Below are 115,343 nucleotides of genomic sequence, written 5' to 3' on the forward strand. Positions count from 1 at the left end.
CTTGCTGTGCGTTGATTGCCCCTCCACTCCATAGCTCAAAACTTAGTGCAGCTTGATTGATAAGCATATTTTTACCATCTTGGACTGCTAACCCCAAATCTTGCGCTGTGCGCAAAAATGGTGTCCTTACCCCATAAATCAAATCAAAAGCAAAACGCGCACGAGCAAAAAGCGAGGTCAAAAGCGCGGAATCTAACGGGAGATTCTCATCGTTTAGCCCTGCTGGCGTGGTGTTTATGATTATATCAAAGGAGTTTTGACAATTTTTGAGTTGTGTGAATTCTACACACGCAAAGCCATTTTGCAAAAATTCCTCCAAACGCGCAGAAGAACGATTATAAATCGTTGGTGTAATGCCATTTTGCCTTAATGCAAATGCTACCGCCTTTGCAGAGCCACCAGCCCCTAAAATAAGTGCATTTGAAATTTTAGCCGACCAATCCTGCAAACACATAAAAAAGCCTTGCGCATCGGTGTTATACCCTATCACTGCATTGTTTTCAAGCACCCAAGTATTGATTGCGCCAATCTCTTGCCCAATGCCACGCACCTCATCAGCTTGCAAAAATGCACTTTGCTTAAATGGCACCGTGATATTTGCCCCACTTAAACCAAGCTCTAAAAAACTCGCATACAAACAATCTTTGCTCTTAGATTCTAAAACCTTATCACTTGCAAACGCCAATGGCAACAAAACGCGTCCATAAAAAGCATCTATACCATAAAATCTAAATGTCGCATTATGTAAAAGAGGGGATTTTGAATGTGCTATTGGATTACCAAAGACGCAAAACTGCCGCATAAGTTTCTTAAATTTTTCTGATAGCTCGAGATACGATATAAGCCTTTCTCCCGCTATCAAGTATAATAGTAGCCCAACCATCACTAAGAGCACTCACTCTCACCGTCTGTCCTAACGAAAGAGACGCTATGATAGGTGCATCTGTGTTTGGAGCGGAGCGGACATTCACCCTATTAGCCAGCACTTCATAAACATTAGAATCACTAGAGATTTCTGTCCCTTGTGTAGGTTGTGCTGGAGTTGCTTGTGCTTGCTGTGCTCCACTCTCAGCCACCCTCACTAAACGCTTAGCAATGTAGCCACCAATAGGCTCTTTTATCTTAAACCACTCATCATCAAAGGAGGCTACCTCTATCCTCTTGCCCGAACTTAAAGCCGTGATAGGTGGGCTTTGTGTGCTTGGAGCAGAGCGCACCATAGCCGTTGGCACTTGCACAGACGCATATACATATTCCGTAGATTCTTGTTGTTTTTGTTCATCATTTTGCTTAGTTTGGTTGCTAGATTCGCTAACACCAAAAGGCTGCTCAACTGCTTGAGTGGGCTCAATGGGCTTAGGAGTTTCTGCTTGAGCAAGCTCTCTAGCAATCTCTTGTGGCTCTTGGGGATTAGGAGTGCTAGTAGGAGTAGAGGCAATGGGAGATTCTTGATTTGGAGGTGATTGCGTGCTAGAACCACGCTTAATCCCTAAAAAAGCAAGCAAGGAATCCATAGGGTCTTGCGTCTGTTGTAAATTATCGTGGTGCAACCGCTGTGTCTTTGGCAATATATCATTTTTGATACCAAGAAATACAAAGAAATACACACCCATCGCCACAATAATAATTAAAATTGGGATAAAGTAGATTCTTAGTAATTTAAATCTCAATGGTTTCTCTCCATATCGTTTTTTTTTTTTTGTTATTTTAGCTAAATTTTACCTGAATTTTACCACTTTTTTGTATAACTTCACCAATTTCATAACCACCGCTTTTGGTAATTACCTCATCTGCGTGTTTTTTATCGACAATAAGCACCATTCCAACACCCATATTAAACACGCGCAGTGCCTCTTGCTCCTCAACCTGAGATTGTAGCAATGCAAAAATCGGTAATTTTTGTGTTAATTTTAACAACGCTGTTTTGTTAATTTTTGCACAAAGCTCTGAATCTAGCACACGCGGAAGATTCTCTATAATGCCACCGCCCGTTATATGTGCTAGGGCTTTGATTTTAGTGCGCAGGGAGTGAAAAATTGGGACATAAATCTTTGTAGGCTCAAGGAGAATCTCTCCAATCGTGCGACCTTCAAATGGTGTGTCAAAGTGCATTTGAAGATTCTCAAAAATCACTTTTCGCGCTAAAGAATATCCATTTGAGTGCAATCCACTTGAAGCAAGCGCGATTATCACATCGCCACTTGCCACTTTTGGATTATGTTGTAACTCCCCTTTTTCTGCTACCCCCACAGCAAAGCCAGCCAAGTCAAAGTCCTTGCCCTGATACATTGATGGCATTTCGGCACTCTCTCCACCAATAAGTGCGCACTGCGCCATTTTACACCCCGTTGCAATCCCGCTAATGACTTCTAACGCGCTTTTTTTATTAAGTTTGCCTGTGGCATAATAATCAAGGAAAAAAAGTGGCGTGGCAAAATTACAAATCAAATCATTCACACACATCGCGACCAAGTCAATTCCAATGCTATCAAGTTTCCCACTATCAATAGCAAGGCGAAGTTTTGTCCCCACACCATCAGTTGCGCCAAATAAAATTGGCTCTTTATATCCGCTAGGCAAAGCATACGCGCCAGCAAATGAGCCTATCCCGCCGATAACATTGCTATTAGAAGTGCTTTTAGCAATAGGTTTAATGCCATCTACAAGGGCATTCCCCTCATCAATATTAACCCCACTTTCTTTGTAGGTAGCTTTTTTCATTCTATATCCTTCACGCTAAAGTGTGTATTGTAGCACTAATTTGTAACATTAAGCACCCTAAAGGCAAACTCAATATCCTCTCGCTCTCTCTTTAATTGCTTGTTTTGCTCTTCTAAAATATCCCGACTCACTTGCAAGTTAGCAATCTCCTTGCTGATATAATAAATGTTATTGGCTAAATACACTTTGGGGCAAAAAAGCACAAGGGCAATAAAAAATATTCGCAGAGCACTTAAAAGATATGCAAAGGGGAGTTTGTGGCGTGCGTGCAAATTATGTTGTGTATTGATAGAATCTTGTTTATTATGAGATTGTGTGGCATCGCTTGGCATTTATTTTCCTTTCTTTTGAATATCAAATATACGCATTTTAGCACTTCTTGCACGCGGATTATACTGAATTTCTTTCTCATTTGGCAAGAGAGGTTTTTTGGTTATGATGTTACCAAGTGCATTATTCCCGCCACACTCACATTTCATTGCATTTGCAGGGCAAATACAATGCAAAGAAAAATCTCTAAAAGCATTTTTAATAATCCTATCTTCGAGTGAATGAAAACTTATAACACACACACGCACATCTGCTAAATCACTAGAACGCGCAAGTTGTTTAAGAGAATCTAAAAGGCTTTGTAATTGCGCCAACTCGCCATTAACTTCGATTCTAATTGCTTGAAACACCCTTGTGGCTGGGTGCAATGAATTTGTGCGAGGCAAAACTTTCCCCACAATCTCACACAGCTCTACTCCGCTTGTAATCGGCCTTGCCTGCATAAGAGCGTTTGTAAGTTTTCTAGATTCTCTAATTTCACCATAATCCCTAAATACGCGCTCTAATTCATACGCACTATATGTATTTATCACGCTATTGGCATTTTTAGCCTGCCTTGTATCCATTCGCATATCTAAGTTGCTTGATTCAAAACTAAACCCACGCACTTTATCATCAAGCTGCATTGAACTCACACCAATATCAGCGATGATAGCGCGCACTTGGTGTAATTGCTCTTTTGATAACCCACTAAGCGCACTGCCAAAATCACTATGAAAAAATTCCATTCTATCGCTTAGTCCAGCTTGCTCAAATCGCGTTTTGGCAAGATTGAGCGCGATCTCATCTCTATCAATGCCAACAATCTTGCATTGCTTATATGTCTCTAAAAGTGCCAAACTATGCCCGCCAAAGCCCAAAGTGCAATCAACAATAATGCCGTTGCTATGAGATTTTAGCGAATCTACAAGCGTATCTTTTAAGATAGGAATATGGGCTAGCTTCATAAACTAATCTTGCTCATATCACCTACACGCAAGAATTCCGCATAAATACACAAAATGAGATTCTCACGATTTTGCTTGATTGTAGCGTCTTTGTCATTGACAAGCACATTGTCAAAAAATTGCGATAAAGACTGCTCTAATCCAAAGAGGGCTTGGATAAACTCCACAATCACAGAATCTTGCACAAAATCTGTGGCATTATGCAAATCTGCAAAGCGTTGCTTAATCTTGCAAATTTCATCGTATAGGACTTGCTCGTGTGTGGAAGTAAAAAGCGATGGCGTGATATGGATATTTTTTACATCACTTATGCCCGATTGCTTGCAAATGTTTGCCACACGCTTAAATGTGCTAAGAAGCGTTGCTTTATTGCTACCTTGCTCAAGCACTTGGATAAGACAAAGCGCGTTTTGTCGTATGCGCACAATGTCTCGCTGTGATTTAGATTCACTATTTAGTCCAGCAATAACGGCACTAAAAATAGACGGATTGACTTTGAGTGTGCTCTCTAATCGCTCTAAGAAAAAGGATTGTATTGCCTGCATATCGCCCTTAGCATAGCCCACCTGCTCATAAATCTGTGTCAAATCTGTGTGTATATCAAAATGCAAACCAAATTTTTGCACAATTTTAATGATACCATTTGCCGCTCTGCGTAGGGCATAAGGGTCTTTTGAGCCACTTGGAATCTTCTTAATGCTAAAGAGGGCTAAAATACTATCAATCTTATTTGATAGACTCACAATCGCGCTTAAAAGATTCGATGGGAGCTCATCATCTTCACCATTTGGCAAATACTGCTCTTGTATTGCACGCACGATACGCTCATCTTTGCCCAATGCACGCGCATAATATCCCCCCATAATTCCTTGCAATTCAGGGAACTCGCCCACCATTTCACTTAGCAAATCCGCTTTTGCTAAATCGATACTCTCTAAAAGCAGGGATTGTATATCTTTGTTATTTTTCCCTACAAACTCATCATTCCTAAAATGTTTGGCATATTTTTGGCATAAAAATTTAGCGATAATTTCCTCACGCGCAATTTTATCAGCAAGTGTCCCGAGCCCTTGCACAAACAAAATATCGCGCAAATGTGTGGAATCCAACCCCTTTTTTAAGTCATTTTCATAAAAAAATGCCGCATCGCACAATCGCGCACGAAGCACTTTTTCATTCCCAGCCACAATAAGTGAGGTATCATCGCTCGTAGAATTACAAACCACAATAAAGCCGTTATAAAGTGTGTTTTCTTTATAGATAGCAAAATACCGCTGATTCTCTTTCATAGAAGTGATGATGACCTCGCTTGGCAAGGACAAAAACTGCTCATCAAACTTTCCTAAAATGCAAGTAGGATACTCCGTGATTGCTACAACCTCACTAAGCAACTCGCAATCTAGTTCGACCACAACATTATGCGCAGATTGTATATTTTTGATTTGCGAGAGGATAATTGCCTTTCTCTCCTCTTGGTTAAGGATAACTTTGTGTCTTTTAAGCGTCTCAAAATATGCAGGTATGTCTTTTACTTTGGTTGGTTTCATATCCATATCGCGATGTCCAAAGGTTTGTGGGATAGATTTAACACCAAAAACCTCTAAATCTAGTATCCTATCGCCCAAAAAAGCACAGATATTTTGCACAGGGCGGATAAATTCATCGCTTAGATTCCCCCAGCGCATACTTTTACCAAAATGCAAAGACTTCACAAATGCGCTAAAAACTTCTTGTAGCAAATCCGCACAATCTACTCCCGCGATATTTTGCTTGTAATACAACACCTCTTTTCCATCTTTACTCGCTCTTTGTAATTCTTTAGAATCTGCCTCTATGCCATTTTTTGCGCAAAAGGCAATACCAGCCTTGCTTAACACACCATTTTGATATGCGATACTCACAGGAGGACCAAAAGATTCTATAACGCGCTCTTTGCTTTTTAGTGGGAATTTTGGTGAAAAAATCACAATTCGGCGAGGGGTATAAAAAATGCTTACTTCCTCATCATCGTGGATATGATAGTGTTTTAGCGATTCACGCCATTTGGATTTGATATTGGGAAATTCCTTAAGAAACGGAATAGCAGGAAGTTCTTGGGTTAGAATCTCAATTAAAAGTGTGGTGGTGCTCAAAACTATCTCCCAAAATTAAAATGTATAAGGCGTAATTCTAGCACGCAAAGATGAAAAATGCAAAGCTAAATCGCTAAATACAACGCCAATTTCATAAGGATAAAAATGCAAAGACTGAAATGGATAGCACTCATCACGCTTATTGTGTGTTTTGCAAACGCGTTGCCACTTGACAAAATTAGGGGTAAGTGTGTCTCACCCGATGAATTTAATCAAAAACAAAAAGCAATCATTATTAAAGCCTTTAATTACGGGGTAAAAAGTGGCTATGGCTACACAATGGCAGCTATCGCGTGGAAAGAATCTTGCGCAGGGGAATATCGCATAAATTTAAGCGACCCATCAGCTGGCATTTATCACGCCTACATACCGGGCGTAATCAAAAAACACAACGAAGAAGATAGCTCTTTTATGCGTAATATGGTCGCTGAATTACTTATGCGCGATGATGATTATGCCTCAAAACTTGCTCTTGAGGAGCTCTTGTATTGGCATAAAGTGCGCGAGGGTGATTGGCAAAAAATCATAAAATCTTACAACAAAGGTTTTAGCTGGGAAAAAGACACCCAACGCAACAAAATGGCAAATGAGTATTACCAAGATGTAAAAAAACGCGTCCAACTCCTCCAAAACTATATCCCAAAAATCTCTTCAAGCCTTGCAAAAAAAGCAAAAAATGATATTGCCATTGCCTCACTTGGTGGAGATTCTACACCATTGACACATAAAGTCGCTACACCAGCAACACAAACACAACCAACAAACAAAAAACAACCCATAATGACACATCAATCCAACACACTCTCAAAACCCGTTACACAAAGACAAACAATAACAAAAAGCACACAAACCACAAGCAAAGCACACAATACAAACGCCTATACAAGCAAATTCTACCTCCTTAATGAATAAACCACAAAAATAACTGCTATTCTTTCAAATCTATTTACTATAAGTAAGTAATTTCGCCGATATTTACACTAATGTATCTTAGGCTGTGGAGTTTTTGGGCATTGCCTCACAATTACACAACTCCATAGCTCAACCAAATTTTGGCATTCTTACTTAAAGTAATGCAAGGAATGAGAATGAAAAATATGCGATGTAGTGTAGTGGTTGTTTGGCTGATGTCTCTTATAGTTTTCTTGCACGGACAAGAAGAGATACCAAAATGCTATGAAAGCCAAAAATGGTATGTCAAGCTCCCTGTCCTCTGCCAGCAAGATTCACAATCTATGGAGTGCTTGTATCTCTTTGACAAAGCTGAGCAAAAAGCCATCTACGCACGCATACAAAATCAAACGGCACAAAATGACACACAAGCCATAATTTTCACAGATACAACAAACCCACTTATAACATATAGCATTACGCCAGATTCTAATATCCTCACACAAAACAAAAAAATCAAAAACTCCAAAAAAACACAAGAAGGGCATTACTTAGTGGAGCAAACATCGTGCGCGTATATTGATGGAGCACGATTTAGCAAAGATTGGGAAAATATCAACACTGCCACAGCTACACAAAAAGACACAAAATTTCGCATTGAGAAGCGAGATACAACGACTTTGCGATTTGTGATAGAAATAGGACAAGCCCCCAATCAACAAACTTCTAGTGCAGAGTTTTATCTAAAACCCCTTAGTAGCACGCAAGCTCACATTATCTATGCGCAAAATACACTTTGTAAGATTCTCATCACCAAAAGAGAGGGGGTTTTACTCATCGGGCAATTTGAATCTAAAGGCGTGTGCGAAGCCCTCTATGGGAATGAGCTCTCTCCTCTTGCTACACAATACGAACTCATAGACCAAACGCAAAAATAAAGAAAGAGTCAATAAAAATATCTTCATTGACTCTTTAAGGCTCAACTTGCCACAGATTTAAACACCTCCATAATCACTTCGCTTACAATCTTTGCATCTTGCATACTCATACTTTGCGCACAAGGGATTGAAAGCTCTGCATTGTAGAATCTATCCGCACATTCACGCACCTCCTTACTCACTAAGAAATCTTTTTGGCAAAGTTGCTTATATAAACTAAACTGGCAAATTGGGCGATAATGCACTTGCACGAGCATTCCATTTTTATGCAATGAAGCAAAAATCTCTTTTTTTCTCTGTGCTAAATCGGGGCGCAAAAAAATAGGATAGAGATGATGAGAGCTCATTATATGAGAATCTCGCGCCATTGTGTCAAAAAACTCATTGTTAGCAAAGACTTCATCATAAAATTTTGCAATTTCTCCACGCCTAGAGAGGAAAGATTGTATCTTTGTGAGTTGTGATAATCCTAGAGCCGCGCCAATCTCACTTAGACGAAAGTTAAATCCACTATGAGTGCAGTCATACTCCCACGCCTCACCTTTTATAACGCCGTGATTAAGAATCTTGCTTGCGAACGCATAAATTTCCTCATCATTTGTCATAATCGCTCCACCCTCAGCAGTGGTAATAGGCTTAATCGCGTGGAAGCTAAAAATACTCACATCGGCAATCCCGCCAATCTTGCGCCCCTTATAACTCCCGCCAAAAGAGTGCGAACTATCAGAGACCCAAATAAGATTATGTTCTTTGGCAATGCAGGCTATCTCATCGCAATCCACACTTTGCCCGCCATAATCCACACTTACAATCATCTTAATCATATCTTTTTTGGGGTGGGATTGTAAAATTTCTTTAATGCTTTGTGAGTCGATATTGCCATTTTCTTTAATATTAGCAAATATCGGTGTAATACCATTTTGAAGCATCATATTACTTGTCGCTACAAAGGTTATGGGCGTAGTAATAGCATAAATATGAGAATCTCGCGCCCAATATTTGGCTTTCAGCGCGAAAAAAGTCGCATAAAGTGCGGAGGTGGCGGAGTTTAGCACAAGCGCATATCTTGCGCCCACAAATTGTGCGAGGGCATCTTCAAATCTTTTTGTAATCTCTCCCTGCGTTAAATGCGAGCTTTTTAGCGCACGACAAACGCTTTCTCTATCATCAGATTCTATAAGTTGTGTGCTATAAGGATACACTTTCATCTAAGGAATCTTGTAAGTTTTTAAGAAAGGAGCTTTGAAACGCGCTCGCTATCAAGTCTATTAGGATTATGTGAGCTTCGCAAGTAATTACTCATATTTCTAAAAAACTTAGCGATTTTGCCTTCTTCTTTAGGTTCTTTGTCGAGGTTTTTAAGCAGACCTTGACTTTTGACATCTTTGGTTGCATTTTCTTCTTGGGCATTAAGGTTGTTGTTTATATCAATAGAAAGTCTATCTATGGCTGGTTTGATTTGCTTTTTAATTTCTTTAACCTCATAATTAAACACTTCTATTTCGCGTTTATCTCCCTCTAATAGCGAAGTATCAAGTTTAATTGCCTTTAAAACCACACTTCCTTTAGAATCTTTAATATCCACGCCAAAAACCTTGCTTCCCTCAAATTTTGATTCATCAATGATATTATCTACCTTAGCGCGGATTTCGCCTAGTTTTTTTTGGTTGTCATACACCTTTTGAGCTTTTTGTGCGTGAGAGTCAATAGAATCAAGGGATTTTTTGAGTGTTTGAAGTTTTCCAATACTTGCATTTGCGGACTTTATAGGCTCTGAGGCAAATGGAGAGTGAGAATCTTTTATATCATCTGTGGCAGAAGTGGTGGGCTTTTGTATGAGCGATTTAAGTGTGGGTGGCTGTGTGGCTTGAGTCCCTGACTCATTGCCAAGTTTTACTTTTGGATTGTTTGGCGCGGCATTACTTCCTGTTGCTGGAGTATTTGTGGTTGGCGTGATAGTCATAAGATTCTCCTTAAATTCCTTAAGTCTTTTATGGTTGCAATAAGCAAAATTTAAGCCAAATTCGTAACAAAGTGAAACTTTGTAAAATTCGACAATAAAATGCAGATAAAATGCAATTTTTTACCAACATATTGAAAAAAACTCGCTAAAGTAGTGCGTATTTTTTACGCCTTTAGATTCTTTAAACGAGATTCTCACAAATAGCCCAAAATGCGGGCAAGCAGGGAATCTTTAAACTTACTTAAGGAGATTTATATGGGTTTGACTTTAGGCATTGACATTGGTAGCACGACCGCAAAAATCGCGCTAATGGAAGATGATAATATCATTTACAGGCAATATGAACGACACTATTCCAAAGTGCGTGAAAAAAGCATTGAGATTGTGGAGGGCTTGCGCCCGCTTATTGGAGATAGGAGCTTTAAGGTGTCTATCTCTGGTTCTGCTGGCTTTGGAATCTGTAAGGCTGTGGGCATTGACTTCGCTCAAGAAGTCTTTGCGACCGCAGAGGCAATCAAATTCTTAGAACCTGATACTGATGTGGTTATCGAGCTAGGTGGCGAAGATGCCAAAATTTTATTTCTAAGCGGTGGGACAGAGGAGCGAATGAATGGCTCTTGTGCTGGCGGCACAGGTGCATTCATCGACCAAATGGTAACCCTGCTTGCCATTGATGCAAAAACTTTTGATGAAATCTCCTTACAACACAACAAAATTTATCCTGTGGCAAGTCGTTGCGGTGTGTTTGCTAAAACTGATGTCCAGCCACTGCTCAATCAAGGCGTGAATAAAGAAGACATTACGGCAAGCATTTTCCAAGCCGTAGTCGATCAAACCGTGAGCGGACTAGCACAAGGGCGTAAAATCAAGGGAAAAGTGATGTTTTTGGGCGGACCGCTATTCTTTTATAAGGGATTACAAAAGCGATTCCAAGAAACGCTCAAACTTGATGATGAGCACGCCATTTTCCCAGAATATGCGCAATACTCTGTTGCTATCGGCGTAGCACTTTGCGCGAGGGCAAACTCAAAAGAATTTACTTGCGATGGGCTTTTAGAAAAACTCAAAGAATCCAAAAATGTCGCCTCAAGCAACAAATACCTTGAGCCACTTTTTGCCAATAAAAAAGAATATGAGGAGTTTATCACAAGGCACGAAAGCGCGAGTGTCGATGAAATTGACATCGATGAGGCATTCAAACGCAATGATTGCAAAAAACTTAACGCCTACATTGGGATAGATTGTGGCTCTACGACCACCAAACTTGTCATTATTGATGAATTTTATAGAATCCTCTATCAATTCTATAATTCCAATCAAGGCAATCCTGCAAGCGTTATCCACCACCAACTCCAATACATTTATGAGCACTTTGGCGATAAAATCACTATCAAAGGCAGTGCCGTTACAGGATATGGTGAGGAGCTTATCAAGGCTGGGTTTAACCTAGATTCTGGACTTGTAGAGACCATAGCACACTTAAAAGCCGCTCAACACTTTAATCCAAAGGTTGATTTTATTATTGATATTGGCGGGCAGGATATGAAATGCTTTTATATCAAAAATTCTACGATTGATTCTATAATGCTTAACGAAGCGTGCTCGAGTGGTTGTGGGAGCTTCATCGAAACTTTCGCACGGTCAATGGGCTATGATGTGCAAACTTTTTCACAATTTGGGTTAGAATCTAAGCACCCTGTGGAGCTTGGAAGTCGTTGCACGGTCTTTATGAATAGCTCGGTTAAAGAAGCACAAAAAGAAGGCGCAGGCATTGAAGATATTAGCGCGGGACTTTCAATGAGTGTGGTAAAAAATGCTATTTATAAGGTTATCCGTGCGCGCGATGCTGATGATTTAGGCAAACAAATTGTCGTGCAGGGTGGGACATTCCTCAACAACGCTGTGCTACGAAGTTTTGAAAAAGAAATTGGGCGCAATGTCATTCGCCCTAAAATTAGTGGGCTTATGGGTGCATTTGGTGCAGCACTTTATGCTAAGGGACTAAACCTTGATAGCTCATCAATCATTACCAAAGAGGCACTTGAGAACTTCAATCATCACGCAAAAGCCACTGTGTGTAGCCTCTGTGGGAATCACTGCAATCTTACCATTAACCGCTTTAGTGATACTTATGGAGCAAAAAAATTCATCTCTGGGAATCGCTGTGATAAACCACTAGGCTTTAAGAAAATTGTGCATTTACCAAATATGTATGAATACAAACTTGAGAAATTGCGTGATTTATTTGCCTATAAAGGATTCAATAAAGAACAAAGTGTAGTGAAATTTGGCTCAAAAGGCAAGATTGGAATCCCACTAGGGCTTAATATGTATGAGAATCTGCCATTTTGGCACACCCTACTAAGTGAGCTTGGATATGAGGTAGTCGTCTCTAGTATGACTACCCGCAAGACTTATGCGCGCGGACAATACTCAATCCCAAGCGATACCGTGTGCTATCCTGCAAAACTTCAGCACGGACATATTGAAGATTTGATGGACAAAGGTTTGGAGGTGATTTTTTACCCCTGTATGAGTTACAACTTTGAATCTGATGAAAAGCATAAAGACACAAGCACAAATAACTATAACTGCCCTGTGGTAGCTTACTATCCAGAGTTATTAAACTCAAATGTCGATAGATTGCGCGAAGTGAGATTCCTCTATCCGTATGTGGGCTTACATAAAAAAGATGAGTTTTATAAAAAATCTCTTGATTTTTTTGTTAAAGAACTCAAAGTGTCTAAAAAAGAATACGCCAAAGCTCTTGAGAGAGCATACGCATATAGAGAAGCGTGGCTTGATGACATTCAACAAGAAGGTGAGCGCGTGCTCGCTCACATAAGAGAACATAACCTTAAAGCTATCGTGCTAAGCGGGCGACCTTATCACATCGACCCTGAAATCAACCACGGCATTGACAAGCTCATAAATTCGCTTGGATTGGTGGTTTTGAGTGAAGATTCCATATCACACTTAGGCGATGCACAAAATCTCCAAATCCTCAATCAATGGAGCTACCATTCACGACTTTATAATGCTGCTGAGTTTGTCTGCCATAACGAAAATATTGAGCTCGTGCAGCTGGTGAGCTTTGGTTGTGGGATAGATTCTATCACTACTGATGAAGTGCGCGACATCTTAGAAGCACGCGGTAGATTCTACACACAAATCAAAATTGATGAGATTAGCAACCTTGGCGCAGTCAAAATCAGAATCCGCTCGCTACTTGGTGCTATGGAAGAAAAGATTTCAGGCAAGAAAAGTCCGCACACAAGCATTCTTTTCTACAATAATATACAACAAGAAATGCGCAAAATGACCGCATTAACAAACTAAACTCAACACAAAGGATACACAATGACACAAAAAATGACAATGACACAAGGGTTTATGGGGTTTCAAGGCTTAGATTCTGCAAATAATCTTCCAAATGTGCAAAAATGGAATGTGGGTGTGGCAAGCAATAACGCCACACTAAAAGGCGAACGCGAAATTATCAAAGTCCCTTTCACAAAAGAGATGAAAGAAACGCACAGCATTTTAGTGCCAATGATGCTCCCCATTCACTTCCGCTTCTTAGTGAATATCTTGCGTTTGCACGGATATAAGGCGGAGTTGCTTCATAACGATGGCAAAGGCGTGGTTGATGAGGGACTTAAAAATGTGCATAATGACACTTGCTATCCTGCTTTGCTTGTGATTGGACAGATGATAGACGCGCTTAAAAGTGGTAAATGGGATTTAAGCAAAGTCGCCCTGCTCATCACACAAACAGGTGGTGGTTGCCGTGCGAGTAATTATATCCACCTTTTGCGTAAGGCGTTGAATAAAGCTGGATTTGGGCAAATCCCTGTGATTTCGCTCAACTTTAGCGGGTTAGAAAGCGGTCAAGGCTTTAGCGTTACGCGTCCAATGCTACAAAACCTCCTATCTGCGATTGTGTATGGGGATTTGCTAATGAATATCGCTAATCAATGCAAATCTTATGAGCTTAATAAAGGCGATACTGACGCGATGGTGGATAAATGGGTAACTAGACTTAGCACTGTGGGCACAAACGCGGGACTTACAAACTATAAAGCACAAAAACGCGATATGATGGAGATTCTCAATGACTTCGCCTCTATCCCTAGAAGCAAAGAACGCAAGGTGCAAGTGGGAATCGTGGGGGAGATTTATATCAAATTCTCGCCACTTGGGAATAACAACCTAGAGGATTTCTTGTTGCAAGAAAATTGCGAGGTTGTGATACCGGGATTCTTGGATTTTTGTCTTTACTGCATAAACGATAGCATTGTGGAAAACAAAATGTATGGTGGTAAGCTCTCCACAAGGATTATTTATAAAATCGTGTTTGAGTATTTTTGTCGCAAACAACAAGACCTTATCAACATCATTAAAAAACACGGGGTTTTTCGCGCACCAGCAACTTTCAAACACACCAAATCACTTGCTGATGGCTATGTAAGTGAAGCGATGAATATGGGCGAGGGTTGGTTGCTTACTGCTGAAATGCTTGAACTTATCGAGCAAGGTGTAAATAATGTCATTTGCACGCAACCTTTTGGTTGCTTGCCAAACCACATCGTGGGACGCGGAATGATGAAAGTCATTAAGGAGAAAAACCCGCAAAGCAACATTGTTTCAATCGATTATGACCCAAGTGCTACGCGTGTCAATCAAGAAAACCGCATTAAACTAATGCTTTCAAACGCAAAAAAAGAAATGCAAGAAAAAGCATTACAAGAAGCATAAAATATGAGCCACAACCCCTTTGAGATTCTACAATCTCAAGGGTTGCAAACGCTCAATTTTCACAAACCTCACAACAAATCACTAAAATCACCTAAACTAAGATTATCTTTTTGAAGCACTAAGTGCATACACGAGGTTGCGTAGCTCAAAAATATCATCATTTGGTGCTTGAATACCCTGTGGCAAATTACTTGGCATAAAAACTTCGCCATTACAACCATACCCATCAAACTTACTAACTTTTAGCGTGCCAAGAACGATGCTCTCTCTTGCTCCTTCCCAAACTGATGCAGTGTCTTTAATCCTATCAGTTTTATTTGGCACAATAAGCGTCAAATCAAACTCCACAGGAGCTTTTGATAGTGCTTTTTTGAACGCAGATTCTAAAAATTCATCATTTAGTCCATCTAATTCTTCTTTGTTTAAACCCTTTATACCCGCCTTTGGGATAAAGCTAAAGCGCGCCAAAAGCAAATCTCCATTTGATTGCAAAAACCCAAATGTATGCACGCTATGATACGCGCTATTTGCGAAGCTAGGTGTAATTGGCAGAGATTGAACTTCTTTGGCAAAGTTTGCAAACGAGCGCACTTTTGCTCGTTGTTTATCTGCCTTATCTTGCGTGATTCTACCCTCTTTTTGTTGCACTTGCAATCGCATAAACTGCTTAAACTCACTCGCATTAGTGGCAAAATTTATCCTCGCATTTGTCATTGCCATTTCCCAGCTGTCATTTTTACCCTGTATTTTTAGTGCTAAGGAGCGATTTTTTGACTTATCGCTTTGTTTTAGATTCCCACCTGCTAGAGAAAATCGCACTTTCACTTTACTTTTATTATGTAAAAGCGGGATAGCAAAGTCCTTTGCCACTTCTTTATTAGGGATAAACTCCCCAATAGCGCAAAAACCCTTAGCGTGATTGATTTTTTTATGTGGATTTGCCTCCTCTGCATTAAGTGTGTAAAAATACTCTACAATCTCTTGTGCATCATCTTGCACATCTGCTCTTAGCACACCAAAAAATCCCAAAAATACTACAACAAGCACTTTTAGTCCATTCCAAACAAAAGTTTGTGAAATTCTTTTTTGCATTCTTACTTCCTTACAATAATTTACAATCCAAACATTGTAGCATAAAACTTTCTTTAGAGAATCTTCGCGCTTTTAGATTGTGAGATTCCTATGAGTTGCACCTCATCACCACTTACTAAGGATTGCAATGTCCTTATTTCCCCATCTTTTTCAATCTGCACAAACGCGCTTAAACGGTGTGGGTCTCGCGCGCTTATGGCATTACATAATTGCTCTATGTCATTTGTGGCGCACTCAAATCTATGTGTTATCCCCTGCGTTAGAGCATTTGGAAGTGGGCTAAGCGCAAACTCACAATCTTTTAACGCTCTTTGAATAGCGAAGTTTATACTCTCCTCAAGCATTGCAAGTTGCGAATGCTTTGCATTGATTGCCCCTTCAAAACTTAAATGTTGTAACATTTCTTTTAAATATCCTAACTGCTCAACTTTAGCAAGAAACACTTGTGTAAAACTTTGTGTAAGATTCTCACTTATATCATCGATTCGTTGTAGCCACTCAAATCTATCGGGCAATAGCATTTCAATCGCAGCACTTGGCGTAGGGGCGCGCATATCAGCGACATAATCACTCATCACCGTATCACTCTCGTGCCCTACTGCGCTAATGATTGGTGTCCTAGCACTATAAATAGCGTCCGCGACAATCTCTTCATTAAACGCCCATAAATCCTCCATACTGCCTCCGCCCCTACCAATGATAATGACATCAAAGCCTTTAGGCGTCCCAAAAAAGCTATCAATATATGCAATATTTGTAGCGATAGATTCCTTTGCTTTATCGCCTTGCACGAGGGTATTAAGCACAAAAAACTTCGCAAGATTCCACCGCTTTTGTGCGACTTTTTTAATATCCTCTATTACCGCACCTGTGGTAGAGGTGAGCACCGCCACACGCTTTGGAAATACTGGAATTGGCTTTTTGTTATCAAAATATCCCTTTGCTTGAAGCGAGGTTTTTAACTGCTGATAGGCGAGCGAAAGCTCACCTATACCATCTGGCAGGACTTCTAGGCAGTTTATTTGGTATTCGCCACGCGGTATATATACACTCACACTTCCACGCACAATGAGGTTTAATCCTTCTTGCATTTGGAATCTTAGCTTGCTTGCATTGCCTTTAAAAATCACACAGCGCACTTGAGAATTGCTATCCTTAAGGCTAAAAAAAATAAAACCGCTACTATGAATGGTAAGATTGCTTACCTCGCCTCTTACACTTACTTGTAAAAATGTGCTCTCCAAAAGAGCTTTTATTTGGCTATTAAGCGTGCTTGGCGTGAGAACTTGCATATTTTATTAAGGGCTACACTATCGCTTAAAGTTCATTTTTTTCTTATATTCGCGCATTATGGTTTCAAACTTCGCGGTAAAAAGTGGGTTTTGATTTGACATATATTCTACGAGCATTTGAAGTTGGGTGGTGGTTAGATGCGTAACTGCGATTGAGCACACTTCACTAAATGTATCATCATCATTGTTAAACATAGCCTCAGAAATGGCTTGTGAGTATTTTAAGAACACTTTTTTGTCCTCTTCTTCTTGGCGATTATGCTCGAGTATTTCCTCGTGTATTTCTTGGAGTTGCTCGATAGGGAGCACCTTTAGCTGGTCTTTGGTGTAAAGTCCTGTAAGAGACATAATCTTGCCTACGAGTTCGAGCTTTTGTGGTGTGTTGTTAAAATATTTATCATAAGTTTCGGTTAAAATATTTGGCAAAAAGAGTTGCACGATAAGGAGCTTTGTCCTTGAAGTGGCTAAAAGCTGCTCTCTAGTGAGTGGGTCATCGAGCTTTTTAAGCGTATCTTGCAAAAGGATAATGTTTTCTCTGTTTTCTTCATAATGCTCTACAAGCATTTTATTTTCTTCATCGGGAAGTTCTTTGAGAGATTCTTGGATTCTTGCTAAGAGGATTTCTTGGTATTGGCGATACGCCGTGCGAGAGATTTTTTGCATTCTATGTGCTGGGAGATGCCTTGAGACAGCTTCAAACAAATCATTCACCTCCGCATAACTAAAAGCCTCATATCCCTCTAAAAGCACCTTAATAGTCTCCACAGAATCTTCAATCACTTCGCGCAATCGTTCTTTATACGCATTGACTTGCTCGACATCGATAATCCCAGAAGTATCAATGCCCTTGACACCATTATCGTCCATTGTCGCCTGCATAAAGGCATAGATAGATTTTCGCGTTACACTCTCATATTGCTCTTTTATCTCTTGAGAGTTCATAATTTGGAGTTGCGCCTTTTCAAAGTCGTGGTGGAGCAAAAACTCCTCTTGAGATTTACGCGTGATGATTTTTTGCATTGGCATTGCGCTCTCCTTAAGACACAAAATTACAGAATCTTTAAAGGCAAAATTATAACAAAAAGCGAGGCAAAACTGCATACATTAAAGCAGATATTATCTAAGCACCTATTTACTTTTTATCTCCCCTTTTTGTTTATAATTTCTCGTATGCTTTGTCATATAGGCAAATGCACAATCACTTGAGGACACAGCATAAAAGTTCCTCGCTTTCTCTAATGCTGTCGTTTAAGATATAGGATAATTTTTTTGTAACTAAATACTAATAAATTCAAAAATATGTTGAATAAATTATTGACATATACTATTTTTTAATATACAATACCTTTATGTTTTGTCTTAAAAAGCAAGGCATAATATTTCAACACAAGGAGTTCAATATGAACAAGTCTGTTTTTTCAATGGTTTTAGTGGCGGTATTGGGAATGTGCTCCCTTAATGCAGGTGAGATAATCTCACAAAAACCTGTAACAAGTTTGCAAAAGCAAGATATGGAATTGCTTTTTGGTGCAAATGCTAACAGCGTAAATATCGCTGTGCTTAGCGAAGAGGAAATGAAAGAGGTTCAAGGAGAGGGATTCCTCGTTTCACTCGGTTGGGCATTAGGCATTGGCGGGGCACAATATGCAGGTTGTAGGATTTTTGGGAAAGGTGATTGTTCATTCAAATTCCCATTTAGATTCTAGGGAGGATTCTTATGTTGATAAGATATAGGATTTTGGGGTTTGTTTGTAGCATATTGGTTCTAACGACCTTAAGTCTCAGTGCCGCGAGTTATGATACAAGTGTTACAAGTGCGGATTGCAAAGAGCGATATTGTCTCTATGAGAGTGTTGGCATTGGTGGGGCGTATTACAACTTAAATGCAAGTGATGTCCTTTCACAAGCCTATTATCTCTATATTGGCGCGAAGTATGTATGGAGTACAAGAGCGCAGTTTGGATTTGATGTGCGTATAGGTGCTGGGAAAAACAACCTTAAAGGCACATTCCCAACTACACTAAAGACAAATGCGGGGTATTTCTATTATGATGCAAAGCTAAAGGGGGGATTTAATGTGCTGAGTAAAGACAATCCGCTCTTTATCAATATATTTGGTAGTATGGTAAGTCAAACTCCTTCAAATAGCTTTGGTCGTGCATATTCGTTGCTTGGCGTGGAGTTAGATGGCAATGTGGCAATAGGAGAGAATCTTAAGCTTACCTATGGTGCAGGATATGGTTGGCTCTATGCCAGATATTGGTATGGTAATGATACATCTGCAAAGATTGAAAATTCTCTTAAAAACTTTGAAGTCAATGCAAGTATGGGGATTAGCTATGAGTTTGGTGGTGGCTATGCTTACTTCGCTCGTATTATTGGCAGATACCAAAACATTGGTGCTTCAAGCGAGGCAACTTATGACAATGCTCTTGTAAGCTATCCTAAGAGTAGCAACTACGCTGGAATGCTTGAAATGGGAGTGGAGTTTTAGATAGTTTATGACAACAAAAAGTAACCTATCGCAACAAGTATTAAATATTGTAACTTTGTTATTTTATGGCTGTTTTTTTACTATAATTGAAATATGCCTTAGTGATAACAGGCTCTAAGGTGAATTTTCCCAAGGAGCTCATTATGAACAAGTCAGTATTTTCAGTGCTCTTAGTAGCAATGTTAGGAATCTGCTCTCTTAATGCAGGTGAGACAATCTCACAAAAACCTACAACAGGTTTGCAAAAGCAAGATATGGAAATGCTCTTTGGTGCGAATGCTAACAGCGTAAATGTCGCTGTGCTGAGCGAAGAAGAGATGAAAGAGATTAAGGGTGAGTTTTGGGTTGCATTGGGAGCTAATATTCTTATTGGTCTTGGAGCTTATGGCATTTGTGGAATAGTCAATGGTTTTAAAAACTGCGACTTGGATATTCCTGAAACAAAGGGAAGGATTCCGTTATTTTAACTCCTAATTTAGAATTGGTAATAAAGTTGCATTTATTTTACATAAAAATATGCCTTATTTCTTTCGCACTAGGATTGGCAACTTATCTTAGTGCAGCAAGTTTCGCCTCTAGCACCTTTAAAGAATATTGTGAAGTAAAAAAATGCTACTACGGCAATGTTGGTTTAGGTGTGGGGAGCTATTCTTTTAATGCGTTAGATTCTGACTTTAGTAGCAGTGTGGGCTATTTATATGCTGGTGGAGGGTTTATCCACAATCAACGCATAAAGTTTGATACTGATGTGCGCATAGGTGGTGGGAGAAATACTCTGCAGGGGAGCAATTTTCCTGCTAGCTTTGCTACTTCACTTAATGCAATTTTTGTGGATTTTACAGCAAAGTTAGGCAGAAATGTGCTTAGCAAGCAAACTCCACTTTTTATAAACTTCACGCTTGGTCTTACTCTTAATACCCCACACAAAAAGAACTTTGGCTATGTGCAAGCACTTTTGGGCATAGAAATCGATGGGCAAGTCCCTCTTGCGTCAAACCTTATACTAAGCTATGGTGCGGGCTATGGCTGGCTAGTTATGGGTTATACATATTCTAAACCCGTAGCCTTTCGTTATTATCAGAGCAATGAAATTGCAGAATCAAGGTCAATTGGCAACTTCGAGCTTAATGCCAATGTGGGTGTGAGCTATAAATTTGAAAATGATTATGTGGTATTTATCCGTGCTGTTGGTAGATTCCAGCATATTAACGCCTCAGAGACTATCACTTATGACAATACGCCTTTGCACTATCCTGCAAGCAACAACTACGCTGGAATGCTTGAAATGGGAGTGGAGTTTTAGACTCCCTGTTATTTAGCAGGTGTTATAGAATCTAAATTCTATAACACGCCCTGCCCTAAAGAATTTTCCCTCATCGCTTCTAACACCAACAAACTATCTAAATGTGCGTCCTCATCGTGTGTGCGCACTATGTCCGCGCCATTTTGCACACCGAGTAAATGCAGAGCCAAAGTCGCACTTAATCGCTCATTGGCTGGCTTGCCTGTAATCTCGCCTAGCGTGCTTTTCCTGCTCGCTCCCAAAAGTAATGGATAACCAAAGTGCTTAAAATGCGCGAGATGATTGACTAATGCGAGATTTTGGGATTGTGTCTTCGCAAAGCCAAACCCTATATCCAAAATAATCTCTTTGCCCCCAGCGTTGAGAATCTCCTCAATCTTGCGCGTAAAAAACATATCAATCTCGCCAAATAAATCCGCGTAATTGGTGTTTGTGGTATTTTGCATATCTTTTGGTGTGCCTTTAGAGTGCATTAGCAGAGCATACGCGCCATAGCTTGCATTGATTTTTGCCATTAGTGGATTGCTAAAACCACTCACATCGTTAATGATTTTAAACCCGCTCTCTAGTGCGTATTGCGCAGTTTGCGGATTATAAGTATCAATGCTAAAAGTGGCTTTGGTGTGGAGGTTTTGGCTCTTTATCTCATTACACACGCCCTCAAGGCGTGCGATTTCTACGCTAGATTCTATGAGTTCGCTTCCCGGACGCGAGCTTGCCGCGCCAATGTCAATAAGGCTAAAGCCTTTTTGCAAAAGCGCATATACGCGCTCAATAGCCTGCTTGCTATCATTACGCGAGCCCTCATAGAAGCTATCAGGCGTGATATTGACGATAGGCATAATGCGCGACTTTGGCTCGCACAAAGTCTTAGCAAATGCACCATTGCTTTGAGAATCTAAATGGGATTCCAACATTTTTGCCAACGATTTTAACCCAAATTCTTGGTGGTGCAACTTTTTACAAAGCCTCTCAAGTTGAGATTGAGAAATGATAAGCACACCTTGCTTTTGCCCCTTGTAGAGAATCTGCTCTCGTGGCGTAGCATACTCCGCACCCAAACTTAATGCCTCTTGCTTTAAAATCGCGCTTGGCACAAAGTCTAAATCTTTAATTTCAAAATAAAGCATTTGTGCTTTTTTACTCATTATTGTATTGCCAGCTTTATCGCTTCCTACGCGCTTTAGAGATTGCAAAATGGTGCTTTGATTTAGTCGTGTGGTGGTCATTTTTTGCCCTTATTGATATGGAGGATTTTTAGCAAAAGCGGGAGAAAGATAAAGCTTTCCCTGCCATAATTATCCGCTTGCTTTATCGCCCTATCATAATCTTGCAAATGCGCTTGCTTAAGGGGAATCTTATAGGTATGTGCGGCGATGAGAAGTGATTGGATATGCTCTTTGACTTCGTGTGGTGTGCGATTGGCTTTATCACATTCTCTAAGGAACTCATAAATGCTTTCCAAATTTAACCTCGCGAGATTGAGTGAAAAAAGTGGTAAAGCCTTTGTGTCTTTGTGGTTGGTGCATTGCAAACGCGAAATAATAGTGGGTAAAATGGCATTTTTATTTGGGACAATCATCACAAATTGCACTTTTTTAGGTGGCTCTTCGAGAATCTTTAGCAAAGCATTTTGTGCTTCTATGCTAAATTTTGGCGCACTTAAAATGATAAATCGCTTCTTTGCGCTTGCAAGATAACTTTGGGCGATGACTTCCCTCGCTAGCGCGATGCCAAACTCCATTTCCTTGCCCTTATCATCTTTAGGATAAAACACGACATACTCTTCCCCACTTAGAGGTGCGATAATGCTGTTGATGAGATTTTGGGCGTGTGCGCAAATATGAAGCTCCCCTACGAAAAACTCCTCGCTCTTATCTGCATTGTCTTTAATCATATCCCCTCTTTAATGTGTCAAAACTCTAAAGAAATTTGCCCAAATGCACTCGCACAAAGCGCGTTTTCAAACAACCTATAAAGTTGCAATAACTTATAATCAAGGAGTTCATCGCTTGAGCTAAGGTTAAAGGTTTTAGGGAGATTCTCATCGACTAGCCACACAAATGAATGGCTTTGAGAAAGCACAAATTCCGCGCGTGGATTGCGCCTGCCGATATACCAAAACGCGTATTTTTTAAACGAAAGATTAAGCATATTGACAATCACGCTAAACATCTTATCTTCAGAATCTCGCAATGATTTATCAATCATATATCCAAGCGAACTTAACTCATAGATTGGAAAAAATGGGCGCGTTTTGTTTGGCGGATTGATATGCTGAGTGATATAGTTCCCAAGCCATTTGTATTGCGTATCAGTGAGTAATATCAAACTTCCGCCACCAATAATATGTAAAAGCGTTTGACGGAAAAGCGGGACAATCTCTAATCGCCTCTCGTGCAACCACCCGCTCATAATGCCCTTATTATCAGCTTGCCTAATCTCTTTATCAAGCCACACATCAAGCTTTAATGCTCTCTCCATTGCCCGCCTTATTTATCAAGCTCATACACACTATGGAGCACGCGCACAGCGAGCTCAGCATATTTAATATCCACAATCATAGAAATCTTTATCTCACTTGTGCCAATCATCATAATGTTGATATTATCTTTTGCGAGTGCGTTAAACGCGATACTTGCTACACCTGTGTGCGACTTCATTCCCACGCCTACGATTGATACTTTCGCAATATCACAATCATACTCGATATTTCCTACATCACTATTAAATCGCTCAAGCACGGTTTTAGCGAGCTCTACTTCAGTTTGTGGAATCGTAAAATCAATATCTGTCTTGCCATCACGCCCGATAGTTTGGACTATCATATCCACATTGATATTGCTTTGTGCGAGCACACCGAAAATTTCTGCAGCAATGCCCGGTCTATCTGCCACATCGACAATGCTTACGCGTGCTTGATTCTTATCGAGTGCCACGCCACTTACAATGGGCTTTTCCATTATGTCCTCCTCATTTGTGATAATCGTCCCCTCACCTTGTGTAAATGAACTTTTTGATACGAGTTTTACACTGAGTTTTTTAGCAAGCTCAACAGAGCGATTAAGTAACACTTTTGCACCCATTGAGGCAAGCTCGAGCATTTCATCATAGCTGATTTTTTCAATCTTTTTTGCTTTAGATTCTATGCGTGGGTCGGTGGTATAAATCCCATCAACATCGCTATAAATCTCACAAATATCTGCACTCAAAGCCCCAGCCAAAGCTACCGCGGATAAATCACTCCCACCGCGCCCAAGTGTGGTTACCTCATCTTTTTCACTCACTCCTTGGAATCCTGCGACAATTACGACATACCCTTCATCAAGCAATGCTTGTATATGACTTGTATCAATGCGCTTAATGCGTGCTTTTGTGTGGAGATTTTCTGTGATGATTCCCGCTCCGCGCCCAGAAAGTGAAATCGCCCTAATCCCAATAGATTCTAACGCGATGGCTAAAAGCGCACTACTCACACGCTCTCCAGCACTTAGCATCATATCCACTTCGCGTGTATTTGGGAGATTAGAGAAATGATGAGCAAACCCTAGTAATTTGTCTGTCTCGCCACCCATTGCCGAGACCACGACTACAAGGCGACATTTGCGATTTTTCAGCGTGTCTGAGACCTTGTTTGCGACATTTTGGATTCTCTCACAATCACCCATACTCGTGCCACCATACTTTTGCACGATTAACATTGTATTTTCCTGCATATTTCCCTATATCCTTACAATCAACCTTTGAAATTTACGCGCAATTATCGCATAGCAATCTTAATCACCAAGTGCTTTAAAAGACTTGCACGCTTCTTGCACGCCAGCATCACACGCTAAACCAAAAAAATTCTTTGCCATTTTTTTATCTTTGCTCACGCCCTTGCCCTTAAGGTAGGCTTTAGCGATATTGAGACACGCGCTAGGAGAGCCTCCAGCACAAGATTTCTCATAGAGAAGTGCTGCATATTTAATGTCTTTATCAACGATAATCCCCTGCTCTGCAAATCGTGCAAGGTTGTTGCACGCATCAGGCTCGCTTAGCGAGCACGCGCCTTGATAATAACGCAATGCTGTGTTTAAGCTATATCGCACACCTACACCCTCTTCAAACATTGTGCCAAGTTTCGTGCAGGCTTTGACATAGCCTCCACCACACGCTGTGCGGAAATAATGCACGGCTTTGTTGTAAAATTGCGTCTTGCCATCGCCTCTAGCATAGAGCACGCCTGTGTTATAGCATTTTTGATAATCTCCACTCGCACACGCGTCTTTATACCCCTGCACCATTTCAAACATTAGCGGAGTTTCTATGTTTTCCATACTGACATCAGCAAGCTGAGAATCTGGCTTAGATTCTTTCTTGCCAATCGCACATCCACCTAAAATCACTACAAACACAATCCCTATAAGCAATCTTTGCATTTTCATTCTCTCTCCTTAAGGACGCTACTTACTTTTTCTTAGCGGTATTGAGTTCTCTATATTTCTCACAGCCCTCTTGTAAGCCAAAATCACAAGAAAGTCCATAATACTGCTTAGCAAGCTCTTTATTCTTTTTTACACCCCTGCCTTTAAGCGTTAAATCTGCAAGGTTAGAACACCCTTTGGGGCTTTTGTTTTCACACGCGACAGCGTAATACACACCCGCTTGTGCGTAATTTTTCTTTAATCCAATGCCAAGCTCTAAGCTCGCGCCTAAATTATTGCACCCATCAGCACTTCCGCCATTACACGCGGCGCGGTAGAGCTCTATGGCTTTTTCATCATCTTGTCGCACGCCCTGTCCCTTTTGATACATCACACCTAAATTATTGCACGCTGCCATTAACGAGCCCTCGCACGCTTTTGCGTAATAGCTTACGCTTGCTTTGTAGTCTGCATTCTCACTACCGCTGTATAAGATTCCCAAATGAAAGCACGCGTATAGCTCACTTTTATCACATTGTCGCTGGAGCGCACTTATGCTTTGTTGTTGTTTGTGATGAAGTAATTGCTCCAAAGAAGTGAGCTCATCAATACTCGCACCAAAACTCAAAACACACACAAAAGGCACGCCAAACAAAGCACGCCAAAAACGCCGACTAACCGACAAAGCTAGGCTTTTGCTTTGAGATTTTATAAGTGGTATTTTACTCATTATCGCACTCCATAAGCATTTGTTACGATGTAATTATACAATCTTGTATGTGTTTTTGTTTGATTTCATAGAGGATTTATACAATTTTTCTATAAATCACACCCAAAAATGCAAAAAAGGGGTATAATAATTTCTTAACTAAACTTAAGTTAGTTGGTTTCTCTAAATAGGGAGATTGAAAGAAATCCTAAATTAAGGTGGGCATTATGAAAAAATTGCAAAGAATAATTGCGCTAGCACTTAGCTTTAGCGCGTTTTTGTTTGGCTTAGAGTTTGGCACTATGGGTGGTGTCTCAAGCGGTATCGGCGGTGCTGGTGTCGCAGTGAAAAACTCCGCGTGGGGAATCTACTACAACCCCGCTCTTCTTGGCGCGGATAAACGCTCCAAACTTGGCTTTAGCTTCGGCGTGCAAGTAAAAGACCAAAATATCGGGCAAGCCGCTGGTATGATTTTAGACCCAAATAGCGATATTAAAGGCTTTAGTAAAGTCTTACAAGAAAAGCTCCTTGACCCTGTAAGCAGTGGGAGTGGCAAGACAACGACATTTATGACTACTACGAGCGCGACTGCCACGACCACAGCGCAGAGCGGTAGTGTGAATTTTGGCACTACAAAAGTCGAAGGTGTGTTTGCGAGCGCGTTAATGGAGCTTTTTGGTGTGAAAAGTGGTGAGACTATTGATGAAACGAAATTAAAAGAGTTTGCCAACAAGGTAGGTTGTCAAAATTGTAATGGAAATGACCTTAATACAATAGCCAAAGAATTGCAGAAGGATGCAAAAGATAAGCCAGATTTGCAAAATAAAATTAAAGACGAAGTCTCTAAAGCAGCAAATGCGACAGGTTCTGGCTTGCTTAGTGGCATTGTAAATGGTTTAACTGGCGAGAGCATCTCTAATATCATTGAAAAAATTAGCGAGGGAAAAGGGTTTAAAGCAGAGGATATACTAGCCGCAGCTGGCAGTATTACTATCCCTCGCGGGACAGATGCCGATGTGGATAAAATCTTAGATGCGTTTGTAATGATTGATAATACCCTGCAAACCAATAATATCAATATTTCTACACAAAATGGACTTGTGTTTCAAATGGGTGGAGCAAAACCTAAAAAATATATCAATGTCGAGGGCGTAGGCAAAGTAGAAGTAAGCGAGGACAAAAGAGGGCGCGGGGCTATCGCCATAGCGATTTTGCCTCAATCCTTTGTGAATGCTTCAGCTATTATCGATAAGACACATAATCAACTTATCATAGGCGTGGGGAAAAACGGCGCAGATTGTGATTCCCTTAATCCTACTGCGGCAAATTGTGATTACTTTGGGCTTAGTGTGAGTGGGAGTGGCGTGAACTTTGCGAAAAAAGAAGAGAACGATTTCAATAATAGCTCAATCCTTAGCTCAAATGCAAATCATAGAATAAGTGGCACAATGCTCTCTATCATAGAGCTTCCTGTGGGCTATGGGCATACGATTTATACAAGTATTGGTAATATCAATATTGGATTGGCTGGCAAATTTATCAAAGCCTTTGGATATACCTATGATTCCCCACTTAAAGTCAATGACTTAACGGGGAGTTTAGTCACGCCAAAAGGAATGGACTTAATCCAGCAAGAAACTCACACTTTTGGCGCGGATTTGGGTGTGCTTTATACTCCTAGTTTTGCCAAAAAGCTCAATCTTGGACTTGTGGTAAAAAATATCAACGCCCCAAAAATTGCTTTTACAACACGCGACTTTATCTTAAACCGCCAAGTGCGATTTGGTGCGAGCTATGAGCTCTCAAGATTCTTAACCTTTGCGTTTGATATGGACTTACTCCCAAATGACACACTCTCACTCACAAGCCCATATTCTCAAACCATAGGTGGAGGAGTTTTAGCAGACTTTAAATATGTGGATTTCAAATTTGGCGCAATGAAAGACTTGCGTAGTCAATATGGCGAGGGTGTAATCCTCACAGGCGGTATCAATGCGCTAGGCATTGATGTGAGCGTGCAATATGGACTAGGGCAAAATCCTACAATCTATGGCTACACACTCTCAAACTATCTCGCTCTTAGAATCGGAGCGCAGTGGAGCTTTTAATTGAGAGGGGAATCGCGCGCACAACGACTACAAAACAACGCTAACTTAGATTCTACAATGATAAGCGTTGGAGCGCGAATCCTAAGCCAAAACGACAAAAAAGCCAACGAACTCCGCGAGCTCTATGAACAAAACAATCTCTATGTCATCAACCTAATGAGCTCACCGGGCAGTGGGAAAACGAGCTTTTTGGAACACTTAAGCGCGTTTAAAGACTTTCGATTCTGTGTGTTAGAGGGAGATTTACAAACCAATAGAGACGCACAACGATTGCAAGATAAAGGTATCAAAGCGCATCAAATCACCACAGGAGAAGCCTGCCATTTAGATGCTAAAATGATAGAATCTGGCTTTAGCGTGCTAAGGCAAGTATGTGATTTCAATGAATGCGAGTATCTATGTATCGAAAATGTAGGCAATTTGGTGTGCCCTGCGAGCTATGACTTGGGGGCTGCGCTTAATATCGTCTTTCTCTCCACCCCTGAGGGCGATGATAAGATTCTCAAATATCCAAGTATGTTTTTGTGTGCGGACTTGGTAGTAGTCTCAAAATGGGATTTGGCTAGCGTTTTTAACTTTAATTTAGAGCAAGTCAAAAGTGATTTAGCAAATCTTAATAAGCATATCCCTATTTTTTGCCTTAGCACCAAAGACAATAAAAGTGTAGAGAATCTCAAAAATCACATTCAAAAAATGCGCGAAACACGATATAAAAGTAAGCATATTTTTTAACACAACATTACAAGGAGGGCGTATGTGCCTAGCAATCCCATCAAAAATCATCTCAATAAACACCGAACAAAACACCGCCATAGTCGATACAATGGGCGTGCAACGCGAAGCACGATTAGAACTCTGCAATGAAGAAATAAATGTGGGCGATTGGGTGCTTTTACACATTGGCTTTATCGCAAGTAAGATTGATGAGAGTGCGGCACAAGCAAGTTTAGAACTCTATGAACAAATCGTGCGCGACATCGAGCAAGAGGACTTGGCGCAAAGTCAGCAAAATTAGGGAATCTCAATGGATTACATTCACACTTACCGCGATAAAGATTCTATCCTTTCGTGTGCCAAAGCTATCAAACTGCTAAGCCAAAAGCTCCCACACAAACTTAAAATTATGGAAGTGTGTGGCGGGCACACACACACGCTGATGAAATATGGGCTCACAAAACTTTTGCCACCAAATATTGAGTTCATACACGGACCGGGCTGTCCTGTGTGTGTAATGCCAAAGGGCAGAATCGATGAGGCACACTCTATCGCTAAGCAAGAAAATGTGATTTTGCTTACCTTAGGCGATATGATTAAAGTGCCCGGAAGTCAAGGAAGCTTGCAAAAGACGCGGGCGCAAGGCGCAGATGTGCGCTTTTTATACTCGCCATTTGAGCTTATCCAAATCGCCAAAGACAACCCACAAAAACACATTGTATATTTTGCCATTGGTTTTGAGACCACCACGCCAATGACTGCCGCACTTATAGAATCTGTCATCGCTCAAAACCTTAGTAATGTATCCTTTCATAGCAACCATATCCTTGTCCCGCCACCGCTTAATGCAATTTTAGATTCTAAAGATTGCAGTATAAATGCTCTCATCGCACCATCTCACGTGAGTGCCATAAGTGGAAGCAAAATTTATGCGCCCATTTTGGAGAAATTCCAAATCCCAATCGTGGTAAGTGGATTTGAACCACTTGATATGATGCAAAGTGTGCTTTCGCTCTGCAAGCAAGTCATTGAGAAAAAACCTCAGTTGGAGATTCAGTATTCGCGCATAGTGAGCTTTGAAGGCAACACAAAGGCACAACACCTCATTAGCAAATATTTCACACCCTGTGTATTTGAGTGGCGTGGCTTGGGTGAGATTGCAGATTCTGGATTAGCGCTCAAAGAGGAGTTTGCCTACCTTGACGCACGCAAAAAGTTTGATGACATTTTGCCAAAAGTGCGCGTGAATGACAGCAAAGCGTGCATTTGTGGAGAAATCTTAAAAGGCAATGCGAAGCCATATAATTGCAAAGTCTTTGGCAAATCTTGCACGCCTACTTCGCCTATTGGGAGCTGTATGGTGAGCTCAGAGGGAGCGTGTGCGGCGTATTATAAATATGGCAAATTCGCATAAGCCATAACATTTGGAGTGTGCAATGTCATTAGCCCTGCAAGAGAATCAAAGCCCACATAAAAGCCAAGTTGCTCTGCTTTTACACTCGGCAAAAAGCTACTATGACTACTTAGATTCTCATAATTTAGGCTTAGATGAAATTCGCATAGTGCGCGCAATTTTTGAAAATGATATTTTGCTCTTACAGCTCTCACGCAAACTTTTCTCTCAAGAGGGGCTTATTTTGGAGTTTGGAGGGCAGAGTTTTGAGCTTGCTAGCCATTGTGATATGAACTTTGACCAAGATAGGCTTTTTTTAGAGATTTTCCCAAACTTCACGCTCCTAAGTGCCTTGCAACATCTTTTCGCACAATATACACAAAAATCACACAAAAAAACTCCACAAAACATAATGGAGCAACCCTCACTCAAACTTTTTAGTGATTTAAAATTCTTAGTAAAAAATGTTGCGGAATTCATCGCTAAACACGAAGATTCTCTTTGCTTGCCAAGTAGGAAGCCTTTGGAGCTAAAAGAGATTCCTCACTATCTTAATGAATACCAAAAGCAAGCATTACAAATGGTTTTTGAAAAACCCCTTAGCTATGTATGGGGACCACCGGGCAGTGGGAAAACCCAAGTAGTGCTTTTTGAATCGTTGCTATGGTATGCCAAAAATGGCTTAAAAACTTGCGTGCTAGCACCCACGAACTCTGCATTAGAGCAAATTTTTAGCACACTTATTGAAAATTTTAAAAAACATAACTTTGAGCTAAGCAACCTACTTCGCTTAGGAATGCCTACGCAAAAATTTATGCGTCTTTACCCCGAATGTTGCGACCCAAATTTAGTCCATAAAAAAAATGTCTCTTCACTTTTCACACAGGGAATCTCACTTAAAACCCGCCTTAAAGAATCTCTTATCGTGGGACTTACGCTTGATGGCTTTATCAAGCGATTTGATAGCTTGGGCGTGGAGTTTGAGCATTTTTTCCTTGATGAATGTGCGTTCGCCCCGCTATCTAAGGCTTGTGCTTTATGCACACAAAATGTGCCCATTAGCTTTTTTGGCGACCATAAGCAACTAATGCCAATTTGTGAAATGCCACCAAAAGACATTGCCAAGCAAAAAGAAGTCAATCTATGGAATCTCTCCGCGCTTTTTATCGAGGAATTTTTAAGCGATAATCCCGCTGCTCTGCTTGATAAAACTCCCACGCATACGCCAAATATAAGCTCTATCTCTACGCTTCGCTACACACATCGCTATGGGGACAATCTCGCAAAACTCCTTGATTCTCACATTTATCATATTGGCTTGCAAGGACAGGATAGACAAATTGAGGTTGTTTGCTTAGATTGCGGGAAAAAGAGCGAGGTAGATTCTATGATGAGTGCCAATGAAGTGCGCGCTGTGGCAAATCTCTATACACATCTCATACGCCAAAGCAAGGATAGAGCAAACTTCTCTGTGGGAATCATCACGCCATTTGTGCGTCAAAAAAAGGAGATTGCGCGGGCGTTACCAAGTGCTGAAGTCTCTACGATTCACGGCTCGCAGGGGCGTGAGTGGGATAGTGTGATTTTTTCACCTGTGGGATTGCATTATCACTTGACAGATTCTACCCAGATAAACGCCCTTTTTGGGCTTAATGTGGCGATTAGTAGGATTAAAAAACAGCTTTTTATCGTGTGTGATAGGAGCTTTTGGCAAAGCAAACCTACGCAATTTCTTAGTAAATTGTTACAACATGCACAAATTTTACATATTTAAGGAGGTGTTAAAATGGAAGTGATTTTATCACACGGCAACGGCGGAGTGGAATCTAAACAGCTCATCGATAAGGTATTTTTGCGTCATTTGGGTAAGTTTATGCCACATAGTGGCGAGGACGCAGGCATTGGCAAAAGTGCTGGAAATTTCGCGCTTAGCACGGATAGTTATGTGGTTACGCCCTGTATATTTAGTGGGGGAGACATTGGAAAGCTAAGCGTGTGTGGAAGCAGTAATGATGTAGCGATGATGGGTGCAAGACCGAAGTTTATAAGTGCGGGTTTTATCATTGAGGAGGGATTAGAATTAAGCACATTAGAGCACATTGTCTCCTCAATGGCAAAAGAGCTAGATTCTCTAAATCTTGTGCTCCTTAGTGCTGATACCAAAGTCGTCCCAAAGGGCAGTGCCGATAAAATATTTATAAACACTACCGCGCTAGGGGACATTATCTATCCAAACCTAAGTCAAAAGAACTTAGCACAAGATGACTGCATTATCGTAAGCGCAAATGTAGGCACGCACGGCTCTGTAATTTATTGCGCGAGAAATGAAATCGCCCTGCAATCAAATCTGCAAAGCGATTGCGCGCAACTTTTTCCAATGCTTGAGCCACTTTTCACACACAATCTCTCAATACACGCTTTAAGAGATGCGACACGCGGTGGCATTGCAAGTGTGCTTAACGAATGGGCGCAAGCAAGCAATATGGGAATCGAGATTTTTGAAGAGCAAATCCCCGTGCTAGAGAGCGTTAAAGGCGTGTGCGAGATACTTGGATTAGAGCCTTACGCACTTGCCAATGAGGGAGTATGCGTGCTAAGCGTGCCAGAGCAATCGTGTGAAAAAATCCTTGATATATTGCACGCCCACCCACTTGGTAAAAATGCGTGCGTCATAGGTAAAGTAACCACACAAAATCCACAAAAAGTGATTTTACACAATGCTTTTGGCGGGAAGAGATATTTAGAATATCCACAAGGCGAACTCCTACCAAGAATCTGCTAAGAAATTAGGGGATTTATAGATTTAAAAGATTGGTTTATGGTTGGTGTCAAGGGGGAGACTTGAACTCCCGACCTCCGGCTTATGAGACCAGCGCTCTAACCAGCTGAGCTACCCTGACAACTCGCAAAACAACCGTATTTTGTAAGCAAAGATGAGATTATAAAAAAACTTTGCTTACAAAGTCTTTAAATTTTGCTCTTTTTAATTTCAAGGTTTTTGGTGGCTAGTTGAGCATAGCCACATTGCTTTGTGAGATATTTTGACTTGCAATCTCCATATACGCGTTTTTGTAGCGGTTTAAAAACGAAGTAATTTCCTTATCACTCACACCAAAGGCTTTATACTTTTCTTGTAAGATTGGGTCTTGATTGATTGATTCCTCGCGCCCTTGATAGAGGTCTGTAAAGCGATAGAGACTTTGTGCCATTGTTATTTTTTCACTATCACTTAACCCCTCTGTGGCGCGTAAAAATGCACGATACTCATTATCGCTCATTTGCTCTATGAGTGCCAATCCATAAGTAATGCGTCCAAAATGCTCTGGCAGGGAATCTTGGAGGCTACTTTGACTTACTTCCAAAGCATCATCAAAAGAGCTTTTATTTACGCCTTGTTGTGCGATTCTATCCGCAGTGCTTTGCAAATTTTGAGGCTTATCTTTTGCCTCATTTGCTCTCTCTTCGCGTCCATTAGCCTCATAGCCATTGGAATTGGCATTAGTATTTGAAGTCCCAGAAGCACTCTGTGCGAAGTCTCCCGTGCCTTGCCTGCTTAGAGAATCAAGAGTGGAGGGCTGTGGTGTATATGGTGAAAACGCGCTAATTTGCATAATACAGCTCCAAAAATAAAATGTATGTATGAGCATTTAAGCAAAAAACAATCCATATTTATAATCACTCAATATGCCTAAGATTTGCAAGTCTTTTGTGTCGCATTTTTGTGGCTTTTAGGATATAATCACTCATTTTTAAACTAAATAGTGGGAGAAAGAATGAACTTGCAAGACATTAAAACCATCGATACACAATATGTGCTCCATACTTACAAGCGCGCAGATGTTGCCTTTAAAAAAGGAAAAAACGCAACTTTATATGATGAAGCAGGAAGAGATTATATAGATTTTGGTGCGGGTATTGGCGTAGTGAGTGTAGGACACGGAAATAAAGCTCTTGCAAAAGCAATCAACAAAGCAGCAAAAAGACTTATCCACACTTCAAATCTCTACCATATCGCTCCACAAGCAAGGCTTGCAAAAAAAATCATCGATTGCTATACAAAAAATTCTCGCTCAAACACCAAGTATCGCGTGTTTTTCTCAAACTCTGGGGCAGAAGCAAATGAATGCGCTATCAAAATAGCACGCAAATTTGGGAATCCAAGCGGGCGATACAAAATTATCACGCTCGATTCTAGCTTTCACGGGCGCACCATTGCTTCGCTAAAAGCCACAGGGCAGGATAAAATGCACAAACATTTTGGTCCGTATCCCGATGGATTTGTGTATGCAAAAGATATTAAAGACATTGCCAATGTGCTAGATTCTCAAACTTGCGCCGTGCTTTTAGAGCTCGTGCAGGGCGAAGGTGGGATTGAGCAAATGGATAAAGCTCAAGTGATTGAGCTTGCAAAGCTCTTAAAGTCCAAAAATATTCTGCTAATGGTCGATGAAGTGCAAAGCGGAATCTATCGTAGCGGTGAAATCTTTGCTTCTAAAATCTATGGGATAGAGCCTGATGTCATCACAATGGCAAAGGGGCTGGCTGGTGGCGTGCCAATAGGCGCGTGTATGACAAGTCGTGTCGATATTTTCGCGCCAAGTGAGCACGGGAGCACATTTGGGGGCAATTTCTTAAGCACAAGTGCTGGTTTAAAGGCTATAAAAATCCTAGAAAAAGCCTATGATAGCGGGAAACTAAAGCGCACGATTGTGTATTTTAACGCCAAATTAGATTCTCTACTTAAAAAATACCCCACGCTTTTTATCCACAAAACAGGGCTTGGGCTAATGTGTGGCTTAAAGGCAAAGAGCGAGCAAGTCCAACAAGATATTTTACAAGCGTGCTTTACCCAACGACTACTTGTGCTCCGCTCAGGTAGAGGCGTGGTGCGATTCCTCCCGCCATTGCTTATTAGCAAGCGTGAGATTGATGAGGGATTTAGACGATTCCAAAAGGCACTCAAAAGCATTAAAACAAAGAATCAAACACCTAAAACGACAAATGCTCCTGCTTCTTTAGCAAGCAGTGTAAAGCCCAAATCTCGCACTAATGCCAAACCAAAAAAACCACGAACTACAACCATTTAGCGCGTGGATGCAAGAGAGCCTTTACGCAGATAAAGGCTACTATCACAGCACTTCTCGCGTGGGCAAAGATGGGGATTTTTACACTTCGGTAAGCGCGAGCAGATTCTTTGGTGGGAGCATTGCGAACTTCATACTCTCACTCTTAGAGCAGGGCAAACTTTCCTTACCACTTTATATTATTGAAATTGGTGCGGACAAGGGTTTTTTATTGCGTGATATTGCCAACTTTTTGCATTCGCTCTCTTATGGTGTGATGGAGCACACTACATTTGCCACGCTTGAGCCACTTATATCGCTACGCCAATCCCAACAAAACGCGGAGATTCCAAACTTTATCATCTATGAAAATTTCGCCCAAATCCAAGTAAGCATAGATTCTCGCGCAAGCGTATTTTTTGTGAGTAATGAGCTTTTTGACTCTTTTGGTGTGGATATTTTTGAGGATAAAACAATGCTTTTTGTGCAAAATTTTTCACTCCAATGGCTTAGCATTCCAAAAGCACAAAAAGTGCTACAATCTCACAATGCGTTCGCTCCACAAAACGCGCTTCTACAAAATCTCTTAAAGCAAAACGCGCTAGATTCTCGTAATGGCGCGATAAGTCCATTTCTGCCAGCATTTATACGCGATATTGCCAAATGCGCTAAATGCGCTAAAAACGCATATTTTCTTACCTTTGATTATGACACACACTCAAGCCTTAATCCACGCTCCTATATCCGCTCCTATATCAATCATCAAGTTTTTAGCTTTGAGGATATGCAAAAAATAGGCCTGCAATCCTTTTATCAATGTGCTGATATAACTGCTGATGTAGATTTTGATTTTGTTGGAGAACTTTTTGCGCTTAATGGAATGGATAGACTTTTTTATCTCCCGCAAAATCGTGCCCTTGTGGAAAAAATGGGAATCACAAAACTTTTAGAAATCTTTTCGCAACACACACATAATGCACTCTATCTTAGAGAAGTCGCTAAGGCAAAAAGTCTGCTAGACCCACAAATTTTAGGCGAGCGATTTAAATGTGCTTGCTTTTGCTATAATAACGCGCAAAATTGAGATAGTGCAAGGAAAATTATGCAAAACCAAAAAGATTCTCCACTTCATCAAAGTCTCAAAAGCCTTAATGCAGAGCAACTACAAGCAGTCAAACACATTGATGGCGCGCTCCTCGTGCTAGCAGGCGCGGGCAGTGGCAAGACAAAGACTCTCACCACGCGCTTAGCTTACCTCATCAAAGAAGTGGGAATCCCCGCGCAAAATACCCTTACGCTTACTTTCACTAACAAGGCAGCAAATGAAATGAAAATGCGTGCTATGGAGCTTCTTGGTCAAAGCACACAAGCCCCGCCATTGCTTTGCACCTTTCATCGTTTTGGCTTGTTATTTTTAAAGTTCCATATCCACTTGCTTGGTCGCGATGTGAATTTCACTCTCCTTGATGCGCAAGATTGTAAAAAAATCGCCAAAACACTCGCCCCAGAAATCCAACCCGCACGCACACTTGCCTATATTTCATCATATAAAAACAAATGCCTTAAGCCTGAAGTCGCGCTAAAAGACGCCCACTCCCCAGAATTTAAAGCCCTAAGCAAAGCATATATGCGCTATGAGGAATACTTGCTCGCTCACAATGCCCTTGATTTTGATGATTTGCTCTCCCTTACTTATGAAATCTTACGCTCAAATGAGAATCTCGCTAAACAAAAAAGCGAACAATACAACTACATTATGGTTGATGAATACCAAGATACCAACGAATTGCAATATAAGATTTTATGCCTGCTCACTTGCACGCACCAAAATATCTGTGTGGTGGGTGATGATGACCAAAGCATTTATAGCTGGAGGGGGGCTGATATTTCTAATATTTTGCAATTTGCAGAGCGATTTAGCAACGCACGCACAATTAAACTCGAGGAAAATTATCGCTCTACTCCACAGATTTTAGAGCTTGCAAACACCCTTATAGCGCATAATGTAAAACGATTGGGGAAGAATCTCAAAAGCCAAAAAGATTCTGGCAGTGCTGTTTCTGTCCTCACTTCGCCCGATGAGATAGCTGAGGGCAATCTCATCGCCTCAATCATTAAAGAAGCACTCACGCAAGGCAAAAGCGCGCAAGACTTTGCCATTTTGTTTCGTCTTAACGCCTTTAGTCGTGGCATTGAAGATGCGCTTAATCGTGCGAAGATTCCCTACAAACTCATCGGCGCACAGCGATTTTATGAGCGTGCCGAAGTCAAAGATATTATTAGCTTTTTGCGCTTTTTTATTAACCCAAATGATGATTTCTCGCTAATGCGTATCATCAACAAACCAAAGCGTGGGATTGGCAAAACAACCCAAGAGCGATTGCAAGCCATCGCTAAGCAAAAAGATTTGAGTGTATATGCGTGCTTTTGTGCTTACCCAAAGGAGTGTGCCACTCTCATTGGACAAAAGAATTATAACACACTAGAGGAGTTTTTTGCATTGCTAGATTCTCTAAAAAAGCGCACGCAAGAGGACTCAATGCTTGAATTTATCACGCAATTTAAAGAAAGTTTTGATTTTAGTAGTGATTTTACGCCATTAGAACGCATAGATAGAATGGCAAATATTGATGAATTTTATGGTGTTTTAGATGACTATTTTAGGCAAAATCCAGATGAGGGCTTGCAAGAATTTTTAAACAATATCTCACTGAGCTCAAGTGCTGATGAGTATGCGAGTGAATGTGTGAGTTGTATGAGTGTGCATAGTGCTAAGGGCTTAGAATTTGAGAGCGTCTTTGTGATTGGATTAGAAGAGGGGTTTTTCCCTATGATATTGACTGACACAGATTTAGAAGAGGAACGGCGACTTGGCTATGTGGCTTTTACTCGTGCAAAGGAGCAACTCTACCTCTCAAGCGCGCAATCACGGCTCTTTCACGGCAAAAGAGAGCCTCACCTTGTGCGCTCACGATTTCTCGCGGAGAGTGGCGCAAATGGAGAGGATATATCAGCCACACCACAAAATAAAAATAACGATACAAATTTCGCACTAAATGACATTGTAAATCACAAACTTTTTGGTAATGGACGCATAATAGAAATTGAACAAAACAACGATACCACCATATTAAAAATCAATTTTGGTGGTATGGTGCGCAAGATTACAAGTGATTTCGTGCAAAAATAGAGTTATAAATCAATCGCTTTATCCTTTAAGCGCAGTGTGCTTAGCACAATTATCTTTTTATGCTACAATGCAAGCCTATAAGTTGCTAAGATTCTACAATAAAGAGTGTGAATGAAAACTACACATTGTAAAAATATTACCAAAGTGGGCGTGATTCTACGCCCTGATAGCCCAGAGCTTAAATCTCCATTTGAGAATCTGTGCGATATTTTTAGAGCAAATGAGATACAAGCGCGCTTAGATTCCACAAGTGCCAAAAGCCTTCATACAAATGGAGAGAACTTTGCAGATTTAATCGCGTGGGCTGATATATTGCTCTCCATTGGAGGCGATGGCACACTTCTTGCGACAATCCGCGAATGCTATGGGAAAAATATCCCTTGTATGGGGATAAACGCGGGGCGACTTGGATTTTTAACTGCGATGAATCCCAATGAATTTGCACACTTTATCCCTAAACTTAAAACAGGTGAGTATGAAATCAAAGAGCACTTAATGCTTGAGTGTGAAATTATCCGCGAGGGAGAAAAACCTAAGATTTTTTATGCCTTTAATGAGTTTTTTATCTCTAAACAAAGTATTTCAGGGATTATTGATATTACAGCAAAAATTGAGGGCGAGCTTTTTAATACTTATTTTTGCGATGCGCTCATCATCGCTACGCCCACAGGCTCTACGGCGTATAATATTTCAGTGGGAGGGTGCGTGGTGTATCCATATTGTAAAAATATCCTTTTAACGCCAATCGCAGCGCACTCTCTCACTCAACGCCCACTTATTATCGATAGTCAAATGCGCTTAGAATTTAGCGTTAAAAGTCCCGCTACCTTGCTATGCGATGGGCAACAAAGTCACACACTTTTGCCACAAGATAGAATCTTTATCCACTCTTCAAAGCATAGCGCATTGCTTATCTATCCAAAAGAACGCAATTATTTTCAAATCCTGCGCGAAAAGTTTAAATGGGGTGAGCTATGATTACACGCATTTTGATTCACAACTCGCCCGCTTTCTCGCTTTTAGAATTGCATTTAAAAAATGGCTTTAATGTCTTTAGTGGAGCAAGCGGGAGTGGAAAATCCGTCTTTATGGAATCGTTGCTTGGCATTTTTGGCATTAAAGATAGCAATGCCGAGCTCATCGAGGCAAATATCGCCACAAGCAAGCTAGAAATCAACCTCGATGAATATGGAATCTTAGATGATGAAGAAATCGTGCTTAGCATTTTAAAAAAAGAAAAAACGCGCTATTTTCTCAATCATCAATCAAGCTCTAAAAAGCGACTAAATGAAATCGTCTCTGGCTTTGGCAAGCATATCAGCGCACGCAGTGATGAGGATATGAGCGCGAAAAACATTTTACGCATTTTTGATGATTTTATCATTGCGCGCACACCAAAGCACGCACAGATTCTCAAAGAATACAAAACGACATTTGTAGAGTTAAAAGACACGATAAACGCGCTAGAAACGCTTAAAACTCAAGAATCTCAAATCGCCTCGCTCAAAGAAATCGCCACTTTTGAGATAAACCAAATAGATTCTATCGCGCCAAAAGAGGGCGAATACGAGGAGCTTTTAGAGCTTAAAAAGACGCTAAGCAAACAAGAAAAAATCGCTGAGGGGATTAAAAGCGTGCAGGCGTTTTTAGACCAAGCGGGGTGCGTGGATAACTTTTTAGCCCTAAGCGATGAGAGCTGTATCGCCTTTAGCGAGGGAGTGAGAGAATTAGAAGCGATTATAGAATCTAAGCTCTCTCAACTCCAATCCCTAGAGGACACCAACCCCGAGCAAATCTTAGAACGCATATCAAGCATTTCTACGCTCGTGCATAAATACGGCTCTGTGGCAAACGCGCTCAACCACGCCAAAGAGCAAAAGCAAAAACTCGAGCAATACGAAAATATGGACTTTACCAAAAATGACTTGGTAAAAAAATCTAAAGCCCTCCAAGATTCTCTCCATACACTTGATACGCAACTACACACTACACGACAAAACGCGCTTAAAGACTTCCAAAATGCCCTAAGCTCCCTCACTGATGAGCTCCACCTAAAGCCCCTCTCTATCACGCTAAACCAAAACACAAAGACTGAGCGCGGAAGCGATGAATGCACTATCACGCTCGGTGGCAGTGGCATTAGCACGCTAAGTGCTGGGGAATATAATCGCTTGCGACTTGGACTTATGTGTATTGACGCGAGTGTAGCCAAGCGTGCGGGAATCCTCGTGCTTGATGAAATCGATGCGAATTTAAGTGGGCAAGAAAGCGAGGGCGTGGCAAAGATTCTTAAAAAACTCTCCACCTCTTATCAAATCTTTGCAATCTCTCATCAGCCCCATATGCCAACCTTAGCGGATAATCACTATCTTGTGTATAAAAACGGGGATAAAAGCGAGGTAAAGCTCCTAGATTCTGCTGGGCGGGCGAATGAAATCGCGCGAATGATTAGCGGGGCACAGATTACAAAAGAAGCCTTAGAGTTTGCCAAGCAAGCCCTAAGCAAAAATAAAGTCTAACGCTTAAACAATGGATACAAACTATGAATCTAGGCATTTTAAAGGGCGTAAGCGAGCTCTTTAACACATTTGATAAAATATATTTTTGCAAGCGCGTTGATGATAATGCACTGCTATTAAACCTGCAAGGCACACTTTTTCTCATTGATTTAGCACGCTCTAAAAGTGGGATTTATAGCCTCTCAAATGCGCCACTAAGCCCGAAAAACTACCAAGCTCCATTTGATAACAAACTCAAAGCCCTTTGCACCAATGCCACACTTTTAGATTCTACAATCGATGGGAACAATCGCATTTTAGAGTTGCATTGCGCAAATCAAAACTCCTACAAACAAGAATCTTTTTGCCTTGTTTTGGAATTTACAGGCAAATACACCAACGCCATTTTACTTAATGAAAAAAACATTGTCTTAGAATCTCTGCGCCATATCACGCAATCTCTGCGCCAAGTCCAAGTTGGCAAAGTCTTAAGTCCCTTACCCCAGCCAGCAAATCCACCAAAAAATAACGATAAAGTGAGCGTAAGTGTGGAGTTTTTAGCCACGCTTTATGATTCTTATTTGCAAGACACGCTTATAAACGCCAAGCAAAGCGCGCTTAAATCCTTAGAATCTAAAAAGCAAAAGCTCCTTTGCACGCTTGATTCTCTGCCAAACCAAAAGGATTTAGACACACAAAGCGCGCTTTTTGGATTCTATGCGAAAAGTATCTTAGCGCGCATTCACACGCTTGCGCCTCATAGCATTAACGCACCCTGCCTTAGCCTAAATGCACCATTTGATGATTTGCCTTGTAGTGAATTGCCTCGCGATACACGCGCGAAGTTTCACGCCCAAAATACACTACAAATCCCTACACTAGAGGGGAGCAAAACACTCTCGCACCTCGCCCAGCAATATTTCACCCAAAGCAAAAAACTCAGCCAAAAGGCAAAGAATCTGCATATCCAAATCCAAAACATACACGATTCCCTTGCGTTTTTGCAAGCCCAAAGCAACCTTGTGGCAAATGCTTTAAGCCTCCAAGACATTAAAATTTACGCACAAAAAGAACAAAATAATAAAAAAATACAAAAAAAAGGAACGAATTTTGAAGTGTTTTATATACAGGGCTTTAAGATTGGCATTGGCAAAAATGCTAAGCAAAACCAAGAGTTGCTAAAGCTCGCACACGCCGATGATATGTGGATGCACATTAGAGATATTCCTAGCTCACATTTGCTTATCTTTTGTGGTAAGGCACGATTAAGCGAGGAGGTTATCCACAAGGCTGGAGAGATTCTCATTGGATTGTGTGCGCTTCATTCAGGGAGCTTTAGTGTCGATTATACTCAACGCAGATTTGTCAAAATTATGCAAGGAGCAAATGTGATTTACGCGAAACATAAAACCCTAGAACTGAGAAAATAAGGAGGTGTGTAATGGCAGTAAGTTTAGTTGGAAACATTACCTACATTAACCAAAACGCGCAAGCTGGCTCTACACAGCTTGCAAACGCACAGGGTCGCCCTGACATTATCCAAGAATCAAACAAAAACGAGTTTGAGCGCAAACTCCAAGAAGTCGCGCAAGTGAGCGGGACTGAAGATTCCCAAGCTATCAATGAAAATGGGCGCAACAAACAAGAGCAACAACGCCAAGAGCAAGCAAAAAAGCAATGGGAAATCGAGCAAAAAGAGGATAAAAAACCCCAAGAGTATTACTACGAGGGAATGCTTAATGTCAAGGCGTAACTCTATTTTTAGGAATCTATAAAACCTCTCCCTTTATTTGCATTATGGCTAAGGTGTGGTTTGTTTATGGTATAATTTTACAGATTGAATATACCTAACAAGGATAAAAAATGGATATAGCAGTATTAGAAACTTATTCAAACAAAAAGCTAACAAACCTCGAGCAGAAGATTCATAAGCAAATCATACAAACACAAAAAGAATTTGATACACTAAAACTCAAAGCTGAAAAGAAAATTAAAAATTTACAAAGCGACTTAGTAGAAGTTCAAAAAGCAAAGATAAAGATACACCAAAAGCAGATAGCACAAACGGAGCTAAAACCAACTAAAAAATGCCTAGAATCTTTGGCGAGTGAAACAGCCATTATCACTCCAGCAAATGAACCAACAGATATACTTAAGGCTATAAAAGAGGCGAAAGAAGCGGGACTAATTCCTAATGCGTGAGCTTGAGTATAAGAAATCCTTTTTAAAAGACGCGCAAGCATTAATCAAAAATGGATTTGACCTACAATCCTTAAACCCATTGTTAGATACCCTCCGCAATGGCAAACCTCTGCAATCCAAATATAAAGACCATCAGTTACAAGGCAAACTCAAAAATTATAGAGAGTTTCATCTAAAGGGCGATATTTTAGTGCTTTATGCAATTAGTGAAACCACACTCACACTTTATGCAATAGACAACCACAACAACCTTTTTAAGCGATTTAGTAAATGATACATTAAGCCAACGAAAGCAAGGCTTGGGGCTCTGTATCCCCGCAAGCCTTGAAATATGCAAAGCACAAATTTTACCAAGGAAGTGCATTAGGACTTAAATCAAAGCCCTAATATAAGCCCCGCCTTAATAAAGAGGGGGCTTTAGTAGTATAAAGCTACTTTATCTTTAGGATTCCAAAATGAGTCATTCCAAAAATGAGTCATTCCAAAAATGAGGCATTCCTAGAAGTCATACATTAGGCGCACCATACCCACTGCACCAGAGATATGATTCGTGCCTGTGGTAGTCGTAACGGCTGTATCCATATATGAGATTTGTGGTGCGAAAGTGAATTCCTTGCTAGGCTTGATTGGGAGTTGGATAAACACTTTTGCAGCGTTTATGTCTCTAATATTATTAGTTGAAGTTTCACTTTGCTCTACACCACCATAAGTGAGCTGATACCCAGCACCGATGATGAGTTTAGTCGTGCTCCCAAGTCCTAAACCATACTCCAAGTGCGCGCCAAATCGCTTCGCGTCTAAACCTGCAGCTACGTTTAGGTGATTGTAGCCATATTGACCGCTAGAAGCGTTAGTCGCTTGCTCGCCATAGAGATGTCCGTTGATACCATAGTTAATCACAAAGCTAAGATAGGAGCTCCCAAAGGTCGGGCGCACACCAGCGAAGATATGCCACGCAGTCGCATTCGTAGCGACACTATCTACCTTGCTATATTGCTTTAATGTCGCGGCGACTTTAAGCTTTAGATTCTCTATCTTTGGTGTCCAGCCGATAGCCACCCTTGGCGTAGCAGAATAGACAATAGGAGCGAATGTCCCACCATCGCCTAGTCCTGCGTTGCCATTATCTTGGATAAGCTGGATAGTGAAGCTAGAGATTTGGTATTGGAGTTGGAGATGGCGAGACGCTGCTGCTACTGAACCAAAACCTTGCCCAGCCGAGTTGTTGTTGTTAAAATCACTGGTGAATCCACCCTCAGCAGAAATCGTCCCAATCTTACCAAATGAGAGCTTGCCTGCGCCATCGAAGTCATAAGTCCCGTAAAAATAACGGAATCCTGCATCATTGCCACCAGCACTTCCAAGCACACCACTCTCTCTCATACCTACTTCGATTTTACCGCTGACTTTGCCAGATTTGAAGTTAAAACCAAAGTGGGTGTTGTTTTGCAAGCCTGCAAGGTAAGAGCCATAGCCAGAGCCCGGTATTGACTCAATATTATTTCCATTAGCAGAAGTGGAAAACCTAGAAGTAAGCATATCTGTGCCCACAGGAGCACCACCGCCGACAAAGCCACGGATACTTCCATAGAAATCAAGTGATTTATCATCACTATCATAGACTTTCATACCAAGTCCTACACTTGGCAACGCCAACAAAGCGCATAACGCGCTAGAAACTGCAATCTTTTTCATAGAAACTCCTTTTTGGGGTTAAATTTCATCTTTTAATGTTTAAGCGCGTTAATAAAGAGATTCAACTAAGGTTTATAAAAAAAAAACATATACAAACTCTCCTAGACTTCTTTAAAATCTATCAAAAGTCTATCAAAGTCGCTCTATGCTTTAAAATACACCAAAGATTAAAGTCCTTAATAACTCACAATAAGCCTTAAAAGACACCAAAAGTATAATACCCTCTTTGGCGTTTGTCAAGTAATAGGCGACTTTTTTGCAAAGATTTTACACTCTATGTAAAAGATTTTACAAAATATATCAAAAAATATAGCATTTTGCTAAAAAATTGCTACAATGCTTGGCTTAAAATCATTTGCGATTTTTAAAAACTTTCGACTTGGTTGAAGCATTCAAACACGAATTTGTCATATTGAGCGTAGCGAAATATCTCTATAACTTTACTTTGTGAAATTTTGAGATACTTCGGGCTTTTAGCCCTTAAGTATGACAAACTATGCGAATACTTTTGGCTTTTTAAGTTCGATAGATTTATTAGAATTGCAAGAGCGATTTTATATCTTTCCAAATGAGGAGTTTGTATGTTACGAGTGCTTTTAGTGTGTGCATTGCTTTTTAGCGGTGCATTTGCAGAAAAGATTCAAGTTTTAGCGGCGGCAAGCCTAAAATTCGTGCTTGAGGATATTAAAAAGGATTTTCTCAAAACGCACAAAAAAGATAAGATTGAGGTAAGCTATATCGCTTCGGGGAATGCGTATGCGCAGATTAAAGAGGGGGCTAAGGCGGAGCTTTTCATCGCGGCTGATAGCGAATATCCTGCGAAAGTAGTCGCTGATGGGAATGCCGCAGGCGAGGCAAAAAACTATGTCAAAGGCAAACTTGTGATTTTTAGTATCAACAAAGACTTTAACGCAAGTAGCGAGGCTATCTTAAAAGATTCCAAAGTGCAACATATCTCAATGCCTAATCCTAAAGTAGCTCCCTATGGACGCGCGACTGAAAGCTATCTAAAGAAAACCAAGCAAGAAAAACCTCTCAATAAGAAACTTGCTATCGGGCAATCTATTAGCGAGGCGACTACTTATGTGCTACAAGGCTCTGCTGATGTGGGATTCACCGCGTTATCAATGGTGGCTAAAGGCAAGGTAAAAGATGAGAATCCAGACCTCACTTACACCATAATTGACCAAAAATATTATGACCCAATCGTGCAGGCGTTGGTGGTTACAAAAGCGGGAGAAAACTCAAAACTTGCAAAAGAGTTCGCGGAGTATTTGCTCAGCGATAAGGCGCAAAAAGTCTTTGCAGATTATGGCTATGATAAGCCATAAGACACTTTGGACTTTGATAAAGGTTTAAAGTAGGCACGGCTTTTGCTAGTGTAGCGATGCGCAAGTGTGGAAGTGCTTTGGACGCTTTTGCACTTGCGTTTTTTTATTTATAAACTCTATAATCAAAAACATAACTTAGAATCTCTTTGGATTAGGACAATGAATCAACTTAATGCAATCATCTCAAATATCACACAAAGCGCAAATCTCGCGCTTATCACGCTGGATTGTGTGTTTGGGAAGATTTATACACTTATTGTCGTTGATGAAAGCAGACCGTGGAAAGTGGGCGATAAAGTCAAAGCGATTTTTAAACAAACGCAAGTGCTGGTGTGCAAGGTGGATTTTAGCAAGTCTTTTAAGCACAATGGGACAAAAGATTCACTCAAGTCTAATGCGCCACAATTCTCACTGCCTACGCGAAACTACTTTATAAGCAAAATTGTAGAGATTGAGCGCGAGGAGATTCTCACGCGTGTAGAATGCGAATCTGGCATAAGCGCGCTCATAGCAAGCATAGATGACAATGGATTAGAAGTGGGGCAAGATTGCGCGTGGCTTGTCGCTCCAAGCGATATTTTACTTGAGTTACAAGCATAATCTAAGCGGAGTTTAAATGGAAGCATTTGCAGATGAAGAATTTTTAGAAACTATGATTCTTACCTTTAAGCTGGCATTTATCACTACGGCGGTGCTTTTGCCTATCGGTATCGCGCTGGCGTATTTTTTTTATGCCACGACTTCAAAGTTTAGCACAATGCTTGAAGCCCTTATATGGATGCCCTTAGTGTTGCCTCCGAGCGTGCTTGGATTTTACTTGCTCGTGGCGTTGAGCAAACATAACTTTTTGGGGAAATTTTTGCTCGAGCATTTTAATTTTCAAATCACTTTTAGCTTTGGCGGACTGGTGATTGCGAGCGTGATTTTTTCCCTCCCATTTATGGTAAATCCCATTAAAAACGGCATTTGCTCTGTGCCAAACTCGCTTAAAGAAGCGAGCTACACACTTGGCAAAAGCAAGCTCTACACGCTGTTTTTTGTGCTATTGCCGAATGTGAAATCTGCAATCTTGCTAGGGTGTGTAACGAGCTTCGCACACACGATTGGGGAATTTGGCGTGGTGATGATGATAGGTGGCTCACGCGCTGGAGAGACAAAAGTCGCAAGTATCGCAATCTATGAGGAAGTAGAGAGCCTCAATTACGCGCTCGCGCACCAATACGCGCTGTGCTTGTTTATCGTTAGCTTTGTGAGTTTGTGTGCGATATTTTACATCACACGCAAATATTTTGATAAAAAAATAACCAACATTATTTAAGATTCTTCGAATCTAAGGAGTGCGCAAATGGATATAGAACTTGACTTTGGCAAAAAGCTCATTGGCTACTCCGCTCAAGGCTCGCATAATATTTCGCTTCATATCAAGGAGGGGTTGAAATTTGGCGAGTTTCTCACGCTCTTTGGCAAAAGTGGCGCGGGGAAAACCACGATTTTACGAATCTTAAGCGGGCTTACTTTGCCAGATTCTGGCTACATTAAAGTAGGCGAGCAAGTATGGCAAGATGGCAAGACATTCCTCCCACCACAAAAGCGCGCTATTGGCTATATGTTTCAAGATTACGCGCTTTTCCCACATTTAAGCGTGCTTGATAATATCCTCTTTGGCTTAGAAAACAAAAAAGAGCGTGATTTTGCAAATTGGCTTATCAAACTAATGGAGCTAGAGCCAATCCTCAAATCTGGCACACACCAAATCTCTGGCGGGCAAGCCCAACGCGTAGCACTTGCACGCGCGCTCGTGCGCAAGCCAAAGATTTTATTGCTTGATGAGCCACTAAGTGCGCTCGATTCTGCTATGCGTGCGAGTTTGCAAGATGAAATCGCTAAACTTCATTATCATCTTAACATTACGACCTTGCTTGTAAGCCACGATATTGGTGAGATTTTCAAACTTGCGAGTAAAATTTGGGTGCTAGAAAATGGCAAAATCAAGTGCAAGGGAAATGCAAGCGAGATTTTCGCGCACACAAAGCTAAGTGGCAAGGTGAATTTGAGCGGGGAAATCTTAGAAAAACGCGTTGATGGTGTATCGTGCATATTAAAAGTGCTATGTGGAAGCGAAATAGCGCAGATTCTCTATGATACAAAATCCGCGCAAGACCTCAAAGAAGGGGATAAAGTGCTTATCGTTACAAAAGCATACAATCCGTTGCTTTTTAAGATTCATAATCCAATTTAAGCAGAAATTTAGCACAAAAATCATAGAATCTCTGCGATAAGTTTCTCCTACATAAGACTTGATATTACCATAAGTGAGGGCATTTTGAGATTTTTTGTTATTGCGTTTTTCCTTGTGTCTTGCGCCTTTGGCGAATGGTTGCTTTCAGATTCCATTATCACGCACTTTGTGCAGGAATGGCAAGAAGCGCAAAAGCTCTATGACGCGACACATAACCCCACCAAGCAAGACAAAAAAGCCCACACAAACACCACACAAAATACTCCACCACAAGATACAAAATCCACGCCCACAACCGCGCTTAATGACGGGCAAAAGCCAAAGCTCCTTATCATTATGGACGACATTCACACTAAAAGACAACTTAATAATCTTGCAAATTTGGGGCTTAATATCACACCCTCAATTTTCCCAAAGACACCTTATTCGCCAAAAACTCCACAACTTATCCAAGACTTCACACAAAGCTGGGAGGGCGAATATATGGTGCATTTGCCACTTCAAGCAATCAACTTCGCTCAAAACGAACTAGAACCAATCGAAGTGGGCGCGAGCAAAGATGCCCTGCGTGAAGTGCTCTCACGCATTAAGGGCGACTTCCCTCATCTCAAATTTATCAACAACCACACAGGCTCGAAATTCACTTCAAGCAAACAAGATATGCAAAATCTCCTTGAAGTGCTTGATGAATTTGGATTAGAATTCATCGATAGCGTAACAAGCGAGCATATAGTAAGCCCAAAAATCGCACGCGAGCAATCACGGCTCATAATGCAACGCGATATATTTTTAGACAACACCATTCACACACAAAGTATCGCCACGCAAATCAATCTCGCCATAGCCAAAGCAAAGAAAAAGGGTTATGCGATTGCTATATGCCACCCACACAAAGAAACACTCCAAGCACTTAGAGGAGCAGACTTTAGCGAAGTGGAGCTCATAAGCCCAAGCGAACTCCAACACCACCTCTATACGCAAAATATCAAACTCTATAACCGCTCAAAATTTCAATATGCCCAAAACTTTTAACACACTAGATTTACTTCCCCCTGCTCTCTCCACACTAAGCAATCCGCCAAAACAACTCTTTTATGAGGGGGATTTGAGGCTTTTAGATTCTCCAATTAAAGTGGCTATCGTGGGCTCACGCGCACCAAACCCATACACAAAGCAAGTATGTGCGACCTTGAGCGCGAGCATTGCTAAAGCTGGCGGGGTAGTAGTGAGCGGTGGCGCGCTTGGCGTGGATATAATCGCACATACAAACGCCCTGCCAAACACGATAATGTTTTCCCCAGCGAGTCTTGAGATTACCTACCCAAAGGCAAATCAAACAATCATAGAGCGCATAAGGAGAGAATCTCTTCTTTTAAGCGAGTATGAAAGTCCCTATACGCCACACCAACACAGCTTCTTAGAGCGCAATCGCCTCGTAGTAGGCATAAGTGATATAGTCATAATCCCGCAAGCAGATTTACGCTCTGGGAGCTTGCAATCCGCACGGCTAGCTTTAGAATCTAACACGCCACTTTTTGTCTTGCCACATAGGATAAATGAAAGTTTAGGCACACAAGAACTCCTCTCAACTAACAAAGCGCGGTGCATTTATGACATTGGTGCATTTATAAGCGAAATCTTTGGCGTGCAAGATAAAAGTGATGATGAAGTGCTAAGCTTTTGTCAAAACGCACCAAGTTTCGAGTTAGCATATCAAAAGTTTGGCGATATACTCTTAGAATACGAACTAGAGGGAAAAATCGTGCGCGAAAATGGAATCGTGCGCGTAATAATCTAGGACAATAGAGTGAATAGAGCAAAAAATAATCTTATCGCGTGTGATATGGGGCTAAAGCGCATTGGATTAGCACATATCCTTAATGGGATAATCCTGCCATTGCCCGCAATTACGCGCAAAAATAAAACTCAAGCCCTAAGCGAACTAGAAAATCTCCTCGTCCAAAGGCAAGCGAAGACTCTCGTGGTGGGTATGCCACATTTATGCGGAGTGCAAACACAAAGTGCGCTTAATAGTGCATTTGAAGCGGGTGAATTAAGCGAAAATGAAGCGATTAGGCAAACTCAACTGCGTATTTGGCATTGTATCAAAACCCTTAACTTTAGCGGGGAAATTTACTTTGTCAATGAGGATTATAGCTCAAAGCAAAGCGAGGATAAACTCGCGCATTTAGGGCGTAAAAACCGCCAAAGCGCACAAAAAGACGGGAGAGTAGATTCTCTTAGTGCGTGTGAGATTTTGCAAAATTTCCTTAATGCAAGTGTGATAAATAGGCATTAAATCTATTGCAACGCTACAATGCTTTTAGCACCTTGCCAAAAATAAACTCATCTTTGACTTGCGTAATCTCACATTCATACGCGCTATCTCGTATATCAACGCCATTGGCAACTTCGTTAATAAGGATAGTGCCATCAATATCTTTCGCCCAAAGTCGCGCACGCGCATTATAAAAATGCTCGCTTAGCTCACTTTGCCCCTCGATGATAATTTCTAACTTTTGGTGGAGCAGATTCTTTAGTGTGGCTTTGTGCTTTTTTTTGATAATGTTTTCAAAAACTTTTAGACGCGATTGTATAAGTTTGGAATCTAACTTAGGCATTGTAAAGCTCCTCGTGTCCTCTTGAGGAGAGAACTCAAAGGCGTTAATCCTATCAAACCTAAAATCACGCACAAACTCACACAACTCGCTAAAATCACGGTCGCTCTCTTGCGGGTGTCCTATGATAAATCCCGTGCGTAAAAATCGCCCCCTCACGCTATCCATTAGTTTGAGAAGTTTTAAGTGGTGGGCTTTGTTTGCCCCGCGATTCATCACTTTTAGCATAGCATTTGAAATGTGTTGCAATGGCATATCAAAGTAGGGCAAAAAACTTGATGAGTTTGCAATACTCTCAATAAGATTCTCATCAGTGGTGCTTGGGTAGAGATATAAAATCCGCACGGTTATGGGAAGATTCAAACTATCAATGCGCTTAATAAGGGCACTCAGCCCATTTTTCACACCCAAATCGCGCAAAAATGAACTGCTATCTTGTGCGATTAGACTAAAGTCTCTAAACCCTTGATTGTAGAGAATCTCTAACTCCTTAATCACAGAATCTAGCGTGCGCGAATGGAGCTTGCCCTTAAAATGCGGAATCGCACAAAAGCTGCATTGTTGATTGCACCCCTCGCTTAGCTTGATATAGGCGTGAAAGGTCGAATTTGCCACCACCCGTGAATGCGTCTCATCAGCCAAAAAGACTTTTTGAGAATGCAAAGAGCGTTTAGATTCTATCATTTCATCGATTTTATCATAATCCCCAACGCCCGTGATAATGTCAATCTCAGGGATTTCGCTCTTTAGCTCATCGTAATATCGCTCGCTTAGACACCCGCTCACCACAAGTAGAGAATCTTTTTTGCGCACGCTATGGGCGTTAAAGATTTTTTCCAAACTCTCTTGCTTGGCAGATTGGATAAAGCCACAGGTGTTAATGATAATAACATCAGCATTATGCGCTTGCTCTACTAGCTTGTAGCTTGATAGCTTCCCTAGCATCACTTCAGAATCAATAAGATTTTTGGTGCAACCAAGCGAAATGAGGTGCAGTGTTTTTTGCATTGATTAGGCTTGCTGATTTTTGATTATATCCCAGCGCGGAGTGAGCTTGCCATCTAGCTCCTCTGTGGCGCACATTCCCATTATATTATACCCACAATCCACATAGTGAATCTCGCCCGTTACGCCACTTGAGAGCTCACTTAAAAGATACATTGCGGAGTTCCCCACTTGTGTGATACTCACATTTTCGCGCAATGGAGCGTTTGCTTCATTCCATTTAAGCATTATGCTAAAATCACTAATCCCACTTGCTGCAAGTGTCTTAATAGGTCCCGCAGAAATCGCATTCACGCGCACACCTCGCTTCCCTAAGTCATAGGCTAAATAACGCACGCTCGATTCTAATGCTGCTTTTGCCACGCCCATTACATTGTAATTGGTTACATACTGCACACTGCCAAGATAGGTAAGTGTGAGGATAGACGCGCCTTTATTGAGTAATGGAAATGTGCAACGAGCTAGCTCAATAAGCGAATATACCGAAATTTCTAACGCGGTGTTAAACGCGGCTTTGCTTGTATTGATAAACTCGCCCTCTAATGCCTCTTTGGGCGCGAAAGCCACACAATGCACGACAAAATCAAGGTTGCCAAAATCTTTGGCAAGATTCTTCGCTAGTGCGCTGAAATGCTCTGGCTTACTTACATCAAGCTCATATACAAAATGAGAATCTAACTCTTGTGCGATTGGACGCACGCGCTTCTCTAAGCTCTCATTAAGAAAAGTAAAAGCAAGCTCTGCGCCCTGCTCCTTGCACGCCTTAGCGATACCATACGCAATCGAACGATTATTTGCCACTCCCACGATAAGACCTTTTTTGCCCTGCATTATCATTTGCGCTCCTTGTTTGATGAATTTTCTTGCAATTATAAGCGGTTTTATTTAATGTGAATTTTGAGGAATATTTTTTGTTTAAATTTTGGCAGTTTAAGTTTGGAATCTACATTAAAAAGGGAGTTTATATGCAAAGTGGATATTACAACACGACAGGCGGTATCGTAACGCAATTTAGCAAACTTGATATTGTCTCAAACAATCTAGCAAATCTTAACACCAATGGGTTTAAACGCGATGATGTAGTCATCGGGGATTACTTGCGACTTTATCAAACACACAAACACGAACTTCCTATCGATAATCACACGCGCGAAGCCTCGAAATTCCTCAATCGCACAATGGATAGAGTGCCAATCATTAGCGAGGAATACACCGATACAGAAGTGGGGGCAATGGCACAAACAGAAAATCCCCTTGATTTCGCCCTGCAAAACAAAAATGCGTATTTTGCTATCCTCACACCTGAGGGCGTGCGATATACACGAGATGGGAGCTTTAGCATTAACAGCGATGGAATCTTAAGCACCAAAGAAGGCTTCCCTGTGCTTTCACGCGCTGGGCTAGATTCTGAGGGGACTATCTCTGTGCCTGAGGGCTTGCATTTAGAGACAGATAAAAATGGCAATCTCTACTTGCGCGCGCTCAATAATGATGAAATCGCTGAAATAGTGCCTATTGGTGGCTTAGCAGTAGTTGGCTTTGAGAATCCACGCTATTTGAAAAAAATCGGTAAAAATCTCTATGAATTCCCAGAAGAGCGACTAAATGAACGAGAGCTCCTCGCTGGAAGTATGGGTATGCTACAAGGCTTCGTAGAAAAGAGCAATGTCAATGCCGTGCGAGAAATGAGCGCGCTCATCGAAACAAACCGCCTCGTAGATATGTATCAACGCGTAATGCGCTCACATATGGACGAGCTCAACACTGATGCAATTAACAAACTCGCCGTTCGAGCGTAAAAAATAAAATTAAATCTACACAAACTCCGCTTTTTATCGCTCTATTAGGAATCTTAGATTCTTAATAGAGGTATTTTACTCTTTGTTAGAGTGTGCTTGTATGTTTTTTTGGCTTGGATAAGTAAAGTTACTTTTGCGCTTAGCAAAGGTTTTCTCCTCATCATCAAGCGCATACGCGCGGAATACAAATGGGAAAATACTATCATCTTTTTGATTATTTGAAAGTGGCTCTAATGCTTGAACGGTAACAATTTCGGTGCGTTTTTGCCCAGCTTTTACTAAAAATGGCTCTTTTGGCTTGCTTATTTTTAACTTATCTGCAATAGCAGAATCTTTGCTTGGATTCTCAATAGCGATATAAAATTCGTGTGGCACGCTATCAGTATTATGAAAAAGCACCTTAAAGCTATTGCTTATTACCACACCCTCATCTTTTTGCGTGATTTGATAGATTTGCGTGGTTGTATTGACATTTAAGAGCATTCCCTCTTTTTTGCCACTCACGACCAAAATTGCTACAAACGCAATGGCAAGCACGGCGATATACGCGATAGTCTTAGGACGAAAATAGCGGATTTTGACATTATTTTGTGTGCTAAATGGCGAACTCCAATTCACTAGGCTAGCTCGATTGTATCGTGCCTGCACACTTCCACACGCATCAACGCACTCAAGGCAGTTTATGCACTCTAGTTGCATTCCTTTACGAATGTCAATGTGCGCGGGGCAGACTTTCACACACTCTTCACATTCCACACATTCTGCTTGAGGCTCTCTAAACTTTAATTTTTCTGGGATTTTTTGCAAATCCGCATTATAAATCGCTCCACCACGCCTGCTATCATAAATTGGCATAATAGTATCATCATCATACAGCACACTTTGCACACGACAATAAGGACAAATATACACGCAAAACACTTCTTGGATAAAGGCAATATCAGCGGTAAAAAAAAGTCCAAAACCAAGCCAAAATCCCATTAAAATCGGGTGCTGACTTGGGTTAGCCAAAGCCTCAAAAAACTCCAGCGGTGGCACAAAGAAAAACATTAAATTCGCCGTAGCCACAAGGCACAAAAACATTATTATCACAAATGCCAAAGTTGCTTTAAGTTTATCACTTAGGGAATCTAGGCGCAAAGGTCGTTGTTTATTTGAGATTTTATTACGAAGTTTAAAAATTTTGGTTTGCAATAAGTCGCGATAAATCGTGCGGAAGATAGTTTGCGGGCACGCCCAGCCACACCACATACGACCACCTAGCGTAGTAAGGAAAAAGATTCCCACAAAAAGGATTATGAGCAAAAAGGGCAACAAATAGAGCTCTTGCATATTAAAACGCGTGCCAAGTAGATGAAACTCGCCGTGCGCAAATGAAAGCAAAAAGATATGATTGCCATCAATGGTGATAAAAGGGAATCCAAGAAAAAAAATCATCGCGCTAAAATAAAGCAAGTAGCGATGTTTTCGGTAATTTGTTGTGTGTGGAGTGGTGCTTATAGTTGTATTTGCCTGCATTTTTTATCCTTTTGCCTGTGTTGGGTTTATTGCTTTGTTGCTAATTCCGCGCACATTGTAAGCCTTTTTGTCTTAAAACTACCTAAATTTTAGGAATTTTAAAACAAAAAGTTTGTAATAAAGTTACATTTTTTGTTTGTAGCGTGGATAAAATCTTTATAACTTATACGCGATTTGGAGATAATAACTCGCGCCTGCCACACGATAAAAATCATAGTAGCGGTTATTTGTGATATTAAGGAATTGCGCGCAGAGCTGTAAATTATTTTTAAAGGTATAGCCGACTTTGGCATTCAAGGCAAATTGAGAATCATAGCTTCCATAGACATTTGGGATAATGGGCGAATTGCTATCATCATTATAAAAAGCTGGTGTATAATGTGCCCAAACAGAAGCAAACACGCCATATTGTGGCAAATAATTAACCCCTGCATTAAGCGTGTGTAAAGGAAGTCCTACAAATTGTTTCCCCACAGAATCTGGACGCGCAGTATTTTTTAGCACTTTGGCATTGCTTAGTGTGTAATTTGCCTGAATCTCTAGCGCGTGCCAAATAGGAATATTTATATCAAACTCGATTCCATTTATCCTCCCTCTCCCTGCGTTTATAAATTTATATGGGTCAGCTTGCGCACCAGAGCCCGAGCGATATATCATATCAAACATTTCAAGGTTATAAAAATACAAACTTGTGCGCAACGCATTATTATCGTATTCCACGCCAACTTCTGTATTGATAGCGTGCTCTTCCTTTAGATTCTCATTTACTTCCCAATAAGTTTGTGCGTGGGTGAATTGGTATTTGTTTCGCAAAGTCGCCATACGAAATCCGCGCCCCACAGAAGCCTTTAGCCTTAGTGTGTGCTCTTGCGTATCAAGCGGAGTATAAATCACAGCGAACTTGGGGCTCAGGATAGACACGCTATTACTTTGATTTTTCTTACTTTCTTGTGAATTGGATATAAAGTTGTCATAATAGCCATTAAAATTGCGCCAATAATCATAGCGCAATCCAATACTTGTGCCAAATGCACCAAACTTAGGAGAATCTACCCATAATGAATCCATATTAAAATACACAGAACCTGCCACTGCCTCCGTGCCAAATCGCACGCGATAATCTGTGCGTGAATGATAATCACGCCAATTTGTCATATTACGCTGTTTTTGTGTGTAGGTATAGTAGCGAAACTGCGCTCCTAAGGTAATAATATGGTCGCTTAAATGAGTATCTGCATAAATAAAATCTAAATAATTACTTGAAGAATCCGTATCTTGCGTGCTTCCAGCACCATTACTAAAGCTTTGTTTGCCATCTTGAATGGCATCTTGCCACCAACTTAGGAGATTCATACTTGAGAGTGTGATTTTGAGTGTGCTTTGCTCAAAACTATGCAGATAATTAAGATTGCCTATAATATGTGTATAACTCCCTATGCCACCAAGCCCAGAGCCTATAAAATAATTTTTAGTATTCAATAAATAAGTAGGGTTGCCTTGATTATCGCGCAAGTAGGACTGAAAGTTTTTAACATCGTAGTTATGGTTAGAAAGACGCAAGGATAATCCCACCTCATCACGCTTGCCTAGCTCAAGGCTTGACTTAAACGAAATGTCATAACTTTGCACCGCTCTATCACCACCCGTGCCTAAAATCACTTGCCCTGCGCTATTTTGCTGTGCCCCTGCGGCTATTGCGTCATTTGCTTCAGCATTGGTGCTTGATAGGTAAGTAGGGTAGCTAGAATAGCCATCTGTGGTGGTGAATCCCGCGCTCAACTTTACCTTTAATCGTTTATCAAAAAACACATCGCCAACACTTCCATAGAATCTAAAAGTATTTTTATCCGCAGTGTCTTTTTGGATTTCATTGCCATAGCCTGCGATTGCTTGGAGCTCGAACTTTTCTGGCATTGCTGTAATGAAATGTATCACGCCACCTATTGCGCCCGTGCCATAGAGACTAGAATACCCACCCTTTGCGACTTCTACGCGCTCCACATCATAGAGGGATATTTGGTTTAAGATTCTCGCCTCGCCCTCCAAATCACTTAAAATCACCCCATCAAGCATAACAAGCGTGCCAGAATTTACACCACGAATGCGAATTTGTGGGCGTGCATTAAAGTTTGTATTATTATCCACACGCACACCGGAGATAACATTGACAATATCAGCAATCTTTGTGTTTGGCATTTTTTGGATATGAGTGGAATCTATCACCGTAATGCTCGCTGGAATATTGACAATATCACTCTCTAGTGCAACACCTGCGCTTACGCTGGATTTTTCCAAACGCACTTTCTTAGCCTCATTCGCATTTGTAACCTCATCATCTACTTGTGCCTCATTAGCGCGCAAAAACACCAAAGAAACGAGAGTAAAAAATAGCAATGACTTTTTTATCATTTTTATACCTCTAATAAGAATTTATCAAAAGTATAGCTATTTCTAAAAAAAAAGATATAAAAATTGGAAATAGAGTAAAAATTTTAGAAAAATTATACAAAGTCTTGGTGTTGCGAGGTTTTAAATGCCCAAAATTTACTGATAAAGTAGCCCACAATGGTATAAACCACACTTGCGAGAATTTGTGCAATATACACATCAACCCCACAGATTCTATGACTAATGCTTAGCGTTGCTAAATTTGCCAAATATGCTATGCCCATTGCCACGCCAAATCGCCACGCATCTTGCTTATGAGAATTTTTGGATTTAAAGGTAAATTTTTTATTGAGAAAATAGGAGTTAATTACGCCTGCTATGTTGCCCAGCAAATTTGCCACTTCAGGCACAAGCCCTAAAAAAGTCAGCAACAAACAAAGTCCAAGTCCCACACAAGTGTTTGCCACACCCACGAGCCCATATACAACAAGGCTACTTCCCAAAAGTTTGCCAATCAATCCTCGCATTTATCACTCTTAAGTCAAATTAAAGATTAAGAAGCCTTCGGGTCATCAGGCTTTTCTTGTGATTCCTCTTCTAATTGTTTGTCTTCCTCGTGGATATATTTTTCCTTTCCTTTAAAGGTAATAATCGTGCAGTTTGGATACACTTCGATTCTATGATAAATATTATCAACCTTTGTAAGCAATTTGCCCGCAGATTCTGGGATACAATGTGGATTTTCTGCGAGCTTTTGGTGGTCTTCGTTGATAGGCGTTTCATCGATTTGAGATTCTGGCACATCACCCCAACCATAGTGCTTCATCGCCATTCGCACCCAATACTTCCCATCAGTGATTTTGACTAATCGCTTCATTATGGGATTCTCTTTGGAGGAATTTTCTAACACAGGGCTTGCCGTAACCCACCCTCTAATGCGATAAAGATAATTTTGGTAATCCGCTGCCTTTTTTGGCACGACATTGACTAAATCATTAAGGAGCAAGGTTAAGCGGAAATTTTGGTATTTATCTTGGGCTGAAAGTGCGTTACCATAGGAGTTAGAAAACACAATAAGCGACCAAGAGAAAAACCCAACAACCACCGCGCTAAAGACAAAAAAGATTCTGCTTTGTGTCTCGCGTGATGAAAGCGCGGTAGAATCCGTGCGCTTAATATCTTGCTTTTTATACGCCCAGCCTCGCCACGCACTCGCCACATAAATCGCTAAAATCGCTGCAAACACGCCAATCCCAATAAACGCGCGTGGCCGTGGCAGAGGCACAGAGAGCACCAAATATGTCCCATACGAGCATACGATTCCCACGCATAGGACAATTATGGCGAGTAGAAATGAAAGGAATTTATTGATTTTTGCTTGATAGACTGCCGAACACACAAATGCCACAAGTAAGGCAAGAAAACAAATCTTTATCCCACTCCACCCAAAGTCATTCCACAAATAGCCCACATACATTTGGATATTTTTTACAATGCCCTCTAATAACTCACTAGATTCTAGCATTTTGGTGCTTGCTTGAGCGTGCCCAAAATCGTGCATTATAAAAAGTTTAAAAATAAGCAAAGCAAAGGCATAATTACAAAATGACACCAACACAAAAGTAAGAGTTTTTTTGAGCCCTGCGTTGGTTTGATTAAGCATTAAAAACGCAAAAAATGACACCAAAATAATCTCAATCCCGCTACTTGCTTGATAAGTCATACACATACCAAGCGAGCACAAAATACCCACAGGAATATACGCACGAATGTGATGAATAAACACAAATGGAATCACACTAAAAAGCACAGATAACGCCATATACGGAGAATCAAAGCGAAAAGACAAATCCTCCAAAAAATAAGGTGAAAGCCCAATAGGAATAGAGGCAATAATGCCAAGAACTGTAAGACGCTTTTTGTTTGGGAGTTCGCTCGATTCCCACAATAAATCCTCGCTTTTCCAAATAATCTCTCTAATGCTCCACACCAAAATAATACTCGCAAAACTTAAAAAAGCAATAGCCACGATTTGCGTAAGTGGCGCGATGTCAGTAAGCACGGTGTCCATATGCACAAAAGTGGATAAAAACCAACTAATATAGCGCGAGAAATTATCCCATTCTTTATAGCCAATCACAGCGCGCCCCAAATCATCGATATAATACACATCAGCGCGGATAATGCTCATAATCCCTAAAAGATAGAGACTAAAGGCGATTAAAAAATATTTCCAAAATCCTTGCGTATGGAAAAATGCCCAAGAGGCAATAACAAATTCCTTCATACTACGAGAGAGATGTCGTGGCATATTAGTCCTTTTTATTAGATTTAGTGGTGCTTGCTTTTGTCTTTTTGTTTGCTTGTGTGGCTTGCTTGTCCTTAAATTGCTCGAGGATATAAATCGGACGCATTTTGACTTGCTCATAAATCCTAGCAATATACTCGCCAATCACACCAAGAAGCATTAATTGAATCCCACCAATAAAGGTAATAACCACCATAAGGCTAGGATACCCAGCCACAGGGTTGCCATATACAATCGTATCAATAATACGGTGGATTCCATACACCACCGCCACAATACTCATAAGCCCCCCAAGCACAAAGGCGATACGCAGTGGAGCAGTGCTAAAGCTTACGATTCCTTCAATAGCATATTTAAAGAGATTCCAAAAGCTCCAACTCGATGCGCCCTTAAAATGCGGGATATATTCATATTCTAAGCATTCACGCTTAAACCCAACCCACGCAAATATCGCTTTTGAGAATCTATGATATTCTTTAAGCTCTAAAATCGCCTCTATTACTTCTCTATCCATTAAGCGAAAATCTCGCACGCCAGATTCGATTTTTACCTCTGAGAGCAAGTTTGAGAGTTTATAAAAAATTTCACTTAAAGCCGCACGGACTTTAGACTCTCCAGCGCGCGTAGTGCGTCTCGCATAGATGACTTTTGTTGTGCGATTAGAATTAAGCCAGATTCTTACCATTTCAATGATTAAATGTGGAGGGTCTTGCAAATCCGCGTCAATTAAAATCACGCCCTCCCCGCTTGCTTCTCTCAAACCTGCTAAAATTGCTGCTTCTTTGCCAAAATTACGCGAAAAAGAAAGCACTTTAATGTTTTTTGCCTTTGAGCGCATATCTTGCAAAATCTCTAAAGTTTTATCCCTGCTCCCGTCATTGACAAAGACTATTTCATAGGTTATGTGTGGGAACTCCTTTTGGACTTGTTGCATTGTGAGGGCGATTTGACTTTGAAATTTTGGCAGTGAAATTTCTTCGTTATAGCAAGGCACTACTATTGAAATGCCTTGTGAAACACTTTTAGAACTATTTGCAGGAGTATTTGCCGTGCTCATTTTATAATCCTTACGCGATAATTTTATAGATTGAAGTGGATATTGTATAGCGTTTTTTTGAATGTTTTATTAACAAATGATTTTGTGTGAATTATTTTAAGCGTGATTCTTATGAACGCAAAATTTTTATGCCAGCGTGAATGCTTTGGACTAAATATTCTATATCCTCTAAATTATGTGTGTAATGCAAACTCACTCTAAGCCAACCCGGTCTTTTTTGTGGATTTTTAAGAAGTGAATAAAGGAGCTTTTTGGATTCTTGGTTGGTAAAATGTAGAGAATCTAAATCCATCAAATAATGCCCATAAGGTCCTGCACAAGAGCACCCAGCGCGAGTTTGGATTCCAAACTTTTGACTTAAAAGCACACTTAAATCAAATGGCGAAACACACGCGATATTAAAACTTACGATGCCTAAAGAATCACCCTTAGGATTCTCCCAATCACCATATAAACTAATGGCAGGGATTTTTTTAAGCTCATTTAAAAGAATCTGGCTTAAAACTCGCTCACGGCGAGCAATGTTCTCTAACCCCACCTCATTGCGAAGCTGATACGCCAATGCCGCACGCAAAAGCCCTATAATCGGTGGCGTGCCTGCCTCCTCTCTACGCTCATAATCCTCTACATACAAATGCCCATCATTGCTTGCATACTCTATCACGCCTCCACCGCTAAAGCTCGGGCTTGGCGTTTGAAAAAAGTGCCTGTGCATCGCCAAAAGCCCACAAGAACCCACACCGCCTAAGAGTTTATGAGGGGCAAGGAAGAGTGCGTTGCAATGTTTAGATTGCATATCAATATGTGGGCTCGCACTCGCTGCATCAAAGGCAAGCGGTGCGTTTGGTGCGTATTTGGCAAAAAGTTTGGCGATTTTTTCTTGTGGAGAGAGAATCCCACTGACATTAGAAGCAAGACAAAATGAGCCGATAATCTCTGCATTTTCTTGTTGAGCTTGGCGTAATTGTGTTTCTAAGGCAGATATATCAAATCGCCCTGTGGAATCTAGCCCAATTTTGACAATCTCACAAAGCCCCTCGCGCAAAGAAATTTCATTAGAATGATGCTCATAAGAGCTAATAAACACTTTTGGTAAGCGAGATTGCTTTGGTATTTGGATTCTTCGTCTGCTTTGTGGAGGGATATAAATACCGAGTAATTCTTGGAACTTTTTAATCGCGCCACTTGCACCACTCCCACAAGCAACGAGCAAAAACTCATCACCTAGTCCTAGTGCCTGCTTAGTGCGTGTTCTTGCCTCATCATAGAGCGCAGAAGTGATTTTAGAGTGGCTTGAGCTAAAAGAATGTGTATTAGAATAAAATGGCAAAATTTGAGCAATACGAGATTCTATACCCTTATGAGCAAGCCCCGAAGCTGTCCAATCAAAATATTTACTTTGAGAATCAATAATGATACTCTCACGCACCTGCTGAACTTTCTCGCCTAAATCTAAGCCCTCATCTAAAAGCGGGGCAAAAAAACTCTCAACAATGGGCGTGATTTGCATTCAATATACTTACTCAACTTCAATGATATAAGGCACGCTTCTTACACCAGATTCTATTAAAACTCCGCTAAACTCCACGACATCTTTTGCCACAGATTCTCGCTCTTTACCAACATTAAAACTTTTGTCATACACACTTTGCAGGAGTGTTTTATTTGCGTTTTCATCACTGCTTATATGCTCCATTATGTAGCTTGCACGCGTGATTGAATCTGGTCCTAACAACGCCACAATATACATATCTACATTATACTGCTCCAATCGTTCATCAAGCCCTGCAAGTTCCTTAGCACAATACATACAACTAGGGTCTGAAATGACTATAAGGCGTTTATTGGTTGGTGATTTCGCACTAAAGTGGATTGCCCTATCTTTATGCTTCTCCAAAACCTCTTTGACGACTGAATCTGTCATTTGCTTGTTTGCATTTGCTATACTTTGTGTTTTAGAGCTTATTGTATCTATTAGCTTCTTATCAGCACTAAATGCGATTCCATCAAGGACCATAAGCACCTCACTATCACTTGTAGAGAGGAGTGCTTCTTGCGTGCCATCATTTGATTGCACTACGACAAGGTCTAAGGAATGTCCTATGTCAGTTATTTCAACCACTTTAAAGGGGAGGTTTTTCTCATCAAGGGCTTTTTGGATTGTTTGTGTTTTTTCCTCTAAAGAAAGTTTTGGCGTAGAGCCCTTATCGCACGCACCAAAACTTAGCAATGCACACAACAATAAATATTTTGCTCGCATATTTACTCCTTATCAATATAAAAATCTTGCGTCATTTTACCCTAAACAAATACAATTTAGTTAATTTAAGGCGTAATGATATAACTTTGACTCATATTGCCCGAGTGCAAAATCGTAGTTTGGTATTTGCGTGCGTAAAATTTCAAAAGCATTTTTTGCAAAAATGGCTCAATGCTTGGATAAAACCACGCATTATTACTCATAGCAATGACAAATTGAGGATAATCTGCGTATAATTTCCTTGAAGTGGCTTCATAGCAAATGGCGTTGCGGAAGCGCATTCCAAAGATTCCAATATCACCAAACTCTTTGCCAGAAGCAAATTGAAACATTTGCAAAACTCCAAATGAGCGCACAAGAAAATCTGGCAATGGGATATTTTCTCCAAATGGCGCAAGAATCACCTTATCGATGAAAAAAACTTCATCACCATTGAAAACAAAAGTGCTGTTGTAATATTCCCCCTTATCCACTCGTAACGCCCCAGCAATAATGGTGATGTCTTTGGCATATTGTTTAAGCCTGCTTATGACAAATTCACCAAACTCTCCACCAGATTCTAACACCATTGGAAAAGCAATTTCAGGCAAAACAATAACTTGTTTTCCCTCTGCAATCGCATTTTGAATAAGGGCAAAATTCTCTTGTATGCTTGTGGCAATTTGCTCATCTTCCCACTTTAAATGTTGAGGGACATTCGTATGTGAAAGATAAATGCGTTGGAGCATTTGAGTGTTTGTATGGCTTTGTGTCTCTTTAGAATCTGACGCGATTAACCCAAAATCAAGTGCGAGGATAAGGAAAAATATCCCAGCAAGATTCTTAAATCGCCATTTATGCGGGGTCAAAAAACAATACAATCCACAAACAACAAGCGCGAAATGCAAATAGCTCACATCAAAATAACTATACGCAAGCACTGCTTCAGGCACAAGCCAATCAAAGCCAAATGGCGTGATAAAGTGCATTACTAATAACCCCAAAAGCCGAATTACAAGGCATTCACAAAAAAGCAAAAGCCAAAAAATGCCTCCATATATCAATGCAATAGCACCAATAATAAAGGGGATAAGCATCTCTAAATCAACAAAACGAAAACTCAAACTCGCCCAATAAAACCAAAACACTCCCACAAAAAAGCCAAAACCAAAGCGTCTCTCTTTGGGGATTCTCAAATACACATATATACTTAAAAGTGCCAAAAAACTTCCCAAAATAAGTGGAGTATCAGCATTAAAGGCGACATTACAAAGCGTTAAAACATAAATTGGCGCAGAAAATAAAAACGCTAAAAATGCGTCTATAACGATAATGCAAAGTTTATAAGAAAATGCTTTTGGATTAAGCTCTTTTTTAAAAATACGCTTCAAACAAGATTCTATCCCATCTTCAAATGACGGAATGTGTGTCTGCGTGCGCAAAATAGAAGCCTTTGAAGTGATAGAAGTGATAAAACGGCTAGATTGTAAAAATTTCATTGTGTCTGCTCTCTTAAAAAGTGATAATTGTGAAAAGATTTGTGTAAATTTACCATAAATTGCGCTAAAATGGCGAACTTATCTTGTTAAAATAGCAAGGAAGTTTTACACCTATCATAGAGGAAAAATATGTTTGAAGCAACCACCATATTGGGATATAAGGGACAATATAATGGCAAAGATTACGCTATTATCGGGGGCGATGGGCAAGTAACATTTGGTAATTGTGTCCTAAAGGGAAATGCAACAAAAGTGCGCACGCTCTATAATGATAAAATTTTAAGTGGATTTGCAGGTAGCACAGCTGATGCTTTTAGTTTGTTTGATATGTTTGAGCGAATCTTAGAGGGCAAAAAGGGTGAGCTTACGCGCTCTGTGCTAGAATTTAGCAAACAATGGAGAAGTGATAAATATTTACGCAAACTTGAAGCAATGATGATAGTGCTTGATAAAGAACATATCTATATCCTAAGTGGCACAGGAGATGTGGTCGAACCTCAAGATGGCAAAATCGCTGCCATTGGAAGTGGCGGAAACTACGCACTAAGCGCAGCAAGGGCATTAGATAAATTTGGGAATCTTGCCCCAAAAGAACTTGTAGAAGAATCTCTCAAAATCGCAGGCGAGCTGTGTATTTATACCAACACAAACATAAAAATTTTGGAGTTAGCATAATGGAAAATATGACGCCAAAAGAAATTGTCGCGTATTTAGACGAATACATCATAGGGCAAAATGAAGCCAAAAAAAATGTGGCAATCGCATTAAGAAACCGCTATCGCCGAATGAAGCTCCCAAAAGAAATCCAAGAAGAAATCACGCCTAAAAATATTTTAATGATAGGCTCAACGGGCGTGGGCAAAACAGAAATCGCACGCCGAATGGCAAAAATTATGGGATTGCCATTTGTCAAAGTAGAAGCAAGCAAATACACAGAAGTGGGATTTGTGGGGCGCGATGTGGAATCTATGGTGCGTGATTTGGTGCTCGCAAGTGTGAATCTCGTCCAAAAAGAACAAGAGCAATCAAGCCAAGAAGCGATTAAAGAATATATCCTTAATAAAATTACACAAAAGCTCCTCCCACCACTACCCTCAAGTGTGAGTGAGAGCAAAAAGGCTGAATACGAGCAGAGCTTTGAAAAAATGAAAAAAAAGGTCGAAAATGGAGAAGTAGATACACTTGTCATTGAAATCGAAGTAAGTAAAAACACAAACTTTAACGATGAGGGATTACCGCCAGAGGTCGTGCGCGTGCAAGAATCTATCATCAAAGTCCTCAATCCCCAAGACCAAAAGCAAAAACGCGAAATGAGTGTAAAAGAGGCAAAGGAAGCCCTTAATTACGAGGCTACAATGCAATGCCTTGATTATGAAGCAATCAAACTTGAGGGGCTAAAACGCGCCGAGCAAAAGGGGGTGATTTTTATCGATGAGATTGATAAAATCGCTGTGGGAAGCAAAGATTCTTCACGACAAGACCCAAGCAAAGAAGGCGTGCAAAGAGATTTGCTCCCCATTGTAGAGGGAAGCGTGGTGAATACAAAATACGGGCAAATCCGCACGGATTATATTTTATTTATCGCTGCTGGAGCATTTGCATTTGCTAAACCAAGTGATTTAATCCCCGAATTGCAAGGGAGATTCCCACTGCGCGTGGAATTAGAAAACTTAAATGAAGAGAGTTTGTATAAGATTCTCACCCAAGTCAAAAGCTCTATTGTCCGTCAATATCAACTTTTACTAGAAACAGAAAATATTACATTAGAATTCGATGATGAGGCGATTAGAGAGCTTGCTAAACTCTCCTTTAATGCCAATCAAAAAACAGAAGATATTGGTGCTAGACGCCTGCATACCACAATAGAGCGTGTGCTAGAGGATATAAGCTTTGAGTGTGAATCTTATGCGGGCAAAAAAGTCGTAATAACAGCCCAAATGGTGCGCGATAAACTTGGCGAGCTAGTAGAAAATGTCGATTTGGCGCGCTATATTTTGTAGGCATTAAACTATGCGCTACGCAGTGTTGTATCATTAAGAACTTTTATGAATACGCGTTGTGGCTTTATAGCAACATTAGGGCGACCAAATGCTGGCAAATCAAGCCTGCTTAACGCCATTGCCAAGCAAAATCTCGCCCTTACTTCACATAAAGCAAATGCCACGCGCAAACAGCTACAAATTATCATCTCCCATACAAGCACAGATTCTCGTGGAGCATATAAGGCGCAAATGATTTTTGTCGATACACCGGGCATTCACCACCAAGAGAAATTACTCAATCAATATATGCTAAAACAATCACTAAAGGCGATGAATGATTGCACTTTGGGGGTTTATCTCGCACCAATAAGTGATGATATTACCCATTACGAGGAGTTTTTGACACTCTCGGCAAATACAAAAATCGCACAAAATCATATTGTCGTGCTAAGCAAAATTGACCTTGCGAGCAATGAGCAAATCCTCGCAAAAATCGCGCAATACCAAAATTACCAAAACCGCTACCTTGCGCTTATACCACTAAGCATAAAGCACGAAAAAACACTCCAAGAGCTTCTTAATGTATTAGGAGAGCATTTAGAAGATGGCGTATTTTTATATGATGATGAAAGTGCCACCAATGCTAGCTTGCGTGATATTGCAAAAGAGCTTATAAGAGAGAGCGTTTTTGAAAACTTAAGCGATGAAGTGCCATATCAAAGCGATGTGTTACTTGAGCGTTACAAAGAGGGAAAAATTCATAGAATCTATGCTACAATAATCGTTTCCAAACAAAGTCAAAAGGCACTTGTCATTGGCACAAATGCCCAAACTATAAAGCGCATAGGAATAAATGCTAGAGAAAAGCTAGAGCGACTTTTAGGACAAAAGGTATTTTTAAAGCTTGAGGTGCAATTACGGAAGGGTTGGGATAAACAAGTAGATGAATTACGGAAATTTGGCTATATTATGGATTAGATTAACTTCAAGGATTGGAAATGAAAAAAGTTTTGGCAATATGTGTATTTAGTTTGTTTGGCGGGTTTCTTAGTGCAGATTCTCTGCAACCAATAAGCGACGATGTATTTAAATTGCTTAAAATCTATCAAGAGCGTGGCATTGGTGCGGTGCAAAAAGAATTTGATGAATATTTGCTCTCTCCTCAATATTGGCTAAAAATCTTGGAGGGCAAAGATGTGCGCTACGGCTATTATGAAAGTGCAAAATTTGTCTTTATCTCTAATAAACTCGCTCCTGATTTGAGACTCCTAAAAATCACCAAAAAAGGCTTTGAAGAACTTGGAAGCTCATCTGCGCTTGTAGCAAAGGGCAAGGGGCATAAGAAATTAGAGGGCGATTTGACCACGCCCATTGGCGTGTATGATTTGACCGCTCGTTTGACAGGACTTCCCCCATACTATGGACCACTCGCACTTGCGACAAATTATCCAAATGTCTATGACAAATCGCTTAAAAAAACGGGCGGGGGAATCTGGATACACGGATTGCCATTAGATGGGAATCGAGAGGAGCTCAACACAAGAGGTTGCATTGCCATAGATAATGAATTGTTAAAAAAATATGACAAACTCATCAATTATAGAGATACCATTGTCATTATAAGCGAGGGCGAACCTCAAGCACTATCACTCCAAAGTATCGCTCAACTCCTATCAGGTCTCTATCAATGGCGTGAAATGTGGCAAAACAACAACCTACAAAAATATCTAAGTTTTTATGATAGCAAGGACTTTATCCGCGAGAATGGTATGACATATAAAGCCTTTGTCGAACACAAGACGCGTGTATTTGCCAAAAATGAAGAGAAAGATATTGGCATTAGTGCCATTGACATTTCACCATTTATCAACGAAAACGGAAAACAAATGTTTCGCATTAGCTTTAGACAAAATTATAAGGCTATGCTAAATGGCAAGGTAACTTACAACTCAAGCCACCGCAAAGACCTTTTTGTATGGCTTGATAATGGAAAGATGAAAATCCTAAGCGAGAAGTAATCACCCACACCACGCAATCTCGGACAAGATTTTATCGCTTATGAAAAATAAGCGAGAGGGAATTTACACAATGGCGCGTGTTTTTAGCAGTAAATCCCTCGCCTCTAAATATATGCCCCAAATGCCCTCCGCAGTTCGTGCAAGTAATTTCAATACGGCGCAAATCAGAATCTAAGCTTTCACTTACTGCGCCTTTCTCACTAGATTCAAAACTTGCCCAACCACAACCAGAATGAAACTTCGCACTTGAATGATACAAAAGCGCATTGCACTGCGCACAAACATACTCTCCCTCTTCAAATACATCGGTATATTCTCCACTAAATGGTGGTTCTGTGCCTTTATGCAAAAGCACATATTCTTGCTCTTTGCTTAGTGTATTGTATTTTTGACTCAAAATCACTCCTTTAATTTGCCTTTTTTGTGCGCAAGTGAATGTATAAATGCAACACATCAATGCTTGCTGGCGTTATGCCACTAATTTCGCTTGCCTCAAAAAGTGATTTTGGATTGAATTTTTTTAGCTTCTCAACCACCTCAAGGCTAAGACCGGGTATATCATCAAATACAAAATCTTTTGGAATGGCGACTTTTAGCATATTTTGCATATTTTTAATGCTCTCTTGTTGCTTTATGATGTAATTTGCATACTTAGATTCTATAACCACCTGCTCTAATGCCCTTTGGCTTAAATCCGCTATGCTCACTCCAAAATGCTCACAAAAAGCTATGAGATTATGAGAATCTGGGACATTCACTCCTATGACTTGCAAAAGTGTGGCTTTATCGCTTATTTTTCTTAATCCAAGATTCTCTAAAAATTCATTATTTGCTTTACTTGGAGTTATTGTATTTTCTTGTAAGGATTGCAAAACGCGCGCAATAGCTTTTTTGTCATTCATCGCCTCATCATACTCACTTTGAGCGATGAGTCCAAGCTCAAAGGCTTTTTGACTTAGTCGCAAATACGCATTATCCTCACGCAAAAGCAAGCGATATTCTCCACGCGAAGTAAAAAGTCTATACGGCTCATTTGTGCCCTTACTTACCAAATCATCAATCATCACACCAATGTAGGCTTCGTTTCGTTGTAAAATAAAGGGATTTTTGCCCTGTGTATAAAGTGCGGCGTTAATGCCTGCGATTATGCCCTGTGCGGCTGCTTCCTCATACCCTGTCGTCCCATTGATTTGTCCAGCTAGGAAGAGATTCTCGCATTTTTTACACGCAAGTGCGTGGGTAAGCTCTGTTGGCTGAATATAATCATACTCTATGGCATAGCCATAACGCGTAATTTTCGCATTTTCTAATCCCTCAATACTATGTATCATCTCTTCTTGCACATCAGTTGGCAGTGAAGTGGTCAAACCATTGATATAATATTCCACACATTCGCGTGTTTGAGGTTCTAAAAAAAGTTGGTGTCGCTCCTTGTGTGCAAAGCGATTGACTTTATCTTCTATACTTGGGCAATAGCGCGGGCCAACGCCTTGAATCTGCCCGCTAAAAAGTGGCGCACGATGAAAATTATCACGGATAATGCTGTGAGTTTTTTGGTTGGTATAAGTTACAAAACACGGAATCTGCACGGGGTTAAAATCCCTTGTGCGTGCGCTAAAATGCGGTGGATTCTCATCACCATAATGTGCTTCTAAATTACTACAATCAATGCTCCTCCCATCAATCCTCGCACAAGTCCCTGTTTTTAATCGCCCCATTTCTAAACCCAAGTCTTGCAAGGAGAGTGAGAGTGTTTGCGCACTTAACTCGCCAAAACGCCCGTTTTGGAGCTTTTGCTCGCCAATGTGGATAAGTGAGCGTAAAAATGTCCCTGTGGTGAGAATCACGCTCTTTACATAATAGGTTTTATTAAGATTGCTTTTTACTCCAACAACTCTAAATTGCCCTCCGCTTTTTTCAAGCAATAAATCCGTGATGAGCTCTTGAGATACGCTCAAATTTGGCGTATTAAGGGCATATTTTTTAGCTACTATCGGGTAAGTATCCATATCAATTTGTGCTCTTGTGCCACGCACAGCGTGTCCCTTTGAGGCATTAAGTGTGCGAAATTGCAACCCACAAATATCTGCAATCTCACCCATTACGCCACCAAGCGCATCAATTTCTTTAACCAAATGCCCCTTGCCAAGCCCACCTATGGCAGGGTTACAGCTTGCTAGCGCAATATTTTGAATAAGGATAGTAAATAGGTGAGTTTTTGCGCCCATTTTAGCACTAGCAATACTTGCTTCAAGTCCAGCGTGCCCACCACCAATCACAACCACATCAAAATTATTCATTTTTTTCCTTATGTGAGAATCTTAAAAAACGCAATTTTACAATACAAATATTTCTTGCGTGCATAAATGTGATACAATCATAAGAAAATTCAAGGAGTGAAGTATGGGAATGCAATGTTTGAGAGTAGTGATTGTATGTATGGCGTTATTTAGCGGAGCTTTTGGCGCACCTAGCAGCAACGCTAACAACAATATAAGCAAAGAAGCAATGCGGGCAATGAAACAAACCGACCAAGATGCCTATCTCACAAGTCAAAATATGTATAAAAAAGATTTTGGCGATATAAGTGTATTTGTCATTTCACTAGGCAATTTTGATGCGCCATTTGATAAACTTATCGCAAGTGATGATAAACAAAGCGCGTTATTACAAACAATGACAAATGACAAGGCGATAAATCATCACAATGTAATGTTACTAAAAGGTAAGGAATTTATCGCGCTCATTGATACGGGATTTACCCATACTCAAGAGATTCTCATTACACAACTCCAAAAAATAGGAATCGCACCGCAAGATATTACACACATTATTGTATCCCACGCCCACCCAGACCACATAGGTGGCATTTTACCAAATTCCCCAAAGAGCAAAAAAACTTACAAAAGTGCCAATATTTTTCCCAATGCCAAAGTTTTGATTGATGAAATTGAATATAATTTTTGGACAAATTCAAACAATGAACTTGCAAAAAAATCTTTGCTCTCTTTTAAAGAAAAAGAATTTTTTGCTCATAGTGCGCCAATTCTTGCCACCAAGCAAGCCAAAATTAACGCTATACAAGCCTACGGACACACGCCCGGACACACTATCTTTAGCATAGAATCTGCTGGGGAAAAGCTCGTATTTATAAGCGACTTGGTGCATTACTTTAAGATTCAAAATACAAATCCTGCCATTGCCATACAATATGATAACGACAAAGCACAGGCTGTGGCTACACGCGAACAACTATGGAAAAAGTTTAAAAAAGATAAGGCATATAAAAACGCGCTTTTTGTTGGTTCGCATTTTCCAACTTTCCGCCCTATCCCACTCAAATAGCAATAAATTTGCTTGGTGTTAGCATACAAATTGAGTTTGCTTAAGCTATGCAAAAAGCGTATGAAGTTCTTGGAGCATTTCTTTGTATATTTGTCCATTTTGGCGTAGAAATGCTCGCCTAGAGCGGAACTCTAAGCAATACTTCTCAACCAAACCCCAAAATGCTTTGGAGTGGTTTTTGTGCATTATATGAGCGAGCTCGTGGATTACGACATACTCGATACAAGGCTTTGGAGCGAAAAGAAGCATTGTTGAGAAACGCAGAGAATTATCGCTCGTGCAGATTCCAAAATAACTCTTTGCTTGAGTAAGTGTGATATGCTTGTATGAAAGATTCATTGCACAGGAGAATTTTTGACACTGCTCCAAAAGTAAATCCCTTAGTTCATCTTGCAATAACTGCTTATTAAAGTGTGTTGTAAGCCAATCTTTTTGCACCCACTGCCCGAAATACAAAATAGTGTTTTTCCTGCTTTCTCGCTCGGCAAGGCGCGTTGATTCTATGTGTTTAAATTTTTGTAAAGTGGTGCGTATCCATACATCATTTTGCGCGATGAAGTCCTCACATTGCGCCTTTGAATAATAAAAAGGCACGCTAACTAAAAGTGTTTGAGAATCTTTTATCCGCATTCGTGCATACTTTACGCGTTTTTTAGTGATTTTTATTTCAAACATTTTGCTACTTTGTGAAAATTTTTTGGCATTATACAAAATACATTCAAATCTACACATAAGGATTACAATGAAAGTGCTGTTATTAGAAAATGTGCAAGGACTAGGCAAAGCTGGCGAAGTGTGTGAAGTCAAAGATGGGTATGGGCAAAATTTTCTTATTGCTAAAAATAAAGCCCTGTTAGCGACAAATGAAGTCATCAATCGCTACAACGCTAAACAACGACAACTCGCAGAATCTAAAGCCCTAGAGCTTGCTGAACTAAAGCAACTCGCACAAAGTTTAGAAGGCATAGAGCTAAGCCTACATAAAAAGGTGGGGAGCAATAACGCGCTTTTTGGCTCTATCACTAAAGATGAAGTAGCAAATGAGATTCAAAAACATATCAAAACAACCATTGATAAAAAATCCATTATCATAAATGAACCCATCAAGCACACAGGGGATTTCACCATCGAAGTAAAGCTAGGAAGTGGGATAAGCGCGAAAATCACGCTCCATATCTTACCACTACACTAGCATTTATTTTTAAAATTTACGCAAACTCTTTGAGTAGCAATTTTTGTGTATCCATTATGCCAATGCCCTTATTTAGCGTATCATTGGCGATGTCTTGGGCTTCTTTAAGCGAGTGCATAGCATAAGTGCCACATTGAAACTTGTTTGCCTCTGGGATTTCGCTGACGCGCAAAATATCTTTCATACTCGCTTCCCACGCTTCTTTGACACTCTCTTGGCTTGGAGTGCCTATCACGCTCATATAAAATCCCGTGCGACAGCCCATCGGCGAAATATCGATAATTTCGACACTTGAGGCATTGAGATGCTCGCGCATAAATCCTGCAAAAAGATGCTCTAGCGTGTGGATTCCCTTCTCGCTTAAAATTTCCTCATTTGGCTTGCAAAAGCGCAAGTCAAACACGCACACTTTATCGCCCTTTGGCGTTTCCATTGTCTTTGCTAAGCGCACAGCAGGAGCTGGCATAATAGTGTGATCTACCTTAAAACTATCTAGTAATGGCATAGATTCTCCTTTAAAATAATAATTTAGTGTGTCATTATAGCAAGTTTTTGGAATCTGGGGTTTAATTTGGCTGTGTGGAATTTTGGTTGTTTGGTTGCGTGTTAGATTGTGCGGGAGATTCATTGGTGTCTTGGTTTTGTGTTTCATTGGCATTAGGTTGTGGCGCATTTTCTTTGATTTCACTTTGTGTGTCTGGGCTAGCATTATCTTGCAATAAAGGCATTATCTGGTTTTGAGCTGGCAATTCTTGTGTATCGCTTGCATTACTGCTTGCCTCATTGGAATCTACGCTAGGTTGTGGCGCGCTTTCTTGGTTGCTTTGTTCATCTTTGATATTTTTCTCATCTTGCTCTTTAGTGTTTGTAGATTCTTGCGTATCGCTTGGTGTGCGCTTTAGCTCTTGTTCCATATCTTCATTTGTATGAGAATCTTCCTCAAATGCAGATTTAATAAGCCCACTTACATTATGGCAATCAATATCAACGCGATATTCAAATGGTAGTTGTGTGCTAAAGTTATCTAACACTACGCTAAATTCTGCACTTTCGCCGGGTTTTAATGGCATTTTTATAGTTTTTGAATATTTTTCCAAAGGAAAAATGGGGTTAAGAAACCCTAAAATACCACTCCGCAAAACACTCACACTAGCCTCACACACACTAAAGGGCGAAAACCCAACATTAGTGATTTGCCCTTGCAAGAAAAACGCATCAATATACAAAAGTCGCTTAGATTCTGTAATGCGCACCTCAGTAGTATATAAAAATTTCTGCATGCTCATCTGTAACCCAATAGGGGCAAAGATAAAAACAGCCGTGGCAAGGAAAAACATAAGATGTGGAAGTATTTTGCGTCCAGCCAAAAGCAATCCAAGCAAGAAAAATATAAAAAAAATGATAAAGAAAAAGCCCATAATGGCAATTTCATAAAGACCAAAAAGGTTAAAAAAGTTATAGAGAAAATCCTTGTAATACTGCATTTATCGTAATCTCTTTTCTTCTAAGCCACTTAATCCCTCACGCCTAAGCAACTCTTGGCGCACCTCATCTGGGCTTATATTATTAAAGGCAAGTCCCACAAGCGTGTGATAGACTAAATCCGCGCACTCATAAATAATATCCTTTTTACTCCCATCTTTAAGGGCAAAAGTAAGCTCGCCTGCTTCTTCGATGATTTTTTTAGCGATAGTGTTTGTGCCCTTAGCATAAAGACTTGCTGTATAAGAAGTATCACTTTTGGCATTTTTGCGTAAAAGAAGTGTGTGATAAAGCGTATCGATGATTCCATAAATTGCACTCGTATCAATCTCGCTAGGCATTGAGGAAATTTCACAATCCAAAGGACGGAAGCAACTCCTTGTGCCGTTATGACAAGCTACCCCTTCTTGACTGATAAGAAAAATAAGCGTGTCATTATCACAATCCACCAATACTTGCTTAATGTGCTGTAAATGTCCGCTTTGCTCGCCTTTTTTCCAAATGCGATTCTTAGAGCGCGAGAAATAATGCGCTAATCCACTCTCAAGGCTAAGAGATAAAGAATCTTTAGAGCTAAACCCAAGCATTAGCACTTCTTTGTTTTGAGAATCTTGCGCAATCGTAGGGATAAGAGGTGTTTTATCCCAATTTAGTGATTGTATGATACTCTCTTTGCCACTCAAAAACCACCCCTTAACCAAACTCCGCAATTCACAACAGTATTACAATATGAATTTTATTGCGCGCTCATTGTGCTTTGCTTTTTGCTTTTAGAATCTACCCAGATATTTGGGACAGCCCCACCGGGACTTAAGAAAATTTGTGCGTTCGTATTTTCTTTGAGTGCTTCATTAAACTTGCCTTGCACTTCAATTTGACGCAAATTTAAAAGTTGATTGCTAAGCGAGCCTGCAATCAGCCTATTTGCTTGTGCTTGTGCTTGTGCCTCAATCGTAATGGCATCAGCCACACCTTGCGCCCTCACACGATTAGCATCAGCTTCACCTTTTGCCAACGCCGCGACTTTTTCAGCTTCTTGTTTTGCGCGTTCTACCTCGTTTTTTGCTCTTTCGGCTTCCTGTCTAGCGACTTGCACTTGCTCAATTTGTGCCTTTATCTTTTCTGGCAACACAATTTCTCTAAACTGCACCGAAGTAATCATTACGGGATTATTTTTAAATTTTCCAATTTCACTTTCCATATTGAGTGCTATTTCTTTGGCAATATCATCGCGTTTTGTAGGGAGCTCCTCTGCAGGATAGCGACCAATAACACTTCGCACCACATCACGCACCACAGGGTTAATGATTTTTTGCTCCCATTCTGCGCCATAGGTAGCAAAGGTTAGAGGGGCATTTGCTTCGTTAAGCTGGTATTGCACGGTAAGCTCTACGAGTACAGTCAAACCTCTAGAATCTAGCACATTTATCGCATCATTGCGTAAAATCCCCTGATTCTTTCCCACTACTCCCATATCCTCCGTGCGTGAAAAGTCAATCTTTCGCACCTTTGCATCTACAATGATAACATCTTGCAAAAATGGCATAAACAAATGCAAGCCGGGCTTAAGTGGATTTGGTTGATATTCACCAAAGGTCGATTTAATCCCAACTTCCCCTGAACTCACAATAACAAAAGGTTTATTCACAATGATAATAAGTAAAATGGCAATGCTAATAACCCACACTGTAAGTTTTTTGCCTGTTGGCAAAAAGTCATTTAGGTTATTAAACCCATCGCTTCCACCAAAATTCCAATTTCCGCCATTTCCTCCACCGCCGTCATTTTTGTCGGTGTTTTTGTCTTCTTTTTTAGAATCAGGCTTATCTTGGATTTGCGCTCTTTTGCGCTTTAAGTGTTCGTTTAAATCTATTGGCATACTTGCTCCTTAATGTGTATTTTACCATTTAATCAATGTAAGTTAAATATTTGGCGTATTTTGGATTCTCGCCGTTTATGATTTTGTTAAACTCTGCTTGGAGTTTTTTGGTGATTGCTCCTGCCTTGCCCTCGCCGCTTCGCACGCCTATGGGGTAGAAATCCACCTCTCTTATGGGCGTGATTTCTGCGGCTGTGCCTGTGAAAAACGCCTCATCAGCGATATAGACTTCATCACGCGTGATATTGCGCTCCACCACCTCGATGCCCAAATCACGGGCGATTTCTATGGTGGTGGCTTGGGTGATAGATTCTAAAGTGTAGTCGTGCGGCGGGGTGATGAGCTTGCCATCTCGCACGATGAAAAAGCACTCCCCGCTTCCCTCACTCACAAACCCGCTCTCATCAAGCAACAACGCCTCTTCACACCCGCACGCAATCGCCTCGTATTTCGCCATTTGAGAGTTGAAATAATTTGCCGCAGCTTTTGCCTTGCCCATCGAGCTTTTGACAGAATTTCGCGCAAAAGAGCTCATTTTGACTTTGATTCCGTTGTTTATGCCATCTTCACCAAGATATGCGCCCCACTCCCACGCGGCGATAGCAGTCTCCACAGGCGCGTTTGCGTGATACACGCCCATAACGCCATAGCCCAAGTAGATAAATGGGCGAATATACACATTGCCATTATAGTCTGCCTTGTTTGCGCGCAACAAGTCAATATGCGCTTGCTTTAGCTCCGCTAAATCGTAAGGGCAGTTGATACGAGCGATTTTTGCAGAATTTAACAATCGCTTGCAATGGTCATCAAGCCGAAAAATCGCCAATCCCTTTGGCGTCATATATGCCCTAGTGCCTTCAAACACGGCATTTCCATAATGAATAGTATGGCTTAAAATATGTGTGGTAGCGTCTTTCCACGCGATGAGTTTGCCATTTTTCCAAATGTAGCTTGATTCTTTTAGTGCCATTTACAACTCCTTAAAAATTCAAATATAGAGCCTACAAAAGCCACAATTCTATAAGCCATACTCTTATTTTTGCAATAATTTCTAGCGTTTTGAAAATTGTGGGCTTCGGCGAGCTTTTTTCTTCCCATATTTTTTTCGTTCAACCACACGAGAATCACGAGTAAGCAATCCTTTTGGTTTTAGAATCGCTCGAAATGCACTATCGTAATTATTCAATGCCTTTGAGATTCCGTGTCGCAACGCTTCAGCCTGCGCGCTATATCCACCACCAAGTGTATGTGCGATAATATCAACAGACTTTTCTTGCTTTGTAAGCACTAAAGGTTGCATTACTTTCATCTTAATTGCCTCGTGCCCACCAAGCCACTCATTTAGACTTTGTCCATTGATATTGAGTTTCCCTGTCCCGCTTTTTAACCACACCTTAGCAATGGCTGTTTTTCGTTTCCCTGTTGCATAAATTTTTGTCATTTTTTAGCTCCTTATCTCACTTTTTATTCTTTGCTACTTGTGCGCTATGTGGGTGTTCACTGCCCTTATACACTTTAAGTTTTTTAATCATTGCGCGCCCGAGCTTTGTCTTTGGTAGCATACCGCGCACAGCAAGATGATAAAGTTTCTCTGGGTGCTTTTGGAGCATTTCTTGGAGAGTTTTGCTCTTTGTGCTTCCAAAGTAACCAGAATGTGTAAAATACTCTTTGTCATTAAGCTTCATTCCGCTAAACTTCACTTCTGTGGCATTCACAATAACCACAAAATCTCCACAATCCATATTTGGTGTATAACTTGGCTTATGTTTGCCACGCAAGATACTTGCCGCCTTGGTAATAAGACGACCAAAAACCTCGCCTTTGGCGTCTAACACAATCCATTGGCGTTGTATTTCGCTCTGTGTTGGTGTTTTTGTAAATTTCATTAAGAATCCTTTTAGTATGAAGTAAAATTCTAATTGGGATTATAAAAAATTTTCGCTTAAAATTAACTTAATTTAAGCTAATTATAAGGAATGATTTTTCCTCAATACAAATATCCCACACACTGCCAAAAAGCTTGCAGAACTTGCCATTACCGCGCTTGTGCAAACAAAAATATCTCCAAGCCCTGTAAGTGGTGAGACAATCCCTCCAAATGCAAAAAGCGAGAATCCAAGCACCGCAGAAGCATTACCCGCATTTTTGCGCTCCATTTCCATTGCCAATGCAGTAGCTGATGGCAAAATCATACCCAAAAAAACGAGCGTAAGCACAATGCTTGATTCCATAATCCACATATTGCCGTGCCAAAGCACTATGGCACTTGTAATAAGTCCTAACACAAAAAATCCTACAATACCCGTTTTCAATGCCTTACGCTCACTTTTAAATAATGGCGTAACGCTCGCACCAATAGTAAGCCCTAACGCCGCACCACCAAAACAAAAGCCATACTGCAATTCGCTTAGCCCAAAATGATTCTCAAAAATAAATGAACTCGAAGCAATAAAACTAAACATAAATCCCATAGCAACAGCATTGATTGCTGTATAGAGCATAAAAGTGCGATTTTTGACAATCCCCAAAAATGAAAAACTTTCATAAATCTTGCCTTTGAGGCGATTTTCTAACGGGAGGCTTTCGTGGAAGAAAAACACAGCGATTAAAAGGGCTAAACCAATGCCGAGCAAAGCCACAAAGATTCCACGCCACTGGGTAAATTCGAGCATTATACCACCAAGCACGGGCGCACAAATTGGCGCAAGCCCGTGAATCGCCCCAAGCATTGCATAAAACTTCGCTAACTCTTCTCCTCTAAACAAATCCGCCACCACAGAACGAGAAATAACAACCCCGCCACTTGCGGCAATGCCTTGCAATAACCTAAACACAATAAATGAGCCAATATCCCAACTAAAAATGCACGCAATCGTGCTTAACACAAATAAAAAAAGTGAGATAAGAAGCACTCTCTTGCGCCCATACATATCGCTAAATGGACCCATCACAAGCTGACCAAGCCCCAATCCCAAAAGCGAGCAAGTGATAGAGAGTTGCACATAAGTTTCACTTGAATGAAAAAGCTCTTGAATCTTTGGCAAAGCAGGCAGATAAAAGTCCGTAATAAAAGGACCAAAAGCACTTAAACAAGCAAGCACAATGAGCAAATACACTCGAGAATTGCGTCTCTGGCTATCTTTAGTAGTAGGATTTTGTGTTGCGTTTGACATCAGATTCCTTAGATTTGAGTAATGTTATGTTTGATAGAGAAATAATTGTAACTTAATTAAATAAACTATAAACGCAACACATCTGCAAAAATCACACCATCAATACCAAGTTTTGCTAACGATTCTATCTCATCTTCGCTCTTAATCACATAGAGCACTTTGCTATCAAACAAATAGTTTTGGGCGACTTGTTGGAAAGTTTGCGCACTATGACGCACGATAAGATAATGTGGCATAAAGCTCGCACTCAACACAAAATCACTCACACTCTCAACGAGCACTCCAAAGGCAATTTCATTACTCGCGCAATGCTTAAGAAGACGAAAATCTCCATTGTAAGGAAACCACACAATTTCATCATTCCTACTTTGTGTGATTTGCTCTAATGATTCCACACGCACAAACTTTTGGTATGCTATCTCGCTATGCCCAATTATCAACATACGCAATCCTTTAGATTTGTTTTTCAGGCAAAATTTTTGCCAGCACATTTACCACACGAAGCAATATGCTTGCATTAGGGGAGCTTGAGTGAAGTTCATATTCTCCAAGATTATTATATCCACGCCAATGAATACTTCCACCAAACTCCACGACTTCCCACGATTCTCGCATTTGAGATTGTATCATTTTTTTGAGTGCTAGGGCAAATTGTGGATTGTCAAAAATCACCACCGATTCTGTGTTGAGACTTACTGAGCGTGGGTCAAGATTAAAACTTCCCACCCAAGTAATGCGCTCATCAAACACAATGGTTTTGCTATGCAATGAAACATTGGTTTTTTTAAGTTTGCCACGCAAACCACTACGCTCCTTTTTCCCGTGATAGTGGTATTCATAGACTTTTACGCCATTTTTTACAAACTTTTTACGATATGATTCCCACGCTGAATGCACCACAAGCAAATCTGTGGAGGCGAGTGAGTTGGTTAATATATATGTTTGCACGCCACGCGCTTTTAGAGAATCTATAAGGGCTAATGACTTTTTACCGGGCACAAGATAAGATACAGCGATATAGACATCATTTTTTGTCGAGGTAAATATATCTTTGAGCGTATCATAAATGGGGTTGCTTTCTAATTCTTGCTCTATTTTTTGTGGTTTATCGCCGATAAAAGTCGCACTTCCCCACAAAATTGGGAATTTTTTATCATTATAATCCTCCACAAATTCATTTACCAAATGATTATATTGCTCAAATTCTTTAGGATTCTCAAGTGTATCAATAGTTTTAGCTATGTCTTCTTCATATTTTTTCATACTTCGTTTAGAGGGGAGTAAATACGCTGGAATCGAGCGTTCATACGCCCAATATTCATTGAAGTTTTCCACCGCCTTTTGCACCACAGGACCGATAAAAATCACATCTGTGTCTGTAAAGTTAATATCTGTGTTGCTATTAAAGTATTCATCAGCGATATTGCGCCCACCAATGACAAGCGCAATATCATCTACCACGAAAATTTTATTATGCATTCGGCGTGAAATACGACTAAAGCCATATATCATCTCTGGGTATCGCAGAAGTTTTGAGCGATTTTTATATGGGTTAAAAATCTTTACTTCGATATTAGGGTGAGAATCAAGCGCGATAATATCGCTAAAATCAGAATCTAGCCCATTATCATCAATTAAAAGTCGCACCTTTACTCCACGATTTGCCGCAAGCCAAAGCTCACGCATAAGCACCCTTGAAGAGAGCTCATCGCGATAAATTGAGGATTGCAAAAGAATGCTTTTTTGCGCCATTTTTGCTAATGCTGAGCGATGGATTAAAGCCTGTGAGCCATCTTGGATAAGCAACGCGCCACTTTTGCCGTTGTTTTTTGTGATTTCTTCGCTATAAATTTTGCCAATATGCGTTTGAGATGGCTCAAAAGATTCTATTTCTAGGCTTGATTGGAGAGAATCTCTAGGGACATCGTTGAGATTGATTACCCCTTGAGCACACCCGACAAACATAAAAAATGCTATAAAAATATTACTTAGACCTAGCATTAAGCGCATTTGCACGCAACCCCTTTTTGATAATTAAATGGGATATTATAGCTAAAATAATTTATCGATTTCTTTTGCTTCTTAATTCTTAACTTCACTATACAAGATAGCTTAGCAGATTCTCGCCTTGCGGGACAAAAAGTGGCTTTATCGCCTTATCAAGCACAAATTCTATGGACGCATATTGCTTTAATTGCTTGGTATTTGCTTGAAGCAATGCGAGAGAATTTTCAAAATTTGCTTTTATAATGATTGCGTTGCTTGGCGATATTTTCCCTTCAATAGCCCCAAGATGAGGCATTATCACGCTAAAAATAATGGCGTTTTGTTGTCGCTGGATTTGCAAAAGACTCTCTTTTTTTTCATTTATGAGCACAAAGCTTAGCACGCCCTCTTTTAATCCAAGCACGACAAAGCTAAAAAACTCAAATTCCTCTTTGTTTTTTGCGTTTGCCATTTGCTCTAAATTTCTATCAAGGGCGCATTTAAAGATATTTTTAGATTCTAAAAATTCCTCAAGTTGTGTGAGGTCAAACTTTTGTGGAGCAAATGGCAAAAAGTCTAAAATCGCTGGGCGGTGTAAAAGATTATTAAGCACTATCGCACCATCTGAGCTCTCTTGCATTGTCCCCCAATATTTTTCTCCCACTTTGAGAGATTTATAACTCGTGGTTTGAAGTGTTTTATTGCCAATTTCTAAAAGATATTTTGAGGAGCTAAGCCTTTGGCGCACGCTAATTACTATCGGTAAGCTCGCATTAAAATGTGCTATATGAGTAGAGTTAAACGCTCTAAAAAGAGTGCCAATGTGTTTCATTGCCCTATTTTAGCCCTTTTATTACAATCTTTGCGATGCTGTGGGCGTGAATCTGTATGAATGCTTTGTTTAGCCACACGCGCGATATTAGCAACCTCAAAACTGAGAGCAAACTTACTTAGTGCGTGGTTTAATGCTTTAATGCTATCTTGCCACACAAATTGCATTGTATTGTTCATCTCTCCAAAGGCTTTATTTTGTGCGTTTATGACATTAAGACACACACAAAGACATTGCTTATGCTCAAGCATTGTTTGAGCACTTTTAATGGCAGTTTTTTCATCACTCTCGGCCTTAAAGCCTATTTTATAAAATTCCTTAGAATCTAAACTTGCAAGAATATCCACATTACGCACAAGCTCGATACACAAATCTTGCATTTGGTCTTTTTTTATCTTGTGTTTGGCGGGGGATTTTGGGGTGAAGTCCGCAATCGCTGCACTCATAAAAAGATAGGGGATACTTTTGCACTTGCGCTTAGATTCTATAATCGCGTCATAAAATTCCTTGCTTGTAGTTACCCTTGCTTGCGCAATGCTATGAGGCAATGGTGGTAAATCATCTTGTGGCTTTGAGCTAATGAGCGTTACCTTCGCCCCCAGCGTGTAAAGACACAGGGCTAAAAAATATGCTTGCTTGCCACTTGAGAGATTACTAATCACGCGCACACTATCAATGTTCTCACTACTTCCTCCGCCCGTGATGATGACTTCTTTGTCTCGCCAAAATGCAAGATTCTCAACTCTATTACGAAGAATTGTCATTCGCTCAATCTCGCTATCCCTAAAAGATTTTATAGGCAAATGCTTAAGATTTATAAGAGAGCGCAAAAGGGCAAAAATTATCTCAGCCTTATCTGCCAATGCTCCCTTTCCCTCATCTCCACAAGCCAAAAGCGCGATTTTTGGCTCGATTATTTGCACGCCCAAATTGCGTAGTGTAGTAAGATTTGCTTGTGTTTGAGGGGCATTTAGCATTGTCGTATTCATAGCAGGAGCGAGGATTTTTTCAGCATTGCAGGCTAAGAGTGTGCAAGTGCTTATATCATCAGCGATTCCTTGTGCAAATTTAGCGATAGTATTCGCCGTAGCAGGCGCGATTAAGACAACTTGCGCCCATTTAGCATAAGTGATATGATTTGGTGCTTTTTTGCCACTCCAACTTTGAGAATCTTCGCACAAGACGACATTTTTACTCAACGCCTCAAAAAGCAACGGATTGATAAACTTTGTGCTCTCTTTGCTCATTACCACGCGGATTTTCGCGCCTAATTTATGCAGTGTGCTTATAATATCAAGGGTTTTATACACCGCCACAGACGCACTCACAACCACCAAAATTTTCCTTTTAGCAAAAAGCGGGCGCAAAAAATCAAATTCGCTCATTTATTTTCCTTACTATAATGTTAATGCGTGGCAATGCTTTCAAGGCGTTATTCCTTATATTTATTTCTCTAAGATTCTAGGGAGTGTGATGCCCCTTTGTCCTTGATATTTGCCACCTCTATCTTTGTAGCTTACTTCACACATTTCATCACCTTGAAAAAACAGCACTTGAGCGATACCCTCATTTGCGTAGATTTTGGCAGGCAATGGCGTAGTGTTGCTAATCTCAATAGTGATATGCCCCTCAAATTCTGGTTCAAAAGGCGTTACATTGACAATGATTCCACACCGCGCATAAGTGCTTTTGCCTAGACAGATTGCAAGCGTATCGCGTGGCATTTTAAAATACTCCACCGTGTGTGCGAGCGCAAAGGAGTTTGGCGGGACTATGCAAAATCCATCTTTTGCTTCTTTGGTGATGACATTATTTTCGTGGAAATTTTTGGGGTCTACCACCATAGAATCCACATTGCTAAATATCATAAATTTGCTTCCCACGCGAATATCATAGCCATAGCTTGAAAGCCCAAAAGATACGATATTTTTGCCCACTTGCTTCTCGCAAAATGGTTGTATCATATCGTGCTCTAGGCTCATTTGTCGTATCCAAGAATCACTCTTTAGCCCCATTTTACACTCCTTAAAAATTTTATATCTTTTGTAGAGAAAATGTGGTATTATAGCAAGTTTATTTTTATTAGCACACCTAAGGTGTGTAATCTCACAAAAAAGGCGGAAGATGAACTTAGCAGAAATTAAAAAACTAATGGAATTTTTCGATGAGCGCGACATCGCCAAACTTAGCGTGAAAAACGGCGACTTTGAGTTAAAAATTGAAAAATATGCTACACCAAGTGCTAGCACACAAGTAAGCATTCCAAGTGCTCCTATACCCCCTCAAGTCCAAGAATCCACCCAAAACACAGAATCTCACAAGGCGACACCTGCACAAAGTAGCTCAAGTGGCGATTTTATCACTTCACCAATGGTTGGCACATTTTACCGATGCCCAAGTCCGGGTGCTTCGCCCTATATCAATGTGGGCGATACAGTCAAAAAGGGACAGACTATCGGCATTATTGAGGCAATGAAAATAATGAATGAAATCGAAGCAGAATGTGATTGCAAGATTCTCTCTATTGAGGTTGATGACGCTACGCCTGTCGAGTTTAGCACCAATCTTGTAAAAATCCAAAAACTCTAAAAGTAGCCCTCTATGAAGTCTAAAAAAATACAGCGAATCCTTATCGCCAATCGCGGTGAAATTGCGCTTCGTGCTATCCGCACGATTCAAGAAATGGGCAAGCAGGCTATTGCGATTTACTCTACTGCGGATAAAGACACGCATTACCTTGATATAGCCGATGCTAAAGTCTGTGTGGGAGCGGAGAAGTCCTCTCAAAGCTATCTTAATATCCCAGCCATTATGAGTGCAGCAGAGCTCTTTGAGGCTGATGCGATTTTCCCGGGATATGGATTTTTAAGTGAGAATCAAAACTTTGTAGAAGTCTGCGCGCACCATAATATCGAGTTTATCGGTCCTAGCAGTGAAGTAATGGTGCTAATGAGTGATAAATCTAAAGCAAAAGATGTGATGAAAGAAGCGGGTGTGCCCGTGATAATGGGAAGTGATGGCGCACTCAAAGACGCGAATGAAGCCCAAAAAGTAGCGAAAGAAATCGGCTATCCCGTGATTTTAAAGGCTGCTGCTGGAGGTGGAGGGCGAGGAATGCGTGTGGTAGAAAAGCCCGAACTCCTAAAAAATCTCTATCTAGCCGCTGAGAGTGAGGCTCTAAGCGCGTTTGGTGATGGGACGATTTATATGGAGAAGTTTATCCGCTCGCCTAAGCATATCGAAGTGCAGATTCTCGCGGATAAGCACGGCAATGTCCTCCACATAGGCGAGCGCGACTGCTCTGCACAAAGACGCCAGCAAAAGCTCATCGAGGAAGCTCCCGCTGTGGTGCTAAAGCCAGAAGTGCGCCAAAGATTGCTTGATACCGCAGTCAAAGCAGCCAAGCATATCGGCTATGTGGGAGCGGGGACATTTGAGTTTTTGCTTGATGCGAATTATGAGGATTTTTACTTTATGGAGATGAATACCCGCTTGCAAGTTGAACACACGGTAAGCGAGATGATAAGCGGGCTTGACTTAGTCGAGTGGATGGTGCGCGTGGCAGAGGGCGAGAAGCTCCCAAGCCAAGAGGAAATCACATTTAAAGGGCATAGCATAGAATGCAGAATCACCGCCGAAGACCCTGAGAAATTCTACCCCTGCCCGGGTAAAATCACTAAATGGATAAGTCCGGGTGGTGCGAATGTGCGCCTAGACACGCACGCGTATGGTGGCTATACCGTGCCTATGCACTATGATTCTATGATTGGCAAGCTCATCGTGTGGGGAAGCGATAGGAATGAGGCGATTAGGCGAATGCACCGCGCACTTAAGGAATTTTGCATTGAGGGCATTAAGACCACTATCCCATTCCATATCAAAATGATGGAAAACAAAGATTTCCACCTCTCAAAAATCCATACCAAATACTTAGAGCAAGAGTTTTTAAAATAACTTATTTTCAATAACCCTGTGGTGTGAATCACACCACCCCACCACTTAATGCGATGATTTCACACTATGCTAAAGATATTTTTGCAGGATTTGGGATTTGGTGCGTTCTAACGCAGGGAGGGTGGAATCTAGCGCAGATATTTTGGATTCTATGCTTTCGATGCAAGCAATGATTTTTTCTTGCTCGCGTAAAGGTGGCAAGGGGATTTTAAGCGATTTGATTCGGCTAATCGAAGCGCGTAAGTTTCGACTAAATCCAAATTTGCGCCCTTCATTTTCTAGCCCAAATCCCGCGATTCGCATATTTGTGCTTTTGTCTTTAATGCGTAGCACTCCGCAATGGTCGGTAGGATAAAACGGCGTATTTTTCGGCACAAAACCTATCATAAAGTCGCCATCAATCCCCCAAAGCACGCTATCTCTGTCATAATCGCCTAGTTTTTCTAGCAATTCTTTGTTTATAAATCCAAAGGGTTTGGTTACATTTGCGCTATACACAGGGATTTTGCCTTGCTCGTGCAATTCACTATCAAGCACTCGTTCGCCGATTGTTAGCTCAAAAATGTCGCCATTGCTTAAAGCGACTTTATCCCAACCCTGTTTTGGTGGTGTGGGGAGGGATTTTAGTAAATCCGTCATTGCGAGATTTGACGCAGTCAAATCGTGGCAATCTATATTCTTGTCATATTGAGGCTTTGAAAAAGCCGAAATATCTCTATTTTGTGGATTTTTGGATACTTCCCCTTCGCTTTGCTCAGGGTCAGTATGACAATCGGTGTGGATTGCCACGCTCATTTCATTCCCTCGCAATGACGAATCGGGGGATTGCACCCACCCCCTAACCCCCTCCGCAAGGGAGGGGGAAAGAGAGAGTGGCGACTCCGCAAGGGAGGAATCAAAATAAGCCCCTCCCCTTAGCCGAGAGGTTTGGGGTGGTGTGTCATTCACAAAAGACAAATCAAGTCCCCTCCCGCAGCACGAGGGCGATTTAGGGGTGGGTAATATTTTAAAATCAAGGTTAGATTGTAGCGTGGTGATTTGGGATAATAGAGATTCTATAAGTAAATCTGTGTTTGTGGATTGCCACGAATCGCTTCGCGATTCTCGCAATGACGGCATAGATTCCCCCTTGATTGCAGAGGATTCTCCTCTTATTTCCCCCTCCCTTGCGGAGGGGGTTAGGGGGTGGGTATCGCTTATGCCACATTTATTTAAAATCGCGCTAATTAAATCCCTATACAACGCGATTAAGTCTTTTATATGTTGGCTTTGGGATTCTACGCTCTCGCATTCGCTTATGATTTGGCGTTGGATTTCTAGGGGCGGTTTGGGGATTTTTATATTTTTAAATTCTGTTTTTTGTAAATGTTTTAAGCCCATTCCTTTAAAGTAAAATTCGTTAATTATAGGTGTAATATTTTCTAAAAGCAAGTAAATAAATTTTGTAAAAAATTCATTTTCATTACGGCTTTTAATTGCGTAAGTATCGGTAGAATAGGCACTTTCCCCGTCATAAAATTGCACTAATGCGTTTCCGCCTGTGGATAAAAATATATTTTCTCCGCTTATCAATGCTTCATCGTAGCGATAAATGTTTAGCCCACTTGTGTAAAAAGGATATTTGCCTTTTGTGTTTTCTTTGACTTGATTGACTTGAATTTTTGATTTTGGATTTTCTGCTATTGCTTCGCCTAATCTTACCATCTCAAATTTAGAATTTTCAAAAAGATTATTTGCGCTATTTTGCGTGGCAGGATTTAGACTAATCGCTTTGCTAAACTCTGCGCGGGTAAAATCAAGCATAGATTTTATATCGCTTACAAAAAGACTATAAGAATCTGCTTCTTTGCTTTGTAGATTTGATAAAATCGCTTCTAGCTCACTATGTATATCTTGCGAATCTAAATCTTGCTCTTGGGCGCGTATAAAAGATTTGATACCAAAGGCAAGTTTGCTTTTGTCCTCTTTGTCATTTGGATTATAAAGTGGGGTGCTAATGTATTTGACAGAGTTGATATTGCGCAGGGCTTCTTTGCTTTTCTTTTCCTCATCGCTGTCATCTTTGCCCTCTTTTAACTCATCGTTTTCTAGCGTGGTGGTTTGGTATTTAATCCCCTCATCGCCCTTGCGTTTGCTCCAATCATAGCCTAAAAATTTGACTATATTTGCTTTGTTGCTTTTGTTTTGGGTGTTTTTGTCATTTGGGCTTTTTAGCACAAGCACTTTTTCATCGCAAATAAGCGCGTAATAAAGCATTTTTTCTTGCTCTAAATGGCGAATCTGCGCTAAAAACTGCTTCACATAAAATGCCTTTGTAGCTTCTTTAAATTCTGTGCTTTTTTCAAAATTATGAAGGGCTTGTTTTGATTCTTTTGGGCTTAGGTCTGGCATAAAAAAGCTTGATTGCTCAAATAAATCTTTTTTGTCGCTTTCTTTAATAGCTACTTTTTTAAACACTTTTGGTTTAGTGGAGTCAAAATCGCTTTTGTAGTCTTTGAAAACTTCATTTTGTGCTAGATTTTGTGCTAAATCGCCTCCACCCATAAACGCTCTAAACTCATCATAATCATAGCCCACAAAATCACAATATTCCCTCAAAAGTCTTTTTTATCAAAATCATTTGCTATTCGCTCGTCATCAAATTTTGTTTCTTGCAAAGCGCAAATCAAATCTTTGGCGTATTTTTCTACCCTCTTGGCAAAAAGAATGATTGTCTGTGTGCCTGTGGAGCCAAAAGTGCGTGAGTTTAGCTCGACAATGGCGAGAAGTTTAAAATGTGCAAATAAAATCTCGCGCGTTTTTTCATAGATTTGTCCTTTTTGCAATACACTTACAGGTAAGACCAGCACCAAAAGCCCATTTTCTTTTAAAAACTGCTTTGCACGCTCGATAAAAAAGCATTCAATAGAGCCATTTTTGTCATAGCTTTTGGTATCGATGCTTTGACTTAGCTCAAAATTTGCTAATGCTTTTTGCGTAAGCGTGCTTAAAAAGCCTTTGACAGAGTAGGGTGGATTTGAAATGATTATATCAAAACTGCCATTTTCAAAATCCCTAGCAAATGCTTCTTTGACAAAATCTAGGGCGTCTTGAAAAATCACTTGTGTTTGACTTGCATTATGCAGGACACAGGCTGTTTTGGCGACTTTGCTTAAATCTTTGTTTTTCTCGATGCCATAAAGTTTAGCATTTTGATTGTGCGTGATAAATTCTGTCAAAAAATGTCCCGCTCCACAAGCAAAATCTAGCACTTTTGGCTGTGATGAGAGCATAGGCAATGAGGAAATAATAAAATTTGTAATAGGCGTAGGGGTAAAAAATCGCCCCTCTGTTTGATGCACAGAGCGGTTTAAAAATCCCTCAAACAAGTCGCCTAAAAATTGATTGTTTTCACTTTGGGTAATATAAAAATCTTGGATAAGGTTGCTTATTTGAATAAGCACTTTGAAGTTAATAAAAAATTCCTCCTCATTTTCGACTTCGATGAAGTTAAATTTTTTGATATTAAAATACTTTTGTTTGTCAAAAATGCTTTCAATTTTGGCTTTAAATTCTCCTTTGTAGCGTTTGGCTTGGGTAAAAAGAGAATCTATTTGACTTTTTGAGATATTGACAACTTTTTTCTTAAAAAGCGTGTCAATGCCTTTTTCGTAGAGATTTAGCAATCTATCTATGTAGTGAAAAGGATTGTCATAACTCACGCCTTTGTAATAAAACTGCAAATCTTGCGGGTTGCTTTGCTCATCGATGATTTTGCATAAAAATAAATCCACAAGCACATAAAATGTGTTTTCGTAGTTGCCTATGGCGTTATTTCGCAAAATAGTAGCAAATGTGTGATAAATGTTTGCAATCTCGTTGTAAGGGACGACTTGTAAGTCGCTAAGTGTGTATTTTTCTTTGCCTACTAAATATGGCAAAATATCATCTTCAAGCAATCCTTTTGTCGTAGTGGCAAACTGATAAGTCTCGCTCCACACTTTGAAATAATCTTTAGCATTGGCGTTTGCAGAATCCTCAAAGCCTAGTTTTTGTTTGTCTTTTTCTACTCCGTCATTTACAAGCTGTAAATGCTCTTTATTGTCTTTGGTAGTGATAATGTAGCTTTTGTAAATAATTTTGTTTGACGCAAAATCAAAATCATACGCTAAAAGGCACAAAAATGGTGTTTTATTTACCGCGTAGTAGCTAAAAAGCTGTCCGCCATCTTTAAGCATATTTTGCCATTCTTTGTCAAATTCTTTGCCATAGGTTTTGTTTTCAATCAAAATAAGATTTTCAAAATTTTGATTAAGCACCAAAATATCGCCATAGACTTTCTGATTATGTCCGACTTTGAAAGTCGGCTCTAAGATGATATGCCTTGCTTCATAACCTTTGCTTAAAAGTCTATCCACAGCCAAAAGGCAGACAAAATTTTCATTTGAGGTTAAATTTGTCGTGGTGTGGCGGTGGATAATAAAGCCATTGCTTGGTTTATCTTTGCTTGGATATTCTCCCTCGCTAAACCTCTCATCAAGCGGGAGGTAGCTGATTGTTTTTGCTTTAAAATCAACTTTTAGAGTAGTAGTATTCCCCCCCCCCCCCGCTAGGGATTTTTGCGCTTTGAAAGTTTTGGTGAGAATCTGCGCGCTAGATTCTACAAATCCAAGTGAGAGAAGCAAATCTTGCAAGTTATCTTTGGTTATCATTTGTGCTCCTTTGGCATTTAATTTGATTGTAATTAAGCCCTCTACATTTATAAATGTAGAGGAGATTTTGCGCATAATTGTAGCAAAATCTACCCAAGTGCTAATCCATAACTAGAGAGAATCTCTTTTGCCTCTTGCATTGCTTCATTTGTGGGCGTGGGGAGATGTGCTAGCTTGTAGCGTAAGCCTAGTTGCTCGTATTTGTGCGCGCCTAGCTGGTGAAATGGCAGGAGTTGCACTTTTTGCACGCATTGCAATGAGCGCAGTATCTCGCCTAATGCGTGGATTTTATGCGTTTGCAAAGTGTGCTCTGGCACGCAGACAAAGCGCACCCACACGGGCTTACCCACCTCCTCGCAGTAGTGAAGCGTCTTTAGCGTATTGTTGCCACTCGCCCCTGTTAATCCCACACAATCGCGCTCATCTACTTCCTTAATATCGAGCAGAAGCATACTTGCCTCATCTATGCACTTTTTGGATTTTTCGATAGCGACACTCCCACTCGTATCAATCGCAGTGTGAAATCCAAGCCATTTTAGCGCGACTAAAAAATCATATAAAAACTCGCTTTGTAGCAGTGGCTCGCCCCCTGAAATGCTAACCCCGCCGTTTTGATAAAACTTTTTATGAGGCAAAATCTTTTTAAGAATATCTTTGAGATTCATCTCAACTCCGCTGTGTAAATCCCAAGTATCAGGGTTATGGCAGTATAAACAGCGCAAGCGACAGCCCTGCAAAAATAGCACGAAGCGCACACCCGGACCATCGCTCCCCCCAAAGCTCTCAAATGAATGCACGCGGGCTTTTATGTCTTTATAACGATTTAAAAAATCCTGCAAAATGATTGTTTTCAACGCTCTTACCCTTAATGCCTTTGATGGGATAATTTGTTACACATTGTATTTCTTATGTAAAATCCACAACGCCAAAATCTTAGCACAACTTGGCTACAATAACCCTCTTAAAAACCTAATAAAACCAAACAACACAAGCAAGATACGAGCAATACAAAGGACACACTATGCACACTCCACAGCTAGCACAGATTCTCAAAGATAGCGAGTATAGATTAGAGATTTTTAGCCAAGAAGCCATAAAGAATCTAGAGGCAAACATTGTCGTTAAAACGCTAATGGGGGGGGGAATAAACATACTTACTACGCGCCCTGCCTAGTGCGTGGCAAAGAAATCAAACTCACCCCAGAAGAGATTATCCGCCAACTTTACCTAGACAAACTCATACACGAATACGGCTACCCAAAATCGCGCATTCAAGTCGAATGTGCCATTCATTTTGGGCGCGAGGTAAAACGCGCAGATATTATCATAATGGATAAACTCCAACCTACCACGCCTTACATAATAATCGAAGTCAAAAAGCCCAAATTAAAAGAGGGCAAAGAGCAGCTAAAAAGCTATTGCAACGCCACAGGCGCGACTATGGCGGTATGGTGCAATGGCAGTCAAATTAGCTACTACCACCGCAAAGACCCAAACTATTTTGAGCCAATCCCAAATATCCCCACGCAGGATAAAAGCCTAAAAGACATTTTGCAAGAGGATTTTACATTTAGCGATTTGATAGCAAAGGACATTCTCCGCACGCAAAAAACAAGCCTAAAAAATATCATTTTAGATATGGAAGATGAAGTGCTAGCAAATGCGGGTGTAGATGTGTTTGAGGAAGTGTTTAAGCTTGTGTTTATCAAACTTTATGATGAGCTAGAGAGTGCGCGAAATGCCACGCGAAATCTAGAATTTAAAAACTACGGCGAATCAGATTCTGAGCTAAAAGCAAAAATCGAAAAGATCTTTGACAGGGCAAAAGAAAAATGGGAGGGCGTATTTAGCAAAGATGATAAAATCAAGCTCTCCCCATCGCATCTTAGCGTATGTGTCGGCTCACTAGAAAATGTCAAACTCTTTAACTCCAACCTAGAAGTCATCGATGAAGCCTTTGAATACTTAGTCAATAAATCCGCCAAAGGCGAAAAAGGGCAGTATTTCACCCCGCGCTATGTCATCGATATGTGCGTAAAAATGCTAAACCCAAAACCTTATGAATCAATGATAGACCCTGCAAGTGGGAGCTGTGGCTTTCCCATTCACACTTGCTTTTATGTATGGGAGCGACTTTACAAAGACAAAGGCTTAAGCCAAAGCCACCTTTTCACCGCAGAATCCAAAATCGCTGAGTGCACCGACTATGTCAAAGAAAAAATCTTTGGAATCGACTTTGATGACAAATCCGTGCGCGTCTCAAAAATGCTAAACCTCATCGCAGGCGATGGACACACCAATGTGCTGTATCTAAATTCTATCGATTATGAGCATTGGGAGGAATGGACCAAAAATGACGAATGGGAGGATATTTACTTTGAAGGGTGGAAACGGCTTAAAAAGCTCCGTGCCGAAAGGGACGCAAATAGAGATTTTAACTTTGATATTTTGATGGCAAATCCCCCGTTTGCAGGGGATATAAAAGAGAGCCGAATCTTAGCGCGATATGAACTCGGCAAAAACGCAAATGGCAAGGCACAAAGCAAAGTGGGGCGCGATATACTCTTTATCGAGCGCAACTTAAATATGCTAAAAGATGGCGGGCGAATGGCTATTGTTTTGCCACAGGGCAGGTTTAATAATTCTAGCGATAAATATATACGCGAATTTATCGCGGACAAAGCGCGGATTTTAGCTGTGATAGGACTTCACGGCAATGTTTTCAAACCCCACACAGGCACAAAAACAAGCGTGCTAATCTTGCAAAAATGGGGCGGTGTCGATGAAAATGGTGGCAAAAATGGCGATAAAAATGGGGGCGAGCTTTGCCCCAAAACGAGCGATTACAACATTTTCTTTGCGACTATGAGTAAGCCTAGCAAGGATAATTCTGGCGAGAAAATCTACCTAAAAGACGCGCAGGGCGATTTTATTTTGGATTCGCACGGGCATAAAATCATTGACCACGATTTGTTTAACCACGATGGACTGACGCAGGACGGAATCGCCGAAGCGTTTATCGATTTTGCAAAAGCTGAAAATCTAAGCTTTTGGCGCGAATCAAAATAAAATCAAACACAAGAGAATTTTAGGTAAAATTGTGTGCTAAATGCTTTTTTGGAGTGAATAATGAAATATAAAATCTTTTGTGATGAAAGCAACCATTTGGATTACAAAGATAATCCCACGCTAAAATCTAACATTATGGTTTTAGGTGCGATTCGTGTGGCAGAAGAAGAAGTAGAGCAAATCAACAAACATATAAAATATTTAAAACATAAACACAACTACCACAAAGAATTAAAATGGACAAAGCTACATATTTCCCAAAAGCCCTTTTATGACGAATTATTAGACTTCTTTTTTAGCGAAGTATGCTTAAAGTTTCAAGCCCTTTTAATACCAAGCAAAAAGAATTTAAAGCACGATATTTATAATGATGGAAGTGCAGATTTGTTTTATTATAAAATGTTTTATTATGTTTTTAGAAATTTATTTGAAGCAGAAGTCAATGTAGGTGAGAAAATTGACGCAAAAATTTATTTAGACTATAAAGATTCAAGATGTGGCACAAGAATGCAACAATTAAAAGAAGTTTTACAAAGCAAATATAAAGACAACTTAAATGTGGAAGTCTTTACAGCCAAATCACACGAATCAAATATTATCCAACTTGTTGATTTGCTGATAGGGGCTATCGCATATCAAGCAAGAGAGGACTTGGAGCATAAAAGTGAAATCAAAAATTATATAGTCAATATCCTTGAATCAAAGCTATATAATAAAAGCCTTAAATTAAGCACACCACCTTGGGAAAGTAAATTTAATATTTTTAAAATAGAATTAGGCAAAGGAAAATAGCCAATGTATCCTTGCCTAGATTTTGCACAATGCGTCTGCGAAAAAGATAAAATAGCCCTTGCTTATGAAATTTTTTGTCAAGATTTCATACAATCTCAATGCTTTTTAAATACAATCTTAATTGACCCAAAGTGTCATAACAAATTACAAAAAGAAAATTTAGAAATAGAGGAAACTTTTTGGCATATCATAAGCAGAAAAAATGCCAATTTAAGGCTTTTTGATGAGCAAAGGGCAAAAAGAATTCAATGGGTAAAGCGCATTATAAACGATTATGACAAGCCACATATTAAAATGTTTTATTTTTATGAAACTGACGGCAAAATAAGACTTTATTTGTGGTTATATGCCCACGACTTTGTCGTCATTTTAGAAAAAATTACCACGAGAAATAACACTGCATTTATTGTTACAAGTTTTTACATAGACAATGATAGAAAAAGGCAATCATTTGCGCGTAAATATAGCGACTATACAAACGAAGTAGATTTAAGGCTAAGGGGTTGTGAATGGTTTTAGCAAGGTTTGGTGGAGCGTTACGGCAGCTCCAAAGCCACCTCTTTCTACCATCGGTAGTTGAGCGTAGTTATTTTAATTCAAACAACCTAATATTTAGCTTAAATCGACAAAATAAATAAACTATGTGAAAAAAGGTGGCAATAATGCAAAATGTAAATAAATCACTAAATGAATCCTTACAGGCGAAATATCCGCATTTGGAGATTGCCATTCTTTCGCTCTCACAAGTGCAAAAGGATAATGAAAGTAAGCGCATTGATAGCGAGTATTTTAAAAAAGAATATTTGGAAAACGAAGCAAGGCTTTTAAATTTAAATCCTATACAATTAAAAGACACGGATATTTCAATTAAGCACCCAGCCGAGATTCAAAGAAACTATGTAGATTCTGAAAATGGCGTATGGTTTTTTCGCACACAAAATTTACGACCTTTATTCATAGATTCTGAAAGTAATCAAGTTTTTATATCAAAACAAGATGCGAAAAGACTAGCAAAGAATCTTATACAAAAAGATGATATTCTAATCACTAGAACGGGCGCAAATTGTGGAGATTGTGCAGTTTATAATATTGATATAGAAACAATAGCTTCTTCTCATATTTTAATAGCTAAAAATTCGTTTTTTAATCAATGTTTTTTGGCTGTATTTCTAAATACTCAATACGGGAAAAAGCAAATAAATATGGGCATTTATGGCGGATTACAACCAGAGATAGCACCATATTATTTGAAAAATATTTATGTCCCCCAATTTTCGCAAGATTTTCAATTAGAAATCCAAAATCTAGTCCAAGATTCGCATAAGGCATTAGAGGATTCAAAGGTGCTTTACAAAGAAGCGGAGAATTTATTATACGAAGCATTAGGGTTAGATTCACACAATCCCCTTGAATCTTTGCAAACCTATTGTCATACTGAGAGCGTAGCCCGAAGCATCTCAAATAACCCACAAAATAGAGATATTTCGCCTTTTTCACAGGCTCAATATGACAATTTAGATTCTTCGTTTTCTACGAAAGCTCAAAATGACAATGTTATGGATTGCCACGAAAATTCTAACGAATTTTCTCGCAATGATACCTTATCTTGTCATACTCGCTCCCCACTTTGTCATGCTGACCGTAGCGAAGTATCCAAAAATACAAACACAATTTCGCAAAACCATTTAGATTCTTCGCTTCGTGCTTCGCACTTCGCTCAGAATGACAATGTAAATTCCCCCTCCCTTGCGCGTGGCGATTCCCAATTTTCCCCCTCCCTTGCGGAGGGGGCTAGGGGGTGGGTTGAAAAATACCCGCATTTAAATCTCTCTATCCGCCCACTCTCCCAAAGCTATGGCATAAGTGGGAGACTTGATAGCGAATATTACCAAACCAAATATGATTTAATGGAATCCAAAATCAAGGACTATCAAGGCGGGTATTTTCAGTTACAACCTAGCGAAATAAAGGATTCTAACTTCACGCCAAAAGCACGGGAACAATACCGCTATATCGAGCTTGCAAACATAGGCAACAACGGCAACATAAGCGAACCTTTGGAGGATTTAGGCGAAAATCTGCCAACAAGGGCAAGGCGCAAGGTAAAAACGGGCGATTTCATAATGTCATCAATCGAAGGGAGTTTGGCAAGTTGTGCGATAATCACGCCTGAATTTGATAATTGCCTTGTATCAACGGGCTTTTATGTGTTGGATTCGGCGAACTTAAACAGCGAAACTTTGCTGGTTTTGTTTAAATGCGCATTTTTTCAAGAGTATTTGCGCAAATTTCCAAGCGGCACGATTTTAACGGCGATTTCAAAAGATGAATTGCAAAATATCCTAATCCCAAAAATAGATTCCGCCACACAAGAGCAAATCGCCTCCAAAATCCAAAAATCTTTCGCCCTACGCAAAAAATCAAAAGATTTGCTACAATCCGCTAAAGCCAAAGTCGAGCAAAACATAGAAAATAGCGCGAAATAGAGATTTTACTTCGCGCTAAGTGCTACGCTAATATGACAATAAAGAGCTAGATTACCACGATTTTGCAACTTTTGACAAAGTCGCAAAATTTCGCAATGACAAACCCACCTCCAAAATCTACATTTTCTCGTGGAATGTCCTTGAGATGACATCGAGTTGTTGCTCTTTTGTGAGTTTGATGAAATTTACCGCATAGCCACTTACACGAATGGTAAGCTGGGGGTATTTCTCGGGGTGCTCCATAGCATCTTTTAGCATATCTTTTTGCAAGACATTGACATTGAGATGATAGCCCTCATCAGCGAAATACCCGTCCATTAGTGATACTAGATTTTGCTCCTGCGCTCCACGGTCGCTCCCTAGCGCACTTGGCACGATAGAAAATGTATTTGAAATCCCATCTTTTGAGTATTTAAACGGCAGTTTTGCCACAGAGCAAAAGCTCGCCACACAGCCGTTTGTATCGCGTCCGTGCATAGGGTTTGCCCCCGGGGCAAATGGCTCTCCTGCTTTGCGTCCATCGGGCGTAGAGCCTGTTTTTTTGCCATAGACGACATTTGAGGTTATGGTTAGCACGCTCATTGTGGGGGTGGATTCTCGATAAGTTGGGTGCAAAGCGAGCTTTTGAGAGAAACTTTTTACCAAATCTACTGCGATGCTATCCACTCTATCATCATCGTTGCCATATTTTGGATAATCCCCCGCAATCTCAAAATCCACCGCTAGCCCCGCTTCATTGCGGATAGGCTTGACTTTAGCGTATTTTATCGCAGAGAGAGAATCCGCTATCACGCTAAGCCCCGCGATTCCCCCTGCCATAGTGCGCACCACTTCTTCGTTATGCAACGCCATTTCGATTCGTTCATAGCAGTATTTATCGTGCATATAGTGAATGACATTAAGCGTGTTGATATAAAGCCGTGCTAGCCAATCAAGCACAATATCTAGCCGCCCTTTCACCTCATCATAGTCCAAATATTCGCTCGTTATAGGAGCGAGCATAGGGGTGACTTGAATGCCTAGCTTTTCATCTTTGCCACCATTTATGGCGTAAAGTATGGCTTTTGCGAGATTACACCGCGCCCCAAAAAACTGCATTTGCTTGCCGATTTTCATCGGGCTTACGCAACACGCAATCGCGTAGTCATCGCCAAATTCCTTTAGCATTATCTCATCGCTCTCATATTGAATCGATGAAGTATCAATACTCACCCGTGCGCAAAAATCCTTGAAATTCTGTGGCAATCGTGTATTCCAAAGCACGGTCATATTTGGCTCTGGGGCTGGTCCTAGATTATAAAGCGTATGGAGGAAGCGATAGCTCATTTTGGTTACAAGCGGGCGTCCATCAAGGCACATTCCCCCGATACATTCCGTAACCCAAGTGGGGTCCCCGCTAAAGAGTTCATCATACTCGGGCGTGCGCAAAAATCGCACCATTCGTAGCTTCATCACAAAATGGTCTATCATTTCTTGGATTTCGCTCTCTGTGTATTTGCCAAGACTTAAATCACGCTCGGCAAAAATATCTAAAAATGTGGAGATTCTCCCTATGCTCATTGCTGCGCCGTTTTGCTCCTTTATCGCGGCAAGGTAGCCAAAGTAAAGCCACTGAATCGCCTCTTTTGTGTCTTTTGCAGGTGCAGAAATATCAAAACCATAGCTTTGTGCCATAATTTTTAGCTCATTTAGTGCCTTTATCTGCTCTGAAATCTCCTCTCGCAAGCGAATCACTTCCTCGCTCATCACATCGGGGGTGAGCTTTTTTTTGGCTTTGGTTTTCTCTTCGATAAGCCTATCTACGCCATAGAGTGCCACTCGGCGATAATCCCCGATGATTCTCCCTCTGCCATAGGCATCGGGGAGTCCTGTGATGATTCCCACTTTTCGCGCTAAAAGCATCTCATCGCTATATGCGTCAAACACGCCGTCATTATGCGTCTTGCGATATTTAAACACATTTGCCACTTGAGAATCTTCTTTTTTGTTGTATGCTTTAAGCGAATTTAGCACCATACGATACCCGCCAAAAGGCATTATCGCACGCTTTAGTGGCTCATCGGTTTGTAGTCCCACGATAACTTCTAAATCTTTATCAATATAGCCCGCATTATGCGAAGTAATGCTAGAGATAATATCCGTGCTGACATCATACACGCCCTTGCGCTCTCTCTCTACTTTCATTAGTGCGCAAACCTGCTCCCACAGTTGCTTTGTTGCATTTGTAGGTGCGCTTAAAAAACTCTCATCGCCCTCATAAGGCGTGAAATTTTTGACGATAAAATCACGCACATTGATTTCATCTTGCCAGATTCCCTTTTCAAATTCACCTAAGATTTGCACTTTTGTATTTTCGCTCATTCCTCGCTCCTTTCTTTTGTAGGCTGTGATTTTTTGCCTTAAAAGATTCTTAAAACAAATAGCCTTAAGATAGAATCTTACAACCTTGTTGCTTTAGTAAAACTTAAAAAAATATAAAACAAAGGAGTTGAAGCAAAACTTCAACAAATATAAAGAAGATAAGAAAGAAAAATTTAAAGGGAGAGTTCATCTCCCTTTAATGCACTTAGTGTGCGCCTTTGTAAGTAGTGATTTGAGAAGTTACTTTATCCACTTCTTTAAAGTTGTAAGGCTTTGTATTTTTATCAAGCTCTAGTAACTCTTTTGGCGCAGGACCATTGACATTAAGGTGGTCATAGTATCTATCACCCGCTTTTTTGCCATTCAAATCCACTTTGTAGGTAATTTCACCCGGATTAAACTTCTGTATGTCTTCAAAGCCAAGGTCAGAAGTTTTAAAGCCTTTGATTCCATTATCGCTTGCAATCTCTACAAGTTTAGTTTGACCCATTCGCGCCATTTCCACAGCTTGCAGTAGCATTCTACTTGCTTCGCGTGGATTGTGGAATCCTGTTGAGTTCTCAGCACCCACGAAATCTCCTCTCATTTGTCCTCTGCGGTGTAACTCTAGTGGCTCTGCGAGGGCTTTAGTGATTTTTTCATCATCAGCCTTACCTTCGGTTTGATATGCTGGGAGCTTGCCTAATTCCTCGCGCAGTCGCTTAATATCTTGGATAAGGCTCACAGTCGCATATTCAGCACTTCTTAAATCATAGGCGACAGATTTTTGAATATCTGCAATTTGTGCTTTAAGATACTCTTCTGGTTGAGTGTGGCAAGTCTTACACGCCGCGTTAATTTCATTAAGCGGTGAAGTAATGTTGTGTTGAGTAACTTTTCTTCCACCTGTTCCTTTTACATAAGGCATATGGCAATCCGCACAAGCTACGCCATTTTGCGCGTGCACGCCACCGCTAAAGAGTTCGGTCTCTGGGTGTTGGATTTTAAGCATTGGTGCTTTTGTAATTTTGTGTTGCCAATCTTGCTTAAACACACCATCTGCTCGTGCTTTGTCATAATGCTCATCAAACATTTCGATTCTAAAAGCCTCGCCCTTTTTCCACGCTGACCAAGGGAATACAAGGTTTTGTCCATCGACTTCAATTTCGATTGGTTGATTTCCATTGCGCCATACATCGTATTCCTCATAAGTTTTTTGCTCACCATTAAACCACTTAGCATTTTCATCTTTAGAAATGCTCTCGCCTGTTACGGTTACTTTAGTGCCTGTTGGACGGAAATAATACTCCACATGGCATTGCGCACATACAAGCGTTCGCATTTCTTTTCTATCGGCTTTCACGCCTTGATACTCATCTCGCTCATACCCTCTAAAATCAACAAGAGCATTGATAAGTGCTGGTCTTGTGATTCTAAGTCCCATACCATCAGGATTATGGCAATCCGCACAAGTAACGCCCATTCGAGTTCCTCCGTGTGGTCCTCTGTGCTGGTCATCTCCTTCAGTTGCACCATTTACAGGAGGCACGCCTTTAATCATAGTCCAATATTTCGTAGAGTTAAATCGTGTAAAATCTCCACCAGCAGCATTTTTGATAAGCCAAGGTGTCCAACCACTATGGCAGTTCATACACGCTGCAGGCTGCCCTCCAAACTTCGCAAATCCGTGTGCATTAAGAAAATCTTTGTTATTCCTTGCTGTATCCATTTGATCGACTTGAATCCAAAAGTGCCCTCGCTCCTCATTTGCATCAAGACTAAACGGATAACCAGCCCAAAGTTGTGTAAGTTGCGGATAACGAATAAGTTTTGAATACGCCAAATTACCGCCATAATTTGTGTATTTAGGCTCTTCTTTCTCCACAATAAGATACATATCTAAATATTCTGGAAGTTTCTCCCCCACCAATCAAATGTCGGATTATCATCGCTAAGCTCCACCACATCTTTAGAAGCCACTTTTGGGACTTCCGCGCTCTTTTTGCCAATATCGTAATTAAACCAAAGCAAGCCTATCACGACAATCACAGCCAAAACAACAAGAATTGGCATCATATTACTTTTACTCTGCATTTCTTCACTCCTTCACTCTATTTTTAGAATTTAATGACACTTAAAAGCCACGCTTATGCCCGACACTCTCGTGGCAAGAGACACAGCTTAAACTCCGCACATCTGAACCTCCGTGAGTAGTAGCATTGATAGCATTACTCGCGACTTCAGTGTGGCAACTGATACAATTTTGCTCTACAATCTTTTTGCTCGTTTGATTGGCTGAAAGATTCACAGGCAATTCATCAAGTTTAAAGGTAAAAGCGTAGGCGTGTCCTACTCCGCTTCGTGCCTTTGCTATCCATTTAGAGACAAAGCTATGAGGCAAATGGCAATCTCCACAAGTCGCTCGCTCCTTCCCAGCGACTACAAGAGAATGCGAACTCGCAAGATAATTGTCATACACTTCATTCATTATATGGCAATTATTGCACGCCTGCGGGCTGTCGCTAAAATATGAAAAGCCTTTGGCATTATAGAAAGTGTAACACCCACTCACCACAATGACAACAACCAACAAGGCAAAAATCTTGGATAAGAGAGACGAATTGTTGCTTGAACTCAAAACTCCTCCCTTAAGACTTTGTTGTTAATGTCTATAAACCTAAGACTTTTTCAAAAATAAATCATTTTTGGGAAGCCCTAGATTCTTAAATACTTAGACACGATAGGAATTTTAATATATCTCGCTTTAAAGATTCCTTAAATCCATTTACTTTTTGTTTATTTTCTAAAAAAAAAAAACACTATCGGTTACAATTTGCTACAAAACATAATACAATACCCTCTTATTTTAGGGTTAATTTTATAGATTGATTTAAGGAGCAGCGATGTTTTCTCACTTGGATTGCGTTATGAATGCGACAAAAAATAGTGGCGTTGCCTTTGGGATTAGTAATCGTCTTGGTGGCGTGAGTAATGCGCCATTTGATAGTCTCAATCTTTCTTTTAATGTGGGCGATAATCAAAATGCTGTGGCAAAAAACATTGATTTACTCTTGCAAAATTTTGCTAAAAATGGACAGGATTTGCCGTGCATAAAAGATTGCAATCGCTTATTGCGCACTGATAATGTGAATTTCCTCACACAGATTCACAGCACAAACTCAATCACTATCACCAAACCTAATGGCATACACAACGCTGGAGAGGCTGATGCGCTTATCACTAACCAAAGGGGGATTAACCTTTTAATCCTCGTAGCAGATTGCAATCCTGTGCTCTTTTTTGATAAAAAAAATTGTGTTGTAGCCATTATGCACGCTGGAAGAGAGGGGGTTTTTAGACATATTTGCACGCACACTTTTACACAAATGCAAAAAGCATTTCACACCAATGCGAGCGATATTTTTGCCTTTGTGGGAGCTGGGATTAGGCAGTGTTGCTATGAAGTGGGCGAAGACATTGCAATGAGGCTTAGCACGCAACAAAGAGAATCTTACACGCGCAAAACACCCAAAAATTCTTATATGCTTGATTTAAGCGCAATGTTACGAGATGAGTTCATTTCGCTAGGCATTATTGATTTTTATATATCTCAAAATTGCACGCATTGTGATAAGTCATTTTTCTCGTATCGCCGAGATGGTAAAAGTGGTCGTTTTGGACTTATCGCACAAATATTTTAAAAAAGTGTATTGCCTGCATTGCTAAAACCAAGCAACTCATAAGTCTTAATGGTGGCGATTCTCCCCCTTGCAGTGCGCTCTAAATATCCTTGTGAAAGCAAGTAGGGCTCAATAACATCTTCTATGGTTACCTCATCTTCACTCATTGCTGCTGCGATAGCGTTTAATCCCATTGGACGGCGTTTGTTTTGCGCTAAGATTCCAAGATAGCGCAAATCAAGCTCATCAAAGCCCATTTCATTGACACCGAGCTCATTAAGCGCGTATTGCGTGCGTTCAAGCGTTATAGAATCTTCATTAGCCACTTGGGCGTAATCACGCACTCTTTTTAAAAGCCTAAGTGCGATTCTTGGCGTGCCACGAGAGCGTTTGGCAATTTCTTGCGCGGCACTTGCGTGCAAATCTTTATTGAGCTTTTTGGCCGCACGCATCACTATCTCACTAAGCTCACTTGGCTCATAAAATTGCAATCTAAAATTCATACCAAATCGCTCACGCAAAGGATTGCTTAGCATTCCTGCTCGCGTAGTCGCGCCAATGAGGGTAAAACGGGCTAAATCAATTTTAAGTGTTTGGGCTGCAGGTCCGCTCCCAATGATAATATCAAGCCTAAAATCTTCCATTGCAGGATACAAAATCTCTTCAATCGCAGGACTTAAACGATGAATCTCATCAATAAACAAAATATCCCCATCACCTAAATTGGTTAAAATCGCGGCTAAATCGCCAGATTTTTCTATCATTGGCGCGGCACTTACTTTGATAGTTGCATTCATTTCATTGGCGATGATATGGCTTAGTGTCGTCTTGCCAAGTCCGGGAGGACCGAAAAATAAAATGTGGTCTAAGCATTCATTGCGCAGCTTTGCGGCTTCGATAAACACTTTAAGATTTTTTTTTACACTCTCTTGCCCGATATAATCCTCCCAAACACTCGGACGCAGTGAAATGTCATTCTCTTCTAAATCAATTTTTTGCACTTCTATGATTCTGTCTAGGCTTACCTTTTCCATTTAATAGCTTTCCTCATCATTTGGGAATCTCCGCTCTCTCACATCGCTAGCATAGTTTTGAATTGCATTGTGTAACAGCTCTTTGCCATTAAGGTAACGGCGCACAAATTTGGGTTTAAACGCATCAAAAAAGCCAAACGCATCGCTCCATACTAAGATTTGCCCATCGCAATCCACACCCGCGCCAATGCCAATGGTTGGGATTGTAAGGCTTTTTGAAATCTCTGCGCCAAGAGAACTTGTAATACCCTCAAGCAAGATTCCAAACGCGCCTACACGCTCGCATTCTTTGGCAAGATTAAGGAGATTTTTTGCATTCAGACTATCTTTGCCTTTGACTTTGTAGCCACCCTCACCTCTCACGCTTTGCGGACATAATCCAATATGAGGCATAATGGCAAAGCCCTCTTTGACTAACGATTCTACAATATCTAGCTTATCCTCGTTAATCTCAAGTTTTAGCGCATCGCAATTTGTTTGCGTATAGAATCTTAGGGCATTTTTGAGTGCCTTTTGCGTTGTGGCATAGCTCCCAAAAGGCATATCGGCAATAATAAACGCTCTACTTGCTCTAGAGCACACCGCCTTTGTATGATAGAGCATATCGCGCACGCTTAAGCCCAAAGTGTCGTGCTTGGCATTAAAGCTCATATTAAGACTATCGCCTACTAAAATCACATCGACAACCTCATCAAAGATTCCAGCCATTAGCGCATCATAGGCAGTTATGGCAACTATCTTTTTGCCATCTTGTTTATATTGTCTCAGTGTGTTAAGCGTTATTTTTTTCATTTTTTCTCCTCTTTGCGTGTGGTGGCACAGATTTCGCGTGCAAGCAAATATATACCAAAACTCCAAGCCCAGCGACAAACATCACTGCGCTTAAGATTTGCCCCATTGAAAGCCCAAAAGCATAATATCCCATTTGGGAATCTGCCTCCCTAAAAAACTCACAAAAAAAGCGCGCTAAAGCATATCCAATCCCATAAGTAACGCAAAGCGCACCTGTTTTTTGGACTTTTTTAAAGACAACAAACATTATCACAAAAAGCACAATCCCCTCAAAAAATGCTTCAAAAAGTTGGCTTGGATAGCGCAACTCATCATCAACCAACACACCCAAAAATCCCAAAGCAGAATCTTGCGGGATAACGCGTCCAAAAAGTTCTTTGTTGAGAAAATTTCCTATCCTGCCAAGAGTATAGGCAAGAGGGATTGAAAATGTGGCTAAATCTAAAATGCTAAGCAAGTTTTGTTTTTTTAATATGCTAAAAGCAATCGTAGCAACTAAAAACCCTACAACACCGCCGTGATAACTAAATCCAGCAATCCCAATAAACTGTCCCTGTGCGTTAAAGGGATTAAAAATATCAAGTGGGTGGATAAGATAATACCAAAGTCCCACATCACTATAAACCGCGAGATACCCAAGTCTCGCTCCTACAATCACGCCAATTTCCGCCCATAAAAAATATGATTCTAAAATCTGTGAGGATATATTGAAGCGATTTGGATACTTTTTGATAAAAAATGAAGCGATAAAAAGTGCGCCAAGCAAAGCAATAACATAACATAAGCCATACCAATGCACCTTAAGCCCAAAGACTTCAAACGCGATTGGGTCAAAATGTGCATAAAAGACATTCCACGCATTGAGCGAGTTCATTGTTCATCCTCTTTGATTTTAACCGCAAATAAATCTGATAGCCCAATCTCTTCAAGGAACAAAAACGCCCTAAGAGAATCCACTACTACTTCTAATTCTAATTTATCGTGCATTTTTAGCTTCGCAAGCAAGCCAAGCACATAGGAATTAAGCGGATAACTTCGCACAAAATAGATTCTAAAAATCTCGCAATCCATTCCATATTTGCCCTCTTTGTCTTTGTTTTTGAAAGCTTGCAAATAGAAATACAATTCTTGCTTGAAGTCTAAAAAAGTATGGTAGTTGCTAATCTTGCCAACCACCCTAACAATATCGCCACCCTCCGCTAAAGACACTTTTGAGATAGTCATTCATATCCTTTTAATGTTATGCAATATTTTTTGGGTGTAATTTTAACAAGTCTTAGGGTGCAAAATCTATAAATTATGTGCATTCCTCTACCATTTTGTGAAAAACTCCTACAAAATTTGTAACGCGGTGCTTGTGATGATTTTACACGACTTTTTGATTCCATATTTTTATACAAGCGCGAGGACAAAAGAATCTGCGGAGTAAATATGGGGGTAAAAACACAACGCAGGGCAAATCTTTTAGGCGTTTGTGAAGTGTGAAACCCACTCGCTTTGTTTTGGATTAGGCTTTGCGTAGAAATTTTCACAAAAATCTTATGTTTATGGTGCTTTTTGGATTCTCGTTTTAGTTGAGAAATTGATAAACTCGGAATCTTTTTGCCATAAAAATTATGCTCCATTATATTGCTAAGAGTTTCAAACGCACTTACCACCCACTCACTTCCTTTATCTCCCTTAAAATACTGCTCCAATGTGGCGATAAATCCACTTAGATTCTCTACGCTGGGGCGCAATGTGCGATAGAGCATTATAACTCAAGCTCTTTGGGTGGATTTGCAATGATGTCATAGCCCAAAAGACTAATCTTGTAGGCGTGGAGCATAAGTCGTGGTGCGCTTATCCCGCCATAGAGGCTATCGCCAACTATTGGGTGTGAAAGAGAGTGCAAATGAATGCGGATTTGATGAGTCCTGCCCGTCTCAATGACAACTTTAAGCAAAGTCTTTTTGCCTATAATGCCTATTGGCTCGATATGGCTTATTGCCTCTAAGCCATTTTTGTCAATCTTTGATTTGGCGAATTTGCCCTTTTTGGTGCTTATAGGTTTGTTGATTGTGTGAGATTCTGCGATTATGCCACTTACTAAAGCCCTGTATTCCTTATACACACGGCGATTTTTAAACTCTAACCTTGCTTTTTTAGCAAACTCACTTCCCTCTCTAACAAAAAGCAACGCTCCACTTGTGTCCTTATCAAGCCTATGGAGCAACACGAAGTCCTTTATATTTGTGTGTGTCAAAGCCCACGATAAAAGCCCATAAGATTCAACAAACGCAGGCTTATCAATGGCAAGCAGATTCTCATCGTGGAGCAAAATACTTGGTGCTCGAACCTCTTGGATAACAAAAGTGCTTTTAGCTGATAAAAGTGTGCGTGCTAGGGGGATTTTTTGTCCATTTGCGAGCACCAATCCTCTATCTATAAGATTCTTAGCGTGTTTGTGGGAGAGATTTTTTGCATTTGCTAGGAGTTTGTAGGCTTTTTCCATTGTGGATTACAAGCAAAAGTTTTTGAAAACTTTTGCTTTTTTGATGTATTAAAATTTTGATTTAAAAGCCAAAATCGGGCAACTCTAAAACTACATACCATTTGCCATCAAAAAGTCTCACATCAACTGGGACAATATCATCTTTGCCATTTTTAAATTCTACTTTTACAGGCACTCTAGCAGCTGTTTTATCGCTATTATACTCTACTTCTTGAGTTTTTATGCTTGCGACTTCGCCCTGCATTTTAAGCCCCATAATACCCATAGAAATTTTAGCACCCATAGATTCACTCTCATCACCGCTAAATTCTTTACCATCTGCCTTGCGCACTTCTTTCATAAGCTCGGGCACTTTGTTATCAACCATTAGTTTTACAAACTCCTCTGCGGCTTTCTCAGGGCTGGAATGACTACCACCACAACCGACAAAAGCTACAAACACTACGCTAAACAACGCCCACATAAAAGACTTTCTAAACATTACGAATCCTTTGAAATAAATTTAAGTCCGCATTGTAGCTTTTTTTAGGTGCAAATGCAAGTGTATTTCAACACTTCTTAATAGTAATAAAGTCCTAAATCTACAAAAATGCGAATCCGCACTTTGGATACAGGGTGTGGATAGTCTTTATATGCTAGCTCGATAGTGCGCTCTGAGTTTCTATCAAGGATTTCATAGCCTGAAGGCTTGATGATTCTCAGTTCAGTAATATCGCCATTGGGGTGTAAATAAAACTCTACGGCACTTTTGCCCTGCTGTCCTAAGCGAATCGCATCTGGGGGATATTTGAGATACCGCTGTGTAATGCGCCCAATATCACGCAAATTATTGATGAGAAAATCTTGCTCGACCATTCCATAATCCCCAAATTCCTCACCATAAAGCTCAAAAATATTTTTTTTAGTAATTTCATCGATATAGCTATGTCGCGCAAATGCTTGAGCGATAGAGCCTCTTTTGCCCTTTTTGGTGGCACTTTGGGAATTAAGCGTAAGGGAGCTTAAATCAATTTTTGTGAGATTTTGCTGTGTTTGTGGCGTGCTTGCTTGATTGAGAGAATCTTTAGGTATGCGGTCATTTTTTTCTTTGGTAGCCTCTGGGATATTTTGCAAAAGTGGAGCATTTGAGGAATTACTCGCTTGAGCGCGCGAGCTTGCATTAAGCTGTGGGCTATTGGCGTTATTTACTCCATCATCACCGCTCGCGCTTGGTGGGGTGAATATATGTCTTTTTGGGGCGTTTTCTATAAAGCCAGAGATTTTAATTTTATTGGGAATCTGTCCTGTCCCACTTTTAAAACGAAGATTTTCAGAGAGGAAATACCACACCAAAAGTCCCACTAAAAGTGCGTGGATAGCAAATGAAAGAGCAAAACAAACACTTAAACGAGAATCATTAGCTCGCATACACCTAGACACTTTGACTTTTGAGTTGCTTTATGCGTTGCTCCTTTTTCTCTAAGAGCTTAGCAAACTGCGTATCTTCAATGATAAGGTTATTGATATTTACGCCATTTGCACCATTGGGCGTATTTGTAGCGATTTTAAACCTATCAATAATAGTGTTATTATTTTGCCCCATTAGCACAAGGTAGCGATAGCCGTTTGTCTCAATAGTGAGAATCTTGTTTTTAGCATCAAGCTTTTTTTGTGCGATGATTTTAAAGCTAGAATCAAAACCATCTATACTGACATTTCCCTTGCTAGCCGTGCCACCAAAGATATTTGTGAAGTTGCCATTTGATTTCACACCGCCTTTCATAGAAGACCTAAGCCAAATAAGCACAGCGATTAAAAGAAGCATAACTCCTACAAGCGCGAAATACCGCCATAAATCAATAGACATAGGCTCGCGCTTGACATCGCTAAGCAATGGCGATGAAGTGCTTGGAGTAGATTCCACCTGTGGGGAATCTTGCTGGGCTTGCGCAGGATTTATCTTTTGCATAGGGCGAGGGGTTTCTAATAATGTATCAAGCGGAGAGAGTGGTGGAGTGGCTTTAGCAAAAGTGATTTTAAAGGTGTTTTGCGCTCGCGTGAGGTTTATGGTAAAATCCTTTGAATCTCCAATACCAAGAATATGCAATCCCTCATCACTGAGATTAAAAATTTGGATTTCTGTGAGAAAGGAATCTTGTATGCGTTCATTACGGCGAGTCTTATAATTCGCACTTACCCCCTCAAAAACTATCGCCCTAAACCCGCTTGTCTCCTTAGTCTTTGGCGTGAGTGTGTAATCAGAATCAAACTCCAAAATCACTTCGTGCTCTCCATCATTGGCATTGACGATAATATCAGCCTTTTTGACATCTACTCCAAATGCACCTATACAAAAAATGCCTATAAGCCATATAATCCTCATTACAAACTCCTTTTCACAACAAAGAATTATTGGATTGTTTCACGCGTGAGATAATACACAATCGCATTAGAATCTAAAATTTCATTTATCCTTATAGCGAGATTCTTTTCATACACCATTACTTCGCCTTTGCCAATCACCCTTCCATTGACAAATGTCTCAATGCTCTCACCTGCGGGCTTGTTTAAATCAATAATAGAGCCTTTTTCAAAGCGCAAAATCTCACCAAGTGGAATCTTCGTGCTCCCCAATTCAGCGTTAAAAATCACTTCCATATCAAGTAAGCCGTTGTAGTTTTGCATCATATCTTCTAAGTAGGTCGCCAACTCGACTTCTTTAGGAGTGTGAATGCGTTGTTTATCTAAGATTGTATCCCCACCTGCCATAGAATGCTCCTTGTTATAATCTCATTGCTTCTTTACGCGTGCGAGTTGCGTATATAGATTCCGCAATGTCCTTGCTCTAGCTTAAAATGCAAACCCTTGTCATAATTTTTAATAAGTTTCACTCCTAAATACTCAGGCAATGAAATATTAAAGCTCTTCTCTCCTGCATCTTGGGCTAACACCTTTGCGTGCCCTACGATAAGGTTTGTAAGCTCTTTTGCCATATCCTCCAATGCTTGGTCATCTGGGTCATCATCACCCAAAAAGTCCTCGCACACTATTCGTAAAAAGGGCTTATCAAAAAGCAAAAACACCACATCTTGCATTGTTTTGTTTTCACTATCAAGTGTATCTATACGCGTAAGATAGCCTTTTTTTAACGGCAGTATAGAATCTTGCGGTTCTTTGGCAATGCTGTTTTTCATCACCTCGATAAAACTTTGGCGAATAAGTTGAAAGCTATCCATTTTGTATTCCTTAGACAATAAAATTCACAAAAAATCCTTGCCATTATACCTAAACTTTTTGCGTAATATTTTTTATCTTGGCTTAAAATTTTGTTTATTATGACATAAATCACTCACAAAACACTCTAAACACTGCGGATTAAGTGCTTTACAAATGTATCGTCCAAAAAGCACAAACGCTTGATGAAGCATAGAGAGATTGTCTTTAAAAAGTGCGCTAAGCTCAGATTCTGTCTCAAGCGCGCTTTTAGCATTGCTTAGCCCAAGCCTATGCGAAACGCGAAAGCAATGCGTATCAACCGCCATATAATTCGCCTCAAAAAACTCAATAAGCACCACATTTGCAGTCTTTTGTCCTACTCCTGCAAGCGATTTTAGTTCCTCTTGTGTAGTGGGAATCTCCCCGCCAAAATCACTCATCACCTGCATTGCCATTTTTTTGAGATTGCTTGCTTTATTATTAAAAAAACTCACAGATTTAATGAGCTCTTTAATCTCATCAATGTCTGCGCTTGCAAGAGTAGCGGGGTTTGGATATTTCTTAAAAAGTGCTGGTGTTACGATATTTACGCGTTTATCAGTGCATTGGGCTGAGAGCATCACACATACTAAGAGTTCATATATATTTGCATAGACCAGCTCTGTTTTGGCGTTTTTGTATTGTTGTAAAAATCGCTTTTTAATCTCTTTAACACGCGCATTAGAGACTTTGGCGCGTGGTTTTTGGAGATTTTTAGATGATGTTTTTGGATTTTTTTGTGTTTTCATTACTTGACAATCCTCGTGCTCAATTTTGCGTATTTTTGTAGCATTATAGTGTATTTTGGATATTTAGGAATCATTTTTGATTGCAAAGGTGCATTTAGTTTAGTTTAGTTTAGTTTAGTATAATCTACACTTTGTATCTCAATATTAAAAGGATTATTATGAAATCTTATACCACAAAAGCCATTGTTTTACTAGGAATTGTCATCGTGCTGTGTCTCCCACTAGCACTTATTTATGATATGCTAAACGATAGAAAAAAAAATGAAATAGTAGCCATAGAAAGTATCGCTCGCTCCTATGGCAAGGAGCAACAAATTTCAACCCCTTATCTCGTTATGCCTTATATAGGGACAACAGCAAATGGTCGCTATCTTGCGGGATTAGCCGTGATTGGAGCAAAAGAAGCGCAAAGCAGTATTGATTTAAAAGATAAAGTCAAAAAACGCGGAATCTACCGTGCCCTTGTGTATGAAGCACAGGCACAGCTTTCCTTGCATTATGACTTAGAGGAGTTTATGCAGGCAACCAAGAATCGAGGGTTCAACATCAGTCATTTAGAATATGCACAGGCCTATTTATATTTTCGTATGGACGAAAGCGCAGAGCTTAAAATCACTAATACAAAAAATAATCAAATCCTTTCATTTAGAACCCGCAAAGACAACGATAACATTAACTTTGTAGTTCTACCTTTTGCCATAGATAGAGATAGGCAAGTAGATGTTGCTCTTGAATTGGAGTTTAAGGGCTCTTCATCATTCACATTTATCCCTATGGCTGAGAGTGAAAAAATTCACATCACCTCAACTTGGAGTAATCTTTCTTACACAGGATTGCTCCCTGATGAATATGCACAAAATGCAGATTCTGGTGCGTTTTATGAGGTAAGCAAATTACCTACTTACCTTAATGTGGATAGTTTAGATGTGCTAATGATTCACGCTACCAATGAGAGTTATAGCGATGGACGGGCTAATTATGTCGGGGTAAATCTTCTTGATTCTATCACGCAATACCGCCTTATTGAGCGCAGTATCAAATATGGCGTGTTATTTGTGCTTTTGACGCTTTCATTGCTCTTTGTCTGTGATGTAGGGACGAAAAAATCACTCCATATCTTGCAATATGGTATTATTGGTGCGTCATTAGTGGCATTTTATTTACTTCTACTCTCTTTATCCGAGCAGATTGGATTCTCTCTTGCTTACATTTTTGCAGCACTTTGTGTCATCGTGCCTATATCGCTGTATAGTTTTGGAATCTTGGGTGATAAGAAATTTTCCATAATCGTTGGTGGCTCACTTGGTGCGATGTATCTCGTGCTTTTTGGAATCTTAAAGATTGAAAACTACTCATTGCTATTAGGCAGTATATTAGTGATGACTGTGCTCTATGCGATGATGTATTTCACGCGCAACTTACATAGAGGATAAAGGGAAAAAGAGGACAATGAATGAAACTATCATCAACATTGAGCGAGCGATTCTCTCCTCGATTTTTATGTCCCCGAGTAATTACGAGGACATCGCCTCGCTCATCACACATAAAGACTTTGTCCTCCCCATTCACGCCAAAATTTTTGAGTTAATGGGGGAATGCGAAAAACTCCAACTCCCCATTGATGAAAAAATCATTTTACAACGCGCTCAAGGCAAGCTCAAAGAATCTGATATTGCCGAGATTCACTCCATTAGCCCCATTGTCAATCTCTCCGCGTATGCACAAGAGATTAAAAAATCTTCACTCAAACGCGCTTTAGGGGAGCTAGCAAATCTCTTGCGCGAACAATCTACAAACACAGCCATAGGCGTAGAGGAAATCATCAACACCATAGAATCTCGTGTGAATGACATTGCTATTGGCAACATAACGGGCAAGGGCTTTGAAGACTCCAAACAAATCGCACAAAAAACCATACAATCCCTAGAAGAGCTAAAAAGTCGTGGCAATGCGTTAGCTGGTATAAGCACGGGCTTTAGCGAGCTCAATCATATTACCACAGGGCTCAATAAGGGTGATTTGATTATCATTGGTGCGCGCCCATCAATGGGGAAGACTTCGCTCGCACTTAATATCACACAAAATATTTTAGATTCTGGTGTTGGGGTGGCGATTTTTAGCCTTGAGATGCCATCAACCCAACTAATGCTACGAATGCTAAGCTCGCTAAGTGGTATCCCTATGCAAATTTTGCGAGATGCAAGGCTTGAGGATTATCAATGGGAAAAATTAAGCCAAGTGAGCAACAAAATAAGCGCGCAACCGCTTTTTATCAATGATGAAAGCAACCTTAATATCGCGCTTTTACGCTCTAAACTCCGCGCTCTTAAAAAGCAATACAAAGATGTCGGTGTGGCAATAATAGATTACCTCCAACTAATGCAAGGGGATAGAAGTCTGGGTAAAAATGTGGAAATTAGTGATATTTCGCGTGGGTTAAAGACACTTGCAAGAGAGCTAGAAATGCCGATAATCGCACTCTCTCAGCTTAATCGCTCCGTAGAAGGACGCGATGATAAACGCCCTATCCTTTCAGATTTGCGAGATTCTGGGGCGATTGAGCAAGATGCAGATATGATATTTTTCCTCTACCGCGATGATGTATATAAACGGCGTGAGGATAAGGAGCGATTAGCAAGGCTTAAAAAAGAGGGCAAGGATAAGGACTTTAAGCCAGAATACGAGGAGCGTGAGATTGAGCCTGCTGAAATCATCGTAGCAAAAAACCGCAACGGCGAGACAAAGACCGTGCATATTCAATTTCGCAAAAAATTTATGCGTTTTGAGAATCCTGAAGAGCCACTAGATTCTAATTACCAACCCACAAAAATGGAATATCCCTCAAACCAATACGAACCCTCGCTTGCTAAAGATGAGCTAATGAAAACTATTGAAAACTTGTAATTTGGTGTTACGCACATTCCCCCAAATTGCGGGGGAATGTGGATTAAAGACTAGGCTTTGGAGTTTTATCTGTAATGTTTGGTAGTTGTGGATAAGTAACTACGGGCTTTTTGCCTGTGAGTGAGCGCAAGAAAGATTCTATGGCTTGTGCTTCTTTATCGCTTAGTTTTATATCAAGTTGGATTTTCCCCATTTCTTTAATGGCTTCTTGCAAACTCCAAATCTTCCCATTATGGAAATATGGGGCAGTTTGTGCGATATTTCTTAGCGTTGGGGCTTTTACCATACCATCTTTATCGCCTTTAAAATCCCCGACATTAGCGTATTTATATTTTCCAGCCACTTCAAAAGCCTGCATAGAACCACCGAGATTCACCCCGCTATGGCAACTCACA

Annotated in this window: 110 protein-coding genes, 1 tRNA gene and 1 pseudogene (2 of these 112 running past the window's edge); 47 read left to right on the forward strand and 65 right to left on the reverse strand. The window is 40.4% G+C overall.

All coding sequences use genetic code 11. From position 1 onward, the window contains the following. The 6 genes in view from ACWIUJ_RS05575 to glyS are tightly spaced (at most 37 nt apart) and all read right to left on the reverse strand, a layout consistent with a single transcriptional unit that may run on beyond the window. On the reverse strand, positions 1–802 hold the 5' portion of the coding sequence (locus ACWIUJ_RS05575; RefSeq protein WP_454169495.1) for a shikimate dehydrogenase. 26 nt of this gene lie to the left of the window's left edge; 802 of the gene's 828 nt are visible here — the first part of the coding sequence; its start codon is at positions 800–802; the stop codon falls past the left edge of the window. A 7-nt stretch (positions 803–809) separates the two neighbouring features. Then, positions 810–1,670, reverse strand: a complete 861-nt coding sequence (locus ACWIUJ_RS05580) for an SH3 domain-containing protein (protein ID WP_454169497.1) — start codon at positions 1,668–1,670, stop codon at positions 810–812. Positions 1,671–1,707: 37 nt separating this feature from the next. Continuing rightward, complete coding sequence (gene purM, locus ACWIUJ_RS05585; protein ID WP_454169499.1) at positions 1,708–2,721, reverse strand: phosphoribosylformylglycinamidine cyclo-ligase; 1,014 nt, start codon at positions 2,719–2,721, stop codon at positions 1,708–1,710. Positions 2,722–2,756: 35 nt separating this feature from the next. Beyond that, complete coding sequence (locus ACWIUJ_RS05590; RefSeq protein ID WP_454169501.1) at positions 2,757–3,053, reverse strand: hypothetical protein; 297 nt, start codon at positions 3,051–3,053, stop codon at positions 2,757–2,759. After that, a complete protein-coding gene (gene rsmH, locus ACWIUJ_RS05595; RefSeq protein WP_454169503.1) occupies positions 3,054–3,998 on the reverse strand; it encodes a 16S rRNA (cytosine(1402)-N(4))-methyltransferase RsmH in 945 nt (314 codons plus the stop codon). Then, a complete protein-coding gene (glyS, locus tag ACWIUJ_RS05600; protein WP_454169505.1) occupies positions 3,995–6,130 on the reverse strand; it encodes a glycine--tRNA ligase subunit beta in 2,136 nt (711 codons plus the stop codon). Before glyS ends, rsmH begins: the two co-directional genes overlap by 4 nt. Before the next feature lie 105 nt (positions 6,131–6,235). Between glyS and ACWIUJ_RS05605 the strand changes: the two genes are divergently transcribed. Both ACWIUJ_RS05605 and ACWIUJ_RS05610 read left to right on the forward strand, forming a co-directional pair. Then, entirely contained in the window at positions 6,236–7,042 is an 807-nt protein-coding gene (locus ACWIUJ_RS05605) for a hypothetical protein (protein WP_454169507.1), read from the forward strand. A gap of 176 nt (positions 7,043–7,218) precedes the next feature. Then, positions 7,219–7,959 (forward strand): hypothetical protein, encoded by a 741-nt coding sequence (locus tag ACWIUJ_RS05610; protein ID WP_454169509.1) that lies wholly within the window; start codon positions 7,219–7,221, stop codon positions 7,957–7,959. 41 nt (positions 7,960–8,000) lie between these two features. Here ACWIUJ_RS05610 and pseC read toward each other — a convergent pair whose 3' ends face one another. Then, positions 8,001–9,167: a UDP-4-amino-4,6-dideoxy-N-acetyl-beta-L-altrosamine transaminase gene (gene pseC, locus ACWIUJ_RS05615; protein WP_454169511.1), complete on the reverse strand. Its 1,167-nt coding sequence runs from the start codon at positions 9,165–9,167 to the stop codon at positions 8,001–8,003. A gap of 20 nt (positions 9,168–9,187) precedes the next feature. Beyond that, positions 9,188–9,922 (reverse strand): hypothetical protein, encoded by a 735-nt coding sequence (locus ACWIUJ_RS05620; protein ID WP_454150991.1) that lies wholly within the window; start codon positions 9,920–9,922, stop codon positions 9,188–9,190. A 255-nt stretch (positions 9,923–10,177) separates the two neighbouring features. Here ACWIUJ_RS05620 and ACWIUJ_RS05625 point away from each other — a divergent pair, with 255 nt between their 5' ends. Together ACWIUJ_RS05625 and ACWIUJ_RS05630 are read left to right on the forward strand one after the other, a co-directional pair. Continuing rightward, positions 10,178–13,261 (forward strand): acyl-CoA dehydratase activase, encoded by a 3,084-nt coding sequence (locus ACWIUJ_RS05625; RefSeq protein ID WP_454169512.1) that lies wholly within the window; start codon positions 10,178–10,180, stop codon positions 13,259–13,261. 21 nt (positions 13,262–13,282) lie between these two features. After that, on the forward strand, positions 13,283–14,680 hold the full coding sequence (locus tag ACWIUJ_RS05630) for a 2-hydroxyglutaryl-CoA dehydratase (protein ID WP_454169514.1): 1,398 nt from the start codon (positions 13,283–13,285) through the stop codon (positions 14,678–14,680). A 102-nt stretch (positions 14,681–14,782) separates the two neighbouring features. Here ACWIUJ_RS05630 and ACWIUJ_RS05635 read toward each other — a convergent pair whose 3' ends face one another. From ACWIUJ_RS05635 to ACWIUJ_RS05645, 3 genes are read right to left on the reverse strand one after another with little or no spacing between them, the layout of a single operon-like run. Then, positions 14,783–15,772 carry a catalase gene (locus ACWIUJ_RS05635; RefSeq protein WP_454169516.1) on the reverse strand — a complete coding sequence of 330 codons (990 nt, stop codon included), beginning with the start codon at positions 15,770–15,772 and terminating at the stop codon, positions 14,783–14,785. Positions 15,773–15,825: 53 nt separating this feature from the next. Then, positions 15,826–17,064: an exodeoxyribonuclease VII large subunit gene (xseA, locus tag ACWIUJ_RS05640; RefSeq protein WP_454169518.1), complete on the reverse strand. Its 1,239-nt coding sequence runs from the start codon at positions 17,062–17,064 to the stop codon at positions 15,826–15,828. Between the two features lie 18 nt (positions 17,065–17,082). Then, the gene (locus tag ACWIUJ_RS05645) at positions 17,083–18,090 is read right to left on the reverse strand and encodes a hypothetical protein (protein WP_454150981.1); all 1,008 of its coding nucleotides are present in this window, start codon (positions 18,088–18,090) and stop codon (positions 17,083–17,085) included. 374 nt (positions 18,091–18,464) lie between these two features. Between ACWIUJ_RS05645 and ACWIUJ_RS05650 the strand changes: the two genes are divergently transcribed. From ACWIUJ_RS05650 to ACWIUJ_RS05665, 4 genes are all read left to right on the forward strand, one after another. After that, on the forward strand, positions 18,465–18,770 hold the full coding sequence (locus ACWIUJ_RS05650; protein ID WP_454169520.1) for a hypothetical protein: 306 nt from the start codon (positions 18,465–18,467) through the stop codon (positions 18,768–18,770). Positions 18,771–18,781: 11 nt separating this feature from the next. Next, positions 18,782–19,558, forward strand: a complete 777-nt coding sequence (locus ACWIUJ_RS05655) for a hypothetical protein (protein WP_454169522.1) — start codon at positions 18,782–18,784, stop codon at positions 19,556–19,558. Positions 19,559–19,701: 143 nt separating this feature from the next. Continuing rightward, positions 19,702–20,025, forward strand: coding sequence for a hypothetical protein (locus ACWIUJ_RS05660; protein ID WP_454169524.1), 324 nt, complete (start codon positions 19,702–19,704; stop codon positions 20,023–20,025). 74 nt (positions 20,026–20,099) lie between these two features. After that, positions 20,100–20,861, forward strand: a complete 762-nt coding sequence (locus ACWIUJ_RS05665; protein WP_454169526.1) for a hypothetical protein — start codon at positions 20,100–20,102, stop codon at positions 20,859–20,861. A gap of 38 nt (positions 20,862–20,899) precedes the next feature. On the opposite strand, the gene folP is transcribed toward ACWIUJ_RS05665, so the two are convergent. From folP to ACWIUJ_RS05695, 6 genes are all read right to left on the reverse strand, one after another. Further along, entirely contained in the window at positions 20,900–22,090 is a 1,191-nt protein-coding gene (gene folP / locus ACWIUJ_RS05670) for a dihydropteroate synthase (RefSeq protein ID WP_454169528.1), read from the reverse strand. Continuing rightward, positions 22,087–22,758: a DNA polymerase III subunit delta' gene (locus ACWIUJ_RS05675; protein ID WP_454169530.1), complete on the reverse strand. Its 672-nt coding sequence runs from the start codon at positions 22,756–22,758 to the stop codon at positions 22,087–22,089. Before ACWIUJ_RS05675 ends, folP begins: the two co-directional genes overlap by 4 nt. Positions 22,759–22,775: 17 nt before the next feature. Next, positions 22,776–23,345, reverse strand: coding sequence for a HobA family DNA replication regulator (locus ACWIUJ_RS05680; protein WP_454150968.1), 570 nt, complete (start codon positions 23,343–23,345; stop codon positions 22,776–22,778). Between the two features lie 8 nt (positions 23,346–23,353). Then, a complete protein-coding gene (locus ACWIUJ_RS05685) occupies positions 23,354–24,562 on the reverse strand; it encodes an aspartate kinase (RefSeq protein WP_454169731.1) in 1,209 nt (402 codons plus the stop codon). A gap of 75 nt (positions 24,563–24,637) precedes the next feature. Further along, positions 24,638–25,288 (reverse strand): tetratricopeptide repeat protein, encoded by a 651-nt coding sequence (locus ACWIUJ_RS05690; RefSeq protein ID WP_454150966.1) that lies wholly within the window; start codon positions 25,286–25,288, stop codon positions 24,638–24,640. Positions 25,289–25,310: 22 nt separating this feature from the next. Further along, positions 25,311–25,997 carry a tetratricopeptide repeat protein gene (locus tag ACWIUJ_RS05695; protein ID WP_454169532.1) on the reverse strand — a complete coding sequence of 229 codons (687 nt, stop codon included), beginning with the start codon at positions 25,995–25,997 and terminating at the stop codon, positions 25,311–25,313. A gap of 206 nt (positions 25,998–26,203) precedes the next feature. On the opposite strand from ACWIUJ_RS05695, the gene traF reads away from it, so the two are divergent. Genes traF through hypE form a run of 6 tightly spaced genes read left to right on the forward strand, consistent with a single transcriptional unit; the run spans position 26,204 to position 32,973 of the window. Continuing rightward, entirely contained in the window at positions 26,204–28,084 is a 1,881-nt protein-coding gene (gene traF / locus ACWIUJ_RS05700) for a conjugal transfer protein TraF (protein WP_454169534.1), read from the forward strand. A 57-nt stretch (positions 28,085–28,141) separates the two neighbouring features. Beyond that, the gene (hypB, locus tag ACWIUJ_RS05705) at positions 28,142–28,816 is read left to right on the forward strand and encodes a hydrogenase nickel incorporation protein HypB (protein WP_454169733.1); all 675 of its coding nucleotides are present in this window, start codon (positions 28,142–28,144) and stop codon (positions 28,814–28,816) included. Between the two features lie 22 nt (positions 28,817–28,838). Continuing rightward, a complete protein-coding gene (locus tag ACWIUJ_RS05710; RefSeq protein WP_454169536.1) occupies positions 28,839–29,099 on the forward strand; it encodes a HypC/HybG/HupF family hydrogenase formation chaperone in 261 nt (86 codons plus the stop codon). 9 nt (positions 29,100–29,108) lie between these two features. Next, positions 29,109–30,212 (forward strand): hydrogenase formation protein HypD, encoded by a 1,104-nt coding sequence (gene hypD / locus ACWIUJ_RS05715; protein ID WP_454169538.1) that lies wholly within the window; start codon positions 29,109–29,111, stop codon positions 30,210–30,212. A gap of 22 nt (positions 30,213–30,234) precedes the next feature. Beyond that, entirely contained in the window at positions 30,235–31,965 is a 1,731-nt protein-coding gene (locus ACWIUJ_RS05720; RefSeq protein ID WP_454169540.1) for an AAA domain-containing protein, read from the forward strand. Positions 31,966–31,977: 12 nt separating this feature from the next. Further along, positions 31,978–32,973, forward strand: a complete 996-nt coding sequence (gene hypE, locus ACWIUJ_RS05725; RefSeq protein ID WP_454169541.1) for a hydrogenase expression/formation protein HypE — start codon at positions 31,978–31,980, stop codon at positions 32,971–32,973. 41 nt (positions 32,974–33,014) lie between these two features. Here the strand turns inward: hypE and ACWIUJ_RS05730 are convergent. Next, positions 33,015–33,091: transfer RNA gene (locus ACWIUJ_RS05730), tRNA-Met, on the reverse strand. Positions 33,092–33,196: 105 nt separating this feature from the next. Beyond that, positions 33,197–33,802 carry a hypothetical protein gene (locus ACWIUJ_RS05735; RefSeq protein WP_454150953.1) on the reverse strand — a complete coding sequence of 202 codons (606 nt, stop codon included), beginning with the start codon at positions 33,800–33,802 and terminating at the stop codon, positions 33,197–33,199. A gap of 162 nt (positions 33,803–33,964) precedes the next feature. On the opposite strand from ACWIUJ_RS05735, the gene ACWIUJ_RS05740 reads away from it, so the two are divergent. From ACWIUJ_RS05740 to ACWIUJ_RS05780, 9 genes are all read left to right on the forward strand, one after another. Beyond that, positions 33,965–35,278, forward strand: a complete 1,314-nt coding sequence (locus tag ACWIUJ_RS05740) for an acetylornithine transaminase (protein ID WP_454169542.1) — start codon at positions 33,965–33,967, stop codon at positions 35,276–35,278. Then, positions 35,241–36,338, forward strand: a complete 1,098-nt coding sequence (locus ACWIUJ_RS05745) for an SAM-dependent methyltransferase (protein WP_454169543.1) — start codon at positions 35,241–35,243, stop codon at positions 36,336–36,338. The genes ACWIUJ_RS05740 and ACWIUJ_RS05745 overlap by 38 nt, the downstream gene beginning before the upstream one ends. A gap of 18 nt (positions 36,339–36,356) precedes the next feature. Next, positions 36,357–38,444: an ATP-dependent helicase gene (locus ACWIUJ_RS05750; RefSeq protein WP_454169545.1), complete on the forward strand. Its 2,088-nt coding sequence runs from the start codon at positions 36,357–36,359 to the stop codon at positions 38,442–38,444. A gap of 111 nt (positions 38,445–38,555) precedes the next feature. Beyond that, positions 38,556–39,422, forward strand: a complete 867-nt coding sequence (locus tag ACWIUJ_RS05755; RefSeq protein ID WP_454169547.1) for an NAD(+)/NADH kinase — start codon at positions 38,556–38,558, stop codon at positions 39,420–39,422. After that, entirely contained in the window at positions 39,419–40,963 is a 1,545-nt protein-coding gene (locus tag ACWIUJ_RS05760) for an AAA family ATPase (protein ID WP_454169548.1), read from the forward strand. The genes ACWIUJ_RS05755 and ACWIUJ_RS05760 overlap by 4 nt, the downstream gene beginning before the upstream one ends. A 23-nt stretch (positions 40,964–40,986) precedes the next feature. Further along, positions 40,987–42,372 (forward strand): NFACT family protein, encoded by a 1,386-nt coding sequence (locus tag ACWIUJ_RS05765; RefSeq protein ID WP_454169550.1) that lies wholly within the window; start codon positions 40,987–40,989, stop codon positions 42,370–42,372. A gap of 11 nt (positions 42,373–42,383) precedes the next feature. Beyond that, positions 42,384–42,695, forward strand: coding sequence for a hypothetical protein (locus tag ACWIUJ_RS05770; RefSeq protein WP_454150938.1), 312 nt, complete (start codon positions 42,384–42,386; stop codon positions 42,693–42,695). A 110-nt stretch (positions 42,696–42,805) separates the two neighbouring features. Then, positions 42,806–43,144 (forward strand): hypothetical protein, encoded by a 339-nt coding sequence (locus ACWIUJ_RS05775; protein ID WP_454150936.1) that lies wholly within the window; start codon positions 42,806–42,808, stop codon positions 43,142–43,144. Continuing rightward, positions 43,137–43,418 (forward strand): type II toxin-antitoxin system RelE/ParE family toxin, encoded by a 282-nt coding sequence (locus tag ACWIUJ_RS05780; protein ID WP_454169551.1) that lies wholly within the window; start codon positions 43,137–43,139, stop codon positions 43,416–43,418. The genes ACWIUJ_RS05775 and ACWIUJ_RS05780 overlap by 8 nt, the downstream gene beginning before the upstream one ends. A gap of 224 nt (positions 43,419–43,642) precedes the next feature. Here ACWIUJ_RS05780 and ACWIUJ_RS05785 read toward each other — a convergent pair whose 3' ends face one another. Beyond that, positions 43,643–44,839: a hypothetical protein gene (locus ACWIUJ_RS05785; RefSeq protein ID WP_454169553.1), complete on the reverse strand. Its 1,197-nt coding sequence runs from the start codon at positions 44,837–44,839 to the stop codon at positions 43,643–43,645. A 581-nt stretch (positions 44,840–45,420) separates the two neighbouring features. Here ACWIUJ_RS05785 and modA point away from each other — a divergent pair. The 7 genes from modA to ruvX all read left to right on the forward strand — a co-directional run bounded on the left by modA (position 45,421) and on the right by ruvX (position 50,708). Further along, positions 45,421–46,170, forward strand: coding sequence for a molybdate ABC transporter substrate-binding protein (modA, locus tag ACWIUJ_RS05790; RefSeq protein ID WP_454150930.1), 750 nt, complete (start codon positions 45,421–45,423; stop codon positions 46,168–46,170). Positions 46,171–46,236: 66 nt separating this feature from the next. Continuing rightward, the gene (locus ACWIUJ_RS05795) at positions 46,237–46,770 is read left to right on the forward strand and encodes a hypothetical protein (RefSeq protein WP_454169555.1); all 534 of its coding nucleotides are present in this window, start codon (positions 46,237–46,239) and stop codon (positions 46,768–46,770) included. Between the two features lie 16 nt (positions 46,771–46,786). Further along, positions 46,787–47,488 carry a molybdate ABC transporter permease subunit gene (modB, locus tag ACWIUJ_RS05800; protein WP_454150926.1) on the forward strand — a complete coding sequence of 234 codons (702 nt, stop codon included), beginning with the start codon at positions 46,787–46,789 and terminating at the stop codon, positions 47,486–47,488. A gap of 27 nt (positions 47,489–47,515) precedes the next feature. Then, positions 47,516–48,409: an ABC transporter ATP-binding protein gene (locus tag ACWIUJ_RS05805; protein WP_454169557.1), complete on the forward strand. Its 894-nt coding sequence runs from the start codon at positions 47,516–47,518 to the stop codon at positions 48,407–48,409. Between the two features lie 84 nt (positions 48,410–48,493). After that, on the forward strand, positions 48,494–49,441 hold the full coding sequence (locus tag ACWIUJ_RS05810) for a divergent polysaccharide deacetylase family protein (RefSeq protein WP_454169559.1): 948 nt from the start codon (positions 48,494–48,496) through the stop codon (positions 49,439–49,441). Then, positions 49,425–50,207, forward strand: coding sequence for a DNA-processing protein DprA (locus ACWIUJ_RS05815; RefSeq protein WP_454169561.1), 783 nt, complete (start codon positions 49,425–49,427; stop codon positions 50,205–50,207). Before ACWIUJ_RS05810 ends, ACWIUJ_RS05815 begins: the two co-directional genes overlap by 17 nt. Before the next feature lie 9 nt (positions 50,208–50,216). Next, positions 50,217–50,708 (forward strand): Holliday junction resolvase RuvX, encoded by a 492-nt coding sequence (gene ruvX / locus ACWIUJ_RS05820; protein ID WP_454169562.1) that lies wholly within the window; start codon positions 50,217–50,219, stop codon positions 50,706–50,708. 13 nt (positions 50,709–50,721) lie between these two features. Here ruvX and rimO read toward each other — a convergent pair whose 3' ends face one another. Continuing rightward, complete coding sequence (rimO, locus tag ACWIUJ_RS05825) at positions 50,722–52,035, reverse strand: 30S ribosomal protein S12 methylthiotransferase RimO (protein ID WP_454169564.1); 1,314 nt, start codon at positions 52,033–52,035, stop codon at positions 50,722–50,724. A 3-nt stretch (positions 52,036–52,038) separates the two neighbouring features. Further along, positions 52,039–52,869: an enoyl-ACP reductase FabI gene (gene fabI, locus ACWIUJ_RS05830; protein WP_454169566.1), complete on the reverse strand. Its 831-nt coding sequence runs from the start codon at positions 52,867–52,869 to the stop codon at positions 52,039–52,041. 128 nt (positions 52,870–52,997) lie between these two features. Here fabI and ACWIUJ_RS05835 point away from each other — a divergent pair, with 128 nt between their 5' ends. Then, positions 52,998–53,831 (forward strand): flagellar hook-basal body protein, encoded by an 834-nt coding sequence (locus ACWIUJ_RS05835; RefSeq protein WP_454152021.1) that lies wholly within the window; start codon positions 52,998–53,000, stop codon positions 53,829–53,831. A 75-nt stretch (positions 53,832–53,906) separates the two neighbouring features. Here ACWIUJ_RS05835 and ccoG read toward each other — a convergent pair whose 3' ends face one another. From ccoG to ACWIUJ_RS05875, 8 genes are all read right to left on the reverse strand, one after another. Next, positions 53,907–55,349 (reverse strand): cytochrome c oxidase accessory protein CcoG, encoded by a 1,443-nt coding sequence (gene ccoG / locus ACWIUJ_RS05840; protein WP_454150913.1) that lies wholly within the window; start codon positions 55,347–55,349, stop codon positions 53,907–53,909. A 156-nt stretch (positions 55,350–55,505) separates the two neighbouring features. Continuing rightward, positions 55,506–57,758 (reverse strand): TonB-dependent receptor, encoded by a 2,253-nt coding sequence (locus ACWIUJ_RS05845; RefSeq protein WP_454169567.1) that lies wholly within the window; start codon positions 57,756–57,758, stop codon positions 55,506–55,508. A gap of 92 nt (positions 57,759–57,850) precedes the next feature. Continuing rightward, entirely contained in the window at positions 57,851–58,264 is a 414-nt protein-coding gene (locus ACWIUJ_RS05850; RefSeq protein WP_454169569.1) for a GtrA family protein, read from the reverse strand. A 26-nt stretch (positions 58,265–58,290) separates the two neighbouring features. Further along, positions 58,291–60,048 (reverse strand): glucosyltransferase domain-containing protein, encoded by a 1,758-nt coding sequence (locus tag ACWIUJ_RS05855; protein ID WP_454150907.1) that lies wholly within the window; start codon positions 60,046–60,048, stop codon positions 58,291–58,293. Between the two features lies 1 nt (position 60,049). Further along, on the reverse strand, positions 60,050–61,102 hold the full coding sequence (locus ACWIUJ_RS05860) for a glycosyltransferase family 2 protein (protein WP_454169571.1): 1,053 nt from the start codon (positions 61,100–61,102) through the stop codon (positions 60,050–60,052). A gap of 109 nt (positions 61,103–61,211) precedes the next feature. After that, positions 61,212–62,612: an aminotransferase class V-fold PLP-dependent enzyme gene (locus ACWIUJ_RS05865; protein WP_454169573.1), complete on the reverse strand. Its 1,401-nt coding sequence runs from the start codon at positions 62,610–62,612 to the stop codon at positions 61,212–61,214. A gap of 9 nt (positions 62,613–62,621) precedes the next feature. Then, complete coding sequence (locus ACWIUJ_RS05870) at positions 62,622–63,362, reverse strand: hypothetical protein (RefSeq protein ID WP_454169575.1); 741 nt, start codon at positions 63,360–63,362, stop codon at positions 62,622–62,624. A gap of 65 nt (positions 63,363–63,427) precedes the next feature. Then, positions 63,428–64,840, reverse strand: coding sequence for an apolipoprotein N-acyltransferase (locus ACWIUJ_RS05875; RefSeq protein WP_454169577.1), 1,413 nt, complete (start codon positions 64,838–64,840; stop codon positions 63,428–63,430). 129 nt (positions 64,841–64,969) lie between these two features. On the opposite strand from ACWIUJ_RS05875, the gene hslV reads away from it, so the two are divergent. The 4 genes from hslV to ACWIUJ_RS05895 are packed head-to-tail and all read left to right on the forward strand — an operon-like array spanning position 64,970 to position 68,840. Further along, positions 64,970–65,515 (forward strand): ATP-dependent protease subunit HslV, encoded by a 546-nt coding sequence (hslV, locus tag ACWIUJ_RS05880; protein ID WP_454150897.1) that lies wholly within the window; start codon positions 64,970–64,972, stop codon positions 65,513–65,515. A gap of 8 nt (positions 65,516–65,523) precedes the next feature. Continuing rightward, positions 65,524–66,840, forward strand: coding sequence for an HslU--HslV peptidase ATPase subunit (gene hslU / locus ACWIUJ_RS05885; protein WP_454152020.1), 1,317 nt, complete (start codon positions 65,524–65,526; stop codon positions 66,838–66,840). Between the two features lie 45 nt (positions 66,841–66,885). Beyond that, the gene (gene era, locus ACWIUJ_RS05890) at positions 66,886–67,800 is read left to right on the forward strand and encodes a GTPase Era (RefSeq protein WP_454169579.1); all 915 of its coding nucleotides are present in this window, start codon (positions 66,886–66,888) and stop codon (positions 67,798–67,800) included. A gap of 20 nt (positions 67,801–67,820) precedes the next feature. Beyond that, on the forward strand, positions 67,821–68,840 hold the full coding sequence (locus ACWIUJ_RS05895; RefSeq protein ID WP_454150893.1) for a L,D-transpeptidase family protein: 1,020 nt from the start codon (positions 67,821–67,823) through the stop codon (positions 68,838–68,840). Between the two features lie 31 nt (positions 68,841–68,871). Here the strand turns inward: ACWIUJ_RS05895 and ACWIUJ_RS05900 are convergent, their stop codons facing one another. Both ACWIUJ_RS05900 and mnmG read right to left on the reverse strand, forming a co-directional pair. Next, positions 68,872–69,237, reverse strand: a complete 366-nt coding sequence (locus ACWIUJ_RS05900; protein WP_454169581.1) for a methionine-R-sulfoxide reductase — start codon at positions 69,235–69,237, stop codon at positions 68,872–68,874. Positions 69,238–69,247: 10 nt separating this feature from the next. Then, entirely contained in the window at positions 69,248–71,140 is a 1,893-nt protein-coding gene (mnmG, locus tag ACWIUJ_RS05905) for a tRNA uridine-5-carboxymethylaminomethyl(34) synthesis enzyme MnmG (protein ID WP_454169583.1), read from the reverse strand. Between the two features lie 103 nt (positions 71,141–71,243). On the opposite strand from mnmG, the gene ACWIUJ_RS05910 reads away from it, so the two are divergent. Then, positions 71,244–72,185, forward strand: coding sequence for an MBL fold metallo-hydrolase (locus ACWIUJ_RS05910; RefSeq protein WP_454150887.1), 942 nt, complete (start codon positions 71,244–71,246; stop codon positions 72,183–72,185). 45 nt (positions 72,186–72,230) lie between these two features. Here the strand turns inward: ACWIUJ_RS05910 and ACWIUJ_RS05915 are convergent, their stop codons facing one another. Next, positions 72,231–72,860: a M48 family metallopeptidase gene (locus tag ACWIUJ_RS05915; protein ID WP_454150885.1), complete on the reverse strand. Its 630-nt coding sequence runs from the start codon at positions 72,858–72,860 to the stop codon at positions 72,231–72,233. A gap of 67 nt (positions 72,861–72,927) precedes the next feature. Here ACWIUJ_RS05915 and rplI point away from each other — a divergent pair, with 67 nt between their 5' ends. Next, positions 72,928–73,377, forward strand: a complete 450-nt coding sequence (gene rplI, locus ACWIUJ_RS05920; RefSeq protein ID WP_454150883.1) for a 50S ribosomal protein L9 — start codon at positions 72,928–72,930, stop codon at positions 73,375–73,377. Between the two features lie 16 nt (positions 73,378–73,393). Here the strand turns inward: rplI and luxS are convergent, their stop codons facing one another. From luxS to dcd, 13 genes are all read right to left on the reverse strand, one after another. Further along, a complete protein-coding gene (gene luxS, locus ACWIUJ_RS05925) occupies positions 73,394–73,882 on the reverse strand; it encodes an S-ribosylhomocysteine lyase (RefSeq protein WP_454169585.1) in 489 nt (162 codons plus the stop codon). Between the two features lie 61 nt (positions 73,883–73,943). After that, positions 73,944–74,861, reverse strand: a complete 918-nt coding sequence (locus ACWIUJ_RS05930) for a DUF2393 family protein (RefSeq protein WP_454169587.1) — start codon at positions 74,859–74,861, stop codon at positions 73,944–73,946. Continuing rightward, positions 74,862–75,542: a bifunctional phosphoribosyl-AMP cyclohydrolase/phosphoribosyl-ATP diphosphatase HisIE gene (gene hisIE / locus ACWIUJ_RS05935; RefSeq protein WP_454169589.1), complete on the reverse strand. Its 681-nt coding sequence runs from the start codon at positions 75,540–75,542 to the stop codon at positions 74,862–74,864. 53 nt (positions 75,543–75,595) lie between these two features. Then, entirely contained in the window at positions 75,596–76,738 is a 1,143-nt protein-coding gene (locus tag ACWIUJ_RS05940; RefSeq protein WP_454169591.1) for an SPFH domain-containing protein, read from the reverse strand. Positions 76,739–76,766: 28 nt separating this feature from the next. Further along, complete coding sequence (locus ACWIUJ_RS05945; protein ID WP_454169593.1) at positions 76,767–77,708, reverse strand: branched-chain amino acid transaminase; 942 nt, start codon at positions 77,706–77,708, stop codon at positions 76,767–76,769. Positions 77,709–77,789: 81 nt separating this feature from the next. Then, complete coding sequence (gene rpsI, locus ACWIUJ_RS05950; RefSeq protein WP_454150872.1) at positions 77,790–78,179, reverse strand: 30S ribosomal protein S9; 390 nt, start codon at positions 78,177–78,179, stop codon at positions 77,790–77,792. 16 nt (positions 78,180–78,195) lie between these two features. Continuing rightward, positions 78,196–78,624: a 50S ribosomal protein L13 gene (rplM, locus tag ACWIUJ_RS05955; protein WP_454150870.1), complete on the reverse strand. Its 429-nt coding sequence runs from the start codon at positions 78,622–78,624 to the stop codon at positions 78,196–78,198. A gap of 81 nt (positions 78,625–78,705) precedes the next feature. Continuing rightward, on the reverse strand, positions 78,706–79,911 hold the full coding sequence (locus ACWIUJ_RS05960) for a multidrug effflux MFS transporter (RefSeq protein ID WP_454169595.1): 1,206 nt from the start codon (positions 79,909–79,911) through the stop codon (positions 78,706–78,708). A gap of 65 nt (positions 79,912–79,976) precedes the next feature. Then, positions 79,977–80,354 carry a hypothetical protein gene (locus tag ACWIUJ_RS05965; protein WP_454150866.1) on the reverse strand — a complete coding sequence of 126 codons (378 nt, stop codon included), beginning with the start codon at positions 80,352–80,354 and terminating at the stop codon, positions 79,977–79,979. A 10-nt stretch (positions 80,355–80,364) separates the two neighbouring features. Beyond that, on the reverse strand, positions 80,365–81,921 hold the full coding sequence (locus ACWIUJ_RS05970) for a phospholipase D family protein (RefSeq protein ID WP_454169597.1): 1,557 nt from the start codon (positions 81,919–81,921) through the stop codon (positions 80,365–80,367). Between the two features lie 88 nt (positions 81,922–82,009). Continuing rightward, positions 82,010–82,729 carry a hypothetical protein gene (locus tag ACWIUJ_RS05975; protein WP_454169599.1) on the reverse strand — a complete coding sequence of 240 codons (720 nt, stop codon included), beginning with the start codon at positions 82,727–82,729 and terminating at the stop codon, positions 82,010–82,012. Beyond that, positions 82,726–84,114 (reverse strand): bifunctional phosphopantothenoylcysteine decarboxylase/phosphopantothenate synthase, encoded by a 1,389-nt coding sequence (locus ACWIUJ_RS05980; RefSeq protein WP_454169601.1) that lies wholly within the window; start codon positions 84,112–84,114, stop codon positions 82,726–82,728. The genes ACWIUJ_RS05975 and ACWIUJ_RS05980 overlap by 4 nt, the downstream gene beginning before the upstream one ends. Positions 84,115–84,174: 60 nt before the next feature. Beyond that, the gene (gene dcd / locus ACWIUJ_RS05985) at positions 84,175–84,744 is read right to left on the reverse strand and encodes a dCTP deaminase (protein ID WP_454150858.1); all 570 of its coding nucleotides are present in this window, start codon (positions 84,742–84,744) and stop codon (positions 84,175–84,177) included. A gap of 109 nt (positions 84,745–84,853) precedes the next feature. Between dcd and accB the strand changes: the two genes are divergently transcribed. Both accB and ACWIUJ_RS05995 read left to right on the forward strand, forming a co-directional pair. Continuing rightward, a complete protein-coding gene (gene accB / locus ACWIUJ_RS05990; protein ID WP_454150857.1) occupies positions 84,854–85,318 on the forward strand; it encodes an acetyl-CoA carboxylase biotin carboxyl carrier protein in 465 nt (154 codons plus the stop codon). Between the two features lie 12 nt (positions 85,319–85,330). Next, a complete protein-coding gene (locus tag ACWIUJ_RS05995) occupies positions 85,331–86,683 on the forward strand; it encodes an acetyl-CoA carboxylase biotin carboxylase subunit (RefSeq protein WP_454150855.1) in 1,353 nt (450 codons plus the stop codon). 69 nt (positions 86,684–86,752) lie between these two features. Here the strand turns inward: ACWIUJ_RS05995 and ACWIUJ_RS06000 are convergent, their stop codons facing one another. The 3 genes from ACWIUJ_RS06000 to pflA all read right to left on the reverse strand — a co-directional run bounded on the left by ACWIUJ_RS06000 (position 86,753) and on the right by pflA (position 92,228). Continuing rightward, positions 86,753–89,281, reverse strand: a complete 2,529-nt coding sequence (locus ACWIUJ_RS06000) for a restriction endonuclease subunit S (RefSeq protein ID WP_454169603.1) — start codon at positions 89,279–89,281, stop codon at positions 86,753–86,755. Continuing rightward, the gene (locus ACWIUJ_RS06005) at positions 89,278–91,374 is read right to left on the reverse strand and encodes an HsdM family class I SAM-dependent methyltransferase (RefSeq protein WP_454169605.1); all 2,097 of its coding nucleotides are present in this window, start codon (positions 91,372–91,374) and stop codon (positions 89,278–89,280) included. Before ACWIUJ_RS06005 ends, ACWIUJ_RS06000 begins: the two co-directional genes overlap by 4 nt. 89 nt (positions 91,375–91,463) lie before the next feature. Continuing rightward, complete coding sequence (gene pflA, locus ACWIUJ_RS06010; RefSeq protein WP_454169607.1) at positions 91,464–92,228, reverse strand: pyruvate formate-lyase-activating protein; 765 nt, start codon at positions 92,226–92,228, stop codon at positions 91,464–91,466. Positions 92,229–92,395: 167 nt separating this feature from the next. Here pflA and ACWIUJ_RS06015 point away from each other — a divergent pair, with 167 nt between their 5' ends. From ACWIUJ_RS06015 to ACWIUJ_RS06035, 5 genes are all read left to right on the forward strand, one after another. After that, entirely contained in the window at positions 92,396–92,548 is a 153-nt protein-coding gene (locus tag ACWIUJ_RS06015; RefSeq protein ID WP_454169609.1) for a hypothetical protein, read from the forward strand. Then, positions 92,548–94,443, forward strand: coding sequence for an N-6 DNA methylase (locus ACWIUJ_RS06020; protein WP_454169611.1), 1,896 nt, complete (start codon positions 92,548–92,550; stop codon positions 94,441–94,443). Before ACWIUJ_RS06015 ends, ACWIUJ_RS06020 begins: the two co-directional genes overlap by 1 nt. 60 nt (positions 94,444–94,503) lie before the next feature. Then, positions 94,504–95,235 (forward strand): DUF3800 domain-containing protein, encoded by a 732-nt coding sequence (locus tag ACWIUJ_RS06025; RefSeq protein ID WP_454169613.1) that lies wholly within the window; start codon positions 94,504–94,506, stop codon positions 95,233–95,235. A gap of 3 nt (positions 95,236–95,238) precedes the next feature. Further along, positions 95,239–95,754, forward strand: a complete 516-nt coding sequence (locus tag ACWIUJ_RS06030; protein ID WP_454169615.1) for a hypothetical protein — start codon at positions 95,239–95,241, stop codon at positions 95,752–95,754. 143 nt (positions 95,755–95,897) lie between these two features. After that, positions 95,898–97,721: a hypothetical protein gene (locus ACWIUJ_RS06035; RefSeq protein WP_454169617.1), complete on the forward strand. Its 1,824-nt coding sequence runs from the start codon at positions 95,898–95,900 to the stop codon at positions 97,719–97,721. Between the two features lie 117 nt (positions 97,722–97,838). Here the strand turns inward: ACWIUJ_RS06035 and pflB are convergent, their stop codons facing one another. The 3 genes and pseudogenes from pflB to nrfH form a co-directional block, all read right to left on the reverse strand. Next, the gene (gene pflB, locus ACWIUJ_RS06040; RefSeq protein WP_454169619.1) at positions 97,839–100,082 is read right to left on the reverse strand and encodes a formate C-acetyltransferase; all 2,244 of its coding nucleotides are present in this window, start codon (positions 100,080–100,082) and stop codon (positions 97,839–97,841) included. Between the two features lie 205 nt (positions 100,083–100,287). Then, a pseudogene (locus tag ACWIUJ_RS06045) lies at positions 100,288–102,137 on the reverse strand (ammonia-forming cytochrome c nitrite reductase subunit c552). Positions 102,138–102,195: 58 nt separating this feature from the next. After that, positions 102,196–102,699, reverse strand: coding sequence for a cytochrome c nitrite reductase small subunit (gene nrfH / locus ACWIUJ_RS06050; RefSeq protein ID WP_454150828.1), 504 nt, complete (start codon positions 102,697–102,699; stop codon positions 102,196–102,198). 265 nt (positions 102,700–102,964) lie between these two features. On the opposite strand from nrfH, the gene pgeF reads away from it, so the two are divergent. Next, positions 102,965–103,762, forward strand: coding sequence for a peptidoglycan editing factor PgeF (gene pgeF, locus ACWIUJ_RS06055; RefSeq protein ID WP_454169621.1), 798 nt, complete (start codon positions 102,965–102,967; stop codon positions 103,760–103,762). On the opposite strand, the gene ruvB is transcribed toward pgeF, so the two are convergent. The 12 genes from ruvB to nth all read right to left on the reverse strand — a co-directional run bounded on the left by ruvB (position 103,759) and on the right by nth (position 112,044). Further along, positions 103,759–104,775: a Holliday junction branch migration DNA helicase RuvB gene (ruvB, locus tag ACWIUJ_RS06060; RefSeq protein ID WP_454169623.1), complete on the reverse strand. Its 1,017-nt coding sequence runs from the start codon at positions 104,773–104,775 to the stop codon at positions 103,759–103,761. The two genes, pgeF and ruvB, sit on opposite strands and share 4 nt — an antisense overlap. After that, on the reverse strand, positions 104,776–105,567 hold the full coding sequence (gene panB / locus ACWIUJ_RS06065) for a 3-methyl-2-oxobutanoate hydroxymethyltransferase (protein WP_454169625.1): 792 nt from the start codon (positions 105,565–105,567) through the stop codon (positions 104,776–104,778). It lies immediately after the preceding gene. Beyond that, complete coding sequence (gene lgt, locus ACWIUJ_RS06070; RefSeq protein WP_454150820.1) at positions 105,548–106,441, reverse strand: prolipoprotein diacylglyceryl transferase; 894 nt, start codon at positions 106,439–106,441, stop codon at positions 105,548–105,550. The genes panB and lgt overlap by 20 nt, the downstream gene beginning before the upstream one ends. Beyond that, positions 106,438–106,791 carry a hypothetical protein gene (locus ACWIUJ_RS06075; protein WP_454150818.1) on the reverse strand — a complete coding sequence of 118 codons (354 nt, stop codon included), beginning with the start codon at positions 106,789–106,791 and terminating at the stop codon, positions 106,438–106,440. Before ACWIUJ_RS06075 ends, lgt begins: the two co-directional genes overlap by 4 nt. Further along, a complete protein-coding gene (locus ACWIUJ_RS06080; RefSeq protein WP_454169627.1) occupies positions 106,788–107,321 on the reverse strand; it encodes a hypothetical protein in 534 nt (177 codons plus the stop codon). The genes ACWIUJ_RS06075 and ACWIUJ_RS06080 overlap by 4 nt, the downstream gene beginning before the upstream one ends. Continuing rightward, on the reverse strand, positions 107,321–108,061 hold the full coding sequence (locus tag ACWIUJ_RS06085) for an RluA family pseudouridine synthase (RefSeq protein WP_454169628.1): 741 nt from the start codon (positions 108,059–108,061) through the stop codon (positions 107,321–107,323). Before ACWIUJ_RS06085 ends, ACWIUJ_RS06080 begins: the two co-directional genes overlap by 1 nt. A 61-nt stretch (positions 108,062–108,122) precedes the next feature. Further along, positions 108,123–108,542: a DUF4878 domain-containing protein gene (locus tag ACWIUJ_RS06090; RefSeq protein ID WP_454150812.1), complete on the reverse strand. Its 420-nt coding sequence runs from the start codon at positions 108,540–108,542 to the stop codon at positions 108,123–108,125. A gap of 77 nt (positions 108,543–108,619) precedes the next feature. Then, the gene (locus ACWIUJ_RS06095; RefSeq protein WP_454169630.1) at positions 108,620–109,468 is read right to left on the reverse strand and encodes an energy transducer TonB; all 849 of its coding nucleotides are present in this window, start codon (positions 109,466–109,468) and stop codon (positions 108,620–108,622) included. A gap of 4 nt (positions 109,469–109,472) precedes the next feature. Continuing rightward, positions 109,473–110,423 carry a hypothetical protein gene (locus ACWIUJ_RS06100; protein WP_454150808.1) on the reverse strand — a complete coding sequence of 317 codons (951 nt, stop codon included), beginning with the start codon at positions 110,421–110,423 and terminating at the stop codon, positions 109,473–109,475. 26 nt (positions 110,424–110,449) lie between these two features. Then, positions 110,450–110,809, reverse strand: coding sequence for a flagellar motor switch protein FliN (gene fliN, locus ACWIUJ_RS06105; protein ID WP_454150807.1), 360 nt, complete (start codon positions 110,807–110,809; stop codon positions 110,450–110,452). 32 nt (positions 110,810–110,841) lie between these two features. Next, positions 110,842–111,276, reverse strand: coding sequence for a chemotaxis protein CheX (locus ACWIUJ_RS06110; RefSeq protein WP_454150805.1), 435 nt, complete (start codon positions 111,274–111,276; stop codon positions 110,842–110,844). A 72-nt stretch (positions 111,277–111,348) separates the two neighbouring features. After that, complete coding sequence (gene nth / locus ACWIUJ_RS06115) at positions 111,349–112,044, reverse strand: endonuclease III (protein WP_454169632.1); 696 nt, start codon at positions 112,042–112,044, stop codon at positions 111,349–111,351. 158 nt (positions 112,045–112,202) lie between these two features. Here nth and creD point away from each other — a divergent pair, with 158 nt between their 5' ends. Continuing rightward, entirely contained in the window at positions 112,203–113,477 is a 1,275-nt protein-coding gene (gene creD / locus ACWIUJ_RS06120) for a cell envelope integrity protein CreD (RefSeq protein ID WP_454169634.1), read from the forward strand. 16 nt (positions 113,478–113,493) lie between these two features. Then, positions 113,494–114,948, forward strand: a complete 1,455-nt coding sequence (gene dnaB, locus ACWIUJ_RS06125; protein ID WP_454169636.1) for a replicative DNA helicase — start codon at positions 113,494–113,496, stop codon at positions 114,946–114,948. A 43-nt stretch (positions 114,949–114,991) separates the two neighbouring features. Here dnaB and ACWIUJ_RS06130 read toward each other — a convergent pair whose 3' ends face one another. Further along, positions 114,992–115,343: the end of a cytochrome-c peroxidase gene (locus ACWIUJ_RS06130; RefSeq protein ID WP_454169638.1), read on the reverse strand. 680 nt of this gene lie beyond the right edge of the window; 352 of the gene's 1,032 nt are visible here — the last part of the coding sequence; the start codon falls outside the window, past its right edge — the gene reads right to left on this strand; its stop codon occupies positions 114,992–114,994.

Source organism: Helicobacter sp. 23-1046 (genome assembly GCF_053654635.1).

Excerpts from the sequence above, each read along its gene's own strand:
- ACWIUJ_RS05760 (WP_454169548.1), top strand. The coding sequence starts at position 39,419 with ATGATTACACGCATTTTGATTCACAACTCGCCCGCTTTCTCGCTTTTA.
- ACWIUJ_RS05605 (WP_454169507.1), top strand. The coding sequence starts at position 6,236 with ATGCAAAGACTGAAATGGATAGCACTCATCACGCTTATTGTGTGTTTT.
- ACWIUJ_RS05590 (WP_454169501.1), bottom strand. The coding sequence starts at position 3,053 with ATGCCAAGCGATGCCACACAATCTCATAATAAACAAGATTCTATCAAT.
- fabI (WP_454169566.1), bottom strand. The coding sequence starts at position 52,869 with ATGATAATGCAGGGCAAAAAAGGTCTTATCGTGGGAGTGGCAAATAAT.
- luxS (WP_454169585.1), bottom strand. The coding sequence starts at position 73,882 with ATGCCATTACTAGATAGTTTTAAGGTAGATCACACTATTATGCCAGCT.
- modB (WP_454150926.1), top strand. The coding sequence starts at position 46,787 with ATGGAAGCATTTGCAGATGAAGAATTTTTAGAAACTATGATTCTTACC.
- rplI (WP_454150883.1), top strand. The coding sequence starts at position 72,928 with ATGAAAGTGCTGTTATTAGAAAATGTGCAAGGACTAGGCAAAGCTGGC.
- ACWIUJ_RS05655 (WP_454169522.1), top strand. The coding sequence starts at position 18,782 with ATGTTGATAAGATATAGGATTTTGGGGTTTGTTTGTAGCATATTGGTT.
- ACWIUJ_RS05610 (WP_454169509.1), top strand. The coding sequence starts at position 7,219 with ATGAAAAATATGCGATGTAGTGTAGTGGTTGTTTGGCTGATGTCTCTT.
- ccoG (WP_454150913.1), bottom strand. The coding sequence starts at position 55,349 with ATGCAGGCAAATACAACTATAAGCACCACTCCACACACAACAAATTAC.
- hypE (WP_454169541.1), top strand. The coding sequence starts at position 31,978 with ATGGAAGTGATTTTATCACACGGCAACGGCGGAGTGGAATCTAAACAG.
- ACWIUJ_RS05965 (WP_454150866.1), bottom strand. The coding sequence starts at position 80,354 with ATGTTGATAATTGGGCATAGCGAGATAGCATACCAAAAGTTTGTGCGT.
- ACWIUJ_RS06005 (WP_454169605.1), bottom strand. The coding sequence starts at position 91,374 with ATGATAACCAAAGATAACTTGCAAGATTTGCTTCTCTCACTTGGATTT.
- ACWIUJ_RS05975 (WP_454169599.1), bottom strand. The coding sequence starts at position 82,729 with ATGAAACACATTGGCACTCTTTTTAGAGCGTTTAACTCTACTCATATA.
- ACWIUJ_RS05815 (WP_454169561.1), top strand. The coding sequence starts at position 49,425 with ATGCCCAAAACTTTTAACACACTAGATTTACTTCCCCCTGCTCTCTCC.
- ACWIUJ_RS05970 (WP_454169597.1), bottom strand. The coding sequence starts at position 81,921 with ATGCGCTTAATGCTAGGTCTAAGTAATATTTTTATAGCATTTTTTATG.
- ACWIUJ_RS05805 (WP_454169557.1), top strand. The coding sequence starts at position 47,516 with ATGGATATAGAACTTGACTTTGGCAAAAAGCTCATTGGCTACTCCGCT.
- ACWIUJ_RS05735 (WP_454150953.1), bottom strand. The coding sequence starts at position 33,802 with ATGCAAATTAGCGCGTTTTCACCATATACACCACAGCCCTCCACTCTT.
- ACWIUJ_RS05650 (WP_454169520.1), top strand. The coding sequence starts at position 18,465 with ATGAACAAGTCTGTTTTTTCAATGGTTTTAGTGGCGGTATTGGGAATG.
- pflB (WP_454169619.1), bottom strand. The coding sequence starts at position 100,082 with ATGAGCGAAAATACAAAAGTGCAAATCTTAGGTGAATTTGAAAAGGGA.
- ACWIUJ_RS06090 (WP_454150812.1), bottom strand. The coding sequence starts at position 108,542 with ATGTTTAGAAAGTCTTTTATGTGGGCGTTGTTTAGCGTAGTGTTTGTA.
- ACWIUJ_RS05765 (WP_454169550.1), top strand. The coding sequence starts at position 40,987 with ATGAATCTAGGCATTTTAAAGGGCGTAAGCGAGCTCTTTAACACATTT.
- ACWIUJ_RS05865 (WP_454169573.1), bottom strand. The coding sequence starts at position 62,612 with ATGCAAATCACGCCCATTGTTGAGAGTTTTTTTGCCCCGCTTTTAGAT.
- panB (WP_454169625.1), bottom strand. The coding sequence starts at position 105,567 with ATGAAAAAAATAACGCTTAACACACTGAGACAATATAAACAAGATGGC.
- ACWIUJ_RS05895 (WP_454150893.1), top strand. The coding sequence starts at position 67,821 with ATGAAAAAAGTTTTGGCAATATGTGTATTTAGTTTGTTTGGCGGGTTT.
- pseC (WP_454169511.1), bottom strand. The coding sequence starts at position 9,167 with ATGAAAGTGTATCCTTATAGCACACAACTTATAGAATCTGATGATAGA.
- ACWIUJ_RS05980 (WP_454169601.1), bottom strand. The coding sequence starts at position 84,114 with ATGAGCGAATTTGATTTTTTGCGCCCGCTTTTTGCTAAAAGGAAAATT.
- ACWIUJ_RS05910 (WP_454150887.1), top strand. The coding sequence starts at position 71,244 with ATGGGAATGCAATGTTTGAGAGTAGTGATTGTATGTATGGCGTTATTT.
- era (WP_454169579.1), top strand. The coding sequence starts at position 66,886 with ATGAATACGCGTTGTGGCTTTATAGCAACATTAGGGCGACCAAATGCT.
- ACWIUJ_RS05675 (WP_454169530.1), bottom strand. The coding sequence starts at position 22,758 with ATGATTAAAGACAATGCAGATAAGAGCGAGGAGTTTTTCGTAGGGGAG.
- ACWIUJ_RS05915 (WP_454150885.1), bottom strand. The coding sequence starts at position 72,860 with ATGTTTGAAATAAAAATCACTAAAAAACGCGTAAAGTATGCACGAATG.
- ACWIUJ_RS05995 (WP_454150855.1), top strand. The coding sequence starts at position 85,331 with ATGAAGTCTAAAAAAATACAGCGAATCCTTATCGCCAATCGCGGTGAA.
- ACWIUJ_RS05685 (WP_454169731.1), bottom strand. The coding sequence starts at position 24,562 with ATGTTAATCGTGCAAAAGTATGGTGGCACGAGTATGGGTGATTGTGAG.
- ACWIUJ_RS05940 (WP_454169591.1), bottom strand. The coding sequence starts at position 76,738 with ATGCCAATAGATTTAAACGAACACTTAAAGCGCAAAAGAGCGCAAATC.
- ACWIUJ_RS05785 (WP_454169553.1), bottom strand. The coding sequence starts at position 44,839 with ATGAAAAAGATTGCAGTTTCTAGCGCGTTATGCGCTTTGTTGGCGTTG.
- ACWIUJ_RS05855 (WP_454150907.1), bottom strand. The coding sequence starts at position 60,048 with ATGCCACGACATCTCTCTCGTAGTATGAAGGAATTTGTTATTGCCTCT.
- fliN (WP_454150807.1), bottom strand. The coding sequence starts at position 110,809 with ATGGCAGGTGGGGATACAATCTTAGATAAACAACGCATTCACACTCCT.
- ACWIUJ_RS05680 (WP_454150968.1), bottom strand. The coding sequence starts at position 23,345 with ATGGAGAGAGCATTAAAGCTTGATGTGTGGCTTGATAAAGAGATTAGG.
- traF (WP_454169534.1), top strand. The coding sequence starts at position 26,204 with ATGAAAAAATTGCAAAGAATAATTGCGCTAGCACTTAGCTTTAGCGCG.
- ACWIUJ_RS05945 (WP_454169593.1), bottom strand. The coding sequence starts at position 77,708 with ATGGCACTAAAAGAATCAAGCTACATTTGGAAAAATGGCAAACTCATC.
- ACWIUJ_RS05850 (WP_454169569.1), bottom strand. The coding sequence starts at position 58,264 with ATGCGAGGATTGATTGGCAAACTTTTGGGAAGTAGCCTTGTTGTATAT.
- hslU (WP_454152020.1), top strand. The coding sequence starts at position 65,524 with ATGACGCCAAAAGAAATTGTCGCGTATTTAGACGAATACATCATAGGG.
- accB (WP_454150857.1), top strand. The coding sequence starts at position 84,854 with ATGAACTTAGCAGAAATTAAAAAACTAATGGAATTTTTCGATGAGCGC.
- ACWIUJ_RS05875 (WP_454169577.1), bottom strand. The coding sequence starts at position 64,840 with ATGAAATTTTTACAATCTAGCCGTTTTATCACTTCTATCACTTCAAAG.
- ACWIUJ_RS05630 (WP_454169514.1), top strand. The coding sequence starts at position 13,283 with ATGACACAAAAAATGACAATGACACAAGGGTTTATGGGGTTTCAAGGC.
- folP (WP_454169528.1), bottom strand. The coding sequence starts at position 22,090 with ATGACCACCACACGACTAAATCAAAGCACCATTTTGCAATCTCTAAAG.
- ACWIUJ_RS06100 (WP_454150808.1), bottom strand. The coding sequence starts at position 110,423 with ATGAGGATTATATGGCTTATAGGCATTTTTTGTATAGGTGCATTTGGA.
- pgeF (WP_454169621.1), top strand. The coding sequence starts at position 102,965 with ATGTTTTCTCACTTGGATTGCGTTATGAATGCGACAAAAAATAGTGGC.
- ACWIUJ_RS05930 (WP_454169587.1), bottom strand. The coding sequence starts at position 74,861 with ATGCAGTATTACAAGGATTTTCTCTATAACTTTTTTAACCTTTTTGGT.
- ACWIUJ_RS05755 (WP_454169547.1), top strand. The coding sequence starts at position 38,556 with ATGAAAACTACACATTGTAAAAATATTACCAAAGTGGGCGTGATTCTA.
- hypD (WP_454169538.1), top strand. The coding sequence starts at position 29,109 with ATGGATTACATTCACACTTACCGCGATAAAGATTCTATCCTTTCGTGT.
- hypB (WP_454169733.1), top strand. The coding sequence starts at position 28,142 with ATGATAAGCGTTGGAGCGCGAATCCTAAGCCAAAACGACAAAAAAGCC.
- ACWIUJ_RS05625 (WP_454169512.1), top strand. The coding sequence starts at position 10,178 with ATGGGTTTGACTTTAGGCATTGACATTGGTAGCACGACCGCAAAAATC.
- ACWIUJ_RS05690 (WP_454150966.1), bottom strand. The coding sequence starts at position 25,288 with ATGAAAATGCAAAGATTGCTTATAGGGATTGTGTTTGTAGTGATTTTA.
- ACWIUJ_RS05660 (WP_454169524.1), top strand. The coding sequence starts at position 19,702 with ATGAACAAGTCAGTATTTTCAGTGCTCTTAGTAGCAATGTTAGGAATC.
- ACWIUJ_RS05695 (WP_454169532.1), bottom strand. The coding sequence starts at position 25,997 with ATGAGTAAAATACCACTTATAAAATCTCAAAGCAAAAGCCTAGCTTTG.
- ACWIUJ_RS05750 (WP_454169545.1), top strand. The coding sequence starts at position 36,357 with ATGCAAAACCAAAAAGATTCTCCACTTCATCAAAGTCTCAAAAGCCTT.
- creD (WP_454169634.1), top strand. The coding sequence starts at position 112,203 with ATGAAATCTTATACCACAAAAGCCATTGTTTTACTAGGAATTGTCATC.
- ACWIUJ_RS05720 (WP_454169540.1), top strand. The coding sequence starts at position 30,235 with ATGTCATTAGCCCTGCAAGAGAATCAAAGCCCACATAAAAGCCAAGTT.
- ACWIUJ_RS05770 (WP_454150938.1), top strand. The coding sequence starts at position 42,384 with ATGGCAGTAAGTTTAGTTGGAAACATTACCTACATTAACCAAAACGCG.
- ACWIUJ_RS06075 (WP_454150818.1), bottom strand. The coding sequence starts at position 106,791 with ATGACTATCTCAAAAGTGTCTTTAGCGGAGGGTGGCGATATTGTTAGG.
- ACWIUJ_RS05835 (WP_454152021.1), top strand. The coding sequence starts at position 52,998 with ATGCAAAGTGGATATTACAACACGACAGGCGGTATCGTAACGCAATTT.
- ruvB (WP_454169623.1), bottom strand. The coding sequence starts at position 104,775 with ATGGAAAAGGTAAGCCTAGACAGAATCATAGAAGTGCAAAAAATTGAT.
- dcd (WP_454150858.1), bottom strand. The coding sequence starts at position 84,744 with ATGGGGCTAAAGAGTGATTCTTGGATACGACAAATGAGCCTAGAGCAC.
- ACWIUJ_RS06035 (WP_454169617.1), top strand. The coding sequence starts at position 95,898 with ATGCAAAATGTAAATAAATCACTAAATGAATCCTTACAGGCGAAATAT.
- modA (WP_454150930.1), top strand. The coding sequence starts at position 45,421 with ATGTTACGAGTGCTTTTAGTGTGTGCATTGCTTTTTAGCGGTGCATTT.
- rplM (WP_454150870.1), bottom strand. The coding sequence starts at position 78,624 with ATGAAATTTACAAAAACACCAACACAGAGCGAAATACAACGCCAATGG.
- dnaB (WP_454169636.1), top strand. The coding sequence starts at position 113,494 with ATGAATGAAACTATCATCAACATTGAGCGAGCGATTCTCTCCTCGATT.
- hslV (WP_454150897.1), top strand. The coding sequence starts at position 64,970 with ATGTTTGAAGCAACCACCATATTGGGATATAAGGGACAATATAATGGC.
- ACWIUJ_RS05960 (WP_454169595.1), bottom strand. The coding sequence starts at position 79,911 with ATGTCAAACGCAACACAAAATCCTACTACTAAAGATAGCCAGAGACGC.
- ACWIUJ_RS05870 (WP_454169575.1), bottom strand. The coding sequence starts at position 63,362 with ATGCGAGCAAAATATTTATTGTTGTGTGCATTGCTAAGTTTTGGTGCG.
- ACWIUJ_RS05780 (WP_454169551.1), top strand. The coding sequence starts at position 43,137 with ATGCGTGAGCTTGAGTATAAGAAATCCTTTTTAAAAGACGCGCAAGCA.
- ACWIUJ_RS05775 (WP_454150936.1), top strand. The coding sequence starts at position 42,806 with ATGGATATAGCAGTATTAGAAACTTATTCAAACAAAAAGCTAACAAAC.
- ACWIUJ_RS06085 (WP_454169628.1), bottom strand. The coding sequence starts at position 108,061 with ATGGAAAAAGCCTACAAACTCCTAGCAAATGCAAAAAATCTCTCCCAC.
- nth (WP_454169632.1), bottom strand. The coding sequence starts at position 112,044 with ATGAAAACACAAAAAAATCCAAAAACATCATCTAAAAATCTCCAAAAA.
- ACWIUJ_RS06080 (WP_454169627.1), bottom strand. The coding sequence starts at position 107,321 with ATGCTCTATCGCACATTGCGCCCCAGCGTAGAGAATCTAAGTGGATTT.
- lgt (WP_454150820.1), bottom strand. The coding sequence starts at position 106,441 with ATGAACTCGCTCAATGCGTGGAATGTCTTTTATGCACATTTTGACCCA.
- mnmG (WP_454169583.1), bottom strand. The coding sequence starts at position 71,140 with ATGAATAATTTTGATGTGGTTGTGATTGGTGGTGGGCACGCTGGACTT.
- ACWIUJ_RS05740 (WP_454169542.1), top strand. The coding sequence starts at position 33,965 with ATGAACTTGCAAGACATTAAAACCATCGATACACAATATGTGCTCCAT.
- ACWIUJ_RS06015 (WP_454169609.1), top strand. The coding sequence starts at position 92,396 with ATGCACACTCCACAGCTAGCACAGATTCTCAAAGATAGCGAGTATAGA.
- ACWIUJ_RS05710 (WP_454169536.1), top strand. The coding sequence starts at position 28,839 with ATGTGCCTAGCAATCCCATCAAAAATCATCTCAATAAACACCGAACAA.
- rpsI (WP_454150872.1), bottom strand. The coding sequence starts at position 78,179 with ATGACAAAAATTTATGCAACAGGGAAACGAAAAACAGCCATTGCTAAG.
- ACWIUJ_RS05860 (WP_454169571.1), bottom strand. The coding sequence starts at position 61,102 with ATGAGCACGGCAAATACTCCTGCAAATAGTTCTAAAAGTGTTTCACAA.
- purM (WP_454169499.1), bottom strand. The coding sequence starts at position 2,721 with ATGAAAAAAGCTACCTACAAAGAAAGTGGGGTTAATATTGATGAGGGG.
- ACWIUJ_RS05745 (WP_454169543.1), top strand. The coding sequence starts at position 35,241 with ATGCCAAACCAAAAAAACCACGAACTACAACCATTTAGCGCGTGGATG.
- ACWIUJ_RS05620 (WP_454150991.1), bottom strand. The coding sequence starts at position 9,922 with ATGACTATCACGCCAACCACAAATACTCCAGCAACAGGAAGTAATGCC.
- ACWIUJ_RS06095 (WP_454169630.1), bottom strand. The coding sequence starts at position 109,468 with ATGCGAGCTAATGATTCTCGTTTAAGTGTTTGTTTTGCTCTTTCATTT.
- ACWIUJ_RS06030 (WP_454169615.1), top strand. The coding sequence starts at position 95,239 with ATGTATCCTTGCCTAGATTTTGCACAATGCGTCTGCGAAAAAGATAAA.
- ACWIUJ_RS06025 (WP_454169613.1), top strand. The coding sequence starts at position 94,504 with ATGAAATATAAAATCTTTTGTGATGAAAGCAACCATTTGGATTACAAA.
- rsmH (WP_454169503.1), bottom strand. The coding sequence starts at position 3,998 with ATGAAGCTAGCCCATATTCCTATCTTAAAAGATACGCTTGTAGATTCG.
- ACWIUJ_RS05635 (WP_454169516.1), bottom strand. The coding sequence starts at position 15,772 with ATGCAAAAAAGAATTTCACAAACTTTTGTTTGGAATGGACTAAAAGTG.
- xseA (WP_454169518.1), bottom strand. The coding sequence starts at position 17,064 with ATGCAAGTTCTCACGCCAAGCACGCTTAATAGCCAAATAAAAGCTCTT.
- rimO (WP_454169564.1), bottom strand. The coding sequence starts at position 52,035 with ATGCAAAAAACACTGCACCTCATTTCGCTTGGTTGCACCAAAAATCTT.
- ACWIUJ_RS06110 (WP_454150805.1), bottom strand. The coding sequence starts at position 111,276 with ATGGATAGCTTTCAACTTATTCGCCAAAGTTTTATCGAGGTGATGAAA.
- ACWIUJ_RS05845 (WP_454169567.1), bottom strand. The coding sequence starts at position 57,758 with ATGATAAAAAAGTCATTGCTATTTTTTACTCTCGTTTCTTTGGTGTTT.
- ACWIUJ_RS05645 (WP_454150981.1), bottom strand. The coding sequence starts at position 18,090 with ATGCCAATGCAAAAAATCATCACGCGTAAATCTCAAGAGGAGTTTTTG.